General features: G+C 65.4%; 106 protein-coding genes (1 of these 106 only partly in view). 40 read left to right on the top strand and 66 right to left on the bottom strand.

The genetic code is table 11. From position 1 onward, the window contains the following. On the top strand, nucleotides 1–748 hold the 3' portion of the coding sequence (locus C7449_RS00525; protein ID WP_108000834.1) for an FAD-binding oxidoreductase. 689 nt of this gene lie to the left of the window's left edge; the window shows 748 of its 1437 coding nt (coding positions 690–1437); the start codon falls outside the window, past its left edge; its stop codon occupies nucleotides 746–748. A 131-nt stretch (nucleotides 749–879) separates the two neighbouring features. On the opposite strand, the gene C7449_RS00520 is transcribed toward C7449_RS00525, so the two are convergent. Then, nucleotides 880–3186 carry a DUF1217 domain-containing protein gene (locus tag C7449_RS00520; protein ID WP_108000833.1) on the bottom strand — a complete coding sequence of 769 codons (2307 nt, stop codon included), beginning with the start codon at nucleotides 3184–3186 and terminating at the stop codon, nucleotides 880–882. 292 nt (nucleotides 3187–3478) lie between these two features. On the opposite strand from C7449_RS00520, the gene C7449_RS00515 reads away from it, so the two are divergent. Then, nucleotides 3479–4045, top strand: coding sequence for a DUF6101 family protein (locus tag C7449_RS00515; protein WP_108000832.1), 567 nt, complete (start codon nucleotides 3479–3481; stop codon nucleotides 4043–4045). 81 nt (nucleotides 4046–4126) lie between these two features. On the opposite strand, the gene ubiA is transcribed toward C7449_RS00515, so the two are convergent. Beyond that, nucleotides 4127–5077 (bottom strand): 4-hydroxybenzoate octaprenyltransferase, encoded by a 951-nt coding sequence (gene ubiA / locus C7449_RS00510; protein WP_108000831.1) that lies wholly within the window; start codon nucleotides 5075–5077, stop codon nucleotides 4127–4129. Between the two features lie 139 nt (nucleotides 5078–5216). Between ubiA and C7449_RS00505 the strand changes: the two genes are divergently transcribed. The 3 genes from C7449_RS00505 to C7449_RS00495 all read left to right on the top strand — a co-directional run bounded on the left by C7449_RS00505 (nucleotide 5217) and on the right by C7449_RS00495 (nucleotide 7595). Next, nucleotides 5217–5474: a hypothetical protein gene (locus C7449_RS00505; protein ID WP_108000830.1), complete on the top strand. Its 258-nt coding sequence runs from the start codon at nucleotides 5217–5219 to the stop codon at nucleotides 5472–5474. 121 nt (nucleotides 5475–5595) lie between these two features. Further along, nucleotides 5596–6867 carry a phosphoribosylamine--glycine ligase gene (gene purD, locus C7449_RS00500; RefSeq protein WP_108001376.1) on the top strand — a complete coding sequence of 424 codons (1272 nt, stop codon included), beginning with the start codon at nucleotides 5596–5598 and terminating at the stop codon, nucleotides 6865–6867. Nucleotides 6868–7130: 263 nt separating this feature from the next. Further along, nucleotides 7131–7595, top strand: a complete 465-nt coding sequence (locus tag C7449_RS00495; RefSeq protein WP_108000829.1) for a plant virulence effector HPE1-like domain-containing protein — start codon at nucleotides 7131–7133, stop codon at nucleotides 7593–7595. Between the two features lie 123 nt (nucleotides 7596–7718). Here the strand turns inward: C7449_RS00495 and C7449_RS00490 are convergent, their stop codons facing one another. From C7449_RS00490 to C7449_RS00450, 9 genes are all read right to left on the bottom strand, one after another. Next, nucleotides 7719–8210 (bottom strand): DUF523 domain-containing protein, encoded by a 492-nt coding sequence (locus C7449_RS00490; protein ID WP_108000828.1) that lies wholly within the window; start codon nucleotides 8208–8210, stop codon nucleotides 7719–7721. Nucleotides 8211–8250: 40 nt separating this feature from the next. Beyond that, complete coding sequence (gene glyS, locus C7449_RS00485) at nucleotides 8251–10365, bottom strand: glycine--tRNA ligase subunit beta (RefSeq protein WP_108000827.1); 2115 nt, start codon at nucleotides 10363–10365, stop codon at nucleotides 8251–8253. Between the two features lie 111 nt (nucleotides 10366–10476). Further along, nucleotides 10477–12408, bottom strand: a complete 1932-nt coding sequence (locus C7449_RS00480) for a DUF2207 domain-containing protein (protein ID WP_108000826.1) — start codon at nucleotides 12406–12408, stop codon at nucleotides 10477–10479. Between the two features lie 99 nt (nucleotides 12409–12507). Then, nucleotides 12508–13056: a LemA family protein gene (locus C7449_RS00475; RefSeq protein WP_108000825.1), complete on the bottom strand. Its 549-nt coding sequence runs from the start codon at nucleotides 13054–13056 to the stop codon at nucleotides 12508–12510. A 304-nt stretch (nucleotides 13057–13360) separates the two neighbouring features. Then, on the bottom strand, nucleotides 13361–14323 hold the full coding sequence (locus C7449_RS00470) for a glycine--tRNA ligase subunit alpha (protein WP_108001375.1): 963 nt from the start codon (nucleotides 14321–14323) through the stop codon (nucleotides 13361–13363). Between the two features lie 205 nt (nucleotides 14324–14528). After that, nucleotides 14529–14720, bottom strand: a complete 192-nt coding sequence (locus tag C7449_RS00465; protein ID WP_108000824.1) for a hypothetical protein — start codon at nucleotides 14718–14720, stop codon at nucleotides 14529–14531. A gap of 17 nt (nucleotides 14721–14737) precedes the next feature. Beyond that, nucleotides 14738–15610 carry a S49 family peptidase gene (locus C7449_RS00460; protein WP_108000823.1) on the bottom strand — a complete coding sequence of 291 codons (873 nt, stop codon included), beginning with the start codon at nucleotides 15608–15610 and terminating at the stop codon, nucleotides 14738–14740. A gap of 130 nt (nucleotides 15611–15740) precedes the next feature. Further along, entirely contained in the window at nucleotides 15741–16535 is a 795-nt protein-coding gene (locus tag C7449_RS00455; RefSeq protein WP_108000822.1) for a tRNA1(Val) (adenine(37)-N6)-methyltransferase, read from the bottom strand. A gap of 49 nt (nucleotides 16536–16584) precedes the next feature. After that, entirely contained in the window at nucleotides 16585–16806 is a 222-nt protein-coding gene (locus C7449_RS00450; protein WP_108000821.1) for a putative signal transducing protein, read from the bottom strand. A gap of 109 nt (nucleotides 16807–16915) precedes the next feature. Between C7449_RS00450 and C7449_RS00445 the strand changes: the two genes are divergently transcribed. The 4 genes from C7449_RS00445 to moaB all read left to right on the top strand — a co-directional run bounded on the left by C7449_RS00445 (nucleotide 16916) and on the right by moaB (nucleotide 21364). After that, entirely contained in the window at nucleotides 16916–17932 is a 1017-nt protein-coding gene (locus C7449_RS00445) for a polyprenyl synthetase family protein (RefSeq protein ID WP_108000820.1), read from the top strand. Nucleotides 17933–18083: 151 nt separating this feature from the next. Next, nucleotides 18084–19919, top strand: coding sequence for a tetratricopeptide repeat protein (locus C7449_RS00440; protein ID WP_108000819.1), 1836 nt, complete (start codon nucleotides 18084–18086; stop codon nucleotides 19917–19919). 7 nt (nucleotides 19920–19926) lie between these two features. Beyond that, nucleotides 19927–20835, top strand: a complete 909-nt coding sequence (locus C7449_RS00435) for a 4-(cytidine 5'-diphospho)-2-C-methyl-D-erythritol kinase (protein ID WP_108000818.1) — start codon at nucleotides 19927–19929, stop codon at nucleotides 20833–20835. Then, nucleotides 20822–21364 (top strand): molybdenum cofactor biosynthesis protein B, encoded by a 543-nt coding sequence (gene moaB / locus C7449_RS00430; RefSeq protein WP_108000817.1) that lies wholly within the window; start codon nucleotides 20822–20824, stop codon nucleotides 21362–21364. The genes C7449_RS00435 and moaB overlap by 14 nt, the downstream gene beginning before the upstream one ends. Before the next feature lie 45 nt (nucleotides 21365–21409). On the opposite strand, the gene C7449_RS00425 is transcribed toward moaB, so the two are convergent. Next, nucleotides 21410–21931: a glycosyltransferase family protein gene (locus C7449_RS00425; RefSeq protein ID WP_108000816.1), complete on the bottom strand. Its 522-nt coding sequence runs from the start codon at nucleotides 21929–21931 to the stop codon at nucleotides 21410–21412. Nucleotides 21932–22115: 184 nt separating this feature from the next. Here C7449_RS00425 and C7449_RS00420 point away from each other — a divergent pair, with 184 nt between their 5' ends. After that, on the top strand, nucleotides 22116–23273 hold the full coding sequence (locus tag C7449_RS00420) for a PA0069 family radical SAM protein (protein WP_108000815.1): 1158 nt from the start codon (nucleotides 22116–22118) through the stop codon (nucleotides 23271–23273). A 338-nt stretch (nucleotides 23274–23611) separates the two neighbouring features. Next, nucleotides 23612–24271, top strand: a complete 660-nt coding sequence (locus tag C7449_RS00415) for a ribonuclease HII (RefSeq protein ID WP_108000814.1) — start codon at nucleotides 23612–23614, stop codon at nucleotides 24269–24271. A 353-nt stretch (nucleotides 24272–24624) separates the two neighbouring features. On the opposite strand, the gene C7449_RS00410 is transcribed toward C7449_RS00415, so the two are convergent. The 13 genes from C7449_RS00410 to C7449_RS00350 all read right to left on the bottom strand — a co-directional run bounded on the left by C7449_RS00410 (nucleotide 24625) and on the right by C7449_RS00350 (nucleotide 36084). After that, a complete protein-coding gene (locus C7449_RS00410; protein WP_108000813.1) occupies nucleotides 24625–25110 on the bottom strand; it encodes a F0F1 ATP synthase subunit B in 486 nt (161 codons plus the stop codon). An 11-nt stretch (nucleotides 25111–25121) separates the two neighbouring features. After that, the gene (locus tag C7449_RS00405; protein ID WP_108000812.1) at nucleotides 25122–25781 is read right to left on the bottom strand and encodes a F0F1 ATP synthase subunit B; all 660 of its coding nucleotides are present in this window, start codon (nucleotides 25779–25781) and stop codon (nucleotides 25122–25124) included. Between the two features lie 76 nt (nucleotides 25782–25857). Beyond that, nucleotides 25858–26085, bottom strand: coding sequence for a F0F1 ATP synthase subunit C (locus C7449_RS00400; protein ID WP_108001374.1), 228 nt, complete (start codon nucleotides 26083–26085; stop codon nucleotides 25858–25860). Between the two features lie 65 nt (nucleotides 26086–26150). Then, the gene (locus C7449_RS00395) at nucleotides 26151–26903 is read right to left on the bottom strand and encodes a F0F1 ATP synthase subunit A (RefSeq protein ID WP_108000811.1); all 753 of its coding nucleotides are present in this window, start codon (nucleotides 26901–26903) and stop codon (nucleotides 26151–26153) included. Nucleotides 26904–26961: 58 nt separating this feature from the next. Beyond that, nucleotides 26962–27336 carry an AtpZ/AtpI family protein gene (locus C7449_RS00390; protein WP_108000810.1) on the bottom strand — a complete coding sequence of 125 codons (375 nt, stop codon included), beginning with the start codon at nucleotides 27334–27336 and terminating at the stop codon, nucleotides 26962–26964. A 272-nt stretch (nucleotides 27337–27608) separates the two neighbouring features. Further along, a complete protein-coding gene (locus C7449_RS00385) occupies nucleotides 27609–28787 on the bottom strand; it encodes a cell wall hydrolase (RefSeq protein WP_108000809.1) in 1179 nt (392 codons plus the stop codon). A 263-nt stretch (nucleotides 28788–29050) separates the two neighbouring features. Continuing rightward, entirely contained in the window at nucleotides 29051–30952 is a 1902-nt protein-coding gene (locus C7449_RS00380; RefSeq protein ID WP_108000808.1) for a potassium transporter Kup, read from the bottom strand. Nucleotides 30953–30969: 17 nt separating this feature from the next. Next, nucleotides 30970–31953, bottom strand: a complete 984-nt coding sequence (locus C7449_RS00375; protein ID WP_108000807.1) for a magnesium transporter CorA family protein — start codon at nucleotides 31951–31953, stop codon at nucleotides 30970–30972. A gap of 215 nt (nucleotides 31954–32168) precedes the next feature. Further along, nucleotides 32169–33332, bottom strand: coding sequence for an iron-sulfur cluster carrier protein ApbC (apbC, locus tag C7449_RS00370; RefSeq protein ID WP_108000806.1), 1164 nt, complete (start codon nucleotides 33330–33332; stop codon nucleotides 32169–32171). 148 nt (nucleotides 33333–33480) lie between these two features. Further along, nucleotides 33481–33864 carry a helix-turn-helix transcriptional regulator gene (locus C7449_RS00365; RefSeq protein WP_108000805.1) on the bottom strand — a complete coding sequence of 128 codons (384 nt, stop codon included), beginning with the start codon at nucleotides 33862–33864 and terminating at the stop codon, nucleotides 33481–33483. Between the two features lie 24 nt (nucleotides 33865–33888). Then, the gene (locus C7449_RS00360) at nucleotides 33889–34224 is read right to left on the bottom strand and encodes an autoinducer binding domain-containing protein (protein WP_146165027.1); all 336 of its coding nucleotides are present in this window, start codon (nucleotides 34222–34224) and stop codon (nucleotides 33889–33891) included. 82 nt (nucleotides 34225–34306) lie between these two features. Then, nucleotides 34307–35044, bottom strand: coding sequence for a helix-turn-helix transcriptional regulator (locus C7449_RS00355; RefSeq protein ID WP_108000803.1), 738 nt, complete (start codon nucleotides 35042–35044; stop codon nucleotides 34307–34309). 242 nt (nucleotides 35045–35286) lie between these two features. Further along, nucleotides 35287–36084 carry an IclR family transcriptional regulator gene (locus C7449_RS00350; RefSeq protein ID WP_108000802.1) on the bottom strand — a complete coding sequence of 266 codons (798 nt, stop codon included), beginning with the start codon at nucleotides 36082–36084 and terminating at the stop codon, nucleotides 35287–35289. Nucleotides 36085–36200: 116 nt separating this feature from the next. Between C7449_RS00350 and C7449_RS00345 the strand changes: the two genes are divergently transcribed. From C7449_RS00345 to C7449_RS00325, 5 genes are all read left to right on the top strand, one after another. After that, the gene (locus C7449_RS00345; protein ID WP_108000801.1) at nucleotides 36201–36971 is read left to right on the top strand and encodes an SDR family NAD(P)-dependent oxidoreductase; all 771 of its coding nucleotides are present in this window, start codon (nucleotides 36201–36203) and stop codon (nucleotides 36969–36971) included. Then, a complete protein-coding gene (locus C7449_RS00340; protein WP_108000800.1) occupies nucleotides 36971–37888 on the top strand; it encodes a 2-dehydro-3-deoxygalactonokinase in 918 nt (305 codons plus the stop codon). Before C7449_RS00345 ends, C7449_RS00340 begins: the two co-directional genes overlap by 1 nt. Nucleotides 37889–37923: 35 nt before the next feature. Further along, complete coding sequence (locus tag C7449_RS00335) at nucleotides 37924–38562, top strand: 2-dehydro-3-deoxy-6-phosphogalactonate aldolase (RefSeq protein ID WP_108000799.1); 639 nt, start codon at nucleotides 37924–37926, stop codon at nucleotides 38560–38562. Then, on the top strand, nucleotides 38559–39443 hold the full coding sequence (locus C7449_RS00330) for an SMP-30/gluconolactonase/LRE family protein (RefSeq protein WP_108000798.1): 885 nt from the start codon (nucleotides 38559–38561) through the stop codon (nucleotides 39441–39443). Before C7449_RS00335 ends, C7449_RS00330 begins: the two co-directional genes overlap by 4 nt. A gap of 213 nt (nucleotides 39444–39656) precedes the next feature. Further along, nucleotides 39657–40295 carry a PRC-barrel domain-containing protein gene (locus C7449_RS00325; RefSeq protein ID WP_108000797.1) on the top strand — a complete coding sequence of 213 codons (639 nt, stop codon included), beginning with the start codon at nucleotides 39657–39659 and terminating at the stop codon, nucleotides 40293–40295. Between the two features lie 114 nt (nucleotides 40296–40409). Here the strand turns inward: C7449_RS00325 and C7449_RS00320 are convergent, their stop codons facing one another. Beyond that, a complete protein-coding gene (locus tag C7449_RS00320; RefSeq protein ID WP_108000796.1) occupies nucleotides 40410–41960 on the bottom strand; it encodes a trimethylamine methyltransferase family protein in 1551 nt (516 codons plus the stop codon). A gap of 88 nt (nucleotides 41961–42048) precedes the next feature. Between C7449_RS00320 and C7449_RS00315 the strand changes: the two genes are divergently transcribed. Then, nucleotides 42049–43005, top strand: a complete 957-nt coding sequence (locus C7449_RS00315; protein ID WP_108000795.1) for a LysR substrate-binding domain-containing protein — start codon at nucleotides 42049–42051, stop codon at nucleotides 43003–43005. Here the strand turns inward: C7449_RS00315 and C7449_RS00310 are convergent. The 3 genes from C7449_RS00310 to C7449_RS00300 all read right to left on the bottom strand — a co-directional run bounded on the left by C7449_RS00310 (nucleotide 42992) and on the right by C7449_RS00300 (nucleotide 46636). Beyond that, nucleotides 42992–43330, bottom strand: coding sequence for a PilZ domain-containing protein (locus C7449_RS00310; protein ID WP_245414249.1), 339 nt, complete (start codon nucleotides 43328–43330; stop codon nucleotides 42992–42994). The genes C7449_RS00315 and C7449_RS00310 overlap by 14 nt on opposite strands. A gap of 103 nt (nucleotides 43331–43433) precedes the next feature. Next, nucleotides 43434–44792 carry a putative bifunctional diguanylate cyclase/phosphodiesterase gene (locus C7449_RS00305; protein WP_108000794.1) on the bottom strand — a complete coding sequence of 453 codons (1359 nt, stop codon included), beginning with the start codon at nucleotides 44790–44792 and terminating at the stop codon, nucleotides 43434–43436. Between the two features lie 134 nt (nucleotides 44793–44926). Then, entirely contained in the window at nucleotides 44927–46636 is a 1710-nt protein-coding gene (locus tag C7449_RS00300; protein WP_108000793.1) for a response regulator, read from the bottom strand. A gap of 385 nt (nucleotides 46637–47021) precedes the next feature. Here C7449_RS00300 and mutL point away from each other — a divergent pair, with 385 nt between their 5' ends. Both mutL and C7449_RS00290 read left to right on the top strand, forming a co-directional pair. Then, nucleotides 47022–48824, top strand: coding sequence for a DNA mismatch repair endonuclease MutL (gene mutL / locus C7449_RS00295; protein ID WP_108000792.1), 1803 nt, complete (start codon nucleotides 47022–47024; stop codon nucleotides 48822–48824). Nucleotides 48825–48946: 122 nt separating this feature from the next. Continuing rightward, the gene (locus C7449_RS00290; protein WP_108000791.1) at nucleotides 48947–49171 is read left to right on the top strand and encodes a DUF2093 domain-containing protein; all 225 of its coding nucleotides are present in this window, start codon (nucleotides 48947–48949) and stop codon (nucleotides 49169–49171) included. 126 nt (nucleotides 49172–49297) lie between these two features. Here the strand turns inward: C7449_RS00290 and lpxK are convergent, their stop codons facing one another. The 6 genes from lpxK to C7449_RS00260 all read right to left on the bottom strand — a co-directional run bounded on the left by lpxK (nucleotide 49298) and on the right by C7449_RS00260 (nucleotide 55133). After that, nucleotides 49298–50338: a tetraacyldisaccharide 4'-kinase gene (gene lpxK, locus C7449_RS00285; protein WP_108000790.1), complete on the bottom strand. Its 1041-nt coding sequence runs from the start codon at nucleotides 50336–50338 to the stop codon at nucleotides 49298–49300. Nucleotides 50339–50469: 131 nt separating this feature from the next. Further along, nucleotides 50470–51207, bottom strand: a complete 738-nt coding sequence (locus tag C7449_RS00280; protein WP_108001372.1) for an HAD family hydrolase — start codon at nucleotides 51205–51207, stop codon at nucleotides 50470–50472. Nucleotides 51208–51221: 14 nt separating this feature from the next. Continuing rightward, the gene (gene waaA / locus C7449_RS00275) at nucleotides 51222–52532 is read right to left on the bottom strand and encodes a lipid IV(A) 3-deoxy-D-manno-octulosonic acid transferase (RefSeq protein ID WP_108000789.1); all 1311 of its coding nucleotides are present in this window, start codon (nucleotides 52530–52532) and stop codon (nucleotides 51222–51224) included. A 103-nt stretch (nucleotides 52533–52635) separates the two neighbouring features. After that, complete coding sequence (locus C7449_RS00270) at nucleotides 52636–52872, bottom strand: DUF4170 domain-containing protein (protein ID WP_108000788.1); 237 nt, start codon at nucleotides 52870–52872, stop codon at nucleotides 52636–52638. A gap of 61 nt (nucleotides 52873–52933) precedes the next feature. After that, entirely contained in the window at nucleotides 52934–53746 is an 813-nt protein-coding gene (locus C7449_RS00265) for a 3'(2'),5'-bisphosphate nucleotidase CysQ (protein ID WP_108000787.1), read from the bottom strand. Between the two features lie 40 nt (nucleotides 53747–53786). Next, complete coding sequence (locus C7449_RS00260; protein ID WP_108000786.1) at nucleotides 53787–55133, bottom strand: TldD/PmbA family protein; 1347 nt, start codon at nucleotides 55131–55133, stop codon at nucleotides 53787–53789. Between the two features lie 111 nt (nucleotides 55134–55244). Between C7449_RS00260 and C7449_RS00255 the strand changes: the two genes are divergently transcribed. Beyond that, the gene (locus tag C7449_RS00255; RefSeq protein WP_108000785.1) at nucleotides 55245–57059 is read left to right on the top strand and encodes a monovalent cation:proton antiporter-2 (CPA2) family protein; all 1815 of its coding nucleotides are present in this window, start codon (nucleotides 55245–55247) and stop codon (nucleotides 57057–57059) included. A 7-nt stretch (nucleotides 57060–57066) separates the two neighbouring features. Here the strand turns inward: C7449_RS00255 and C7449_RS00250 are convergent, their stop codons facing one another. The 3 genes from C7449_RS00250 to C7449_RS00240 all read right to left on the bottom strand — a co-directional run bounded on the left by C7449_RS00250 (nucleotide 57067) and on the right by C7449_RS00240 (nucleotide 60586). Continuing rightward, nucleotides 57067–57951 (bottom strand): patatin-like phospholipase family protein, encoded by an 885-nt coding sequence (locus C7449_RS00250; protein ID WP_108000784.1) that lies wholly within the window; start codon nucleotides 57949–57951, stop codon nucleotides 57067–57069. A gap of 88 nt (nucleotides 57952–58039) precedes the next feature. Further along, complete coding sequence (gene rsmD / locus C7449_RS00245) at nucleotides 58040–58600, bottom strand: 16S rRNA (guanine(966)-N(2))-methyltransferase RsmD (protein WP_108000783.1); 561 nt, start codon at nucleotides 58598–58600, stop codon at nucleotides 58040–58042. Nucleotides 58601–58606: 6 nt separating this feature from the next. After that, on the bottom strand, nucleotides 58607–60586 hold the full coding sequence (locus C7449_RS00240) for a pseudouridine synthase (protein WP_108000782.1): 1980 nt from the start codon (nucleotides 60584–60586) through the stop codon (nucleotides 58607–58609). A gap of 73 nt (nucleotides 60587–60659) precedes the next feature. Between C7449_RS00240 and C7449_RS00235 the strand changes: the two genes are divergently transcribed. After that, nucleotides 60660–61112, top strand: a complete 453-nt coding sequence (locus C7449_RS00235; protein WP_245414248.1) for a nucleoside deaminase — start codon at nucleotides 60660–60662, stop codon at nucleotides 61110–61112. Further along, nucleotides 61109–61402 (top strand): hypothetical protein, encoded by a 294-nt coding sequence (locus C7449_RS00230; RefSeq protein WP_245414247.1) that lies wholly within the window; start codon nucleotides 61109–61111, stop codon nucleotides 61400–61402. Before C7449_RS00235 ends, C7449_RS00230 begins: the two co-directional genes overlap by 4 nt. Before the next feature lie 7 nt (nucleotides 61403–61409). Here the strand turns inward: C7449_RS00230 and C7449_RS00225 are convergent, their stop codons facing one another. The 6 genes from C7449_RS00225 to C7449_RS00205 all read right to left on the bottom strand — a co-directional run bounded on the left by C7449_RS00225 (nucleotide 61410) and on the right by C7449_RS00205 (nucleotide 67699). Further along, the gene (locus C7449_RS00225) at nucleotides 61410–61892 is read right to left on the bottom strand and encodes a GNAT family N-acetyltransferase (protein WP_108000780.1); all 483 of its coding nucleotides are present in this window, start codon (nucleotides 61890–61892) and stop codon (nucleotides 61410–61412) included. A 4-nt stretch (nucleotides 61893–61896) separates the two neighbouring features. After that, the gene (locus tag C7449_RS00220; protein ID WP_108000779.1) at nucleotides 61897–62514 is read right to left on the bottom strand and encodes a hypothetical protein; all 618 of its coding nucleotides are present in this window, start codon (nucleotides 62512–62514) and stop codon (nucleotides 61897–61899) included. A gap of 170 nt (nucleotides 62515–62684) precedes the next feature. Beyond that, complete coding sequence (gene ileS / locus C7449_RS00215) at nucleotides 62685–65600, bottom strand: isoleucine--tRNA ligase (RefSeq protein WP_108000778.1); 2916 nt, start codon at nucleotides 65598–65600, stop codon at nucleotides 62685–62687. Nucleotides 65601–65716: 116 nt separating this feature from the next. Continuing rightward, the gene (locus tag C7449_RS21675) at nucleotides 65717–65860 is read right to left on the bottom strand and encodes a hypothetical protein (protein WP_170115747.1); all 144 of its coding nucleotides are present in this window, start codon (nucleotides 65858–65860) and stop codon (nucleotides 65717–65719) included. Next, nucleotides 65851–66831 (bottom strand): bifunctional riboflavin kinase/FAD synthetase, encoded by a 981-nt coding sequence (locus C7449_RS00210; RefSeq protein WP_108000777.1) that lies wholly within the window; start codon nucleotides 66829–66831, stop codon nucleotides 65851–65853. Before C7449_RS00210 ends, C7449_RS21675 begins: the two co-directional genes overlap by 10 nt. Nucleotides 66832–66850: 19 nt before the next feature. Then, complete coding sequence (locus tag C7449_RS00205) at nucleotides 66851–67699, bottom strand: TIGR01459 family HAD-type hydrolase (protein ID WP_108000776.1); 849 nt, start codon at nucleotides 67697–67699, stop codon at nucleotides 66851–66853. 449 nt (nucleotides 67700–68148) lie between these two features. Between C7449_RS00205 and groES the strand changes: the two genes are divergently transcribed. The 3 genes from groES (at nucleotide 68149) to C7449_RS00190 (ending at nucleotide 71156) form a co-directional block, all read left to right on the top strand. Beyond that, complete coding sequence (gene groES, locus C7449_RS00200) at nucleotides 68149–68445, top strand: co-chaperone GroES (protein WP_097135412.1); 297 nt, start codon at nucleotides 68149–68151, stop codon at nucleotides 68443–68445. Between the two features lie 75 nt (nucleotides 68446–68520). Next, complete coding sequence (gene groL, locus C7449_RS00195; protein WP_108000775.1) at nucleotides 68521–70161, top strand: chaperonin GroEL; 1641 nt, start codon at nucleotides 68521–68523, stop codon at nucleotides 70159–70161. Nucleotides 70162–70709: 548 nt separating this feature from the next. Beyond that, nucleotides 70710–71156 carry a hypothetical protein gene (locus tag C7449_RS00190; protein ID WP_108000774.1) on the top strand — a complete coding sequence of 149 codons (447 nt, stop codon included), beginning with the start codon at nucleotides 70710–70712 and terminating at the stop codon, nucleotides 71154–71156. 48 nt (nucleotides 71157–71204) lie between these two features. Here C7449_RS00190 and C7449_RS00185 read toward each other — a convergent pair whose 3' ends face one another. The 6 genes from C7449_RS00185 to hisS form a co-directional block, all read right to left on the bottom strand. Next, complete coding sequence (locus tag C7449_RS00185) at nucleotides 71205–73982, bottom strand: bifunctional diguanylate cyclase/phosphodiesterase (protein ID WP_108000773.1); 2778 nt, start codon at nucleotides 73980–73982, stop codon at nucleotides 71205–71207. A gap of 164 nt (nucleotides 73983–74146) precedes the next feature. Then, the gene (locus C7449_RS00180) at nucleotides 74147–75364 is read right to left on the bottom strand and encodes an NAD(P)/FAD-dependent oxidoreductase (RefSeq protein WP_108000772.1); all 1218 of its coding nucleotides are present in this window, start codon (nucleotides 75362–75364) and stop codon (nucleotides 74147–74149) included. A gap of 179 nt (nucleotides 75365–75543) precedes the next feature. Further along, a complete protein-coding gene (locus C7449_RS00175; RefSeq protein ID WP_108000771.1) occupies nucleotides 75544–76251 on the bottom strand; it encodes a glutathione S-transferase family protein in 708 nt (235 codons plus the stop codon). 63 nt (nucleotides 76252–76314) lie between these two features. Next, nucleotides 76315–77010, bottom strand: coding sequence for an ATP phosphoribosyltransferase (hisG, locus tag C7449_RS00170; protein ID WP_108000770.1), 696 nt, complete (start codon nucleotides 77008–77010; stop codon nucleotides 76315–76317). After that, nucleotides 77007–78146, bottom strand: a complete 1140-nt coding sequence (locus C7449_RS00165) for an ATP phosphoribosyltransferase regulatory subunit (protein ID WP_108000769.1) — start codon at nucleotides 78144–78146, stop codon at nucleotides 77007–77009. Before C7449_RS00165 ends, hisG begins: the two co-directional genes overlap by 4 nt. Nucleotides 78147–78160: 14 nt before the next feature. After that, the gene (hisS, locus tag C7449_RS00160; protein ID WP_108000768.1) at nucleotides 78161–79681 is read right to left on the bottom strand and encodes a histidine--tRNA ligase; all 1521 of its coding nucleotides are present in this window, start codon (nucleotides 79679–79681) and stop codon (nucleotides 78161–78163) included. Between the two features lie 623 nt (nucleotides 79682–80304). Between hisS and copM the strand changes: the two genes are divergently transcribed. Further along, nucleotides 80305–80697 carry a CopM family metallochaperone gene (gene copM / locus C7449_RS00150; protein ID WP_108000766.1) on the top strand — a complete coding sequence of 131 codons (393 nt, stop codon included), beginning with the start codon at nucleotides 80305–80307 and terminating at the stop codon, nucleotides 80695–80697. 81 nt (nucleotides 80698–80778) lie between these two features. Here copM and C7449_RS00145 read toward each other — a convergent pair whose 3' ends face one another. Both C7449_RS00145 and C7449_RS00140 read right to left on the bottom strand, forming a co-directional pair. Then, a complete protein-coding gene (locus tag C7449_RS00145; protein WP_108000765.1) occupies nucleotides 80779–80991 on the bottom strand; it encodes a hypothetical protein in 213 nt (70 codons plus the stop codon). Nucleotides 80992–81203: 212 nt separating this feature from the next. Next, nucleotides 81204–81854, bottom strand: a complete 651-nt coding sequence (locus tag C7449_RS00140) for a DNA-3-methyladenine glycosylase I (protein ID WP_108000764.1) — start codon at nucleotides 81852–81854, stop codon at nucleotides 81204–81206. 252 nt (nucleotides 81855–82106) lie between these two features. Between C7449_RS00140 and C7449_RS00135 the strand changes: the two genes are divergently transcribed. Beyond that, nucleotides 82107–82844 carry a L,D-transpeptidase gene (locus tag C7449_RS00135; protein WP_108000763.1) on the top strand — a complete coding sequence of 246 codons (738 nt, stop codon included), beginning with the start codon at nucleotides 82107–82109 and terminating at the stop codon, nucleotides 82842–82844. 205 nt (nucleotides 82845–83049) lie between these two features. Then, nucleotides 83050–83757 carry a L,D-transpeptidase gene (locus C7449_RS00130; RefSeq protein ID WP_108000762.1) on the top strand — a complete coding sequence of 236 codons (708 nt, stop codon included), beginning with the start codon at nucleotides 83050–83052 and terminating at the stop codon, nucleotides 83755–83757. A gap of 85 nt (nucleotides 83758–83842) precedes the next feature. On the opposite strand, the gene C7449_RS00125 is transcribed toward C7449_RS00130, so the two are convergent. From C7449_RS00125 to C7449_RS00110, 4 genes are read right to left on the bottom strand one after another with little or no spacing between them, the layout of a single operon-like run. Continuing rightward, entirely contained in the window at nucleotides 83843–84301 is a 459-nt protein-coding gene (locus C7449_RS00125) for a hypothetical protein (RefSeq protein WP_108000761.1), read from the bottom strand. A 9-nt stretch (nucleotides 84302–84310) separates the two neighbouring features. Next, nucleotides 84311–85609: a glycolate oxidase subunit GlcF gene (gene glcF / locus C7449_RS00120; RefSeq protein ID WP_108000760.1), complete on the bottom strand. Its 1299-nt coding sequence runs from the start codon at nucleotides 85607–85609 to the stop codon at nucleotides 84311–84313. A gap of 3 nt (nucleotides 85610–85612) precedes the next feature. Further along, on the bottom strand, nucleotides 85613–86815 hold the full coding sequence (locus tag C7449_RS00115) for an FAD-binding protein (protein ID WP_108000759.1): 1203 nt from the start codon (nucleotides 86813–86815) through the stop codon (nucleotides 85613–85615). Then, complete coding sequence (locus C7449_RS00110; RefSeq protein WP_108000758.1) at nucleotides 86812–88248, bottom strand: FAD-linked oxidase C-terminal domain-containing protein; 1437 nt, start codon at nucleotides 88246–88248, stop codon at nucleotides 86812–86814. The genes C7449_RS00115 and C7449_RS00110 overlap by 4 nt, the downstream gene beginning before the upstream one ends. A 109-nt stretch (nucleotides 88249–88357) precedes the next feature. Between C7449_RS00110 and C7449_RS00105 the strand changes: the two genes are divergently transcribed. Next, a complete protein-coding gene (locus C7449_RS00105) occupies nucleotides 88358–89269 on the top strand; it encodes a LysR family transcriptional regulator (protein ID WP_108000757.1) in 912 nt (303 codons plus the stop codon). Nucleotides 89270–89315: 46 nt separating this feature from the next. On the opposite strand, the gene C7449_RS00100 is transcribed toward C7449_RS00105, so the two are convergent. Continuing rightward, nucleotides 89316–90593 (bottom strand): DUF3422 family protein, encoded by a 1278-nt coding sequence (locus C7449_RS00100; protein WP_108000756.1) that lies wholly within the window; start codon nucleotides 90591–90593, stop codon nucleotides 89316–89318. Between the two features lie 160 nt (nucleotides 90594–90753). Here C7449_RS00100 and C7449_RS00095 point away from each other — a divergent pair, with 160 nt between their 5' ends. The 6 genes from C7449_RS00095 to C7449_RS00070 all read left to right on the top strand — a co-directional run bounded on the left by C7449_RS00095 (nucleotide 90754) and on the right by C7449_RS00070 (nucleotide 97043). Further along, nucleotides 90754–91560 (top strand): FCD domain-containing protein, encoded by an 807-nt coding sequence (locus C7449_RS00095; protein ID WP_108000755.1) that lies wholly within the window; start codon nucleotides 90754–90756, stop codon nucleotides 91558–91560. A 141-nt stretch (nucleotides 91561–91701) separates the two neighbouring features. Beyond that, the gene (locus C7449_RS00090; RefSeq protein WP_108001370.1) at nucleotides 91702–92211 is read left to right on the top strand and encodes an NUDIX hydrolase; all 510 of its coding nucleotides are present in this window, start codon (nucleotides 91702–91704) and stop codon (nucleotides 92209–92211) included. A 64-nt stretch (nucleotides 92212–92275) separates the two neighbouring features. Then, nucleotides 92276–93778 (top strand): inorganic phosphate transporter, encoded by a 1503-nt coding sequence (locus C7449_RS00085; protein ID WP_108000754.1) that lies wholly within the window; start codon nucleotides 92276–92278, stop codon nucleotides 93776–93778. 11 nt (nucleotides 93779–93789) lie between these two features. Next, nucleotides 93790–94527 carry a 16S rRNA (uracil(1498)-N(3))-methyltransferase gene (locus C7449_RS00080; RefSeq protein WP_108000753.1) on the top strand — a complete coding sequence of 246 codons (738 nt, stop codon included), beginning with the start codon at nucleotides 93790–93792 and terminating at the stop codon, nucleotides 94525–94527. A gap of 170 nt (nucleotides 94528–94697) precedes the next feature. Next, nucleotides 94698–96071, top strand: coding sequence for a glutamate--cysteine ligase (locus tag C7449_RS00075; protein WP_108000752.1), 1374 nt, complete (start codon nucleotides 94698–94700; stop codon nucleotides 96069–96071). A 135-nt stretch (nucleotides 96072–96206) separates the two neighbouring features. Then, entirely contained in the window at nucleotides 96207–97043 is an 837-nt protein-coding gene (locus C7449_RS00070) for a DUF937 domain-containing protein (protein WP_108000751.1), read from the top strand. 117 nt (nucleotides 97044–97160) lie between these two features. Here C7449_RS00070 and C7449_RS00065 read toward each other — a convergent pair whose 3' ends face one another. Further along, nucleotides 97161–97457, bottom strand: coding sequence for a DUF1127 domain-containing protein (locus C7449_RS00065; protein WP_108000750.1), 297 nt, complete (start codon nucleotides 97455–97457; stop codon nucleotides 97161–97163). 259 nt (nucleotides 97458–97716) lie between these two features. Here C7449_RS00065 and C7449_RS00060 point away from each other — a divergent pair, with 259 nt between their 5' ends. Then, complete coding sequence (locus tag C7449_RS00060; protein WP_108000749.1) at nucleotides 97717–98670, top strand: LysR substrate-binding domain-containing protein; 954 nt, start codon at nucleotides 97717–97719, stop codon at nucleotides 98668–98670. A 144-nt stretch (nucleotides 98671–98814) separates the two neighbouring features. Here C7449_RS00060 and katA read toward each other — a convergent pair whose 3' ends face one another. Further along, the gene (gene katA, locus C7449_RS00055; RefSeq protein WP_108000748.1) at nucleotides 98815–100299 is read right to left on the bottom strand and encodes a catalase KatA; all 1485 of its coding nucleotides are present in this window, start codon (nucleotides 100297–100299) and stop codon (nucleotides 98815–98817) included. Between the two features lie 192 nt (nucleotides 100300–100491). Here katA and C7449_RS00050 point away from each other — a divergent pair, with 192 nt between their 5' ends. Further along, on the top strand, nucleotides 100492–101394 hold the full coding sequence (locus tag C7449_RS00050; protein ID WP_108000747.1) for a hydrogen peroxide-inducible genes activator: 903 nt from the start codon (nucleotides 100492–100494) through the stop codon (nucleotides 101392–101394). A 36-nt stretch (nucleotides 101395–101430) separates the two neighbouring features. Here C7449_RS00050 and C7449_RS00045 read toward each other — a convergent pair whose 3' ends face one another. The 3 genes from C7449_RS00045 to guaB all read right to left on the bottom strand — a co-directional run bounded on the left by C7449_RS00045 (nucleotide 101431) and on the right by guaB (nucleotide 104557). Further along, the gene (locus C7449_RS00045) at nucleotides 101431–102309 is read right to left on the bottom strand and encodes a dienelactone hydrolase family protein (protein WP_108000746.1); all 879 of its coding nucleotides are present in this window, start codon (nucleotides 102307–102309) and stop codon (nucleotides 101431–101433) included. A gap of 250 nt (nucleotides 102310–102559) precedes the next feature. Then, nucleotides 102560–102922, bottom strand: a complete 363-nt coding sequence (locus tag C7449_RS00040; protein WP_108000745.1) for a hypothetical protein — start codon at nucleotides 102920–102922, stop codon at nucleotides 102560–102562. Between the two features lie 132 nt (nucleotides 102923–103054). Then, the gene (gene guaB / locus C7449_RS00035; protein WP_108000744.1) at nucleotides 103055–104557 is read right to left on the bottom strand and encodes an IMP dehydrogenase; all 1503 of its coding nucleotides are present in this window, start codon (nucleotides 104555–104557) and stop codon (nucleotides 103055–103057) included. 385 nt (nucleotides 104558–104942) lie between these two features. On the opposite strand from guaB, the gene C7449_RS00030 reads away from it, so the two are divergent. Next, the gene (locus C7449_RS00030; protein ID WP_108000743.1) at nucleotides 104943–106346 is read left to right on the top strand and encodes a DHA2 family efflux MFS transporter permease subunit; all 1404 of its coding nucleotides are present in this window, start codon (nucleotides 104943–104945) and stop codon (nucleotides 106344–106346) included. Nucleotides 106347–106378: 32 nt separating this feature from the next. On the opposite strand, the gene C7449_RS00025 is transcribed toward C7449_RS00030, so the two are convergent. Genes C7449_RS00025 through C7449_RS00015 form a run of 3 tightly spaced genes read right to left on the bottom strand, consistent with a single transcriptional unit; the run spans nucleotide 106379 to nucleotide 109070 of the window. Beyond that, nucleotides 106379–106762: a VOC family protein gene (locus C7449_RS00025; RefSeq protein WP_108000742.1), complete on the bottom strand. Its 384-nt coding sequence runs from the start codon at nucleotides 106760–106762 to the stop codon at nucleotides 106379–106381. Then, nucleotides 106762–107487 (bottom strand): RlmE family RNA methyltransferase, encoded by a 726-nt coding sequence (locus tag C7449_RS00020; RefSeq protein WP_108000741.1) that lies wholly within the window; start codon nucleotides 107485–107487, stop codon nucleotides 106762–106764. Before C7449_RS00020 ends, C7449_RS00025 begins: the two co-directional genes overlap by 1 nt. After that, nucleotides 107484–109070, bottom strand: a complete 1587-nt coding sequence (locus C7449_RS00015; RefSeq protein ID WP_245414246.1) for a Ppx/GppA phosphatase family protein — start codon at nucleotides 109068–109070, stop codon at nucleotides 107484–107486. Before C7449_RS00015 ends, C7449_RS00020 begins: the two co-directional genes overlap by 4 nt. 489 nt (nucleotides 109071–109559) lie before the next feature. Here C7449_RS00015 and C7449_RS21505 point away from each other — a divergent pair, with 489 nt between their 5' ends. Both C7449_RS21505 and C7449_RS00010 read left to right on the top strand, forming a co-directional pair. Continuing rightward, nucleotides 109560–110087, top strand: a complete 528-nt coding sequence (locus tag C7449_RS21505; protein ID WP_146165026.1) for a hypothetical protein — start codon at nucleotides 109560–109562, stop codon at nucleotides 110085–110087. A 521-nt stretch (nucleotides 110088–110608) separates the two neighbouring features. Then, on the top strand, nucleotides 110609–111613 hold the full coding sequence (locus tag C7449_RS00010) for an IS1595 family transposase (protein ID WP_108000739.1): 1005 nt from the start codon (nucleotides 110609–110611) through the stop codon (nucleotides 111611–111613). On the opposite strand, the gene C7449_RS00005 is transcribed toward C7449_RS00010, so the two are convergent. Next, the gene (locus tag C7449_RS00005) at nucleotides 111610–112071 is read right to left on the bottom strand and encodes a hypothetical protein (RefSeq protein WP_108000738.1); all 462 of its coding nucleotides are present in this window, start codon (nucleotides 112069–112071) and stop codon (nucleotides 111610–111612) included. The genes C7449_RS00010 and C7449_RS00005 overlap by 4 nt on opposite strands. Between the last annotated feature and the right edge of the window lie 390 nt (nucleotides 112072–112461).

Here is a 112461-nt window from a genome sequence, read left to right as displayed (position 1 = left end):
CGCGGGGCTGCGCTCGGTAGCCGACGCGCTGGCGCTCTACGACCTTGCTTTCCGGCGCTGCGGAACCGCGCTGACCGGCTTCGAGCTGATGCCGCGAATCGGCATCGAGTTCACGACGAGACACATACCCGGCGTCCGCGATCCGCTGCAGACACCCCATGCCTGGTATGCGCTGATCGACATCTCGACCTCTGACTCGGCCGAGACGGCCAGCCGCATGGCCGAGGCCTTGATGGCGGAAGCGATGGAACAGGACCTCGCCGAGGACGCCGTGATAGCGACCAGCGGGGCGCAGCGGAAGGCTTTGTGGCACATGCGCGAAAGCATGTCGCCGGCGCAGAAACCCGAGGGCGGATCGATCAAGCACGATGTCTCGGTGCCGGTCTCCAGCATTCCGGCTTTCATGGCGGAAGCGGACGCGGCCGTCACCGCGATTATCCCCGGCGCCCGCATCTGCGCCTTCGGCCACATGGGCGACGGCAACATCCATTACAACATCTCCCAGCCGGTCGGCGCCGACAAGCAGGCCTTCCTCGACCGCTGGCACGAGGTGAACGCCGTCGTGCACGGCATCGTGCTGAAGTACGGCGGCTCGATCTCCGCCGAGCACGGCATCGGCCAGCTGAAGCGCGACGAGCTCGCCGCAATCCGCGCCCCGATCGAGATCGACCTGATGCGCCGCATCAAGCACGCCTTCGACCCGGCCGGCATCATGAACCCCGGCAAGGTCCTGCGCAGCGACACTTGATGCGTGCGTGCCGGACTGTGCAGCTTTTCGAGACTGCATGAAATCACAGGCTAAAATGCAGATTGCTTAATCCATTTTCACGCAATCTGCTCTAACCACCTCGCCCGGTCCGGCGGCGCAGCGACGCGGGATCAGCGGCCGCCCGTGCGCAACTGCGCCATCGACAGCAGCGTGTCGGCGCTGATGCTTCCGCCACCGCCGCTGAGAACCGCAACGGCGCCGGACGTTTCATTGAAATTTTCGAGATCGAACAGGACCGAGAACTTGGTGATCATCTTCGCCACCTTCTCTGGATCCTGAAGGTCCTTCAGGTCCAGATAGCGCTTGATCAATTCCGCCTGCGCATCGATGTCGGCGCTGCCGATGTCGTCCGGAAGGCCGAAGGTGACCTTGAAGACCTCGTACAGCGCATCGTCGGCGAGGATGTCGTAGGCGCTGGAGACCGTGTGAGCATTGCGCTCGAAGTAGAGCGCCAGCCGGACACCGGCATTTTCCTCGCCGGCCTCGATCTCCATCGCCTGGCGGACATAATAGTCCAGCGTCTGGTAAATGCCGCGCCGGGTCTGGATGGCCGTGTCGTGCGGACGCTCCACCTGGCCGGTCGCACCGAAGTTGAACGAGGCGACGATCGTACGATAGCTCCGGTCGGACTGCTGGTTGACGAAGCTGTCCGGATCGTCAAGGTCAGAGGAAAAGATCTGTGCGAGGAACCCTTCCGGCACCGTCTTCGGATCGATGTTGTTGGCCTCCAGCACGAAGTTGACGAGCCTCGGAGCGGCGAGGAACTCCTTGAGCGAATCGATCTTCTGGATCTGCTCGGCGTAGTACTTCGCCTCGGCCTCCGCCTTCTTCTTGTCATCGGGGGTGCCGAAACGGGACTTCTCCATGACATAGGCCTTGGAGACGATCTGGATTTCCGCTTCGGTCTGGGCCATGACGGGCACGTCGATGCTGCCCTCGTCGTCGAAATTGAAGGCCTTGGCCAGTTCCAGATAGCGACTGTCCTTCAGGCGGTACACGTAGCTCTTCGGATCATTGAGGTCGCTGAGCAGGACCTGCTTGATCTTCCACTTGCTCTCGGTTGCCGGGTCGAGGCCGAACGCATCGAGGGCGAGCTTGTAGACGCTCGATGCCTTGAAGAAGTCGTCTACCGTGGTGACCTCTGCCACCTGCGACCTGTACTGGGCGATCAGCTTCTTGTCGGCCTCGTCGTCCTTGTCGTTGTAGCGGGTCATGTAGAGATTGCCCGCCTTGATTGTCTCTGCCAAATCCTGGGCCACGTCGCCCGCGGCAAGCGTCCCGTCCGTCCGGAAATTGAACGCCTTGGCCAGTTCCACGTAACGCGGGTCGCCCTTGCCGGTGGTGTTGACGTAGCTATTCGGATCGTCGGGGTCGCTCGTCAGGATGTTGCGGATGGTCGCCGGGACGATGGTGACGCCGTTCAGGTCGTAGGCCACCTTGATGTAGTTCAGCACGCGGCTGTCGGCGAGAAGTTGTTCGACTGTCGTCGCGGCCGCGACCGCCTCCTCGAAATGCGCCTTGTTCAGCAGCGCCGCCGCCGACGTGACGCGGGGCGTCGCCAGCACATAGGCCTCGCCGGTCGCCGCCTTCTGCGCAGCGTTCTGGGCGGGCGTTCCGGCCGGCAGGCTGCCGTCGGGATTGAAATTGTAGGCTGCCGCCAGCGCCAGATAGCGCTCCGCGCCCGCGATCTGTTTTCGCCAGGTGGCGATGTTGCCCCTCAGAGCGGCCTTTTCAGCGTCTGACACGGCGGGATCGGCTAGCCGGGCATTGGCATTGGCGATCTTCGCCTCGTAGCCTGTAATCGCCGCGCCGAAGGTCTTGTTCACGTAGCTGTCCGGGTCGTTGAGATCGCTCGTCAGCGCGCCTCGCACGGCCTGGTAGGAGAACGTGTTCGGATCGATTCCGAAAGCCGTGAAGACGTAGTCCCTGAGCCGCTCGTTCTGGAACAGCTTGTCGACGTTGGTGACGGTGTCGATGACGATATTGTAGTAGCGGGTCTCTTCCTGCTGGCTCTTGCCGGCATTGTTCACCGTCGCCGTGTAGAGGCCGATCACCTCGTCCAGTTGGGCATCGGACTGGGCAACGGCGGTTTCGCTCTTGAACGAGAACGCCTGCGCAAAGGTGCGGTATTTGGTGTCGGTCAACAGATTGACGAAGCTGTTCGGATCGGTGAGATCGCTTTCCAGAACCTTGCGCATGAAGGCCTTGGCATAGGCCATCTCCTCCAGGCCGTAGGCCTTCACGGCATAGTTATAGAGCCGGTAGTCGTCGAGAAACGCGTCAACCGAGCCGATCTTGCCGATGTTTTCCCGATAATAGGCGCCCTCGCGCGCGTTGATCGACTGCTGCGACACGCGGTTCAGCGACGTCAGCAGATCCTTGGTGAGCAGATTGTAGCTCATATAGGTCGAAAGCATAGTGAAAGCCGCTCCCCTGCATGCCGCGGCAGCCGAATGCTGCGCATGCGCATAAACGCTTCGCCGGAGCATGCCGGAGCAGCCTTGTCCGGGGCTGGCGGCGGGGCATGTTCACCGAACGGAAACCCTGGCGGGCCGGGATTTGCTAACCATCCACTCGGGCAAAGTTTTCTTAACCGCGATTTTTAAGCGGCTCGGAAGGGGCGGCGCCTAATCTTCCCCCCACAGAGGACGAAAAAGTCCCGACGAGAAGACCGGGAACCGGCTCTCAAGGAAGACAAGGGCGAAAGACATGCTGAATACCGTTTTCAAGCCGGCCTGGGCCGGCAACACGCTGCGTCTCGATCCGAAGCGTTTTCCCCAGCAGATCAGCTACGCCTTGCGAAGCGACGCGAGCGACGTCGTCATCACCCTCGACGAGCGCGGTGCGGTGCTGCGCAAGGTTCTGCCCTCCAGCGGCCTGCCGCTATCGATCGCCCTTCCGGCGCGGGCCTTCAAGGGCGTCGCAGCCCGTGCCATCGACCATGGCAACGGCGAGGTGACGGTGACGCTCGAACTGCACCACGACGATCCTGACCTGTGCATTCCACTGCTGGTGGCCCACGATCTCTGCGACATCGCCGCCGACTGGCGCAGCTGGTCGGAGGCTTACCGCATACCGATGCTGATGGTCGAAGCCGACGGGGTCGCCCGTCCGCTGGAGATGCACCTCGGCGCCATCCCCGCCCGCCCGACCCGCCAGCGCCGCCGGCACTCCTACTTCGCCGAACGCCGTCCGCGTTTCCTGGTGCGCCGCTCGACCGGCGACCTCGGCCTGGCGATGAAGATCAACGGAACCGAGATCATCGCGCGCCGCTAGCGCGCAATCGGCCCCGGCAAGAAGCAAAAGGCCGCCCACAGGGAGCGGCCTTTTTGCTGTCGTCGTTGCAGCCCGATGCCTTCAGGCGAAGGCAAGCGCTGCGACCAGCCCAAGGAAGATGATCATGCCGACGACGTTGTTGAACTTGAACAGGGCCAGGCACTGTTCCGCGTCGTCGATGTCGACCGCCACGATCTGCCATGCGAGCAGTGCGGCGGCGATCGCAAGCCCGACATAGGCAAGCAGGCCGACACCGGCGAGGACGAAGGACGCGGCGATCAGGAGCACGGCAAGGCCGTAGAGTACGACGAGCCACGGCCGGGTGCGCTCGCCGAACAGACGGGCGGTCGACCGCACGCCGATCAGCGCATCGTCCTCCTTGTCCTGGTGGGCGTAGATCGTGTCGTAGCCGATCGTCCAGACGACCGCGCCGGCATAGAGAGCGACGGCGGCCAGCGAGACATTCCCGAATTGCGCCGCCCAGCCCATCAACGCGCCCCAGGAAAATGCGAGCCCGAGGAAGAACTGCGGCCAGTCCGTGAAGCGCTTGGCGAAGGGATAGACCGCGACGATCACGAGCGAGGCGATGCCGAGCACGACCGCGAAGGTGTTGAACTGCAGCAGCACCAACAGCCCGACGAGCGATTGCAGTCCGATGAACAGCTTCGCCTGTCCGCGCGAAACGCGCCCGGACGGCAGCGGACGGGAGCGGGTGCGCGCCACCGCCTTGTCGATCTCGTGGTCGACCAGGTCGTTGTAGGTGCAGCCGGCGCCCCGCATGGCGATCGAACCGACGACGAACAGCACGAGGTGCCAGGCAAACTGCGAGAGCGAATAGGCGGAGGCGGCGCGGGCGACGTTGGCGGCGAGCGCCGCAGACCACAGGCACGGCCACATCAAGAGTTGCCAGCCGATCGGACGATCCCAACGGGCCAGTTGCGCATAGGGCCAAAGCGAACGCGGCAGGACGCGATAGACCCAGTTGTCGGAGGGCGCATCGGCAACGCGCCCGGAATCGGGATGAGTGCTCATGTGCCTAGTTCGCAGCCTGTCCGCCGCAGGTCAAGCGACCGTATGGCGAACTTGGCGCCAGTCAATAAGCCTCGTCCATGCCGCGGAACGTTTTCGCACCTGCAGCATTTAAGTTTCGGTTCGAAACAGGAGTTGGTTCATGGCCGTCAGCATGATGGAACTGAAGGTGAATGCCATCCGCCGTGACGCAGGCCTCAGCCGGAGCGAGAAGGTCGAACGGCTGGAGCGGCTGCGCAATGCGTCGCATGCGCTGAGGCGCGCGGCTCGAGACTGCGCCGCCGTCTACGAAAACGGGTGGTACGAGCACGTGCACATCATCGAACGTGAACTCGCAACTCTCGGCTGCGATGCCCCGCTGAGGTCGCGGCGCCTTCACGGCTCGGCGTATCCTGCCTGATTGCCGCCTTCATCGCCTGACCGCGGACAGGTGTTCGGGCTTTCTGCCTCAAAGCTGCCCTTGACCTTTGCCGCCCGCCCGCTTAACCCGCCGGCAAGCGTGGATGTCGAGGGATTTGGCGATGAAGGTTCTGTTGATCGGTTCGGGCGGACGCGAGCATGCGCTGGCCTGGAAGCTCGCCCAGTCGCCCCGCCTGACCGCCCTCTTTGCCGCGCCCGGCAATCCAGGCATAGCCGAATGCGCCACGCTGGTGACGCTCGACGTCGAGGATCACGCCGCCGTTTCCGCCTTCTGCCGCGACAACGGCATCACCTTCGTCATCGTCGGACCGGAGGCGGCGCTGGTGGCCGGCCTGGCCGACCAACTGCGGGCCGACGGCATCGACGTGTTCGGTCCCTCCGCCGCGGCCGCACAACTTGAAGGCTCGAAGGGTTTTACCAAGGACCTCTGCGCCCGGCATGGAATTCCAACCGGCGCCTACCGGCGTTTCTCGGATGCCGCCGCCGCCCGCGCCTATGTTCTGGAGCAAGGCGCGCCGATCGTCATCAAGGCCGACGGGCTTGCGGCCGGCAAGGGCGTGACGGTGGCGATGAGCGTCGACGAGGCGCTTTCGGCGATCGACGACTGCTTCGACGGCGCCTTCGGCGCGGCCGGCGCGGAAGTGGTGGTCGAAGCCTTCCTCGACGGCGAGGAGGCGAGCTTCTTCTGCCTGTGCGACGGCACACATGCCCTGCCACTCGCCTCGGCACAGGACCACAAGCGCGTCGGCGACGGCGACACCGGCCCGAACACCGGCGGCATGGGCGCCTATTCGCCCGCCCCGGTGATGACGCCGGAGATGGTCGAGCGGACCATGAAGGAGATCATCGAGCCGACGATCCGCGGCATGGCCGCCGACGGTGATCCTTTCACCGGCGTGCTCTTCGCCGGACTGATGATCACGCAGAAGGGCCCCGAACTGATCGAATACAATGTCCGCTTCGGCGACCCGGAGTGCCAGGTGCTGATGATGCGGCTTGAAAGCGACCTGCTGCCGCTGCTGCATGCCGCGGCGACCGGCGCGCTCGACAAGGTGTCGGCCGAATGGCGTGACGAGACGGCGCTGACCGTGGTGCTCGCTTCGAAGGGCTATCCGGGGGCTTACGAGAAGAACACGCCGATCGGCTTCGTGCCGCCCGACGGCGACGCCAGCAAGGTGTTCCATGCCGGCACGGGCCTTAAGGACGGCAAGCTGGTGGCGACCGGCGGCCGGGTTCTGAACGCCACGGCGATGGCCCCGACCGTCGCCGCCGCGCAGGCCGAAGCCTACGCGCTCGTGGACCGGGTACAATGGGAAAACGGCTTCTGCCGGCGGGACATCGGCTGGCGCGCGCTGGAACGCGATAAGGTCTGACGAACACGGCGAGCAATTTTGCCTGCCAGATGCACCACTCGAAGAACGAGTTGTGGGCCTCGAAGATCTCCCCGGCTGCGAGACGGTCAGCAAGCTCCTGAGGCTAGGCCACAGCCCTGCTCCGCCCCGTTCCACCGCATGGTGAGAAATCGAGGGTCAATGGCAATGGCCGTGTTTCTCGCAACTGATCGTTTACCAATTCTCCTGACCGGAGGGTAACGGAAAGCGCGTAAGACTCTGCCGATCTACCGGGAGAACCAACGATGCGCTTGCTCTTGCCGACCATTGCCTGCGGATTGCTCGCCACCCCCGTACTCGCCTCGTCGATCGAGCCGGTGACCTCCGCCGGCGCGAAGGGCCAGGGCAGCATCCAGGCCATCTCGTGCACCGGATGCCCCGCCTTGAAGGAAACGAAACAGAAGGCGACCTATGTCGTCCCCGACATCGCGCCCGGCACGCAGAAGGTTGAAATCCGGGAAATCGAGGGCGAACGGAAGATCTTCCGTAGCGAAGCCTGGCTCGGCGGCTCCCCCGTCGTCTTCGTCAGCCGGGCACCTGAAACGGTCGATACGGAAACCGCGGAGAAGCCCGGCGATCCAGCCACCGCCGTCGACCCCGATACGCTGACCGGGGCGCTCGATGTCAAGGCCGCCGCTCCCGCCGCGAGCACCGAGACGGGCGGCTCACGACAGCTTGATCCGTCGACATTTGAACTTCGTCTCGATTGACCCCATAATATCAGAGTTCCCTGCCCCATCGGCCCTCCAGGCTGATCGGGTCATTCGCCTTCAACAGGCGGATATCTTGCGCCCCTGAAGAGAAGCAGGGGCGCAAGTGCTTTGTGGGAACACCTATTCCTGGGCCAGGCTCGTGACGAGGCGGTCGACCTCGGCAGGCGAAAACACCGCAATACCGTTGCGGCGCAGATAGGCCGCCGTAACGCCTTCGCCCGCGTGGCGCCTGCCCGCAAAGCTGCCGTCGTAGACGAAGCCGGAGCCGCAGGACGGGCTGCCGTCGATCAGCAGCGCGTGGCGGCAGCCGTTCTGGCGCGCCACCTCAAGCGCGCGGCGCGCTCCCTCGATAAAGCCGGCCGACACGTCGCGACCATCCGCCTCGACCACTTGCGCAGTGCCGTCAAGCACGTCGCCGCCGTCCATGGCGCGTCCGATCTCCGCGGGCGGGCGAGGCACGGCGAAACCGCCGGCGAGTTCGGGGCAGAAAGTCACCAGACGCCCCTCCTCGCGCCAGCGCGCCACCGCCTCATGGAGCAGTGGTTTGGCCGAACCGTCGTAGCGGACCGGCAGGCCCATGAGGCAGGCGCTGATCAGGATCTTGCCGGTCATCGCCCCGCCCCGTGGTTGCCGTTCCTTGCAAGCCTTCACGTTATCCGGTGATCTTGGAGAAATCTGCGACCGTGCCGGTGGCGGCACGGATCGCGGCCAGCAGCGCCAGCCGGTTCGCCCGGATCGCCGCGTCCTCGTCGTTGACCAGCACATCGTCGAAGAACGTGTCGACCGGGGCGCGCAGCTTCGACAGCGCCGTCATGGCGGCCTGGAAGTCCTCCCTGGCGACGGCGTCGGCAGCCTCGCCCGTTGCAACGACGATGGCGCCGTGCAGGTCCTTTTCGGCAGAGAGCCGGAAGAGCTCGGGGGCGATGCCGTCGGCAACCACGGTACCCTTCTTCTCCTCGGCGGCGAGCAGCTGCGTGGCGCGCTTGGTGCCGGCGAGCAGGTTCTGGCCGTCCTCGGAGGTGATGAAGGCCGTCAGCGCCTCGACGCGGCGGGCGACCATCAGCAGATCGTCGGATTCCGGCGTCAGCACCGCATCGATCAGATCGTAGCGGGCACCGAGGTCGCGCAGATAGACCTTGAGGCGATCGTGGAAGAAGGAGAGGAGGTCACCATCCTTGACCACCGACAACAGCGGCAGGCGGATGTTCTTCTCCAGCAAAATCCGGATGACGCCGAGTGCTGCCCGCCGCAGCGCGTACGGATCCTTCGAGCCGGTCGGCTTTTCGTCGATCGCCCAGAAGCCGATCAGCGTGTCGAGCTTGTCGGCCAGCGAGACGGTGATCGCCACCGGATCGGAGGGCACGCGGTCGGAGGGGCCTTGCGGCTTGTAGTGATCCTCGATGGCGTCAGCGACCGCCTGGGGCTCGCCCTGCAGCAGCGCATACTTGTGGCCCATGATGCCCTGCAGCTCAGGGAACTCGCCGACAGCCTCGGTGCGCAGGTCCGCCTTGGCGAGCACCACGGCGCGATCGACGAGCTTCGGATCGGCCCCGGTGACTTTGGCGAGTTCGGCGGCGAGCGAGCGGATGCGCATGACGCGCTCGCCCTGCGTGCCGAGCTTGGCTTGGAAGGTGACGTTGAGCGCGTCAAGCTTGGCCATGCGCTGGTCGAGCGGCTTCTTCAGGTCGAGGCCGAATTTCTCCGCCGAGGCCACCAGCGTCTCGAGATCCGGGAGGTCGTGCTGGTCGCGGGTCCAGAAATGCCGGGCGTCGGACAGGCGGGCGCGCACCACCTTGCCGTTGCCGTGGACGATCTCCTTGCCGCCGTCCTTCGCCTCGATGTTGGCGACGAGGATGAAATGGTTCGAGAGGCCTTCCCCGCCGGCCGGACGGGTGACGAAGCACTTCTGGTTGGTCTTGATGGTCAGGCGAATGATTTCGGCGGGGATCGCCAAAAACTCCTCCTCGAAGGTGCCCATCAGCACCTGCGGCCATTCGACGAGCCCGGAAACTTCTTCCAGCAGCCCCTCGTCCTCGACGAGTTCCAGCCCGTTGGCGAAGGCGATGTTGGCCGCGTCGGTGGCGATGATCTGCTTGCGGCGCTCGGCGTCGAGGATGACCCTGGCGCGCTCGAGCCCGGCCGCGTAGTCGGCAAAACGGCGGACAGTGAAGGCTTCCGGCGCATGGAAGCGGTGGCCGTATGTGACGTTGGAGGCGACGATGCCGTCGGCCTCGAACGGGATGACCCGGGTCTCCTCGGTTTCGGCCCCGAACACGCAGACGATCGACTGCAGCGGCCGCACCCAGCGCATCGCGCCGGGCTTTGCCGACGCAACACCCGAGCGCATCGACTTCGGCCAGGGGAAATTGCGGATGATGCCCGGCATCACCTCGGCGATGATCTCCTCGGCCGGCCGGCCCGGCTTGACGATGTGGGCGACGTAGAAATCACCCTTCTTCGGATCGCTGTGGACATGGGCCTCGTCGATCGAAGACAGCCCGGCGCCGCGCAAAAAGCCCTCAATCGCCTTTTCGTTGGCGTCGGTGCGCGGCCCCTTGCGCTCCTCGCGGATGTCGGCGGAGCGCGCATTGAGACCGCGGATGTCGAGCGCCAGCCGCCGCGGCGTCCAGTATTCACGCGCCCCTTCGTAGGTCAGCCCTGCTTCGACCAGCGCGTCGGTGACGAGCTTCCTAAGATCGCCTGCCGCCTTGCGCTGCATGCGGGCGGGAATTTCCTCGGAGCGGAGTTCTAGCAGAAGATCGGGCATGGATTGGACTTCGCGGGGATTGTTGCACTGCGGCCGACTTAGCAAGCCGCACGGCAAAAGTCATCCGCCCGGCAGCGGAAAAGTCCAGAATACGATGCCCCGTGAGGCGTTTTACCACCCCCCACCGCCTCCACCGCCACCGCCGCCGCCGGAGGAGCCACTGCCGGAAAAGCCGGACGACGAGCTTTTGGGCGGGGGCGGCAGCGAGGCGGTGATCGTATCGGCCATGGATCCGGCGAAGCCGCCCATCCGGTCGGCGAAGTCGCCGGGGCCGATGCCATCGCCGCTATACCAGCTCGGCTGGTAGGCGGCAGCGGCCGCACCGGCCGCGGCGGTCGCCAGCCAGCGCTGGAAGGTGTCGGACCAGGGCTTCTCGACGCCGAGGGCGACGGCATAGGGCAGAAGCGCCTCGTAGTGGCGCGGCGACATCTCCGGCGCGCCGGCCATGTTCATCCGCTCTTTTTCAGCCAATGTCAGGTACTGGCGCAGTCCGGCGATGCCGTCCATCATCTTGCGCCCGATCGGCGTCGGCGCGCCCATCAGGAAATAGAACAGCAGGTTGAGCAGGATGATGCCGCCGACCGCCAAGAGGATCGGCAGCAGGCCGCTGGCGGCGCCGCTTGCCGCGAGGCCGGCCAGTACAGCGCCGAAGATCGACAGGAAGACGAAGCCGAAGAAGGCGGCGGTGAGAACCGACATGATGCGCCTGCCGAGCGTCCGGGCACGGGTCAGCGACTTGCCGAAGGAGACGGCGAAGACGGCGAGGAAGAAGGCGGCGACGGCCGGAACGACGACCAGCGCAATCCCGTCCTCCGACAGGTTGCCGAACACCAGCATCAACAGCAAGAAAAGGGCGGAGAGCGCCACACCGCCGGCAATGTAGCCCCAGTTGGCCACGTAGTACTTGTTGCGATGCTCCTTCTCCATCGCCTGACGGAAGCTGGTGCCGAGCGTCTGGACGCGTTTGCCGTTGGCCTTGTCGATGGCGAGGCTGTCGCCCCGGGCGGCAAGCGATTTCAGAAGGATATCCTCGCCGGATGGCAGGCTCCCCTCCACGGGCTTGTCGGTGCGGGTAATGACAATGGAATTCTTCAGGTCACTCAGCGTGACATAGCCCTTCACCGCCAGGTTCAACAGGGCCGCTGAAAGCGCCGTCCAGCCCTCGCCGCCGAAGCCCTTGTTGTCGATGTAGTTGACCAGCGCCGGCGAGGCGCCCTGCGGCGGATGCCACTGCGGCACGACGACGCCTGCGGCCGGGTCGCGCCCGGCGACGATCCAGGCGCGCAGGTAGTAGAGCGCCACCAGCACGAGGCCGCCTATCCCGATCAATGCGCCGGCATTGTCGCGCAGGAACCACGCCCATTCCTGATCCGCACTCGGCCGATCGATGCTGCCGGCCGCCATTTTAACGCCGATCGTCAGCCCTTCGTGGGCACCGAGCGGGCCGGTGGTCGAAAACGCCGCCTCGTTGCCGGAGATCCTGGCGCGCGCCGCCTTTCCGGTGGCGCCGTAGGGGCCGGTGAAAAAGGTGAGTTCTTCCGGCTCGACGCCGTCGGGCAGCGCCACCGTCGCCGAGGCGCTGCGGATCGGAAACGCCCACTCCGTGCCGGTGACGTTCCAGAACAGTTCGTCGTGGCTGTCGAAATAACGGATCTGCCGGTCGGTGCGGTAGGCCAGTTCGTAGGTGTGCGGCCCCGGATCGAGCAGCACGTCGGCGGAGCCGAAATAGATGCGGATCGCGCCGCTCTCCTCCTCGGTGTGGTAGGGCTCGCGCTTGCCGTCGCGCCGAACCTCGACGATCTCGAAACCGACCCGCCGGCTGCGGCCCTCGGCGTCGACGAAGGTCAGCGGGAAGTCACGATAGATGCCGCGGCGGATGAGGTTGCCTTCGGCATTAACCTCGATCGTCTCGGTGACAGTCAGTTCGCCGTCGCGCGCAACCTCGATATCGGCGTGGAAGGAGGAGATGATTTCCGCCGCCTGCCCTGCGCCGGCCGCAAGCAGCGACAGCAGGAACAGGAGGCAGGCTGCGATCCGAGACATTGCGTGCTCCGGCGAAAAGCAATTTCCATCAAGGCTGCGGAAGGGCCCGATTTGAAACTGGCGGTGAACAAGGATGAGAGCGGTCCGCGATGCGGAGTGCTAGAACTTCACCGCCGGCACGGCGCGGTCTGCCGCATTCTCGATCTCGAAATAGGGCGCCTTGGCGAAGGAGAAGGCGCTGGCGAGCAGGTTTGAGGGAAAGCTCTCGACCTTGACGTTGAGATCGCGGGCGGCGCCGTTGTAGTAGCGGCGCGACATCTGGATCTCATCCTCCACCATCTGCAGCGATGCCTGCAACTCGCTGAAATTCTGGCTGGCCTTAAGGTCGGGATAGGCCTCGGCGATCGCCATCAGCCTGCCGAGTGCCTGGCCGAGCATGCCTTCGACGGCGGCGCGGCCCTCCACGTCGCCGGCCGGCACGGCCTGGGCCTTGTTGCGCAGCTCGACCACCTGCTCGAGCGTCTCGCGCTCATGTTTTGCGTAGCCCTTCACGGTTTCGATCAGGTTCGGGATCAGGTCGGCGCGGCGCTTCAGCTGCACGTCGATGCCCGACCAGGCCTCCTCCTTCACCTGCCGCGCCTTCACCAGGCCGTTGTAGAGAAGGATCGCGTAGAGCGCGACCACCGCTGCGATTGCCAGACCGATCATACTGTCCTCCGTTGACGCGCGAAGCGCCGCGACATTAGCATTCGCGCCGGCACTGAAAAGGCCCTCGCGCCCTGGTTGCGGCGTTAGCCGAACCGCCGGTCACAATCAACAGTTTCCGCCACGCGGTGTGACGCGGACATCGGAAAATAGCTGAGCCTGCTCCCAGGGATCGACTACCAGGCGGAGTCGACTGGCGCCGATCCGACGCTGAGCCCGGGGTGGGATGTGGGCGCCGCGCGAGACGGCGTGACGACGCGCGCGACAAAGAAGCCGCTCCGGTGATGGATGGTAGGACGACCGTCCGCTACGCCGCCTTGTTCACCCAGTTCACGCCGCCGGCGTCGGTCAGCAGGAAGGCCTCGCCGCAGGCTTTGGCGAGCGTGCGCACCCGCAGGATATAGCTCTGCCGCTCGGTGACCGAGATGACGCCGCGGGCGTCGAGGAGGTTGAAGACGTGGCTGGCCTTGATGCACTGGTCATAGGCCGGCAGCACGCATTTGTGCAGGCGCTGGTTTTCCGCATCGCCCGGGGCGCCGGCGGCGAGAAGCGCCAGGCACTCCTTCTCCGCATCGATGAAATGGCGGTGCAGCATCGCCGTGTCGGCAAATTCGAAGTTGTGGCGGGAGTATTCCTGCTCGGCCTGCAGGAAGACGTCGCCATAGGTGATCTTCTCGTCGCCCTCGCGGCCGTTGAAATTCAGGTCATAGACGTTGTCGACGCCCTGCACATACATGGCCAGCCGCTCCAGGCCATAGGTCAGTTCACCGGAAACCGGCGAGCATTCGATGCCGCAGACCTGCTGGAAATAGGTGAACTGCGAGACCTCCATGCCGTCGCACCAGCACTCCCAGCCGAGCCCCCAGGCGCCGAGCGTCGGGCTTTCCCAGTCGTCCTCGACGAAGCGCACGTCGTGCAGCAGCGGATCGAGACCGATCGCGGCGAGCGAGCCGAGGTAGAGCTCCTGCAGGTTCGAGGGGTTCGGCTTCAGGATCACCTGATATTGGTAATAGTGCTGCAGGCGGTTCGGGTTCTCGCCGTAGCGGCCGTCCGAGGGGCGGCGCGACGGCTGGACATAGGCCGCCTTCCAGGGCTTCGGCCCAAGCGCGCGCAGCGTCGTTGCCGGATGGAACGTGCCGGCGCCCACTTCCATGTCATAGGGCTGCAGCACCGCGCAGCCCTTGTCGGCCCAGTAGTTGTGAAGCGTCAGGATCAGCCCCTGGAAGGAGCGCGTCGGATGCATGTGGTCAGGCTGGGCGGCAGGGGTCATCGGTCCGGTCCGGATGGTCTTTCTGATGGCCGGACAGGTGCCACGGCCGGCCCACAGGGTCAAGGGTAAGGCGGCCGGTTTTGCCAGCCGGCGGAGTGCGCGCCACCGAGGAACGCAAACGACGCCGCGCTCCCCGGGCGAGTGAACCAGCGCGCCGATGTTTCAAAGCAACACGGCGGCCTGCCTCGACAAGGTGGCCGCGGGCCTATTCGTCGTCTCGGCGCAGGCGGTACTCGCCGGTCTCCGGATCCTTCACCAGCGTGCCGGTCGCGCCGGTCTGGCGCTCCATTTCGGCCTCGCGGCGCTTACGGGCAAGACGCTGGGCATCGGCGACGAACTTGCGGTAGCCGAGCCAGACGATCGCCGCAACGATCAGCAGGAAAATCATTTGCGCCATTTACCCTCCCCCACGCGCTAGCGGCCGTAGCGCGCCCAGAGCGCCTTTTCTTCGGCGGTCTCGACAAGCGCACCGACGCCGGCGCCGGCAGCACGCTCGGCCGCGCCAGCAAGCAGGTCCGCGCCGACGCCCGGAATCTTGCGGCCGAACAGGCCGCGCGTCGGCGAAATCAGCTGAAGCTTCGCGGTCGCTCCGTACCGGCGGCGGATTTCGCCGCGCATGTCCGCAAGGCCGTCGATCAGACCGAGCGCCACGCCGCGCTGCCCGGTCCAGAACAGGCCGGAGAAGATGTCGGGGTCGCTGGTGAGCCGTGTCCCGCGCCGCTCCTTGACCATGCCGATGAAAACGTCGTGGATCTCGACCTGCAGCGATTTCAGGTACTCAATGTCGGATTCGCGCTCCGGCTTGAACGGATCGAGGATAACCTTGTTCTCGCCAGCGGTGTAGACCCGCCGCTCCACGCCGATCTTGCGGAGCAGCTCCGGAAATCCGAAGCCGCCTGAGACGACGCCGATCGAGCCGACGATCGAGGTCGGGTCGGCGAAAATCTCGTCGCCGGCAAGGGCGATCATGTAGCCGCCGGAAGCGGCGACATCCTCGACGAAGACGAGCACGCGCTTGTTCTTCTCGGCGGCGAGGTCGCGGATGCGCTGGAAGATCAGCCGCGACTGGACCGGCGAGCCGCCCGGCGAATTGATGGAAATGGCGACGGCCGGAGCGTCCTTGATGGCGAATGCCTTGTCGAGAACGGGTGCCACCGTTGCGATGTTGAGCGTCGGCCGGAACTGACCGCCTCCCGCCATGATCGGCCCCTGCAGCCGCACGACCGGAATGGAGACGCCCTCCTTACGGAACCGTTTCGGCATCAATCTCCTGAAAAATCCGGCCATGTCGCCTCTAACTCTTCGATGCGGGTTTCAGCGTCAGATGTATGCATGCGGCGGGAAAACGCAATGGTTTCGGGGCAGAATCCGGCGGTGCCGGCGGGCGCCTTGCCCCGAAGAAGGAAATTGCGCCGCGTCAGGGCGTCCTGCGGCGGCCGGCCGTCAGCCTCGGATAGGCGGCGCGGCCGTTGTTGAGATCGTCGACGAAGGGCGAAAAGCGGTGGCCGTCGTCCTCGTGCATGACGAGCGGCGCTCGCAGGCCCAGCCGCGCCCGGGATCCCTTGATCGCCGTCACCAGGATTCGCACCGCGCTTTCGCCCGGCCGCGGATGCAGCGGCGTGATCTCGATGCCACCGAAGCGTCGGCCGCAGGCATCGATGATCGCGGCGATCGATTCCGGCCGGGCGATCAGGGAAAGCTGCCCGCCCGGCTTCATGATCGCGCCTGCGGTGCGGATCCACTGCTCGAACAGATCGTCCTGCATCGCATGGGCCTCGGCCTTGAGCGCATCGGGCGTGCGGCGATCGCTGGCGTCGTTGAAGGGCGGGTTCATGATGACGTGATCCTGAACCTCGTCCTCGAGCCCGGCGGCAAGCCGCGCCCGTCCGGTCAGCGTCACGTCCGCCTCGATCACCTCGACCCGCTCGGCAAGCCCGGCATTGCCCGGTAGCGCAAGGCTTTTGCGCGCATAGCTTGCCATGACGGCGGAACGCTCGACGAGCAGCACGTGGGCTTCCTCCAGCCGCGAGGCAACCGCCAGGCCCGCCGCTCCGGCCCCGGCGCCGAGATCGGCGACCCGCATCGGCCCCTCGCCCGCAACCAGAGCCGCCAGCAGCATCGCGTCCATGCCGGCACGGTGCCCACCGCCCTTTGGCTGGACGAGGTGGAACAGTCCGCGGTGGAAGGCGTCGATGGTGTCAATCACAGGCATGGCAGGGCTCCCCCGGCAGACGAAACGCCATCCACAGCCGCGACCGCGGTCACAACCGCAACTCCGCGCCTAGTCCGGCATCCCGCAGGATCTGCCGGGCCTCGTCCTGCCGGTCCGCATCCACCATGAGCCGGCGCGGCAGCATGCCCAGCGAACCTTCGAGAATGCTCATGCCCTGATCGGCGATGAGGTAATGGATGCCGGCATCCTTCATCAGGCTTTCGGCGAAAGAGAGCAGCACGGCATCGTTGGTGCGGATCAGTTCAATCATATGCTTTTCGTTTTCCAGTTTATTTCGGACGCCGGGGCAATTCGCCTCTTGCTCCGGCAGGTCCCCCTTTCTATTGTCCCGCGACTGAATTGAACAGGAGTCCGGGCACTTGGGCGTCGTGATACCGCTTGACGAGGGCAAAAACAAAATGGCGTCTGTACAGCCTCTCGTGGACCTGACGAAAGGCGACATGGAGCGCGTCAACCAGCTGATCCTGTCGAAGGCCGGCTCGGACGTCCAGATGATTCCCGAAGTCGCCAATCACCTGATCTCCTCCGGCGGAAAGCGCCTGCGGCCGATGCTGACGCTCGCCGCCGCCTCGATGTTCGGCTATGCGGGCGACCACCACGTCAAGCTCGCGACCAGTGTCGAGTTCATGCATACCGCGACACTGCTGCATGACGACGTGGTCGACGAAAGCGACCTGCGCCGCGGCAAGTCGACCGCGCGGACGATCTGGGGCAACCAGGCAAGCGTGCTCGTCGGCGACTTCCTGCTCGGCCAGGCCTTCAAGATGATGGTCGAGGTCGGCTCGCTCGAGGCGCTGGACGTGCTCTCCTCCGCCGCCACGGTGATCGCCGAGGGCGAGGTGCTGCAGCTCTCCGTCGCCAAGAACATGGAGACAACGGAAGACGACTACCTTGAGGTGATCCGCGCCAAGACGGCGGCGCTGTTCGCAGCTGCCGCCGAGGTCGGTCCGATCGTTGCCAATGTCGGCCGGTCGGAACGCAATGCCCTGAGGTCCTACGGCATGAACTTGGGGCTGGCCTTCCAGCTCGTCGACGATGCGCTCGACTACGGCGGCAAGGCCGCCGATCTCGGCAAGAACGTCGGCGACGATTTCCGCGAGGGCAAGATCACCCTGCCGGTCATCCTCGCCTGGCGGCGCGGCACCGCCGAAGACCGCACCTTCTGGCGCAAGGCGATCGAGGGCGGCGAGAGCGACGAGGCCAACCTGCAGCATGCCCTGGGTCTGATCACCCGCTATGGCGGCCTGTCGGACACGATCGCGCGCGCCCAGCATTACGGCACGATCGCCCGCGACGCCCTGGCACCGCTGCCCGAGAGCCCCTGGAAATCTGCGCTTCTGGAAGTGATCGATTTCTGCGTCTCGCGCGTCAGCTGACCGCCTGGGCTTTCTTTCGGCGGCACAGGAAAATCTTGCCGCACCGCGCCAAAAAAGCCATTCTCTCAGCCCATGAGTCCACGCTGATTTGGACAGGATCGTGACGGGCCGGCGGCCGCACCTGCCGGCTCCCCCAGTGAAAGGCATCTGCATGCGGCATTCCCTGATCTTCCGGCTTCTCTCGGGCGTCGCCGTCGTCGCCGGGCTCGCCCTTTCGGGTGCGCCGGCCGCACGCGCGCAGGATAGCTCGACTGCCGCCGCAGACGTTGAATCGTTCGACCCGCAGAGCGTCAACAGCTTCTCCGGCGCCTTCCTGGCGGCCCGGACGGCCGATTCCGACAAGGATTTCGACAACGCGATCGCGCTTTACCGGATCGCGCTGCAATTCGACCCGGCAAACACCGAGGTCAAGGAGCGGCTGATGATCACGCTGCTCATGAACGGGCAGTTCGACGAGGGCGTCAAGCTCGCGGAGGCGCTCAAGGGCGACGCGGCCGTCGAGCGCATCACGACCGTGGTGCGCGGCATGGATGCGATCCGCAAGCGCGAATACCGTGCCGCCGAGAAGATCCTCGTCTATCGCGGCCCGAACGATCTAGACCGGATGATGACCGGGCTGCTGCTCGCCTGGGCGAAGTTCGGCGATGGCAAGCCGAAGGAGGCGCTCGCCACCATTTCGGGCATGGACGGTCCGGACTGGTTTTCCATCTTCAAGAACTATCACGCCGGCGCGATCGCCGCCGCGGCCGGCGACAAGGCGACGGCGCGCAAGCGCCTGAACGATGCGATCCTCGACCGCGAAGGCGGCAGTGCCGCCCCGGACACCTTCATGCGTGCCGTCGTGGCACTCGCCAGGCTCGAGGCGCGCGAGGGCAACAGGCAGAAGGCCCTGGACGCAATCTCCGTCGGCGACAACCTCGTCTCGAACTATGCGCCCCTGAAGGCGCTTCGTGCCAGCATCGAAAACGGCGAGAAGCAGGATCAGCAGGTGCGGACCGCGGCGCAAGGCGCTGCCGCCGTGCTCTTTTCCATCGGGGGAGCGCTGAACCGTGAAGGAGCGGAGGACATCGTCTCGCTCTATCTGCAGATCTCCCGTGCGCTCGATCCGGACAGCGCCGACACCCTGGTGCTGCTCGGCGGGTTGGCGGAAAGCCGGAAGAAGCCGGAAGAGGCGATCGAACTCTATCGACAGGTGCCGAAGGATTCGCCGATGCATCGGCTTTCCGAGCTGCAGCTCGGCCTGCAACTCGCCGACCTCGGCCAGGTCGACGAGGCGAAGAAGCACCTCAAGGCGCTGATCGCGGCCGACCCGAAGGACATGCGCAGCTATCTCGCCTACGGCAGCGTTCTGTCCGACGCCAAGGAATACAAGGAGATGGGCGAGGTCTATGACCAGGCGGTCGAGCAGATCGGCAATGTGCCCAACCGCTCGCACTGGACGGTCTACTTCCAGCGCGGCATCGCCTACGAGCGGCAGAAGAAGTGGGAAACGGCAGAGCCGAATTTCCGCAAGGCGCTGGAACTCAATCCGGACCAGCCCCAGGTGCTCAATTACCTCGGCTATTCCTGGGTCGACATGAACATCAACCTCGAGGAAGGCCTCGAGATGATCCGCAAGGCGGTGAGCGTGAAGCCCGACGACGGCTATATCGTCGATTCGCTCGGCTGGGCCTATTTCCGCCTCGGCCAGTATGACGATGCCGTAGCCGAACTGGAGCGTGCCGCCGAACTCAGGGCCGGCGATCCGACGATCAACGACCATCTCGGCGACGCCTACTGGCGCGTCGGCCGCAAGCTGGAGGCGACCTTCCAGTGGAACCGCGCACTCGGGCTGAAGCCCGAGGAGGCCGAGATCCCGAAGATCAAGGCGAAGATCGAGAAAGGCCTTCCCGACCAGTCCAAGCCGCCGGCGGCCGCCCAGGCGACCGACAAGGAACCGGTGAAGACGCCGGCGCTGGATGTCCCGGACCCCGACAAGAAGTCCTGATCCGGCCATGGCAGCAGACGGCATGGGCTTCGCGATCACGGAGCCTGCCCCCGCAAAGATCAACCTGGCCCTGCATGTCGTCGGCCAGCGTGCAGACGGTTACCATCTGCTCGACATGCTGGTGACCTTCACGCGTTTTGGCGACCGGGTTTCGATCGCTCCCGCCGAGACGGACCGCTTCACGATCTCCGGCCGCTTTGCAGCCCAGCTTGATAACGCCGACAACCTCGTGCTCCGGGCACGCGACCGGCTGCGCGGAGCGCTTTCGGCCAGGCAGGTCGCCGCCCCGCCCGTCCACCTGCATCTGGAGAAGAACCTGCCGGTCGCATCCGGCATCGGCGGCGGCTCGGCCGACGCCGCGGCAGCGCTGCGCGGGCTCGTCCGGCATTGGACCGCCGCAATCCCTGAACGCGAGCTTGCGGATCTGGCGCTGGAACTCGGCGCCGACGTGCCGATGTGCCTGGCGGCGCGGCCGCTGGTCGCCCGGGGCATCGGCGAGAGGATCACCCTGCTGCAGACGCTGCCCTCGTTTGCGCTGGTGCTGGTCAACCCGCTCGTCGGCGTTGCGACACCGGAGATCTTCCGGCGGCTTTCCGAACGGCACAATCCACCGCTGGCTCTTCCCGAGAGGGGCTCTAGTGGCGCCGACTGGCTCGCCGCCATGAGCGGGATGCGCAACGACCTGGAGGCTCCCGCCCGCCTGTTGTGCCGGGAAATCGAGGCGGTACGCGCCAGGCTCGAAACGACCGCTCCGCGGCTGGTGCGGATGTCCGGGTCGGGGGCCACCTGTTTCGGGCTTTACGATACGATCGAGATGGCACGCGACGCTGCCGCCGCTCTGGAAGACGCCCATCCGGATTGGTTCGTCGTCGCAACGCAAACGCTTGACGGGAGGCAGGATCATGGCGCGGCTTGACGAAACGAGACCCTTCATCCCCCTCGCAATCGCCGTGATGACGGTTTCGGACACCCGAACGGCAGCCGACGACCGCTCGGGCGACACGCTCGTGGAGCGGCTCGAGACGGCCGGCCACCGACTCGCCGCCCGCGCCATCGTGCCGGACGACAAGGGGGCGATCCGGGCCCAGGTTGAGGCGTGGACAAAGGACGCGGGCATCGATGTCGTGATCACCACCGGCGGAACCGGCTTCACCGGCCGGGACGTGACGCCCGAGGCGCTGGAGCCGCTGTTCGAGAAGAAGATGGACGGGTTCTCCGAAGTCTTCCACCGCCTCTCCTACGACAAGATCGGCACCTCGACGATCCAGTCACGCGCCACCGGCGGGGTGGCGAACGCGACCTACATCTTCGTGCTGCCCGGCTCCCCGGGCGCCTGCCGCGACGCCTGGGACGGCATCCTCGCCTCGCAGCTCGACTATCGCCACATGCCCTGCAACTTCGTGGAGATCATGCCGCGGCTGGACGAGCACCTGAAGCGGAAGTAACCCGGTCACGATTTTCGCTGTTGCGAAAGGCGCCTTAGGAAACGGCTATTGCCGCTTGTCACGGACGGCCCAGGCGGGGACGATCTCGGCGACAAGCCTGCGGGGCCGCGCCGCCGTGGCCAGTTGCTCCAGTCCCATGCCGGAACGCATGGTCGCGCCCGCCTGCCCCTTCGGCATCAGCAAGCCCTCCTCCAGAACCGTGCCCTTGCCGATGAGCCGCTGCAGGAACGTGCGGCGGTGATCGCGCGCTACGGAAAACCGCACCGCTGCCTTGCTGGTCGAAACATGTTCGGCGACAGCTTCCACCCAGCCGTTCAAGGGACGCGCCCCGGGCTCCAGCAGCAGCAACCACTCGCCCCGCGCCGCCGCAATGACCTCCGGCAGGTCCCAATCGGTCAGGAACCGGCAACCGGCCGCATCCGCGACATCCGCAGAGCCGTCGCGGGAACCATGGTCGAGCACCACGACGTCCCGCACCAGCCCGTCCACGGCAGCCGGAACCAGCGCAGCCAGGGTCTGCGCCAGTTCGGCCTCATCGTCGTTGCATTCCAGCATGACAGTCAGCATGACTGACCCTTAACCCATTGCGATCGGCAACGCTACCGAACCAAAAGCAAGCGGCGGGCCATCTCCGGCGACACACTGACTAGATCGGCATCAGCGGCCGCAACTTTGTTCTTGTATTGTTCTCTTTCGGCTGCTAGGAATAAAAGCATTGAAGGGGGCCGATTCCCCCCGACGGAGAACCCCGATGACCGAGCTGTCCAGCCTCAGGCAGGGTGCGCTTGCACCTGCCAACACGGCCGATATTGCCGACGCGCTGATGACGCAAAGCGGCCTGCGCATCGATATCGATCGGCGTCGCGGACGCGGGGCAGGCCTCAATTTCTCCGGCCGCTTCGAGCAGCAGAGTCGCGAGCGCTTCGATGATGGGTGGGAATCGCTGGAGGACCTGCCGCCGTTCAAGACCGAAGTGCAGGTGGAAAAGCCTCGCAGCATCATTTCCCGCAACGAGTCGCCCGACATTCCGTTCGACCGCTCGGTCAATCCCTATCGCGGCTGCGAGCACGGCTGCATCTACTGCTTCGCCCGCCCGACGCACGCCTTCATGGGGCTGTCCGCGGGACTGGATTTCGAGTCCCGGCTGTTTGCCAAGCCTAACGCGCCGCGGCTGCTCGAGCGCGAGCTTTCGAAGCCCGGCTACCGGCCGCGGGTCATCGCAATCGGCACCAACACCGATCCCTACCAGCCGATCGAAAAGGAATGGGGGATCATGCGCCAGATCCTCGAGGTGCTGGAAGCCGCAAATCATCCGGTCTCGATCGTCACCAAGTCGGCGCTCGTGATGCGCGATGTCGACATCCTATCGCGCATGGCGGCGCGCGGCCTCGCCTGGGTCGGTCTGTCCGTGACGACGCTTGACCGCAAGCTGGCGCGCAGCATGGAGCCCCGGGCCGCAACGCCCGCCCGGCGACTGGAGGCGATGCGCACGCTTTCTGACGCGGGCGTGCCGGTCAGCGTGATGGCGGCGCCGATCATCCCCGGCCTGACCGACCACGAGCTTGAACGCATCCTAGAGTCCGGCAAGACGGCCGGCGCGCAGGAGGCGAGCTACGTCCTGTTGCGCCTGCCGCTCGAGGTCAGCCCGCTGTTCCGCGACTGGCTGCTGCGGGAGTACCCGGACCGCTACCGGCATGTGATGTCGCTGATACGCTCGATGCGCGGCGGCAAGGACTATGACGCGGAGTTCGGCAAGCGGATGAAGGGCGCCGGTCCCTACGCCTGGCAGATCGCCCGGCGGTTCGAGCTCGCGGCGAAGCGCCTGAAGCTCAACCGGGTCCGCCGCAGCCTCTCGACCGAGCTTTTCGTTCCTCCGTCGGGCAGCGGCGTGCAGCTTTCGCTGCTGTAGCACGCGCAGTGCAGCACAGGCGCAGGGGGGCGCGGTCGGCAGGTAGACCATGTCGCCACACCTCCCGGCGACGGCGGGGGCGTTGCGGCTCGCGACCGCCCGGCGGTCGTGTCAGCAGGCAGCCTGACGTAGCGGCTGAGCGGCAAGCGATGCTGGCCTGCCGGCTCCGGGACGGGGTAGCACCGTGCCGCGGCATCCTGCGGCAGCAAGCATGAATTGCGGCGTCGTTTGCCGCCGCACATTTCGACATTGCTCATCCCCGCGCAATGTCGACGTTCCCCGGTGTCGCCTCGCCGGGGGACTTGCAGGGAATCGGTCGGTCGTGCGAGGGTCGCCGCATGTCTCGTCGCGCGGCCACCGATTCCCCCCTCCTCTTCGAACTGCCCGAAGGGCCGGACTTCCACATGGAGCTGTCGGCGCGGAAGGCCGGGCAATGGCCAGTCGCAGGCGCCGACGAAGCCGGCCGCGGCCCCCTGGCGGGTCCGGTGGTGGCGGCGGCCGTCGTCCTCGATCCGGAGAGAATCCCCGACGGCCTGCATGATTCCAAGCAACTGACCGCCATAAAGCGAGAAGAGCTGTTCACGGCGATCCTTTCGACCGCCCTGGTCTCCGTCGCCTCCAGCAGTGCCCGCCGCATCGACCGGACCGACATCCGCAAGGCGAGCCTGGACGCGATGCGGCGTGCCGTCTGCGGCCTGCCGGTCCGCCCCGGCCTCGTCCTGACCGATGGGCTCGACGTTCCGCCGGGACTTCCCTGCGGCGGCCGCGCAGTGGTGAAAGGGGACGCCCGCGTGCTGTCGATCGCCGCCGCCTCCATCGTCGCCAAGGTGGTTCGCGACCGGATGATGACCTGCGCCGAAAACAGCTATCCCGGCTACGGCTTCGACAGCCATGCCGGCTATGCCACCGAACGCCATCGCGACGCGATCGGCCAACTCGGCCCCTGCGCCCTCCACCGCCTGTCGTTCCGCCCGTTCCGTCCGGACCCGCTCGACTGAGGTCCAACGCCCGCGCGCAACGAAGTCCGCTGTCCGGAACGGCCGCGCAGTCTACTCGCCTCTGCGTCCCACAGCATGGAAGATCGCCCTACAACCCTGTCGCATGCCCCTATGGCAGAAGCCATCTTGCGCTGAACCGACGCATAGGGAAAACTGCCAGGGCTGCGAATTGCGGATTACGCTGCGATCCAAACGCGCTTCGAACCGCGGCCCGCGCTCGTCTGGATCACGGCGGCAGGCCGAGGCAGCCGACGCCGGCGCAGCTCGGCGCTAGGGGCAGGATCTTGTAAGCCGAGAAACAAAAAAGGCCGGATCGCTCCGGCCTTTGATCTTTCCCGCAGAGGCGAATGCCGTCAGTTCAGGCGCGTCTTCACTTCCGAGACGGCGCTGTCGAACAGCGTCTTGCTGGCGGCCGTGTCGGCCTTGCCGGCGATGACCTTTTCGGCGGCGCTGATTGCGAGGTCGACGGCTGCGGAGCGAACGGCGTTGATCGCATCGGCCTCGGCCTGCTTGATCTTCTGCTCGGACAGCAGCGTGCGACGAGCGACGTACTCCTCGCTCTTCTGCTTGGCTTCGGCCGTCAGGGCCTCAGCCTCGCGCTGTGCGGTAGCGACGATGGCGGCCGCATCGGCTTCCGCCTCCTTGCGCTTGCGCTGGTACTCGGCGAGCAGGCTCTGGGCCTCCTCGCGCAGCCGCTTGGCTTCCGCCAGTTCATTGGCGATCTTCTCGGCACGCTGGTCGAGGGCCTTGCCCATCGTACCCGGTACCTTGAGGTAGACGATCAGGGCCAGGAAGAGAACGAGGCCGACAAAGGCGTAGAACGTTGCGTCGAATGCCATGGTCCCGCTCCTTACTTCGCTGCCAGCTTGACCGCCGCCGCGATCTCGGCCTTGGTCGCCTTGCCGCCGATCAACTGCTCGACGACCGCCGCCGCAGTGTCCTCGGCGATCGCGCCGACATCGGCCAACGCCTTTTCCTTGATGCCGGCAATCCGGTCCTCGGCAGCGGCGATCTTGGCGTTCAGGCTCTCTTCGATCTTCAGGCGCTCGGCCTCGGCCTTGGCCTTGGCGGCGTCGCGCGCTTCGGAAGCGATCGCGTGGCCCTTGGCGCGGGCGTCGGCGAGTTCCTGCTCATAGGTTGCAATCGCGCTGTCGGCCTCTGACTTCAGGCGGGACGCCTCGTCGAGGTCCTGGGCGATGCGGTCATGCCGCGTCTCCAGGATCGAGCCGATGCGCGGCACGATGACCTTGGACATGATCAGGTAGAACAGCCCGAAGGTGATCGCCAGCCACAGGACCTGGGAGGCGAAGGTCGACTGGTCGAACGGCGGAAACACGCCCTTGCCGGGTTGCTCGCCGTGGGCGACACCCGTTTCGGTGTGCAGTTCGCCGGCCGGGGCGGCGGCGCCCTGCGCATCGCCAGCCGGAGCGGCGCTGTGCGTTTGCGTCGTGGTCTCGGCCTGAGCGATCGTGATTGGGGTGGACTCGGCCTTGGCCGGGGTCGCAGACATGCTCACCTCCAGGTGCACTCAAATATCAAGCGGACCACGACTCGCGGGGAGCCGTGGTCCGGTCTTCGAGCCGGTATCAGACGGCGAAGAGCAGCAGCAGAGCAATGAGCAGCGAGAAGATGCCCAGAGCTTCCGTAACGGCAAAGCCGAATACGAGGCGGCCGAACTGGCCGTCAGCAGCAGACGGATTGCGCAGTGCGCCGGACAGGTAGTTGCCGAAGATGTTGCCGAGGCCGAGGGCCGTGCCGGCCATGCCAAAGCATGCGAGACCTGCGCCGATGTACTTTGCTGCTTCCGCTTCCATGATGAACTCCTTCGAATGGGTTGTTGCGGCTTGGACTGGTGCGGAACGCACCAACGACTTTCTCCTTAGTGGCCGCCCGGATGCACAGCGTCATTGAGGTACATGCACGTCAGTACCGCAAAGACGTAGGCCTGCAGGAATGCCACGAGGAACTCGAGACCGGTCAGGGCGACCGTCATCATGAGGGGAAGCACCGCACCGCCGACACCGAGCGCGCCAAGGGCTCCGAGCGAGGCTACGAAGCCTGCGAACACCTTGAGCGTGATGTGCCCCGCCAGCATGTTGGCGAAGAGACGGACGGAAAGGCTGATCGGACGCGACAGGAACGAGATGATCTCGATCGCGACGACCAGCGGAAGCAAGGCGCCGGGGACGCCCTGTGGAACGAACAGCTTCAGGAAGCCGAAGCCGTGCTTGTAGAAACCGTACAGAATGACCGTGCCAATGACGAGCAGGGCCAGCGCGAAGGTGACGATGATCTGGCTGGTGACCGTGAAGAAGTAGGGCATCATGCCGAGAAGGTTCGCCGTCAGGATGAACATGAACAGCGAGAAGACCATCGGGAAGAACTTCATGCCGCTGCTGCCGGCGCCTTCGCGCAGCATCGAGGCGATGAACTCGTAGGACATTTCCGACACCGACTGCATGCGGCTCGGGATGATGCCGCGCTGCGAGGTCGTCATGTACAGAAAGCCCGCCGCGACAGCGGCCGAAGCCACCATGAACAGCGACGCATTGGTGAAGGAGAAGTCGATTCCGCCAATTTCGATCGGAACAATCTTGTTGACCAGAAACTGATGGGTCGGATCGTTGGACACCGCTAATCTCTCTCGTTTGCCGCCGTCAGGCGGGTATTCCTTCATCCATCAGGGCAGCTCAGCCGCTGTCCTTGTTCGCCTTGTCGCCGGCATCCCTGCCGGCCATCCTGTCGACCGGATGGGGCGACGCCACCATACCCGCCGACCGCATCACGTTCAGCACCCCGGCACAGAAGCCGAGCAGCAGGAGCACGATCATGCCCCACGGCGCCGTTCCGGCGAACCGGTCCAGCAGATAGCCCAGAAGCGCCCCGACAATTACCGCGGCGACGAACTCGCTGGAGAGCTTTACGGCCACCGCGTAGCCCTTGCGGCTTTCGGCTGCCTTCTCATCCGCGGCGTCGCCATCGGCTTCGTCCCTGCGTCTTTCCGCCAGTTCGGCTTCGAGACGCTGCAATCTCTCTTCCAGACTCTCTTTTCCGCTGCCCTGCATGGCGCTATCCTTCCCTGTCCACGGCGCTAGGCGCCCTATTGCGGACAAATTCACGGGTAGGTTTTAAGCCAGCTTCAGGCCCGTTTGAAGTCGGGCGCAACATAGTTTTAGGGGCTTGCATAGTCAAGGCGGGGCGAAGCTTTGACCAGTGCGAAATTAATCAAACAATTTCAGTAACTTATCACCGATCAGGCGAATCTCGCTGTCCGGATCGGAAGGAATCGCCCCCAGGCCGCGCCGACTTGCCGCGCCCCGGCGCGAGCAGCCGGGACTCAGATCCAGCCGCCGCCGTAGGTACGATAGAAGATGTGCTTGCCGATCGTCGCGACCCGCGCCATCGTCGGGCCCCAGTTCGGCTTGACGTAGTTGGCGTGATAATGCGTCGCCGACCCCACCTCCGGCAGCCAGATCTTGCCGGCGGTGACCGCCATCGCGATCTCCCGCGCGGTCTTCCAATGCCAGGGAGCAAGCACGACGTCGGGTATGCCGTCGCAGGTGAAGGAGAACTGGCAGCCGGTGCGCAGCTTCTCGCCCTGGTAGACGACCCCGCAGACCGTGTTGGGATAGGCAGGATTGCGGACGCGATTCAGGATGACCTGGGCGACGGCCGCCTGTCCCTTCAACGGCTCGCCGCGCGCCTCGAAATAGATGCCGGCGGTCAGGCATTTCTGCTCGGCTGCCGAGAAGACGGTCGGCGGCAGCGCGGTGGCCGCCCAGGCGTGGTCATTCTCCGAGATCTGGGGGATGAAACGGCCGCCGGCGGCGTCGTCCTTCTTCGACAGGATCGAATCGAACGGCGAAACGCGCGCGTAGTCGGGCTGCGGCGGCGCGTAGGCGGTTGCGAGAATGTCGGCGCGATCATTGGTGACGAGGTCGGCCAGCATGGCGGGAACACCTGGATCCTCCTCGGCCTTCTTCGTCCGGTAGAAAGCCGTGGCGATCTCGAGTTCCTTGCCCTTGATCTTCGGGGCGACGAAGCGCATCCGGTCAGAACCGTCGAAGCTTGGCAGCAACAGAGACGCCTGGCGGTCAAGCACCGATCCGGCCGAAAATGCCTTGGGCGGCGCCACCGGCGTCACGGCGACGATGCGCCGCTTTTTCTGGCCGCGCGTGACGCGGTCCTCGTCGGGGCTCCCCCCCTCCCCCTTGCGGGCGTTCAGCAAGGACGCCTCGCTGCCGCCCGGGAGTTCGAGGCCGGCGCCGCCGGAAAGCGCGCCGGTGGTGATCGGATCATTGAACGCCACGTCGACGGCGTGGATCGAACCGGCTGGCGCGCGGGTCATCACGACCTGCTGGCTGCCGCCCTTCCGGTTGATGCCGGCAAGGAACGTGGCGAGGTCCGCATGGCCGGTGGCCGCAGGAAGCGCAGCATAGAGAGAAAGTCCCAGCATCAGGGGAGCAAGCCGGTCACGGCGCCACAGCGCCTGCTTCATCTTACCAACGCTACGCATACGCAAGCACTCTCCGACTAACACGCGGCCGAGCGCGATCGGCGCGCGGCGAGCCGGCACGCTTGACCTGCTGGCGAAACTTTTGCTGAAGCCGACCCGCAAGAAGCGCGGCGGGTTCGGCTCATCTCATTTGCGGAGAATGAAGAATTAACCTTGATGGACGGTTAACGCAGATCGCCTGGGCAAGGCGATCACACCGACGCCGACGAACCGGAGCATGAACCGATCCGGAAGGGGCGCCAGGTTTGACTGGCGCAAACCCGTCAGATGATGACCTGCGAACCGAGCTCGACGACCCGGTTGGTCGGCAGGCGGAAATAGTCCGAGGGGTCGATCGCCGCGTTCGCCATGGTGATGTAGAGCCGATCCTGCCAATAGGGCATGCCGGAGTGACGATCCGGTACCAGCTTGCGCCGCCCGAGATAGAAGGAGGTCGACATGATGTCGAACTTCACCCCCGACTTGCGGAAATGACCAAGCGCCTGGGAGACATTCTGGGTCTCCATGAAGCCGAAGCGAATCTGGATGCGCGCGAAGCGGTCGGAGATCCGCTGCATGCTGCAGCGTTCGGACGGCGGGACCTTCGGACTGTTGGTCGAGGTGATCGTCAGGATGTAGTTCTGCTCGTGCAGCACGTGGTTGTGCTTGATGTTGTGCAGGAGGGCCGCCGGCGCCGATTCCGGGTCGCTAGTGAGGAAGATCGCCGTGCCCGGGACGGAGACTGGTGCATGCGCGCTCTTCTTCTCGATGGACTTGACGAAGAGCTCCAACGGCACCTCGATGTGGCGGGTCTTTTCACGCAGCAGCTTGGTTCCGCGCACCCAGGTCCACATCAGGAGGATGCACAGGGAGGCGATGAGAATCGGCACGTAACCGCCATCGTGGATTTTCAGCAAGTTGGCGCCGAGGAACGTCAGTTCAAGCAGGAACAGCGGCAGCAGCACCAGTCCTGCAGTGGCCGGCTTCCAGCGCCAGCGCATGCGCACGAACTCGAACGCCAGCACGGTCGTCACGATCATCGCGCCGGTGACCGAAATTCCGTAGGCCGTCGCCAATCCCTCCGATGAGCGGAAGAGGAAGACAAGCAGCATGACGCCGAACAGCAGGATGGCGTTCACGGCCGGCAGGTAGATCTGGCCCGTCTGGGTGGCTGAGGTGTGGAAGATCTCCATGCGCGGCAGGAAGCCGAGGTGAATGGCCTGCCGGGTGATCGAAAAGGCGCCGGTGATGACAGCCTGGCTGGCGATGATCGTCGCCGCCGTCGCCAGGATGACCGCCGGCAAAAGCGCCCACTTCGGAAACAGCAGGTAGAACGGGTCGCCCATCGCCTCCGGCTGCTTCAGCACCAGCGCCCCCTGGCCGAGATAGTTCAGCGTCAGCGCCGGAAACACCAGGCAGAACCAGGCCCACTGGATCGGCCGCCGGCCGAAATGGCCAAGATCGGCGTAGAGCGCCTCGGCACCGGTCACGGTCAGGAACACGGCGCCGAGAACCACGAAGCCCAGATAGCCGTCGGTGTAGAGGAAGGTTGCCGCATAATAGGGATTGAAGGCGGCGAGGATGCTGAGATCGTCGCGCAGATGCAAGGCCCCGGCCACCGCCATGACGATGAACCACAGCGCCGTGACCGGCCCGAAGAACCTCGAGACGGCATCCGTCCCCCAGGACTGCACCGCGAACAGGACGACGAGGATCAGCACGGAGATCGGAACGACGTAATCGGACAGGTCCGGCGCCACAAGCTTCAGGCCCTCCACCGCGGAGAGCACCGACAGCGCCGGCGTGATCATGGCGTCGCCGATGAACAGGGCGGCGCCGGCGAGCCCCATGAAGAAGAGAACGACCTTCTGACGGTCGGCCGTCTTCATCAGCAGCGCCAGCAGCGAGAGCGTTCCGCCTTCGCCATGATTGTCGGCGCGAAGCAGAAACAGCACGTATTTCAGGGTGACGATGATCGTCAGCGCCCAGATCATCAGCGAAATCAGCCCGACGATCTCGTTCCAGGTGACGCCGTCATGGGCGATCGGCCGCAGCGCCTCGCGGAAGGCATAGAGGGGGCTCGTGCCGATGTCGCCGTAGACGACGCCAACGGATCCGAGCGCCAGGGCGAACAGGGTGCGCGCCCGGCCGTGTCCGTCGGCAGTGTGGGCTTCGGTATGCTGCATGGCTGCGATCAGGCTCTCTAGAGCCAGCCTTTCCAGCGAAAGTAGATAAATGGCACGACGGCGGACAAAATCATGGCGCCGAGCACCACCGGGTAGGCGTAAGGAACGTGCAGTTCCGGCATGAACTCGAAGTTCATGCCATAGACCGAGGCGATCAAGGTCGGCGGCAGCAACACGACCGAGGCGATCGAGAATATCTTGATGATCTGGTTCTGCTCAAGGTTGATCAGGCCAAGCGAGGCGTCGAGCAGGAACGAAATGTTGCTGGCGATGAAGTTCGCGTGCTCTGACAGAGACTGGATGTCGCGCGAAACCGTTCGGCAGAGTTCGCGGCTTTCGGGATCGTGCTGGAGCAGCGGCGCGGCGTAGAGGAAGGTCATCAGGCGCGACAGCGACATCAGGCTGTCGCGGGTCTTGGCGACGAGGCGATGCAGCGCCGAGACGGCGATCAGCCGATCCTCGAGGTATCGCGGCGGCCGCCGCTTGATGTGCTGCTTGTCGCCAAAAACCTGGAGAGAAAGCGTGTCGGCCCGCGTGACGGACATTTCCAGGATTTCCGCGGTGCGGTCGACGATCGTCTCCATCAGGCGCGCGATCATCACCGTGCCCGAGCCGCACCCGCCTGCCAGACGCGGCATCGCCCCCTTGAAGAGCTCGAAGGCCCGCGGCTCGGCGTAACGGATCGTCAGCAGGAAGCGCTCGGTCAGGACGAAGGCCACGTCGGTCAGCTCCGGCTGGTCGCTTTCGGCCTTCCAGACCAGCGACGCCGTCATGTAGACTGTGCCGTTTTCGTAATAAAGCCGGCTCGACGGCTCGATGTCCTTCAGTTCGTCACGGGTCGGTACGTCGATCCCGAGAATTCTTTCGACGAAGGCGTCCTCCTCCGGGGTGGGCGAAACCAGATCCACCCACACGATACCCGCCGGTACCGATTGGAGATCCGCCGACAGCTCCGGCGACAGAAGCCGTGCTTCCCCGTTGGAACGATAAACCGTGATCACCTGCGGGTGGCTCCGACGAATACCAGACCAACACCTTTGCCGCGTCTGGCGCCAGGCTCAGGACGCGAGCCGGATGCGCATATTGCGCGGCGCCGCACCGAAATCAAGCCCCGGCCGATTCACGCAATGGCTCGTTTGCGGCAGGCCCCTTCAAGACCATGCCGCAACCCGAAGCGCTGCAACGACTCCTTGGTGGGCGCGGCGCTGTCGCCTGTTCATTCAAACACGATGCTCGGCGCAGACCGTCCGCCGGCCGCCTGCCGGGCCTGCAGCCCCTGCCAGACGCGCGCTGCGATGTCGCGATAGGTCCTTGCCGCCGCGCCTTCCGGATTGGAGACCACCACCGGCGTTCCGGCGTCGGAGGTTTCGCGGATATCCATCGTCAGCGGCACCTCGCCCAGGAACGGCACGCCGATCTTCTCGGCCTCTCGGCGCGCTCCGCCGTGGCCGAAAATGTCATATCGGTTGCCGGTGTCGGGGGCGATGAAGTAGCTCATGTTCTCCACGATGCCGAGCACGGGCACCTCAACCTTGTTGAACATGTTCAAGCCCTTGCGGGCGTCGATCAAGGCAAGGTCCTGCGGCGTGGAAACGATGACGGCGCCGGCCAGCGGCACCTGCTGGGCCATGGTCAGCTGGGCATCGCCGGTTCCCGGGGGCATGTCGACGACAAGCACGTCGAGGTCACCCCAGGCCACCTCCCGCAGCATCTGCATCAGCGCCGACTGGATCATCGGGCCGCGCCAGATCATCGCCACCTCCTCGTCGACAAGGAAGCCCATCGACATCACCTTGACGCCGTAGTTTTCCATCGGAACGATGATGCGGTTCTCGATCTGCTGCGGGCGGCCGGAAATTCCGAGCAGCCGCGGCATCGACGGGCCGTAGATGTCGGCGTCGAGAATCCCGACGCGGAGGCCGTTCGCCTTCAGACCCAACGCCAGGTTGACCGAGGTGGTCGACTTGCCGACGCCGCCCTTGCCCGAGGCCACGGCGATGATGGCGTTGACGCCCGGAACTCCGGTCTTGGTACGTTGAGGCGGCTGGCCCGGGGCGGGATGGGCGGGACCCGGCTGCGGCCGCGCCGCCGGCGACGGACGCGACACGGGAGCCGCTGCTGCGCCGGCCTTCTTGTCGGCCGTCAGCGCCACCATGGCGCCCGCGATACCTGGAATGCTGCGCACCACGCGCTCGGCCGCGGCCCGCATCGGCTCGAGTTCCTTGGCCCGCTCCGCCGGCACGGTGATGGAGAAATATACCTTGTCATTGGAAATGAAAACGTCCGAGACGAGCCCGAGGTCGACGATGTTGCCTTCCATTCCCGGGCCACGAACCGTCTTCAGCTTTTCCAGTACCTGGTCCTTCGAAACGTCCATCATGCAAGCCTCGCCAGTAGTCTTTGGCCGTTGATAGCGCATTCCTGCTCGAAGCGGAACGATTTTCGGCCCAACTCCCGTGCACCCGCTGCCCTTGCGACAAGATGCCCGACCGAAGCACGCGCGTCCGGAGCAGGTGATAGTCGTCTGGTCAGGCGATCAGGCCGCGCCGGATCGCCTTCACCACGGCCTGGGTCCGGTTGACGGCCGTGAGCTTGCGGGTCACCTGATTGAGATAGTGGTTTACGGTGTGCTCCGACAGACCGAGGATTTCGGCGATCTCGACGCTGGTCTTGCCCGCCGCCGTCCAGCGCAGGCATTCCGTCTCCCGCTCGGTCAGCACCACCTGCCCGGTCTTCCAGGCTGCACCGATCTCGGCCAGCCGGTTGAATATCTGGATCGAAACCATCTGCAGCTCGAGGCGATCGCCGTAGCTCAGCGTGTTCGCCTGACCGCTCCAGACGACGGCGCCGCGATTTCCGAACGCGTCGTGCACGGGGAAGAAGTGCCCGGCAAGCATGCCGTGCAGGCGCATGAGTTCGGCCAGTTCGGACAGCTCCTAGCCTTTTGCGGCATCGTCGATCCAATCCGTCATGTCGTAAGAGAACGGGACCGTCGTCGTCCGCAGCTTGCCGATGCCGGCGCTGCGGCGGACCATCTGCAGCGCGTCATACCGGGCGATCACCTCGGCAGGCCAGTTGCTGACGATGGAGTGCGCCGAGATCTTCTCGCCGTCGAAGCCCGGCAGCGAGAAGACCATGAAATGCGTCAACGAAAACGCCTCGCCGGTCCGTCGCAGGAACCGCACGATATCGAACTGGGTCTCAAGGCCGGCAATCTCCGCACCGGCATGCTGCCCCCTCAGTTGATCCTGACTTGCTTCTTCTACCGTCATTTCGTCCTGCATCCATGCACCCCGCTCCGCCGCGCGTTCGCGGAACGAGAATTCCGACATCGGCCCTGTTTGATGTTTCCGGTCAATTCAGCAACCCGGCCCGGATGGCCTTTACCACCGCCTGCACGCGATTGACCGCATCCAGCTTGCGGGTCGCCCGGTTCAGGTAATGATTGACCGTATACTCGGAGAGACCGAGAATTCCCGAAATTTCGACGCTCGTCTTGCCGGCCGAGGCCCACGAGAGACATTCGACCTCGCGTCTGGACAACGACGCCGCCACACGGTCGTCGGGGCGGAAGTCGGTCACCTTCGTGAAGGCCAGATTGGCGATGCCGTTCAATTCAGCCATTTCCATGTGGGTGAGAGCCGCACGGTCGCCGCCGAAAGACAGCGCTCCGCGCCGGCCGAGCGGATTGTGGGCGGGAAAGTAGGCGCCGCGCGGCATGCCATAACGGCCAAAGAGGCGGATCGCCAGTTGCGCCTTGCCATCCGGCCGGCTGCTGTTGGTGCTGTCGGCTTCGTATGCAAAGGGATTGGTGCTGCGGCGCAGGCGATGAATGACCGGGCTGCCGAGGATCAGCCCGTCGCGATCATAGTCCTTCAGCATCTCGGCCGGCCAGGTCGTCATCAGCACATGGGCCGAAATTTCGGTCGATGTGCTGGAGGGCACGTTGATCAACAGGTAGCCGGCAAGTCCGTAATCCTTGGCGACCTCGGACAAAAGGCTCGCAACTTCATGTTCAGACCCGACGTCGGCAAAACGGCGCGCCCAGCGGGCGGGCGTCGTTGGTGCGAGTTTTGCCAGATGTTCGGTCATCCCGTTACTTTCGCGCGCCGGACCACGTTTTCGACCCGACCGTCCTCCGACTTGAGCTAGGAACAGCTCCGGCTCGTGGCCTGCAACGACAGGAAGCAAAGCACCCAGAAATGTTCAATCAGGGGCGGAGGCTAAACATACCCCTCGTTGTCCGTCCAGCAGGTTTTTCCGGTTTACAGAAAATCGGTTTCGAAAATGTCCAGATCTGTATCAGAATGCCGCAGGTCACCTGTCGGCAGCCGTCACGGGCGCGGTCCAAGGCGGACGGCAATTTCCTCGGAAATCGCCGCCGCGGCATTGCGCACGAGCGGTGCCCAGGCCTGCAGCACGTCCTCACCGACCCGATAGGCCGGCCCGGTTACGGAGATCCCGCCGACGAACGTCTTCTGCTGGTCCGAGATCGCCGCAGCGACGCATCGGATGCCGGCCTCGTGCTCCTCGCGATCGAAGGCATGTCCCACCTCGCGAATCAGCGCCAGTTCCGCCTCGAGCGCGTCGCGCGCCGTAATGGTTGTCGGCGTGAAGCCCAGCAGCTCCACACCCCCGAACAGGCGATGCAATCGTTCGGCCGAGAGAAGCGACAGCGCCGCCTTGCCGACGCCGGTACAATGGGCGGGGGAGGTCTTGCCGACCTGCGAGGCCATGCGAACCGCCTGCCGGCTCTCGACCTTGTCGAGATAGATGATCTCGGCATCCCTCAGCACGCCGAGATGAACCGTCTCGCCCGTCAGTTCATGCAGCGCCTGCAGATGCGGCGCGGCAAGCCGGCGCAGATCGCTGCGGGCCCAGCTGGCGGAGGCGAGTTTGAGCATGCGCAGGCCGGGCTCGTAGCAAAGGTCCGCGTTGAGCTCGAGCAGCCCCTCCTCGACGAGATGGCCGAGTTGCCTATGCAGCGTGGCGCGCGGCTGTCCGGCCCGAGCGAGGATTTCGGTAAAGCGCAGCGGCCGGTCCGCCAGCGCGACGAGTTCGAGAACGGCCATGGCCTTGCCAAGCGTCCCGGTGTTCGCTGCACGGACTTCAGTTTCGTCACCTTCGGCCATATCCTGTCTCCGCCCCTTGCTTGACAACTGCCGCTCCGGCTTCATAATTCCATATAATTAAACCAAGTTCCACATAATGGAACAAGCTAGCGCGTCCCTCCGGGAAGGAACCCGAAATGTCCGTCAGCGCCGCTTCCTATCCGGACCTTCGTGAGCGCGGCGTGTTGGTCTCGGGCGGGGGTTCGGGAATTGGCGCGGCCCTCGTCGAGGCGTTTGCCCGGCAGGGAGCGCGCGTCGCCTTCTTCGACATTGCCGAGGCCGCAAGCCGCGACCTCGCTCGGCGGCTTGCGACGGAGGTCTTGCATTCGCCGCGATACTTCGAGGTCGACGTCCGGGACATCGACGCCTACAAGGCGGCGATCGCGGAAGCGCTTGCCGTGACCGGCCCCGTCAAGGTGCTTGTCAACAATGCCGCACGCGACGACCGGCACGAACTCGCCGAGCTGACGCCGGGCGATTGGGACGAGAGCCAGGCCGTGAACCTCCGCCACGTGTTCTTCGCGACACAGGCGGTCGTGCCGGCGATGCAGGCGGCCGGCGGAGGCTCGATCATCAACTTCGCGTCGATCGCCTACCTGCTCAACATGGGCGAATTGCCGGCCTACGCAACCGCCAAGGCCGGTATCGTCGGCCTGACCAAGTCGCTTGCCGGAAGACTTGGTCCCGACAATATCCGCGTCAACGCGATCCTGCCGGGCATGGTGCTGACCGAGCGGCAGTTGCGGCTGTGGGTGGACGAGGCAGCGATCGCTTCGATGGTGAAGCAACAGTGCCTCAAGCGATCCCTGTCGCCGCAGGACATCGTCGGTCCGTGCCTGTTCCTCGCCTCCGAAGCGTCAGCTTCGATCACCGCCCAATCCATCATCGTCGACGGGGGAGTGCTCTGATGGCGAAACCTGCCTATGTCGCGGTCGATTGGGGTACGTCCAGCTTCCGGCTCTGGCTGACAGGGCACGATGGTGCCGTGCTGGCCGAACGCCGCAGCGACGAAGGCATGACAGTCGCCGCGACAGCCGGCTTCGCCAGCATACTGGCCCGCCATTGCCAGGCGGTGTCGGCGCCGGCGGGGCTGCCGGTGATCGTCTGCGGCATGGCGGGCGCTCGCCAGGGCTGGGTGGAGGCCGGTTATCTCGACGTTCCAGCAGCGCTCGGCGCCATCCCGTCCGCCGCCGTCCGCGTCCCCGATCCCCTCGCCGACATCCGCATCCTGCCGGGCCTCGCCCAGCGCCACCCGGCGCGTCCGGACGTAATGCGAGGAGAGGAAACGCAGCTTCTCGGGGCGCTCGCCGAACGTCCCGAAGGGCACCGGCTCGTGTGCATGCCCGGGACGCACAGCAAGTGGGTGCACGTCGCCGGCGACAGCGTCACCCGGTTTTCCACCTTCATGACCGGCGAACTCTTCGAAGCAGTGGCGAACCATACGATCCTCCGTCACTCGATCGCGGAGGCAGGCGCCGTCGACGGCGACAGCACCGCCTTCCGGCAGGCCGTCGCCGATATCATCCGCGACCCGGCGCTGGCCAGCAATCTCCTCTTCGGCGCCCGTTCCGGGGCGCTGCTGCACGGCCTTTCGCCGGCGGATGCGAAGGCCCATATCTCCGGAACGCTGATCGGCCTTGAAGTCGCCGGCGCCCTCGAGGCGGCCGAGCCCGGCACACCGGTGACGCTCGTCGCTGCCGGCTCGCTCGGCTCGCTCTACGAGAGCGCATTCGAGATCGCCGGTATCGAGCCGGTCGTCATCGATGCCGACGCGGCGGTCCGCGCAGGGCTGGCCGTCGCCGCGCGCGCCCTGTGGGCGATCTGAATCCGAATGCAAGACAGCCATAGAAAGGCAATCCAATGAGCCGGATCCCGTTCCCTGCGATGAAGCGGCCGCTGATCGCCATCCTGCGCGGCCTGAAGCCGACCGAGACGGAGGGTGTCGTCGCGGCACTGATCGAGGCCGGTTTCACCGCGATCGAGATACCCCTGAACTCGCCCGAGCCGTTCCGCTCGATCGAGATCGCGGTGAAGATGGCGCCGGAAGAGTGCCTGATCGGCGCCGGCACCGTGCTGACGACCGAGGACGTTGAACGGCTCGACGCGGTCGGGGGCCGGCTGATGGTGAGCCCGAACGTCGAGCCCGCGGTGATTTCGCTCGCCGCGGCCAAGGGCATGGTGACCATGCCCGGCGTCCTTACGCCCACCGAAGCGCTGTCCGCCGCCCGCGCCGGGGCATCCGGGCTGAAGTTCTTTCCCGCCAGCGTACTCGGGCCCGCCGGTATCCAGGCGATCCGCGCGGTGTTGCCGCCCGACCTGGAAATTGCCGCCGTCGGCGGCGTTTCGGAGAAGAATTTCGCTGATTATGCGCGCGTCGGCATCAGGAGTTTCGGGCTCGGGTCCAGCCTCTACCAGCCGGGTCTTCCGGCAGCCGACGTCGCCCACCGCGCCCGCGACACCATCGAAGCCTATGATCGCGTTTACGGAGACGGACAATGACCGAGATCGTGCCCTTCGCCGGGAGCATCCTTTGCGACGTCCAGAGCGAACTCGGCGAGGGACCGACCTATGATCCGGCGACGGATACCGCCTGGTGGTTCGATATCACCGGGCGCAAGCTGCACGAGTTGCAGCTTTCTTCTTCGACGAAGCGCGTGCACGACCTGCCGTTCATGGGCAGCGTGCTCGCAGTCATCGATCCGGCGCGCCAGTTGATCGCTTCAGACCTCGGCCTGTTCGTGCGCGAGACGGCTTCCGGAAAGCTCACGAGCCTGTGCCCGATCGAACAAAATCCCGCCAACCGATCGAATGACGGGCGGGTCCACCCTTGCGGCGCGCTGTGGATAGGCACCATGGGGCGAGCGGCCGAACGGGAGGCTGGCGCCATCTATCACGTCTCCGGCACGACCGTGACGCGCCTGTTTGCCAATGTGACAATCCCCAACAGCATCTGCTTCGCGCCGGACGGCGCCACGGCCTACTTCACCGATACGCCCGTCAACCGGCTGATGCGCGTCGCCATCGACCCGGAGACCGGGCTTCCGCGCGGCGCGCCCGAAGTCCTCAACGACCAACACGGCCTGCCCGGAGGCATCGACGGATCGGTATGCGACGCCGACGGGCTGATCTGGAACGCCCGCTGGGGCGCTGGCACCATCGACGTCTATCGACCCGACGGGGTCCAGATCCGGCGCCATGCCGTGCCTGCCACCCAACCGAGTTGCCCCGCCTTCATCGGTGTAAAGGCAGACCGGCTGCTCGTCACCTCGGCATGGCAGGGAATGGACGACCGGGCCCGCGCCGCCGACCCTGCGGCCGGCAAGACGTTCGACCTCGGAATCGACGTCAACGGCCGCGCGGAGCCGGTGTTCAGGCTGTGAAGCCGGCCTGGCCGCCGGCGGCCGCAAGGCACCGAGTATCGCCTGAAATCGCTGTCGAACGCTGTTTTTACTGACAAACCCGCTTCGACGCGCTGTCGATTGCGAGGAACCAAACCGCGCCGCATGAGTTCTGCTGGCATCAGCCGGGGCGGATTGACCGCACAAGAGCGAGCCGCCCCTCCTTGATGCAAAGCAGAAGAAAGGCAGGTTACCATGACCAGAACGCTTCTCACGTCCGTTGCCGCTGGTGCGATTTTTCTCGGTGCCGCCGTGGCACCCGTTGCCTACGCACAGGATACCACCCAGCCGCAGACCAGCCCGAGCATGGAGACACAGCCTGCAACGCCTGACACGAGCGCCAACCCGGCCGAGCCGATGAACAACGCTCAGACCACGGCGCCATCCACCGACACCAACATGGCTTCAAAGGACAAGACCTATCTGACCGAACAGTCGCCGGATCAGATCAGCGCCAACACCTATATCGGCCAGTCGGTCTATAACGGCGCCGATGAAAGCATCGGCAAAATCAACGACCTGATCATGGAAAAGAGCGGTGGCATCACCGCTGCTGTGATCGGGGTCGGCGGCTTCCTCGGCATCGGTGAAAAATGGGTCGCCGTACCGTTTGAAAACATCAGCGTGAACCAGGCCGCGGACGGTCGCGATATCAAGCTGACCACTACCGAAACGGCCGAGACCCTTCAGGCCGCGCCTGAATTCAAGACTCTCAAGCAGGTCGCCAATCGCGATAATACCAACGCGGTCGACACGACTTCGACCTCGTCGACGACAAACAACACGACCACCAACACCACGACGCCTCCGCCGGCGACCGAACCCGCCAAGTAAAGGCCGTCCCGATTGGCGGTGCCGACGCGCACCGCCGGTCCCCTTTCCGGGTTACCAGTGCAGGCCTAAGGCAGTTTAGAATTGCGCCGCCGCGGATCGGCGGCGCAATCGTTTTCAGTACCACGCGTCGGCCATTCCGGCCTTGCGACGGTCGACGAACTCGCAGAGTGCCTCGTCGATCGCCTCGTCCAGCGCCGGCGCTTCGTATTCGGCCAGAGTCTTCTTCCACTGACGGTTGGCACGGGTGGCGATGTCGGTCGAACCGCCCTCCTCGCTCCATTTCTCGAACGGCTCGTTGTCCGACAGCGTCGAGTCCCAGAACGCGGTTTGATAGTTGCGCATCGTATGGTCGCAGCCGAGGAAATGGCTGCCCGGGCCAACCTCTAGGAAGGCATCCATGGCGAGCGTGTTGTCGTCCACCGTGACGCCGGCCAGATAGGAATGCAGCGCCCCGCACAGGTCGGCGTCCATCACGAACTTCTCGTAGGACATCGCAAGCAGCCCGTCGAGGAAGCCGGCCGAATGCAGGATGAAGTTCGCCCCGCAATGGACCGCCGACAGCATCGACATCAGGCCCTCCTGCATGGCCTGGCCGTCCGGCAGCTTGGAATTGGAGAAGTTGCCGGCACAGCGCAGCGGCAGGTTCAGCCGCCGGGCCAACTGCCCGATCACCATCGAGCCGATCGCCGGTTCCGGCGTCCCAAAGGTCGGCGAACCGGAGCGCAACGACATCGACGACAGGAAATTGCCGAAGATCACCGGCGCGCCCTTGCGCTCGAGCTGCGTCAGCGCGCAGCCGGCAAGCGTCTCCGCAAAGGACTGGGCGATGGCGCCGGCATTCGTCACCGGCCCCATCGCGCCGCCGAGGATGAAGGGCACGATCACCGCCGCCTGGTTGGCGCGGGCATAGGCGCGCAGCGAATTCGTCATCGTGCCGTCCCAGACGAGCGGCGAGTTGACGTTGACGTTGCCGAGGATGACGCAGTTCTTGTCGACGAAATCGGCGCCGAACAGGATCCGGGCCATCTCGATCGAGTCCTCGGCCCGCTCCTCCGCGGTGATCGAGCCCATGAAGGCGCGGTCGGAGTATTTGATGTGGCTGTAGACCATGTCGAGATGGCGCTTGTTGACCGGAACATCGACAGGCTCGCAGATAGTGCCGCCGGAGTGGTGCAGCCACGGGCTCGACTGGGCGAGCTTGATGAAGTTGCGGAAATCCTCGATCGTTCCGTAGCGGCGTCCCTTGTCGAGGTCCATGACGAACGGGGAACCGTAAGCCGGCGAAAAGACGACATTGTTGCCGCCGATCTCGACGTTGTTCTGCGGATTGCGCGCGTGCTGGGTGAACTGCGCCGGCGCCGTCGAGACGATCTCCCTCAGCATGCCGGGTTCGAAGCGGACGAGCAGACCATCGACCTTTGCTCCCGCCCGTTTCCAGTGGTCGAGCGCCACCGGATCGTCGCGGAACTCGATGCCCACCTCGGCGAGGATCCGATCGGCCGTTCGCTCGATCTTCTGCAGGTTCTCCTCCGACAGGATGTCGTAGGTCGGAATGTTGCGCTGGATGTAGGGAACGCCCGTCGCCGTCACCGCGCCCTCGCGGCGCTGGGGTCGGGCACTTCGTCCGCGTCGTGTCGTATTTTCAGTTGCAGCCGTGGCCACCATGTCATCCTCCATAATCGAGAATGAGGCTAGACGGGAAAAACGCCCCTGTGATGCTGTAAAAAACTTGAGGCTGCTATAAACTGGATTTATGGAAACGCTTCGCCGCCTATTGCCCTCCGCCGCCAGCCTGATCGTCTTCGAGGCGGCCGGGCGCCATCTGAACTTCACCCGCGCCGCCAAGGAGCTCGGCATGAGCCAGGCGGCCGTGTCCTATGCGATCCGCGGCCTCGAGGGACAGCTGGGGGTGCCGCTGTTTCACCGGGTGCATCGCGCCGTTGCCCTCACCGATGCAGGCGAGCGGTTCCACACCGAGGTTTCGGTCGGGCTGTCCCGCATCCAGAAATCGGCAGAGGACATTCGCGCCAAGGGGCGCGAGGTGAATGTGACGCTGGCCGCCTCGACGGCGTTCGCCTCGATGTGGATGCTGCCGCGGCTGACGCGGCTGCGCGAGGACCTGCCGGAAATCGACCTGCGCATCCAGACGAGCGTGCGCGACCTCGATCTTGAGGAAGAGCCGATCCCGCTCGGCATCCGCGGCGGCGATCCGGCCGCCTGGCCGCGCTATCATGCCGCCCTGCTCGCGCCGGAGGTGATCAATGCGGTCGCCAGTCCCGCCTTCATCGAGGCACATGGCCTGCCGAGGACGCCGCAGGACCTGCTGCGCCAGCGGCTGATCCATCTGGAAGAGCCGGTGCGCAAGACCTGCGACTGGGCGGAATGGTTCGCAAGCGCCGGCCTGCGCCATCCGGCCCAATCCCGGCGGCTGGCGATCAACGACTACGTGCTGGTGGTGCAGGCCGTGCTCGCCGGCGAGGGAATAGCACTCGGCTGGCAGCACCTGATTGCAGACCAGGTGCGATCTGGTGCGCTGGTCCCGGTCGGCGGCCATGTGCTGGAGACCGGACTGGCCTTCTACATCGTCTGGCCGCGGTCTCGGGAACTCAACAGCCAGGCGCGACGGGTGCGCGACTGGCTGCTTGCGGAAGGCAGGCGGGAACTGGCGCCGGCCGAAGGGTGCGCTGCCGGCGCAGTCAGCGGCGGATGACGGGCTTCACTTCCTCGTGGAAGAAGCGGAAATAGGAGGAGATCTGTGCCAGCGCATTGGTGCTGAGCCTGTACTCGAGGCCGAGACGACCGTTCTTGTACCAGCGCACCGTGCCGGTCAGTTGTCCCAGTTCCTCGCTCTCGATGGTGACGATCTGGCCGGCCATGATCCTGATCGGTTTTTCCAGGTCGAGCGCCATCCCGGTCGGCGAGAGATCGACGACGCGCGCCCGGCTCCGCTCATGCATCACCTTCACATTCGCAAAAATGCGGACCTTCGAGCGATCGTTGCCCCGGACCGGCATGTCCTTGATGTTCTGCAGCATGCTGTTGCCCCGTTCTGATTGATTCAGATACAAAGCTAACGTTACGGGAGGGCAGGTTTACGCGTGGCTAAGGCGGATGGTAAATGCACGGTTACCGCCGCCCTCAGGCGAAGGCCGCTTCCGGCTCCACGCGCAGGTAGCGCTCGGTCAGGAAACGCATCGTCGCGACTGCATCGGCCGGCTTGCCATAGAAATACCCCTGCCCCATGCCGCAGCCGAGCGCCTTCAGCTTCAATGCCTCGGAGAAGTCCTCGATCCCCTCCGCCACGACTTCCAGGTGCAGGCCGTCGCACATCGCCACGATGGCCTTGATGATGTGCTCGGAAACGCGGTCGTCGGAGATGCGCGAGACGAAGGCGCGGTCGATCTTCACCTTGTCGAAGGTGAAGTCGCGCAAGCGACCGAGGCTGGACTGGCCGGTGCCGAAATCGTCGAGGGAGACGCGCACGCCGGCGGCGCGCAGTTCGCCGACGATCTTCTGGGCGGTCATGGCATCGGTCATCACGGCCGTCTCGGTGATTTCCAGCTCGAGGCGGCGCGGATCGAGCCCGGCACGGTTGAGGATCGCCAGCGTCGTCAGGCTGGTTTTCGGGTCCACCAGCTGGGCGGACGAAAGGTTGAACGAGAGAAACAGTTCCTTCGGCCAGGAAAGCGCCGCTTCGGCAGCCTTGCGCAGCAGCACTTCGGAAAGCGCGTCGATGAAGCCGCGCTCTTCCGCGAGCGGCACGAAGGCAGCCGGGGATACGTAACCGAGATCCGCATCGCACCAGCGCGCCAGCGCTTCGAAGCCGACCACCAGATCGTTCTTCAGGTTGACGATCGGTTGGAAATGCACGTCGATCTGGTCGGCGGTGATCGCGTCGCGAAGCGCCTGCTCCAGGTGAGTGGCGCGCTTCATCTCCTGGGCGATCTCCTGGGAGTAAACGGTAACCTGCCCGCGTCCGCGGCGCTTGGAGCGGTAGAGCGCGGTATCGGCACTCTTGATGAGCTCGGCAAAGTCCTCGCCGGCAAATGGATGGATCGCCAGCCCGAAGGAGGCGGACAGCCGAACGTTGCGGTCGCCGAGGTCGAAGGGCGCCGAGAGCACCTCCCGCAGCATCTGGGCAACCTTCTCGGCCCCCTTGCGCTCGAACACCAGCGGAAAGAGGAAAGCGAACTCGTCGCCGCCGTGACGCGTGACCGTGGCGCCGTCCGGGATGCAGGCCTTCAGGCGGTGAGCCACCTGGCAGAGAATTTCGTCGCCGGCCTGCGAACCGAACAGATCGTTGATGGGCTTGAATCCATCGAGGTTGACGATGCCGACCGCAAAGGGGGCGGGATCGTCGGCGCGCTCGAGGGTGAGCTGGCGCACCTTGTCGCGAAGGCGATGGGAGTTGCCGAGGCCTGTGAGCGAGTCCGTATAGGCCATGGCGTGCAGATCGCTCTGGGAAACGTCCGTACCCGAAAACTCACCCGAATTCATCTACCGATTTCCCGACACGGATACGCCATTATGAGCCAGAGCAGAATGGGACACGAGGATTAACAAAGACATAGCAACCGGCTCCACAAATCGGCTTTCTCCCGAATCAGGGCGATCGACCGGCAAAGCGGATCTCATGCGACGCTTCTGTCCCGGCTTCTGGAAACGAATCTGGCGTAGATGCTTTCGATCATGTCGGGACTGACGGGCTTGGTAATGTAGTCGTCCATGCCGACGTCGAGACAGTTCTGCCTGTCGACGTTCAATGCCTGGGCGGTCACCGCAACGATCGGCGTGCGCGTGCCGAGCTCGGCCTCCGCCGCGCGGATCTCGACGGTGGCCTCGAGGCCGTTCTTGATCGGCATGGCAATGTCCATCAGCACAAGGCGCGGCTGGTGCTTGCGCCACAGTGCGACCGCCTCCTCCCCGTTTTCGGCAATCCGGTGCGAAACGCCCATGCCTTCCAGGATCTGGGAGAAGACGAACTGGTTGATCTGGTTGTCCTCGGCAACGAGAACCTCGAAATCGCCGTGGTCGGCGGCGGCCACCGCGTCGATGTCGGTGGTAATGTGCCAGTCGTCAAAGGGCGGCGGCGGAACGGCGGCATCCGGCTGCGGCTCCGCCACCAGCTCCACCGGATCGACCAGTGCCCGGAAAACCTCCGCGCCGACGCGGTCGGAGGTGAACATCCGGACCGGAAGACCGGCTGCGGCGATCGCCTCATAGCCCTCCATCGTGTCGTCCAGGACGACGAAGTCGAGCGCAACCCCACAGCTCTTCGCCATCGCGACGAAGGCCTCGAATTCCACCCGCGAGCGCACCGCGCAGCAGTCGGCCCCGCGTCCCCGCAACGCATCGACGAGGAGCTCGCCCGTCCGCTCTGAAGGGGTGGCCACGAGCAGCCGCCTGCCGGCGAAATCCTCATCCGCTTGCCACTGCTGCAACAGGCGCCTTTCGGCGTCGCGTACCGGATCGAAGCAGTTCTCGGCCTTGACGAATTGTATGGAGGGCCGCAGCGAAAAGCCTCCGGCGGCGATATTCTCTGCGGCCTCGACGATCTCGGTGACGTCGTCGATCATGGTGACGACCATGTAATTGTCCGGCGCGCCGATCCGATACTTGCGCGTCACCGCGTAGAGGTGGCTGCCGTCGACACGGACCAGACGCTCCTCGATCCGGGAAGGCACGCCGGTTTCAAGCACCCGCCGGTCGATCTCCTCGAGGCGCGCCGCGTTGGCGGCATCCGCGATGTCCCAGACGGTGCGGCCGAGAATCGCCTTGCTTTCCATGCCGTAGACATCGCAGAACGCCTTGTTGACGGCGGCATAGACGAGGTTGCGGTCCTTGATGATGAGCGGATGCGGCAGTGTGTCGAGCACCACTTCGGTCAACGCGACCCGCTTCAGATCGGCCCGCCACTTCGCCTCCTGCCGCGTCTGGTCGGAAACGTCCATCAGCGTGGAGATGCTGTAGCCGTTCGGCAGGCGACGCTTGCGAAAATGCACCCAGCGGTCCTTGCCGAGGCACTCGACGGAGTCATGCTGTTCGCGCCAGTGGATCAGAATGCGTTCGGCTATCCATTCTTCGCGGTTGATGCTGCGGCGCTGATGAGCAGGAACTCCGTAGCGGATGCCGGCATCGAAGATCGCACCGAGCACATCGCGCAGGCGGGTGCCCGGCGTCAGCACTTCGGGACTGATCGGCAGGAACTGCGCGACCTGGCGGCTGGCAACGACGAGACAGTCATTCTTGTCGTAGATATAAGCGCCGACGCCGAGGAGATCGCAGGCCGCGTCGAACATTCCGATCTGGATATCTGCGTCGTTCGACGCACCACCACTCATTACCTGCTGCCCCGCCACCCCAAACGCATCATCGGCAACCGCAATGGATCGTCGATGACCCCGCGCCGGCCAATATGCTGCTGCATCCGGTGCTCATCCCTTCGGGCGCACCGGCGCAAAGCTACCCAAACGCCATGCTGATCCGGCAAGAACTTGCCGTTGGACTTGAAAGCTCTCCCAGCGGCCAGCGACGCTGGAATGGTCCGCCGGAACCAGTCCGGCCGCTTGCCGTCATACAAGCGAGAGCAACACGCTCGCAGTTTTTTATTAAAGGGTAATTAAGCCACCAAGATCACCCGGCCGGTGCGTCGGCCGCCGTCCGGCAACAATGTCGGCTGAAATTTTGGCCCTTTCCAGCCGGCCGCGAATCCCGGAAAATGAAGCCATGATGATCCGACAGCTTTCCGAAACCCTGATCAACCAGATTGCCGCCGGCGAGGTCATCGAGCGCCCGGCGAGTGCTGCCAAGGAACTGATCGAAAACGCCATCGACGCCGGCGCCACCCGCATCGAGATCGCCACGGCCGGCGGCGGCAAGACGCTGCTACGGGTGACCGATAACGGCTGCGGCATGTCTCCCGAGGACCTGGCGCTGGCGGTAAGGCGGCACTGCACGTCGAAGATCAGCGACAGTCTCGACGACGTGCGCACGCTCGGCTTTCGTGGCGAGGCGCTGCCCTCGATCGGCTCGGTGGCCAAGCTGACGATCCAGAGCCGGACGGCGTCCGCGCCACAGGGCTCGGAGATCGCCATCGTCGGCGGAAGGCTGGAGCCCGTGCGGCCGGCGCCGGCCAACCGCGGCACTATCGTCGAGGTGCGCGACCTGTTCTTCGCCACGCCGGCACGGCTGAAATTCATGAAGAGCGAGAAGGCGGAGGCGGCGGCGATCACCGAAGTCGTCCGCCGCATGGCGATCGCCTTCCCGGCGATCCGTTTCGTGCTGTCAGGCCCCGACCGCTCGACGCTGGAGCTGGCCGCCACCGGCGAGGACCGGCTGGCCCGCATCGCGCAGGTGCTCGGAAAGGATTTTCGCGACAACGCGATCGAACTCGACGCGGAGCGGGAAGGCGTGCGTCTGACCGGCTTTGCCGGGGTGCCGACCTACAACCGCGGCAACAGCCTGCAGCAATTCGCCTTCGTCAACGGCCGCCCGGTACAGGACAAGCTGCTCTGGTCGGCATTGCGGGGGGCCTATGCGGAAACGGTGCCGAGCGGCCGCTATCCCGTTGCCGTGCTGGAGATCGCCATCGATCCGGCACTCGTCGACGTCAACGTCCATCCCGCCAAGTCCGACGTCCGCTTCCGCGATCCCGGTCTCGTGCGCGGCCTGATCATCGGCGCGATCCGCCAGGCGCTGGCCCGCGAGGGGGACCGGGCGGCGACAACAGGGGCGGCCGGCCTGTTGCGCTCCTTCCGGCCGGAGACGCCGCGCCCACAGCAGGCCTGGAACCCGGCCGCATCGCCCTTCCGGCCATTCGGCTCACCGGCCGCCGCACCCGGATTTGCCGAGATGCGCCAGGCCGGCTTCGACATGGAGATCCAGCCCTCGGCCCGCGCCGAGCCGATCCCCGCTGCCGCACCGGCTACCGACCATTCCGAGCCGGCGCACCATCCGCTTGGCGCCGCCCGGGCCCAGTTGCATGAGAACTACATCGTCGCACAGACCCTGGATGGGTTGGTCATCGTCGACCAGCATGCCGCGCACGAGCGGCTGGTCTTCGAGGCAATGCGCAACGCGCTCCATTCGCGCCCGGTTCCCGCCCAGGCGCTGCTGATCCCGGAGATCGTCGACCTGCCGGAGGACGACTGCGACCGGCTGATCGCCCATGCCGAGAGTTTCGCCAGGCTGGGGCTCGGCATCGAGCGCTTCGGCCCGGGCGCCATCGCCGTTCGCGAGACACCGGCGATGCTGGGCGAAATGGATGCAACGGCACTCGTGCGGCAGCTCGCCGACGAGCTTGCCGAATGGGATACGGCGAGCGGCCTTGCCGCCCGTCTCGATTATCTCGCCGCCACGATGGCCTGCCACGGTTCGGTGCGGTCGGGACGGCGGATGCGGCCGGAAGAAATGAATGCACTTTTGCGCCAGATGGAGGCGACACCCGGCTCCGGCCAGTGCAATCACGGCCGCCCGACCTATATCGAACTGAAGCTCGCCGACATCGAACGGCTGTTCGGCAGAAGCTGAAAGTACTGGTGTTGGCAGGCGCGGCGCGATATGGCACCGGGAACGGTTACCGCAATGCGGGCCGCGGGCACGGACCGCGGGACGCGCGCGAGGCACGGAGAAGACAACAGGAGAGGCGGTCGATGAACCGATTTGAAGGAAACGGGGGCCGCGAGGCCAAGATCCGCTATCTCGACGGCGACTTCCAGATCCTGATGCCGGGGGCCTATGTCGTCTGCGCCGTCACCGGCGAGCAGATCCCGATCGACGAACTGCGTTACTGGAGCGTCGCCCGCCAGGAGGCCTATATCGATGCGGCCGCTTCGCTGGAGGCAGAAAAGACCGCGGGCATTCTGTCCAGACGCTGACACCTGACCGACCGGCCCAGCGTAGCACGTCCATACCGGCGCGGCTAAAGTCACGTTCCAAACCCGCAAGGACCAAGCCGCGCGAGCAACCGGCTCAAAAATCGCGGGCAAGCCTGATTTGACGTGTCATTTCCCCGCCCTGCCGCCGAGCCGGCGTTTGCGCGCCGACGCCAGCGCCGCCTCGATGATCTTGTCTGGCGCCCTTGGATCGTCGAAGCGGATTTCGACCTCGATCACCCGGCTCCTTTCCCGCAGTTCCTGCGCCCGGCCATGTTCGCCAGCGAGCCGGACGCTGTCCTTCGCCGTGGTGACGATCGTGTAGCCGTGCGCTTCGGCGTGGTCGAGAATGTCGGCCACCTCGTCTTCGGACAGATGATGATGATCGGGAAAGCTGCGGGTGTCGTAGAGGGTGGCGCCTGTTCCCTCCACGGTGCGGAAGAACTTGTCGTTATCAGCCAGTCCGGACCAGGCCAGGACAGCCTGACCGCGGAGGTCGTCGGCGGCGACCGTCACCAGGGTTGCCGAATGCACCGGCTTGCCGGCTCGCGCCGCCTGCCGGATCAGTGCATCGGCGGCGTTGCCGTCGCCGATCACCAGCAGCGCAGAGGCCTGGCGCATCTGTTCGGCGAGCGGGGCTCGCACCGGGCCGCTCGGGACGAGGTAGCCGTTGCCGAGGCCGCGGCGGGAATCGACGACAAGCAGCGCCTGGTCGAACACGAGCCGGGCGCTCTGGAAGCCGTCATCCATGATGATGAGATCGACGCCCTCTTCCACGAGCCGGCGCGCCCCGCCGATCCTGCGGCGCGAAATCACCGTCAGCGCCTCGCGCGCCAGAAGAAGCGGCTCGTCGCCGACGTCGCGCGCCCGGTGGCGACCGGGGTCGACGACGGTGGTCACATCCAGCGACCCGCCATAGCCGCGGCTGAGGAAGCCCGGCCGAAGCCCGCGTGCCTTGGCGGCGCGGGCGAGCGCGATCGAGGTCGGTGTCTTCCCTGCCCCACCGACGGTAAAATTGCCGACGCAGACGACCGGTACCGGCACTGCGGCTCGCCGCGCCCGACGCATGCGGGTCCCGGCGACAAAGCCATAGAGCCGCGACACGGGCCAAAGCGCGTAGGCGTGCCAATCCGGCTTCGTCCACCAGAAAGGTGGTGCCTCAGATACCATCCTGTTTCCCCATCCCGACCGCCGTCCGGCAGCGAGCCCTCACACCGTTCGCAGACGATTGCCGCACAACCTCTCGCGGCTGTGCGGCCGCGCGCGTTAGCAAAGCCTGATTGACGGGCGATTGCAACGGGTCAGACCGCGAGACGCCGGGCTGCGCCGGCGTGCGGCAGCAGCGCCGGCAGTTCGGTGATGTCGTTGAGGCAATAGTCCGAAGCGGCCGAAAGCGATTCTCGCGAGCCGGTGCCGGTCAGCACCGCCACCGTCAGCCCGGCGCCGGCGCTGCGGCCCATGTGCAGGTCGTGATTGTTGTCGCCGACGACGGCGACCTCGTGCGGATCGAGACCGGTCGCCGCACAGAAGCCGAGCACCATGCCCGGCTCCGGCTTGACACCATAGCCGCTGTCATAGCCGGCGACGTAGTGCAGGTACTGCTCGAAGCCGAAGCGGCGGGCCGTCTGGCGGATCGACTGCTCGTTGTCGCTGGAGGCGACGCCAAGCCGAAAGCCCTTCGCATGCAGGGCCGCGAAGAAGCCGGCAAGATCGGTGACCGCAACCGCCATCGACGCCGATTGGGCAAACAAGCCGTCGAACAGCACGGCAAGTTCGGTCACGGCCATCGGCGCGCCGGCCGCCACCATGCCTTCGGCGATCTCGACGGTGTTGCCCGCGGCAAGCAGGGTATCGGGTGCCACATGGCCGGTATCCGGGCCCATGCCGCCGGCGAGGAGCAGGCGGCGCGCCAGCTCCTCGTCGCCCCCGGCGGCCAGCCGAGCGAGTTCGTAGTTCACCGGCACCCAGCTCCTGGCATAATCGAGCAGCGTGCCGTCCTTGTCGAACAGGATTCCGGAGATCGTCCGTGTCTTTTCCATGGTGGGACCGGTCATCATGCCTCGCGCGGGTGCAGCCGTGCCTTGACGGTGAGAGGGTTGAGATAGGGTTCGAGGCTGCGGACCGTCTCGACCAGCGCGCCGCGCATCTCCTGGATGCTGTCCTGGCCCGCCTCGATCATCTTGCGCCGAATATCGTCGTGGGTGAGCAGATAGGCCACGCCCTTGGCGAGCATCTCGACGTCGCGCACCATCCTGGCGCTGCCGCTCTTGGCCAGACGCTGATAGCTTTCGCGGAAGTTCTGCACGTTGGGGCCCGAAAGCACTGCGCAGCCGAGCATGGCCGGTTCCAGCGGGTTCTGCCCGCCCTCGCCGAACAGCGAGCGGCCGACGAACGCAATCTCCGTCAACCGCAGGTACAAGCCCATCTCGCCGATCGTGTCCCCCAGGAGAATGTCGGTCTCGGCGGTGATCGTATCATTGCGGGTCCGGCGTGCAACCTTCAGTCCCTGGCCCACAAGGGTTTCCTCGATCGCGTCGGCGCGCTCGGGGTGGCGCGGCACCACGACCGTCAGCAGCCCGGTCCGCTCGCTCAGCAGGCGATGCACCGCGCCGGCCGCCGCCTCCTCGCCCTCGAACGTGGAGATCGCCGCCCATGTCATCCGGTCGCCGATCTGGCTGCGGTAGGCGGCAAGCGCCGCCGGGTCGTGCGGCGGTGCGTCGGTATCGACCTTCAGGTTGCCGGACACCAGCACCGGCAAGGCTCCGAGTGTGCGGAACCGCTCCGCGTCGGCTTCCGACTGGGCGACGACGAGCGCGAACTTCTCGAACAGCGCGTCCGCGATCGCCGGCCGCTTCTTCCATCGCGCGAACGAGCGATCGGACATGCGGCCGTTGACCAGCACCTGCGCGATGTGGCGGGCGCCGAGTTCGAGAATGGTCATCGGCCAGATCTCCGACTCGGCCATGACCGCCAGATCCGGGTGCCAGTGATCGAGGAAACGGCTGATGGCCGGCTTCAGGTCGAGCGGCACGTACTGGTGAATGACGGTGTCGCCGAGACGATCGCGTGCGACCCGGGCGGAGGTGGTCGTTCCTGTCGTCAGGACCACGTTGATGCCCCGCCGGCGTACCTCGCGGATCAGCGGCGTGACCGCGTTGGTCTCGCCGACGCTGGCGGCATGGAACCAGACGAGCGGACCGGCGGGTCGCTCCACACTGGCGTGGCCGAAGCGCTCGCGGCGTCGGCCGCGCTCCTCCTTGCCCTTTGCCGCTCGAAACGCGAGGTAGGGGCCCATGACCGGATAGAGGCCGAAGCCGGCCCAGCGGTAAGCGGACAGCGCAAGGCGCGCGAGAGCATTGCTCATCGACGCCCCCGGGCTGCGCTGATCCGTCCGAATGAGGACATCAAGGTTCCGGTCGTGGTCATGCCCGCGGCATCAAGTCCAGCCGCAAGGCAGTTTGAAGGCATCAGCCGTTCTCGGGGTCGAGAAGCTTGTGCATGTGCACGATGAAGTAACGCATGTGGGCGTTGTCGACGGTCTGCTGAGCCTTCGCCTTCCACGCTGCCAGCGCCGTCGCGTAGTCTGGAAAGATCCCGACGATGTCGAGGTTTGCCAAGTCACGGAACTGCACATCCTTCAGCGTCGTCAACTCGCCGCCGAAGACGAGATGCAGGCGCTGCCTGCTGTCGCCAGTCTCTGTCATTTTCTTCTCTTCATTTGTGATATTTTTTCGCATCCGGATTTGGGACATCTTCGCCAAAAGGTCAATGGCCGGCCAGGTCGCCCGAGGCGCTTATCAACCTGCCGAGCCATGATGTTCCGGCCGCGCACAGGACGTCGTGCCGGACATCGGGGCGGTTGTAGCGCAAGGCGGTGCCGTCGAGCGTCGCAAGCTCGCCGCCGGCATTGGCCAGGATAAGGTCGGCGGCGGCGAGGTCCCAGTCGTGGGAATTGCGCTTGACCAGCGTCGCGTCGATCGTGCCGTCCGCCACCATCGCCAGTCGCAGTGCCAGCGAGGGAACATGCGGGATTCTGGTGACCGCGCCGAGAGCCGTGCGGTCCAGCCGCGCAATCATGTCCTCGGCGGCGCCCACCCGTAGGGGCTCGCGGCTGCCGGGTTCGGAAACTCGCACAGGAGCGCCGTTCTTGAGCGACGGCCTGCCGGCCATCGACACGAAGACGTCGCCGAGAGCCGGAGCGACGAGCACGCCAGCGACCGGGCGCCCGGCATGCACGACGGCGGCGCTGACGCACCACTGGTCCTTGCCGTTGATGAAGGCCCGGGTGCCATCGATCGGGTCGACGACGAACAGCGTCTCGCAGGAAAGGCGGGCGGGGTCGTCGTCGGTCTCCTCCGACAGCCAGCCATAGTTCGGGCGGGCGCCCAGCAGCTCCGCCTGGAGGACGTCGTTGGCGGCGATATCGGCGGCACTGACCGGCGAGCGCCCCTGGTTCTTCCACCAGACATCCGGCCCGTTGCGGAAGAACTGCATGGCCCGCGCGCCCGCGGCCCGCGCTGCGCGCTCCAGGAGCACGAGATCATCCTCCCATCGGGATTGGCTGCTGCCGACCAGCATGTACGATGTTCCGTTTCCGTGGGGCCGGATGGCCGTAAGCCTACTTGCCTGCCAACGTCATGCCCTCGATCGCAAGCGTCGGGGCGGCGACGCCGAACTTGCGGTCGATGTCACTGGCCGGCGTGATGCGCATGAACATATCGGCCAAGTTGGAGGCGATCGTCACTTCCGAGACGGGATAGGCCAGTTCGCCGTTTTCGATCCAGAACCCCGAGGCGCCGCGGCTATACTCGCCGGTCACCATGTTGACCCCCTGCCCGATCAGCTCGGTGACGTAGAAGCCGGTTCCGACCGAGCGGATCAGGTCTTCCGGCGCCATGTCACCGGGCTCAAGCGCCAGGTTGGTGCAGGCCGGGCTGACCGCGGTGCCGCCGCGAACGCCGCGGCCGTTGGTATGCAGGCCCAGTTCGTTTGCCGTCGAGGTCGACAGGAACCAGTGGTTCAGCACGCCGTCCTCGATCATGTCGAGGCGCTTGCCGGTGACGCCCTCGCCGTCGAACGGACGCGAAGACGAACCGCGGACGACCAGCGGATCGTCGGTGACGCGAAGCCCGGTCTTCAGCACCTGCTTGCCCATCTTGTCGCGCAGGAAGCTGGTCTTGCGCGCCACCGAGGCACCATTGATGGCACCGGCGATATGCCCGGCAATTCCGCGCGCCATGCGCGGATCGAAGACCACGGTGACGTCCTTCATCGTCGGGACCTGGCGAGGGCCGATGCGCTTGACCGCGCGCTCGCCCGCCGTGCGGCCGATATCGCCGGCGTCGCGCAGGTCGGCGAAGTAGAGGCGGCTGTCGTAATCGTAGTCGCGCTCCATGCCGGTCCCCTCGCCGGCGATGACGCTGACGGAGCGGCCGAAGCGGGTTGCGCTGTAGGCGCCGGAAAAGCCGTGCGAGGTTGCGAGCACCAGCCCGCCCATGCCGGCCGAGGCGCCGGCGCCGCTGGAGTTCGTCACCCCGGCCACCGCCAATGCCGCCGCCTCCATTGCCAGGGCGGCTTCGGTCAGTTCATCGGAGGAGACGTCCGTCGCGTCGAAAAGCTCGAGATCGGGCCAGGTGCTCGCCAGGTCGGCCGGATCGGCGAGCGACGCGAACGGATCCTCGGGAGAGGCCTTGGCCATCGCGACTGCGCGTTCGGCCAGCAGTTGCAGGTCGAAGCCGGGGTTGGCCGAAACGCTGGCGACGCGCTTGCCGACGAAAACCCGCAGCGAAAAGTCGTCGCTTTCGGAAGCCTCGGTCCCTTCAACCTTGCCGAGCCGCACCGAGACCGAGCGGGAGCGGCCGCGGACAACCACCGCGTCGGCCGCGTCGGCGCCGGCTTTGACGGCCCGATCGATAAGTTCCTCGGCACGAGCGAGAAGGCTTGCGGAACCGATGGTCTCGGACATGATTTGGCCTTTCATTCCTGTCCCATTTATTGTGCAGTGGCAGGGGCATCAAGGGCCGACCCGGCGATTCTTGCCGCTCCCGATCATACATTCCGAAGGAATGCCGCTCACATGGCAAATACTCACGCCTTGTTTTCCGAGGCGCTGCTCCTTCTCGGCGGCGCCGTGCTCGCCGCCCCCATCTTCAAGAAGCTCGGGCTCGGCACCATTCTAGGCTATCTTGCCGCGGGCGTGCTGATCGGGCCGATCCTGCACTACATCCACGACGGCGAGGAAATTCTGGGGGTCGCCGAACTCGGCATCGTCTTCCTGCTCTTCATCATCGGGCTCGAACTGCAACCCTCGCGGCTTTGGCAGATGCGCAGGGAAATCTTCGGCCTCGGAACAGCGCAGGTCATCGCCACCGGTCTTGCGCTGACGGCGCTTGCGTTTTCTTTCGGCGTCGACGGCTGGCAGGCGGCGTTGATCATCGGCTTCGGGCTTGCGCTTTCCTCGACGGCATTCGCGCTGCAGATCCTTGAAGCGAAGGGTGACGTCAACACCCGCTACGGCCAGCGCTCGTTTTCGCTGCTGCTGTTCCAGGACCTCGCCATCGTGCCGCTTTTGGCGCTGATACCGCTGCTCGCCAAGCAGGCGCCGGAGGACACGACCTCCGCCTTCCAGGATTTCGTCGTCGCAATTGCCGCCATCGCCGCCATGCTGGTGATCGGACGCTACGTGCTCAATCCGCTGTTCCAGGTGATCGCCCGCACCGGGGCGCGCGAAGCGATGATCGCCGTCGCCCTGTTCGTCGTGCTCGGCTCGGCGACACTGCTGCAGTACGCCGGACTTTCGATGGCGATGGGCGCTTTCCTCGCCGGCGTCCTCCTGTCCGAATCCTCCTACCGGCATGAACTCGAGGCTGACATCGAACCGTTCCGCGGGATCCTGCTCGCGCTGTTCTTCATGGCCGTCGGCCTGTCGCTCGACATCGACGTCGTATTCCAGAACTACCGGGTCATCCTCGTCGCCGTGCCGGCATTGATGCTGGTGAAGGGGATCGTGATCTACCTGATCTGCCGGCTCGGCCGTTCGCCGCACAATGATGCCGTGCGCGTGGCGCTGCTTCTGCTACAGGGCGGCGAGTTCGGATTCGTGCTGTTCACCGTCGCCGCAGCTGCCGGCATCTTCTCACCGGCGACCGCTTCGCTGCTGATCGTCATCGTCACCGTGTCGATGGCGCTGACGCCGATCGCCTCGCTGCTGTCGGGGGTGTTGATCCAGGAGGACGGCCGCGAGGAACTCGAAGAGGATTTCGAAGGCGCCGGCTCGGACGTGCTGATGATCGGCTTCTCCCGTTTCGGCCAGATCGCCTCGCAGATCCTGCTGGCCGGCGGGCGCGATGTCACCGTCATCGACTTTTCCGCCGACCGCGTCCGGCAGGCGGCCAGCTTCGGCTTTCGCATCTACTTCGGCGACGGGACGCGCAAGGAAGTGCTGCGTGCCGCCGGGATCGAGCGGGCCAAGATCGTCGCCGTCTGCACCCAGAAGGCCGAGATAACCGACCGGATCGTCGACCTGGTGCAGTCGGACTATCCAAACGCGCGGGTCTATGCCCGCTCATACGACCGTATCCACACGTTGTCGCTCCGGGCGCGGAATGTCGATTACGAAACGCGCGAGACGTTCGAATCCGGCCTTCTCTTCGGGCGCAAAACACTGGAAGGATTGGGCGTCTCGGACGCGGAGGCGCTGGCGATCAGCGACGACATCCGCCGTCGTGACGAGGAGCGGCTGATCCTGCAGGCGGCCGAAGGGCTGACCGCCGGACGGCACATGCTGCATTCCCGCCCCGTACGTCCGGAGCCGCTGATCAAGCCGAAGCACACCGAGAACATCTCGGACGACGACGTCATTGCCGTCACCGCACAGCGGGCGACGGAATAAGAACTGGCTATGCCTGCCCCTTCGCCAGGCTCTCGAAGCGCGCCTCGAGGGCGCGCTTGAACTGGTCGCGAACACCTGCGGAGTGGTCGAGGATCTCCTTCGCCCTCAGAAAATCCAGTGCGCGGTAGCGCCCGACCTCCGGCTGCAGGAAGATGTCGGGTGCGCCTTGCTGCAACTTCAGGCTGATGATCGAACGCATCGCCATCTGGGTGGCGCCATAGAGGCTGTCGACGCTGCTCGGGATCGTCCCCTCCTCGCCGACCGGCCGGCCGATGACGTCGATGCCGACGGTCACGTCCGCCGTCCCGCGCAGGTGGTCGAAAGGGACGGGGTTCAGGAGCCCGCCATCGATCAGGACCCGTCCTTCGATCCTCACCGGCAGGAACAGGGCAGGCAGGGCTGCGGAGGCCGACAGCGCCGGAAAGAGCGGCCCGGTTTCCTTCACCGTCTCGCATTGCTCGTAGAAGTCCGAGGTCACGACCTTCAGCGGAATCTGCAGGTCTTCGAACCGGTCCGGCATCACCGGCGGCAGAAACGCCCGCAGCACCCGCTCGAGGTTGAACTGGCCGACACGGAATCCCGAGGCCCAGACCTCGGCCAGGGTCGCGGGCCGCAGGCCCCAGATGCGGCCGAACGCGTCGGTGGGGCGCCCGACCGCGGCGAGTGTGTGCTCGCGGATATCCCTGCCGCTCAGGCCTGCGGCCATCGCCGCCCCGATGATCGCACCAATCGAGGAGCCGGCGATGAGGCGCGGCCGGACGCCCAGTTCGTCGAGCACCTCGACGACATGGATGTGCGCAAGGCCGCGGGCGCCGCCGCCGCCAAACGCGATCGACACGGTCGGCATGGAGGAACCGGTATTCCGTCCGTGCGGGTCAGAAGCAGCGGTCATAACACCTCCTTCGCCCATCAACTCCGGAAATCCGCGGCGATACCGGAACTGGGCCACGCGATGATGCGGCGCGCCGATCGTCTTGCGGTCAGGCGGGCGCGTACCGGTAGAAATGCATGCGCGTATCGCCGAAACTGCGGACGTCCAGCAGCTCGTAACTATCGACGGGAGCGGGCGTCACGTCCGCACGCTCCTCCAGAATGGCGAGCGCGCCCGGCACCAGCCAGCCGCCCTTCGCCGCGGCGTCGAGCGCCTTCTCGCCAAGAGCGCGGCCATAGGGCGGGTCGGCGAAAAGGAGGTCGAACGGCTCCATGGTCCCGACCGCGCCGAGCGAGGTTGCGTCGCGGCGAAAGATTTTCGCCCGCCCCTGCAGCCCGAACGCCTCGATGTTGGTGTGGATCAGGCCGCGGCCCTCGACACCCTGCTCCACGAACAGGGCGGCGCGGGCGCCGCGCGAGATCGCTTCGAGCCCGACGGCGCCGGTTCCGGCGAAAAGGTCGAGCACGCGCGCGCCATCCAGGTGCTCCGGATAAGCGTGCGCCAGGATATTGAACAGGCTCTCGCGCGTCCGATCCGTGGTCGGGCGGACGTCATCGCTCTTCGGCGTGGCCAGCGCGCGGCCTCGAAAGGTTCCGCCTACGATCCGCACCGTCCGTCAGTTCCCTCTGCCGCGCGGCTTGCCGCCGCCCGGGCGTCCGCCACCCGGTTTGCCGCCGGGCCTACCGCCTCCGGGCTTGCCACCCGGACGGCCGCCGGGGGCCTTGCCGCCAAACGGCTTGCCGCCAAAGGACTTGCCGGACGACGGCTTGCGGCCGAAGGACTTGCCGGCCGGCTTGTCGCCGCCCCGGCCGCCGAAAGGCTTGTCGCCGAAGGGGCGCTCGCCGCGCTGGCCGTCACGCCCGCCGTAGGGCTTGTCTTCGCGGTTGCGGAACGGGCGGTCGCCGCCCCGGTCACCAAAGGACTTTTCCCCGAAGGACGTGCCGCGCGGCTTGCGGTCGTCGCGCGCCGGTCGGTCGCCGAAGTCGCGCGGAGGCCTGTCGTCGCCGGCACGCTTGCGGCCGAAACCGCCGTCGCGATCATCGCGCGAACGGCTTTCCGGCTCGCTGGCGCGGATCCAGTCGCCGCCGTCCTCGGCGCCGCCCAGGACGCGGGCGCTGCGCTCGCGCCGTTCCGGCGCGGGACGCCCGCCGCCGTCGCGGCCTGCCGGCTTCCTACGGTCGGGATCGAACTTGTGGGTGGTCCTGGTCGCTTCGCCGTCGCGGGTTCGGCCGTAACGCTTGGTCTTCGGCGCGCCTTCCGGACGGGCCCGCGGTTCGCGCTTCACTGCTTCCTCGGCTTCGGCGTAACCGGCCTTCTTCTCTGCTACGGGACGTGCGCCGGGCGCCATCCAGACGTTCGACTTGCGGGCGCGGTTGCCCGGCTCACGCTTCGGACGATCGGCGAAACGCCCCTCGTCGCGGTCGCGCTTGTCGCCGCCCCAGCCGCCGTGCTTGTCGCCACCCCGGCCGTTACCTCGGTCACCGGAGCGCTGAGCGCCGGCATCCGCCAGCCCGCGCGGCTTCTCGCGGCGATCGCCTTCCCTCTTCCGGAAAGGCTCTCCCTTCGCCTCGTCACGCTCTCCCGACGTCCGCGCGGGAGCGTCGTCGTTGTCGTCGTGGTCGTGCTGGAACAGCGGCGCATCAAAGTTCGCCTTGGCGTCCTCGATCAGACGCGGGCCGAGCTGGTCGCGCAGAGTGCGGCCGCGGATCTCCTGCGCTTGGCCTTCCGGCAGGTCGCCGAGCTGGAACGGGCCATAGGAGATGCGGATCAGGCGGTTCACCTCCAGGCCGAGCGCGCCGAGCACGTTCTTGACCTCGCGGTTCTTGCCCTCGCGCAGGCCCATGGTGATCCAGACGTTCGAGCCCTGCACCTTGTCGAGCGTCGCGTCGATGCCGCCATACAGCACGCCGTCGACGGCGATGCCGTCCTTGAGGGCATCGAGCGCTTGCTGGTCGATCTTGCCGTGCGCACGCACGCGATAGCGGCGCAGCCACCCCGTCGCCGGGAGCTCGAGCACGCGGGCGAGACCGCCGTCGTTGGTCAGCAGCAGCAGGCCTTCGGTGTTGATGTCGAGACGGCCGACGGACATCACCCGCGGCAGGTCTTCCGGAAGGTGCTCGAACACGGTCGGGCGGCCCTCGGGATCGGCGTTGGTGGTCACCAGGCCGGCGGGCTTGTGATAGAGCCAAAGGCGGGTGCGCTCGATGCCGCGGACCGGCTGGCCGTCGACCTCGATGCGATCGGCGAAGGTGGCGTTGACGACCGGCGTGTCGAGCACGACGCCGTTCACCGACACCCGGCCTTCCATGATCATCCGCTCGACGTCGCGGCGCGAGGCGATGCCGGCGCGCGCAAGCAGCTTGGAGATGCGCTCGGGCTCCTGCGCGGCAGCGTGGCTCGGTGCGGCGGCTGCAGCACGCGGGTCCCGCTTGCCGGCCGCCGATTTGGCGGACGCGCCGCCGGCCTTGAACTCGGCCGATTTAGAGCCGGCGCCGAACGGCTTCTTGCCGCCCGGCTTCCGGGCGCCGTCGGCGGGCTTGCGATCGCGCCCGAAGGGCTTGGTGCCCGGGCGTTTTGGCTTGTCTGTGGGTGTCATAAGTCGTTTGCCTAGCGTTTTGGCGTGTCGTATCAGGTCAGGCGGCTGCGGTTAAGAGGAATTGTGAGCGGACATGACGAATAGGTTCATGGACCAGGCGCTGGAGGAGGCCCGCCGGGCCGCGGCGCGCGACGAAGTGCCGATCGGCGCCGTCGTCGTCGTCGACGGCGAGGTCGTCGGCCGCGGCGGCAATCGCACCCGCGAGAAGCGCGACGTGACGGCGCATGCGGAAATCGAGGCGATCCGCGAGGCCGCGGCAAGTCTCGGACAGGAGCGTCTCACCGGCGCCGACCTCTACGTGACGCTGGAGCCCTGCACGATGTGTGCCGCCGCCATTTCCTTCGCCCGCATCCGGCGGCTCTATTACGGTGCGGAGGATCCGAAGGGCGGCGGCGTCGATCACGGCGCCCGCTTCTTCGCCCAGCCGACCTGCCACCACGCCCCGGAGGTGTATTCCGGCATCGGCGGCATGCAGGCGGCGGAGATTCTGAAGGACTTCTTCAAGGAAAGGCGCGATCCCGTATGATGCTCCCCCTCTCCATCGCCACCGTTGCCGTTCTGGTCCTGATGTCGGCGGTCGCAGCGCGCCGGATCGCGCCCGGGGCGGAGCGGCTGACCATGCAATGGAAATGGAACGGCACGCCGAATTGGTCCCTGCCGCGCAACGCGGCACTTGCCGTAACGCCCGCGCTCGCCGCCGTAGTATTCACCGTTGTTGCGCTCCGCGGCGAGACCGCCGCCGTGCTGCCGGCCTGCATCGCCTTCATCGGCGCGCATGCGCTGCATCTCTTCCTGCTGGCCAAGCGCGGCGGGTGACGACTGCTCAGGTTTCGGCGAACTGCTTGAGCCGGTCGCCGGCCAGCCGGTAGCGCATCCATTCCCTCTGCGGCTCGGCGCCGATCGCCTCGTAGACGCGGATGGCGGGTTCGTTCCAGTCGAGCACGTTCCACTCGAAGCGGCCGCAGCCCTCGGCCACCGCAACCTGCGCCAGGTGGCGCAGCAGCTTGCGGCCGGCGCCGGCGCCGCGATGCTCGGGCGTCACGTACAGGTCCTCGAGATAGAGTCCCTTGCGAGCCTGCCAGGTGGAATAATTGTAGAACCAGACGGCGAAGCCAACCGGATCGCCGGGCTCGGTTTCGCAGATTACGGTCCGCGTCACGGCCTTGGGGCCGAACAGCGAATCCGCCAGCGTCTCGACGGTCGCCTCCACCTCGTGGCCCGCCTTTTCGTAGACGGCCAGTTCGGTGATGAAACGCAGGATGGTCGCCGCATCGGCGGCAGTCGCGTTGCGGATACGATAGCTCATCGGATCAGAACGGCCACCACGTCCTGGAGCCGGTCTTGGCCATCTCGGCCTCCTTCCGGCGGCGGCGCTCCTTCTTCTTCTCTGGCTCGCCAAGGTCGTTGGCCGCTTCCTCGGGCAGCTTGCGGTAGTCGAGCGGCGGATCACTCAGATAGCGACGCTTGTCGGAGTAAAGGCCCTGCTGAAGCCTGCGCGCCTCGCGATACTGCTCGGTCTGCTCCTTGGTGGAGAGCCGACGCATGGTGTTGTGCTGGCTTTGCAAGGGCGAATTGTAGTTGATCTTGCCCTCGTTCTCGGTCGCCTCCGCCTTGAGGCGGTCGCGCATCTCCTCGGGGTTTTCGACCCACTGCGGATTGTCGGCCGTCGAGGCGAGCGACTTCTGCGGCTCGATGAGCCGTGTCTGATCGCCCGGCAGCACGAGCCCGCCGCGGGGCTGGTAGGCAATCTTCTTGTCGCCGCCCGGCGGCCTGAGCATGACCGAGTTGCCGAGGTCGTCCATCAGCTGCTCGCCGCTGGTCTTGTCGGTGCCATAGGTCGGGCCGCCGATGCAGCCGGAAAGAACCGCGCATGCGCCAAGCAGTGCCGCTACGCTGGCGCCCAGTCGAATTCCTCGCGTCATTCTCATGCAAACCTTTCCCAGCATTGCCGGCGGATCGCGCCAATACGGCCCTCGAATGCCGTGCGTTGGCCGAAAAATCCGACGATTTTCAGGCAGCATTAGCGGATGAGCCGCAAAAGCGCAATTCATCCGGTAACTTGCCTGGCTTGTGCACAACCTTTCGCGAGGCCGTCGCTTCAGGCGGCGGCGCGGAAGCCGATCTCGCGCAATGCCGCCGCATCGCGTGCCGAGACGTCCGGATAGTCCGGATCCGAGCCGACGTCGGTGGTGATCCGCCAGGAACGGGCACACTTTCTTCCCTCGGCCAGCCTCGGTTCGACCGCAACGCCGGCGACCTCCGGAAGACGGAAGGCATCCGCCGGCCCCTCGCCCGCAACGACCGTGATGGCCGAAGTGATGCAGATCTCGGCAAAGTCCTCGCCTTCCAGCGCCGCCATCAAGGCCGGATCCGTGATGTAGACGGTCGGGGCCGCCTCCAGCGACGAGCCGATGCGCTTTTCGCGGCGTTCGATCTCGAGCGCGCCGGTGACGACGGTGCGGACGGTGCGGATCTTCTCCCACTTCACTTCCAGCGCGTCGTTCTTCCACTCGGCGGGGATTTCCGGGAACTGCTCCAGGTGGACCGAGACGGCATCAGGCTTGCGCGACAGCCAGGCTTCTTCCGTCGTGAACGGCAGCATCGGCGCCAGCCACAGCACCAGGCAGTCGAACAGCTTGCGTATCACCGCCAGTGCCGAACGGCGGCGCAGGCTCGAGGGCGCGTCGCAGTAGAGCGCATCCTTGCGGACGTCGAAGTAGAATGCCGACAGCTCGACATTGGAGAAGTCGATCAGCGCCCGGGCGATCTTCTTGAAGTCGAAGGCGTCGTAGCCCTCGCGCACCAGCTTGTCCAACTCTGCCAACCGGTGCAGCATCAGCTTTTCCAGCTCCGGCATATCGGCATAGGCGATCTCCTCGCCCTTGTCGTGGGCGAGCGTGCCGAGCATCCAGCGGATGGTGTTGCGCAGCTTGCGGTAGGCGTCGATGTTGGTCTGGATGATCGTCTTGCCGAGACGCTGGTCTTCCCAGTAGTCGGTGGTCATCACCCAAAGGCGCAGGATATCGGCGCCGGCATCCTTCATCACATCCTGCGGCGCGACGACGTTGCCCTTCGACTTCGACATCTTCTCGCCCTTCTCATCCATGGTGAAGCCATGGGTGACGACGGCGTCATAGGGCGCGCGGCCGCGCGTCGCGCAGCTTTCGAGCAGCGACGAATGGAACCAGCCGCGATGCTGGTCGGAGCCTTCCAGGTAGACGTCGGCCGGCCACTTCAGGTCGGGACGGTCCTCCAGGGTGAAGGTGTGGGTCGACCCGGAGTCGAACCAGACGTCGAGGATGTCCATGACCTGCTGCCAGCGGGCATGGTCGTGATCAGACCCCAGGAAGCGCTCCTTGGCCCCTTCGGCAAACCAGGCGTCGGCGCCTTCCTTCTCGAAGGCCTCGAGGATGCGGGCGTTGACCGCGTCGTCGACGAGGATTTCGCCATTCTCGTCGGCAAAGATCGCGATCGGCACGCCCCAGGCGCGCTGGCGCGATAGCACCCAGTCCGGCCGCGCCTCGATCATGGCGCGCAGGCGGTTCTGGCCGGCGGCGGGAACGAAGCGGGTGTCGTCGATCGCCGACAGCGAGCGCGAGCGCAACGTCGTGCCGTCGCCGAAGTCCTTGTCCATGTAGACGAACCACTGCGGCGTGTTGCGGAAGATCACCGGCTTCTTGGAGCGCCAGGAATGCGGATAGGAGTGCTTCAGGCGGCCGCGGGCGAACAGCGCGTGGCGGGCGATCAACGCCTTGATGACGCGCTCGTTGGCATCGCCCTTCTTGCCCTTGTCGTCGATGACGCGGCCGGCGCCGCCTTCCGCATCCGGGCCGAAACCTGGCGCGTCGGAGGTGAAGTAACCGGCGTCGTCGACTGTGAACGGGATTGCCGACGAGATGCCGCGGGCTTCCAGCGCGCGGGCGGAATCCATCCAGGCGTCGAAGTCCTCGCGGCCGTGGCCGGGGGCGGTGTGGACGAAACCGGTGCCGGCGTCGTCGGTGACATGGTCGCCGTCAAGCAGCGGCACCTTGAAGTCGTAGCCGCCGCCGAGCCCGTGCAGCGGGTGGGCGCAGGTGATCGCGGCGAGCTCATCGGCCTCGACGTCGCGGAGGAAGTTGAAGGTCAGCTTGGCCTTGGCGGCCGACTCATCGGCAAGCCGCTTGGCGAAGATCAGCTTCTCGCCCGGCTGCGGGCCGAAATCGTTCTCGGCGGTCGCAACCTCGTAGAGGCCGTAGGCGTAGCGCGAAGAGTAGGCGATCGCGCGGTTGCCGGGGATCGTCCAGGGGGTCGTCGTCCAGATGACGACGAAGGTTCCGGCGAGCGAGTCGGGGCCTTCCTTGACCGGGAACTTCACCCAGATCATGTCGCTCTCGACATCGGCATATTCGACTTCGGCTTCGGCGAGCGCGGTGCGCTCGACCACCGACCACATGATCGGCTTGGAGCCCCGGTAGAGTTGGCCGCTCTTGGCGATCTTCATCAGTTCGCCGGCGATGCGAGCCTCCGCGTGGAAGTTCATCGTCGTGTAGGGGTTCTCGAAGTCGCCCTCGATGCCGAGGCGCTTGAACTCCTCGGTCTGCACCTTGATCCAGCCGGCGGCGAAGTCACGGCATTCCTGGCGGAACTCGTTGACCGGAACCTCGTCCTTGTTCTTGCCCTTCTCGCGGTACTTCTCCTCGATCTTCCATTCGATCGGCAGGCCGTGGCAGTCCCAGCCGGGAACGTAGTTGGCGTCATAGCCGCGCATCTGGAACGAGCGGTTGATGACGTCCTTGAGGATCTTGTTCAGCGCGTGGCCGATGTGGATGTTGCCGTTGGCATAGGGCGGGCCGTCGTGCAGCACGAATTTTTCCCGGCCGGCGGCGGACGCGCGCAGCTTCTTGTAGAGGTCCATCTTCTGCCAGCGGGCCACCGTTTCCGGCTCCTTCTGCGGCAGGCCGGCGCGCATCGGAAAATCCGTCTGCGGCAGGTAGAGGGTGGAGGAGTAGTCGATCTTCTCGGGCGTGTCGGTCATGGCTGTGGCTGTCGCTTCATGGCGCGAACTGTCGCGCAAACAAGAGGGAATCTGTCGGTCGGTGACGGCGGGGGCGTGGCTTGCAACGCCCGAAATCCCGGACCTTCCGGCCTCGCTCAGAGCGCGCGGAAGGCCGGGCCAGTAATTCGCAGATCGATGGTCAGCCGGTAGAACATCATGGACGGCGGTATTACGGCGTTTTCGGCCAGTTGAAAAGGTGCGGCACGCAAGCCCCAGGCGTTTTCTTCCTTCAGAAGCAAATCATCCGGTCCGTGTCGCCAAGCGGGCTGACGCCGGAGAGCAGTGCGCGCGCCTCCTCCTCGTCCCGCTTCATCTGAACGACCAGCGCCTCCAGCCCGTCGAACTTCAGCTCGTCGCGCAGGTGCTCGAAGAAGCTGACGGTGCAGGTCTCGCCGTAGAGGTCGCCGGAGAAGTCGAAGACGAAGGTTTCCAGGAGCGGCGCGCCGTTGCTGTCGACGGTCGGGCGGCGGCCGAAGCTGGCGACGCCATTAAACAGCGTGCCGTCGGGACGGCGGAAGCGCACGGCGTAGATGCCGTTGCGCAGCTCCACTTCCGGCGGCAGCTGCATGTTGGCGGTCGGAAAGCCAAGCGTGCGGCCGAGCTTCTTGCCGCCGATGACTTCGGCCTCGACCGTATAACGGTAACCGAGCAGGCCGGCGGCCTCCGTCACCGCACCGGCGGCGAGCAGCTCTCGGATGCGGCTCGAGGAGATCACCTCGGCGTTCTCGTCGCGGAAGGCATCGACCAGGGTGACGCCGAAGCCGTCATTTGCGCCGGCCGCCATCAGGAACGCCGGGCCGCCTTCCCTCCCCTTGCCGAAATGGAAATCGAAACCGGTGACGATGTGGCCGGCATGCAGCCACTGGAGCAGCACCTGGCGGACGAAATCGCCCGCCGACATCTGCGAGAACTGGCGGTCGAACGGATACTCCACGACCGCCGCAAACCCCATCCCTTCCAGGATCCGCGCCTTCAAGGGCGCCGGCGTCAGCCGGAACACCGGCTGCTCGGGGCGGAACACGGTGCGCGGGTGCGGCTCGAAGGTCAGCACCAGCGCCGGCAGGCTGCGGGCGCGGGCGATCTCAAGCGCCCTTTCCAGCACCGAACGGTGGCCGCGATGGACGCCGTCAAAATTGCCGATCGCAATCACACCGCCGCGAAGATGCGCCGGCAGCGGTTCCCTCGTCTCATTGCGGTGGAATACGGTCATGGGGTCCTTTGTCGTCTTGTTACTGCAGCCGCGGCATCCACCATTTCGGCGCCGCCTTCTCGCGTGCCAGGAAGGCCTGCAGCCTGACTTCGTCGGTGCTGCCGGCCGTCACATATTCCTTGGCGTGGATGCCGCCGGAAATATACAGCACGTCAAGGCCGAAAGCTTCGGCGCCGCGCACATCGGTCGGCATGCCGTCGCCGATGGCGATGACGCGCGACAGGTCGAACGCGCCGCGCACCTCGCGCGCTTCCTCCAGCGTCTTGTCATAAATCGGCCGATGCGGCTTGCCGGCGATCAGCGTGCTGCCGCCCATCTCGCCGTAGAGCTTGGCGAGCGCCCCGGCGCAGGGAATTAGCCGGTGGCCGCGCTCCACGACAAGGTCGGGATTGGCGCAGATGAAGGGCAGATGGCGGGCGGCGAGCTTTTCCAGCTCGGCGCGGTAGTCCTCGGGCTTTTCCTTCTCGTCATTGCGCAGTCCCGCACAGACGACGATGCCGGCCTCCTCGGCCGATACGGCCTCGACGCCAAGACCGTCGAGCAGCGGCGCATCCTTTCGCGCGCCGATGAAATAGACCTTCTCGGGCCCCGATGCGATCAGGGCACGAGTGACGTCGCCCGAGGTGACGATGCGGTCATAAGCCTCGTCGAGAACGCCGAGATCGCGGATCTGCACCTTCACCCCTGGAGAGGGTCGCGGCGAATTGGTGATGAGCACGACGGTCAGGCCGGCGGCGCGCGCCGCGGCCAGCGCCCTCGAGGCATCGGCAAAGGCCTCGACCCCGTTGTGCAACACGCCCCAGACATCGCAGAGCACGACATCGTACTCGCCCGTAATTTCGCTGAAGGAGTGAATGCGCTTGGCCATACTGTTTCCCGTTCCAGTCAAGGAGCCCGGCTGACATCGCAAAGCTCGTTCGAGAAAACAAGGCCCGGCAAGCAAAATCGCGGTTCGTACCGGCTAAATCGGCAGGGATAGATCCCCACCACCGCTCAGGTGGGAAGCGCCTGGCCTGCCCCGGACTTCAGCCGCTCCAGCATGCCAGCTAACGCGAACGCCAATGGCGATCGAGGCGCCGATCCAGGCCAGAGAGGATGAGCGCAGAGGAGGCACGTTTCGAGGCGCTGCTGTTAAGCATGATTCCCGACATCCCAGGCGAGCGGGTCAGCGGTTGCAACTTTTTTGCCGGCAATTCTTGACTCGGTCCGGACCCAGGCCTATCTCGATTGCGCTAGCACTCACCAACGTAGAGTGCTAACACCCATCCACCGGGTCGCTCCGATCCGAGACATGTCATTTGATCGAGGGAATAGACAATGGCAAGCACCAACTTCCGTCCGCTCCACGACCGCGTTGTCGTTCGTCGCGTCGAATCCGAGGAAAAGACCAAGGGCGGCATCATCATTCCGGACACCGCGAAGGAAAAGCCGCAGGAAGGCGAAATCGTCGCCGTTGGTTCGGGCGCCCGTGACGAAAGCGGCAAGATCGTCGCTCTCGATGTCAAGGTCGGCGACCGCGTCTTGTTCGGCAAGTGGTCGGGCACCGAAGTCAAGCTCAACGGCGAAGACCTTCTGATCATGAAGGAAGCCGACATCATGGGCATCATCGGCTGATCGCCGGTCTTACTCGCGAACATTCCCTAAACTTCAGCCGGGTCGCCCGGCATTTCGAAACCAGGAGTTTTGAAAATGGCAGCTAAAGAAATCAAGTTCGGCCGCACCGCCCGCGAAAAGATGCTCCGTGGCGTCGACATTCTCGCAGACGCCGTGAAGGTCACGCTCGGTCCGAAGGGCCGCAACGTCATCATCGACAAGTCCTTCGGCGCGCCGCGCATCACCAAGGACGGCGTCTCCGTCGCCAAGGAAATCGAACTGGAAGACAAGTTCGAGAACATGGGCGCCCAGATGGTCCGCGAAGTCGCTTCGAAGACCAACGACATCGCCGGTGACGGCACCACCACCGCAACGGTTCTGGCCCAGGCGATCGTCCGCGAAGGCGCCAAGGCCGTAGCTGCCGGCATGAACCCGATGGACCTGAAGCGCGGCATCGACCTCGCCGTCAACGAAGTCGTCAAGGATCTGCAGGCCAAGGCCAAGAAGATCAACACTTCGGAAGAAGTCGCCCAGGTCGGCACGATCTCCGCCAACGGCGAGCGCCAGATCGGCCTCGACATTGCAGAAGCCATGCAGAAGGTCGGCAACGAAGGCGTCATCACCGTTGAAGAGGCCAAGACCGCCGAAACCGAACTCGAAGTCGTCGAAGGCATGCAGTTCGACCGCGGTTACCTGTCGCCCTACTTCGTGACCAACCCGGAAAAGATGGTCGCCGACCTCGAGGACGCCTACATCCTCCTGCACGAGAAGAAGCTTTCCAACCTGCAGGCGATGCTCCCGGTTCTCGAAGCCGTCGTCCAGACCGGCAAGCCGCTCGTCATCATCGCTGAAGACGTCGAAGGCGAAGCCCTCGCAACGCTCGTCGTCAACAAGCTGCGTGGCGGCCTCAAGATCGCTGCCGTCAAGGCTCCGGGCTTCGGCGACCGCCGCAAGGCCATGCTCGAAGACATCGCCATCCTCACGGGCGGCACCGTGATCTCCGAGGACCTCGGCATCAAGCTCGAAAACGTCACGCTCGACATGCTCGGCCGTGCGAAGAAGGTTTCGATCTCCAAGGAAAACACCACTATCGTCGACGGTGCCGGCCAGAAGTCCGAGATCGAAGGCCGCGTCGCCCAGATCAAGGCCCAGATCGAAGAGACCACCTCCGACTACGACCGCGAGAAGCTGCAGGAGCGCCTTGCCAAGCTCGCCGGCGGCGTTGCCGTCATCCGCGTCGGCGGTTCGACGGAAGTCGAAGTGAAGGAAAAGAAGGACCGCATCGACGACGCTCTGAACGCGACCCGCGCGGCCGTTCAGGAAGGCATCGTACCGGGCGGCGGCGTCGCCCTTCTGCGGTCGTCTGTCAAGATCACCGTCAAGGGTGCCAACGAAGACCAGGAAGCCGGCATCAACATCGTTCGTCGCGCTCTGCAGGCTCCGGCCCGCCAGATCGCCGAGAACGCTGGTGACGAAGCCTCCATCGTCGTCGGCAAGATCCTCGACAACAATACCGACAACTACGGCTACAACGCCCAGACCGGCGAATATGGCGACATGATCGCCATGGGTATCGTCGACCCGGTCAAGGTCGTCCGCACCGCGCTGCAGGACGCAGCCTCGGTCGCCGGCCTGCTGGTCACCACCGAAGCCATGATCGCCGAGCTGCCGAAGAAGGAAGCTGCGGCAGGCATGCCGGGCGGCATGGGCGGCATGGGCGGCATGGACATGATGTGATAGGCGGAAGCCTTATCACAGCGTGATCCATAAAGCTTCGCCCAGGCACGAAAGTGGTTCAGCGCGCCAAGCGCGCTGAACTTGCGGCATGGACAGGATGTGAGACTAAAGTCTCGCATCCTGTCCATCCGGTTCAGTTCATGGAAGGGCGGTCTTCGGGCCGCCCTTTTTCTTGTCGGGCGATCAACCGGCGCCTCGATATTTTTAGCAATTGGCCATTGCCGGCTGCGGAAAACAAAGTATAGAGGCGCGGTAAGCGGGCGCCAGACTCGCATGACAACTCAGAGGTGGAACAAGCTTACGCGTCAGACCCGCGTTGACCGTGCTTCGGAACCGGGCCTTTATAATCAAACAATTTATTTCGGCGTCATGGCCGTAAGATCTGTCGGCAGACGATCGCTGCCGGTCCAGATTGGCCGGAACCAGATGCCGACATCAGTATCGCGATCCCGCGGAGCCCGCACCTCCGCAAGGTTGCGGACGGTTTGCTGATAGCGCCCCCATGCAGGGCGGCAACATGGCAGGTCGCGCCTGCCGGCTGGGGTTGAATGTTCAAGATTGCCAAGACCGCTCTCGCGTCGCCGCTCGTGCCGGGCTCCATGTCGTTCGACCCGTCGGACAATGAGCTTCTGGCACAATACTGCATCACCGAACGCTGGTCCGGCGACCTGTCGAACGGCCTCTTCCAGCTCGGCGAAAAGGCGGCCCGGATGCACGGACTGGAACAGCGCAATTGCGGGCTGCTAAACCTCGTCCGCTGCTATGACGCGCTCGATCGCGGCCGCGTGCTGGAACTGTTCGAGCAGGCCGCGACGGTGTCATCCACTTTCTGCTTCTCGACCAAGATCGAGATCAACAGCACCGTACGCCAGCCGGTTTTCTGCGTCGGCGAGTCGACCGGGCTGGAGCAGCGCTACGCCGGATCGATCATCGGCCTGTTCATCTTCCCGCGCTTTCCGCTCGACCAGACAGGCCTGGCGGTGACAGCCCAATAGCCGGAGCCGCCGAACGGCTTCAATGCGCCGGCCCTGAACGCCGGCCGCTCATGCCGCCTGGCTCGGGCTCTTGCCCTCCATCGGCCCCGGCCGCCCCAGGAAGTAGCCCTGCGCCTCGGCGCAGCCTTCGGAAAGCAGGATATCGAGCTGGTTCCTGGTTTCAACGCCCTCGGCGAGAACGGGGACCTCCAGCGTCTGTCCGAGCGCCACGATTGCGCGCAGGATCGCCTTGGCCTGGGGGCTCTCCTCCACCTCGCTCATAAAGCTGCGATCGAGCTTGATCTTGTCGAAGGGGAAGGAGCGCAACGTCTCGAGCGAGGAATATCCGGTGCCGAAATCGTCGATGGCGATGGTGACGCCGAGCGCCTTGATCTGGCGCAACGTCCGCAGCGCCCGCTCCTTGTCGCCGATGATGGTGGATTCGGTGATCTCCAGTTCCAACCGCTCGGGAGCAAGGCCGGTCTCCCGAAGGACACGGTGAACCAGCCCGGCGACGTCGGCGTTGCCGAGCTGGACCGGAGAGAGGTTGACGGCGATCTTGTGCGGCTGATCCCAGTTGGCCGCTTCCTTGCAGGCCTCGCGCAGCACCCATTCGCCGATCGGCAGGATGGCACCGCATTCCTCGGCGATCGGAATGAACTGCGCCGGCGAAATCATGCCCCTTTCGGAATGGTTCCAGCGGAGCAGAACTTCATAGCCTATGACGGAACCGGACTGGACCGCCTTCTGGACCTGGTAGTAGAGCTGCAGTTCCTTGCGCTCGATCGCATACCACAGGTCCGTTGCGATCAGGCGGCGGTCGCGGGCCGCCTCGTCCATCGAAACCTCGTAGAAGCAGACGTTGTGCGTGAGGGCCTCCTTGGCCCGGTACATGGCAAGATCGGCATTGTTGAGCAGCGCTTCGAGTTCCTTGGCATCCTGCGGGTAGATCGCGACACCGAAGCTCGCTCCCGGCTTGACCTCGTAACCGTCGATTACGATGTCATCCTGGAAGCAGCGCTCCAGCCGCTTGATGAAGTCGTGCAGTTCGGCGATGTCCTCGAATTGCTTGGCGGCAGCGAACTCGTCACCGCCGAAGCGGGCGACCACTTCGTCAGGCCCGAGGCAATCCTGCATGCGCTGAGAAAGCGAGACCAGCACCTGGTCGCCGACGGCATGGCCGCGCGTGTCGTTGACTTCCTTGAACTTGTCGAGGTCGATACCGATCGCTGCAACCTTGCCGCCGGACCGGCCGGCATGCTCGATTGCCTTTGCCAGGGTGTCGTTGAAGTTCGCCCGGTTCGGCAGCCCGGTCAGGCCGTCATGCCGCGCCATGTGGGCGATTTGCTCCTCATTTCGGATGCGCTCGGAAATGTCCTCGTAGGTGGCGACCCAGCCGCCGCCGGCAATTTGCTTGTAACGAATCTGGATGGATGTGCCGTCGGCGGTCTTCTCGATGACGGCGGCGTCCTGATCGATCAGCACGCGATGGCGGGCGTAAAGCTCCGAAGCCTTCGGCAGCCAGATGTCCGGCGCCCCGTAGGTCGCGGCCAGCGCCCTGTCGATGAGTTCGCGGAAGGTCAATCCGACCCGGATCCGCTCACCGGGGAAACGGAAGATCTCGGCAAATCGCTTGTTGCACAGCACGAGCCGCTCGTCGGCGTCGAAGAGGCACAGGCCTTGCGTCATGTTCTCGAGCGCAAGGTCAAGGTTCTTGCTGACCTCGGCGATGCGGTCGGCGTCGGCCTTTTCCTTTGTCACGTCCTTGGTGATCTTGGCATAGCCGATCAGGGCACCCTCGGCGTCGTAAATCGCGTCGACCGTCACGTGAGCCCAGAAACGCGACCCGTCCTTGCGGTACCGCAGTCCTTCCGTCTCGTGCTTCCCCTGGCTGCGGGCGATTTCCAGCGTGCGCTCAGGGAGACCGAGCCTGCGCTCTTCCTCGCCGTAGAAGAGTGAGAAGTGCTGGCCGATGATTTCCTGGGCGCTGTAGCCCTTGGCGCGTTCGGCGCCCGGGTTCCAGTTGGTGATGACGCCGCGCGGGTCGAGCATGTACATGGCGTAGTCGGAAACGCCCTGAACGAGCAGGGCGAACTGCCGCATGCTTTCGTTGACGGCCACGTCCGCCCGACGCGCGAACATTGCCGCGATCAGTCCGGTGAAGAGCAGCGAAACGGCGACCACCGCAATCAGCGGCGCCATCAGCGCCGGCGACAGCATGAACTCCTGATCCACCTCCATCGGCCCGGGCACGACCGTCACAGCCGCCATGCTGACGAAGTGCAGCGACACGACGCCGAACGCCATCGAGAGCGTGGCAAGGATGCGCGACGCCAGACCGGCGCGGCGCTGGCAGAGCACGAGCGACGCCGCGCAGAAGACCGCCCCACCGGCCAGTGACGCGACAACCAGCGCCGCATCCCAGGCGATATGGCCGGGCAGTTCGAGCGCCGCCATGCCGAGATAGTGCATGGTGGCGACGCCGGCGGCGACGATCAGCCCGCCACCGATTGCGGCGGCAAGCCCCGCAACACAGGTCGCAAGCGCTGCACCGGCCGCCGTGACCACGATTGCAACGACCAGCGAGATGAGGGTCAGGGTCATCCCGTACCCGACGACCACGCCCGGATCATATGCCAGCATCGCAATGAAGTGCGTCGCCCAGATGCCGAACCCGCTGGAGGCACCGGCAGCGCCGAGCCACAGCATCCGCGCCCTGCCCGACACCGATCCGGCACGCTGGATCAGGGACACCGCCACGTAGCAGGCGAGGAAGCAGATAAGTGCGGCGAGAACGACCAACCGCGGATCATGCTCCACGGTCAGGCAGGTAATGATGCGAAGCATGGCAATTCCGGCAGAGTGGATTTTGGCGGGACACTCGGCGGGAATGCTGAAGAATGAATGAAATTTTAGCGGCCCTGAGCCAGGCGCGCCGGAGTTGAGACAGGATGCTTAACGAAGTGCAAAAGCGGCACGCCCGCCGAACCATCGCGGGTTGGCTGCGCCACTTAGAGCGTCAGCGCCTTCAGGTCGAAAGCCGGGTCCTCGAGGCTGGCCCGGTCAGGGGTTCGGCCGAGTTCGAGCAATTTCTTGCCGACCACATAGGCTTTGGCGTCGTTGACGGCGTCGACGGCGAGGAAACGGCCGTCGCGGAAATACCAGACCGACACGCTGCCCTCGCGCTGGCCGGGACGGACCAGGGTCTCGTCGTAGCCCTGGCAGAAGCCGGCGATCTGCAGCTTCACATCGTACTGGTCCGACCAGAACCACGGCTTCGGCAGATAGCGCTCGGTGCCGCCGGCAATCACTCTGGCGGCGGCTTCGGCCTGGTCCACGGCGTTCTGCACCGATTCCAGCCGCACCCGCCGGCCTTCGAAGGGGAGGACAGCGCAGTCGCCCATCGCGAAGATCGACGGATCGGAGGTGCGGGCATGGGCGTCGACAATGATGCCATTCGAGACTTCCAGGCCGGCATCGCGCGCCAGCTTGTCGTTCGGCTCGACGCCGATGCCGACGATCACAACGTCCACGGGCAACGGCAAGCGGTCGGAGAGCTCGGCTGCGGTGACGCGGCCGTCCTCGCCGATCAGCCGGACGAGCCCGGTCTTCTCGCGAATGTCGACGCCGCGGGCGATATGGATCGCCTTGAGGATCGTCGCGGTGGCCGGCGACGCCACCCGCTGCAGGATCCGGTCGGCCATTTCGATGACCGTGACCTCGAGGCCCCTGCCGCGTGCGACCGCCGCAGCCTCCAGGCCGATATAGCCGCCGCCGACGACCAGCGCCTTGCGGCCCTCGGTCATCTCCAGTCCGAGCCGGTCGGCGTCGAGATAATCGCGGACGGTATAGATGCCCTTCAGGTCGCCGCCGATCTCCGCCGGCAGACGGCGCGGCGACGCGCCGGTCGCAAGGGCCAGGAATTGATAGGAAAGCACGGTGCCGTCGCTGAGCGTCACCGTCTTCGCCGCCCGGTCGATCGACGTCACCTCGGTCGAAAGTTGCAGATCGACATCGTTTTCGGGATACCAGGAGTCCGGGCGAAATTGCAGGCGGCCAAGGTCCGCCTCCCCGAGCAGGTACTTCTTCGACAGCGGCGGACGCTGGTAGGGCGGGCTGGCCTCGGCACTGACGATCGTGATCGGGCGCATGTCCTTGAGCGTGCGCAGCTTCGCCACCAGCGCGAATGCGGCCTGACCGCCGCCCACCACTACCAACCTATCAGCCACGATGCTCTCCTGCCCTTATGCTTTCCGCCGCGCCGCCAGCACGACGTCAGCCGCGCTTGGGACCCGCGCCCCCCGAGCATGTGATTGCCCTGATCATTTACCGCTTTCGGGAACCATGCTTAGCGCTCGGCGGCCGGCGGCGTCAACGCGCCGCCGCGCCAACTAAATGTGCCTCTGCGTCACTCCTTGGCGGGGATGTTGATGCCCTTCTGCGAAGCCGGACGGTCAAGGCAGCGCTGCAGCCAGTCCATCACGGCCGGGAAATCGTCAAAGCCGATCACGTTGCGGCCGGCGTAGAACACGTCGGCACCGCGAACCCAGGGAAAGAGCGCGATGTCGGCTACCGTATAGGTGTCGCCCATGATCCACTGCCGACCCTTCAGGCGCTCTTCCATGACGCCGAGCAGGCGCTTGGCTTCGTCGCGATAGCGCTCCACGGGATAGGAATTGTTGGCGACCTTCTCGGCGGCGAACTTGTAGAAATGACCGAACTGGCCGAACATCGGCCCGACGCCGCCCATCTGGAACATTACCCAGCACAGCGTCTCGTAGCGGCCGGCCGCATCGGCAGGGATCAGCTTTCCGGTCTTCTCGGCAAGATACCAGAGGATCGCACCCGATTCGAAAAGCCCGATCGGCTTTCCGTCCGGCCCATGCGGATCGATCAGCGCCGGAATGCGGCCGTTGGGGTTGAGCGAGACGAATTCGGGCGACTTCTGCTCGTTGGCGCCGAAATCGATCCGGTGCGGTTCATAGGCAAGGCCGAGTTCCTCGAGGGCGATCGACACCTTGACGCCGTTCGGTGTGGGCAACGAGTAGAGCTGGATGATGTCGGGGTTCTTGGCAGGCCACTTGCGGGTAATGGGGAAGGTTGAAAGATCGTTCACTTAAAACTCCTATGACGTGCAACTGCATACATAGGAAACCAAACCCGCCGCTGCCAGTCTCGATCACAACACCGCGCGCACGGCGCGAACGATCTCCTCCACCACCGGATCGTCGGCATGGCCCGGCTTGCGCGCCCGCACCAGGCAGGCCTCGGATTTCAGGATCACGCCGTCGGACAGGATCTTCAGGTGGTTGGCGCGCAGCGTGGACCCGGTCGAGGTGATGTCGACGATGATGTCGGCGGAGCCGGAGGCCGGCGCGCCCTCGGTTGCGCCGAGGCTCTCGACGATGCGGTAGAGCTGGATGCCGTGGTTGCCGGAGAAGAACTGCTGCGTCAGCCGCCAGTACTTGGTGGCAATGGTCAGGCGCCGGCCGTGCCGGGCGCGGAAATCGGCGGCGACGTCGCCGAGGTCTGCCATGGTGTCGACGTCGAGCCAGATCTCGGGCACCGCGACCACCACATCCGCATGGCCGAAGCCGAGACGGGCGCAGAACTCGACGCGTTCGTCCACCTGGGTCAGCCCCTCGCGGATCAGGTCTTCGCCGGTGACCCCGAAATCGAACGTGCCGTTGCCGATTTCACGGGAAATCTCCGACGCCGAGAGGAAGGCGATCTCGATGTCGTCGCGGCCTTCGACGCGGCCGCGATAGGAGCGGTCGTTGCCGACGGCGGTAATCCGCAGCCCGGCCCGGGCGAAGATTTCGGAGGCGTCCTCCTTCATGCGGCCCTTGGAGGGAAGCGCGATGGTGATGGTCATGCGGAAGCCCCTTGCGCGATCGCCTGCTCGATGCGGTCGAGCCAGAGGGAGAAGCCGACGGCCGGAATGTGCGTCGTCGCTCCCAAAAGCGTCATCAGCCGGTCGAACCGGCCGCCGCCGGCTAGCACCGCCGGATCGCCGTCCGCCAGGACCTCGAACACGAGGCCGGTGTAATAATCGAGCGGGCGTCCGAAGGCGCTGCGATAGGTGATCACCGCGGGATCGACGCCGGCATCGACAAGCGCCTTGGCCCGGGCGTCGAACCGCGCCAGCGCCTCGTCGATCGCCAGGCCGGCGTGCCGCGCAAAGTCGAACAGCGCGGCGGGCGCCTCGTTGAGCGGCACCTCGATGGCGAGGAAGGCGCGCAGGGTGGCGGCCGTCTTCACATCGAGGCGAACGCTGGCCAGGTCCATCTTCTCGCGCAGCCGCCGCGCAATGTCGGCCGGCGTGCGGCTGGCGTTGGTGGAGTAGCCGGTCGCCTGCATCGTCTCGTCGATGTGGCGGGAAAGCGCCGCCTCGTCGTTCAGCAGGCCAAGCGTCGCCAGCCGTTCCACCTCCGGACCGAACACGCCCGTGGAGATCGGTTGGGACAGCGCCTCAAGCAGGTCGCGCAAGCGATCCTGGTTGCCGAAGGCATGGATCAGCCGCTTCTGCCAGCCGCGCGGCAGGCCGCAGGCGGCGACCACCGCCTCGAACATCGCCTGGTCGCCGAGCACGACCTTGAGGGTGCGGCCGGGCAGCCGGTGGCCGAGCACAAACAGCGCATCATGGACGGCGCGCGCATCGGCGCGGGCGACGTCGCGCTCTCCGAGATCCTCGATGCCGGCCTGGTAGAACTCGTTCCCTCCCTCGCGCCGCTGGCGGAACACCTCGCCGAGATAGGCATAGCGCCTGGGGGTCCCGGTTGCGGTCTCGATATGGCGCAGGCAGACGGGAATGGTGAATTCGGGGCGCAGGCACAGGCTCTGCCCGGTCTCGCTCTCGGTCATGAAGATGCGCCGGCGGAGATCCTCGCCGGCCATGTCAAGGAACGGCTCGGCGGGTTGGATCACCGGCGTATCGACCCGCTCGGTCTGGAGACTGGCGAAGTCGGCGAGCAGGTCGGGCGCGAAGGTGGGCAGGTTGATCAACGGCATTGGAAGGCCTTCCCTCAGCCCTTGGCGACTCGTGCCCGGTCGTCGGCCTGGTGGGCGAGGATTTCACGGACGCGCTGGACCATATCCTCCTCGGACACGGTGACCTGCGCCACCCGCGCCTCGCGCCAGGTGACGTTGTCCTCGATCTCGCCGGAAAGCCGCTTGCCTTCGATCAGGTCCTTGATCTGCACGACGCCCAGCGCCCGCTCGTCGCCGCCCTGGATGATCGCGATCGGGCAACCGCGCCGGTCGGCATATTTGAGCTGGTTGCCGAACTTCTTCCAGTTGCCCTGATACATCTCGGCGCGGATGCCGGCGGCGCGCAGCGCCTGGGTGAAGCGCTGGTAGCGGCCCATGCTGTCGATATCGCCGTCCATGACGGTGACGAGAACCGGGGCGACCACCTCGTCCTGGCCGAGCTTGCCAAGGTTCTTCAGCGCCGTCATCAGGCGCGAGACGCCGATCGAAAAACCCGTCGCCGGCACCGGCTGTCCCATGAAGCGCGAGACCAGCCCGTCATAACGCCCGCCGCCGCCGACCGAGCCGAATACGACCTTCTCGCCCTTCTCGTTGGTGACGGCGAACTGCAGCTCCGCCTCGAAGACGGGGCCGGTGTAATATTCGAGGCCGCGGACGACCGAAGGGTCGATCTTGATGCGGTTGGCCTCGTAGCCTGCCGACCCGACGAGATGGCCGATCTGGTTCAGTTCCTCGACGCCCTCCGGCCCCTTGGCCGTCCCCGCCACCAATTCGGCAAGCCCGTCGGCGCTTTCGGCATAGTCCTTGATGCCGATGAAGAAGAGGACTTTCTCGATCTGCTCGGCGTTCAACCCCGCTCCCTTGGTGAAGTCGCCGGAATCATCCTTTCGACCCTCACCGAGCAAGAGCTTCACGCCCTCGGGCCCGAACTTGTCGAGCTTGTCGATGGCCCGCAGCACCGTCAGCCGTGCATTCACCTTGTCGTCGCCGCCAAGCCCGATCGCCTCCATCACGCCGTCGAGGACCTTGCGGTTGTTGACGCGGATGACATAGTCGCCGCGCTTGATGCCGAGCGCCTCCATCGTGTCGGCCATCATCATGCACATCTCGGCATCGGCCTGAACGCCGGCGGTGCCGACCGTGTCGGCGTCGAACTGCATGAACTGGCGGAAGCGGCCCGGGCCGGGCTTTTCGTTGCGGAACACCCAGCCGGCGCGATAGGTGCGGTAGGGAAGCTGGATTTCCTGGAAGTTCTCGGCGACGTGCCGGGCGAGCGGCGCCGTCAGATCGTAGCGCAGGCTCATCCACTGGTCGTCGTCGTCCTGCAGCGAGAACACGCCTTCGTTCGGGCGGTCGCTGTCGGGCAGGAACTTGCCAAGTGCGTCGGTATATTCGAACAGCGGCGTCTCGACCGGATCGAAACCGTAGCGCTCGTAGACCTCGCGTATCTTCGCGGTCATCTCCTCGACGGCGCGGATGTCGGCGGCGGAACGATCAACGAAGCCGCGCGGCAGGCGGGCCTTCAGCTTCTGCGGTTTTTTCTGTTTTTCGCTCATCGGGACGCCCGGTTTTCTGACTTTTGCTGTTGCGGGTTTCCCTAGCGGATTGGACCCGGTGCGGCAAGGGCGGCAACAGGCGGCCGCCGATTTGGGCACGCTGCGGGCTTCCAAGACGGGCTTCCAAGGCAGGCTTCGGTTCAGCGATCCGACCGGAGGCCAGAAAAAGACGTGGGCTCGGACTTTTCACGTCCCGATTGCCATCCTACATCCGTTGCCATGAAACGGTTGTTCCTTCTCCTGGCCCTTGTCGCTGCGCTCTTCGCCGGCTGGGTACCTGTCATGGCAGGGTCGCTGCATGCCGCAGCGACTGCGAGCCATCATGGCGGGCATGCCGCGCATGCCGCTCAGGCCGCGAGCGACCATCATGCGGACCATGGCGGCAAACGGAATGCAACCGCCCATCCGCTGCTCTGCTCGGCCTGCTTCGCCCTGGCGGCGGAAGCCGGGCACGGCGCCCCGCCGCCGAGCCGTTTCATTGGGGCAACGCCTTACGTCGTCACCCTTGTCGGCGGAGAGATACTGCCGCCGGTCCCGCCGCCACGACCCCGGTCCTTCTGAGAAACTGTCGCGCACGCGGAGCCCCGGCTCCGCCCGCAATTCCCATTCAGAAAGGACATTACATGAGCATGAAAACCTTTGCGCCGGGCCTGGCCCTCGCGCTTGCCGTCGCCCTGCCCGCCTTCGCAGAGGACCATTCGGCGCATCAGGCGATGGATCACTCAATGATGCAGGCCGCCGCGCCGAAGGGCGATCAGGGCGCCTCGAGCCAAGCCTTCGCGGCAGCCAATGCGAAGATGCATGCGGGAATGGACATCGAGTTCAGCGGCAACGCCGACGTCGATTTCGCCCGCGGCATGATCGCCCATCACCAGGGCGCGATCGACATGGCGAAGATCGAACTGGAATTCGGCAGGGACCCCGAGATGCGCAAACTTGCCGAAGAGGTAATCAAGGCGCAGGAGGCCGAGATCGAGATGATGAAGGCCTGGGTGGCAAAGCACGGCAACCAGTAAAGGCGACGGGCCCGGCGACGTCTCGCCGGGCCCGTTCACCTGGTCCGCCATTTGTTCTTTCGCTGGCTGCTCGCCCGCTGGCTACTCGTTCACTGCCGCGGGTCGCGTGTCGCTGGCGATCGAGGCTTCGACCAGCGAAGCTGCTATCGCCCTTGCCAACGTCATGCTGTACTGCCGAATTTCAATGCTGCTGCCGGTTCTTGCCGAGCGGATGAGGTCAAACCCCTCGCGCAGAACGATCTCCTGAGCCTTGTTACAGGCCCAAGCTTCGATGTCTTCCCCGTTATGCGTCATTACTTCCCCGGTGGGCTAATTCCTTTAGCTCTGCACGGTGCACCAGACGGAAAACGCAGAAACTCCCCCACTGATCAGTCTTCCGATAGCCCCGCAACCACAAGATACATGATTCGCGGGAAAATACACGTTGTCACCCTAGCTCCGGTTGTATTCCACAGGAATTTGCGCCGCCGATGCCGGGCCGTCATCATGCAGACTGGTCCTGCCGATCAGGACGCCGGGACGGCCGCGAACGGGCGCTTCATGTCCAGCCTGAGCTGCTCCACCTCCGGCTGGCAGAAGCACCCGGCGAGGTGATCGTTGACGAGGCCCATCGCCTGCATGAAGGCGTAGACCGTGGTCGGCCCGACGAAGGTCCAGCCGCGTTTCTTCAGGTCCTTGGAGATGCGCGTCGAGGTCGGCGTGGTCGGGTTGGCGATCAGCGTCTGATAATCCATCACCTCCGGCCGCTCGCCTGGCGGCGGCTCGTGGCTCCAGAAATAGTGCGCAAGCGAGCCAAACTCGCGGCGCATCTCCTGCGCCCGCCGCGCGTTGTTGATGGTCGAGACGATCTTGCCGCGATGGCGCACGATGCCCGGATCGGCAAGGCAGCGGGCGATGTCGTCGTCGCCGAAGGCTGCGACCTTGTCGTAGTCGAAGCCGGCGAAGGCTGCGCGAAAGCTGTCGCGCTTGCGCAGGATGGTCAGCCAGGACAGGCCGGACTGGAACCCCTCGAGGCAGATCTTTTCGAACAGGCGGAAGTCGTCGGTGACCGGGCGCCCCCACTCCGCATCGTGATAGCGGCGATAGTCCTCGAGGTTGCCGTGCCAGGCGCAACGCGACCGTCCGTCCTCGCCTATGATGATGCCCGTCATCGCCATGCCGCTCCCTTCGTTTCCCCTTTGTTCCGATTCACCACTCATCAACCAGATTCGGAAAGGCTGCAATAACCCTACCCGCAGGTTTCCACCTTCCATAGGCATTTAATGAAGGCAGATTTACCTTTCGCTGTCCCGGCGGTGCGAGCATCGGCGTCCACGCACCCCGGGCCGGGCGCATCACCCGCATCCGGCACCCTGGCCTCAGGGACGACGGGATCATCCTGTGCGGCGAAAAAGCTCGAGAGTACGCCGATGTTGAAAAAAACCATTCTTGTTGCCGCAAGCCTGCTTTGCGTAGCCCAGGCCGCCAGTGCGAGCGACCGCTACGGGTCGCGCCCCCCGGTTGTCGTCAGCCCGGACCTCACTGCTCCCTGGGTGTTGCAACTGACCGGCCAGGGCGTGCGGCCGGCGGTGTCCTCGCCGCGGATCGCCTCACGCCAGCGCGTGCAGCAGAAACGGACCGCGGCCCGGCGCAATCCCGATGCGGTGCAACTTGCAGCGGTGAACGGCACACGTCCGGTCCAGACGAAGCTCGATCCGATGTTCCTGCCGCAGATCGTCGACTACGAGACGCAGCACAAGGCCGGCACGATCATCATCGACACCAACAACCGCTTCCTCTACCTGGTGCTCGGTCAGGGCAAGGCGCGGCGCTATGGTGTCGGCGTTGGCAAGCCCGGCTTCGAATGGGCCGGCACGCACAAGGTCACCTCCAAGCGGGAGTGGCCGAGCTGGACGCCGCCGCAGGAGATGGTCGCGCGCGAAGCCGCCAAGGGCCATTACCTGCCCGCCTTCATGGAAGGGGGACCGGCGAACCCGCTCGGCGCGCGCGCCCTATACCTCGGCTCGACGCTCTACCGCATCCACGGCACCAATGCGCCCTGGACGATCGGCTACGGGGTTTCTTCCGGCTGCATCCGCATGCGCAACGAGGACGTGGTCGACCTTTACGAGCGCGTCAATGTCGGTACCAAGGTCATCGTGATCTGAGCGCAAGGGGCGCCAGCATCGGGTTTGAAAACGCGACGGCGGCAGCAATCCAGCGGGCCGCCGTTTCTCTGTGTGCCGTGCGCAACAGTGATGGCGTTGCTGACATTCCACTGGCTCGATGCGGTCTTTACCACGTGCCGGAGCGCTTGAAATGCTGTGAAACTTCGCTAGCTTCCGCTGCACTTCGGGACCAGAGGGAATTCACATGACGAAATTCATGCATATGCTGCTGGCGGCGGGCGTATCGCTCGCATTTGTGCTGCCGGCGGCATCGGCAAGCGCCTTCACCACGGGTCCGGCCCGCGCACCGGACGCCGCTTCGGGCGATGTCGCCTACATCGCGCAGCAGAAGCCGGTGCCTACGAAGTATCACCGCCGCATGGTGCGCCTTGCGACCGACGAGCGCCCCGGGACGATCATCGTCGATACCAACAACAAGTTCCTCTATCTCGTCGAGGGCAAGAACCGCGCGATCCGCTACGGCATCGGCGTCGGGCGCGAGGGGTTCGGCTGGTCGGGGGTCGTCAAGGTCGGCCGCAAGGCCGAATGGCCGGGCTGGACGCCGCCGCCGGAAATGATCGCCCGCGAACGCAAGAAGGGCCGGATCCTGCCGCCCTACATGGAGGGCGGCATCAACAACCCGCTCGGGGCGCGCGCCCTCTATCTCTACAGCAAGGCCGGCAACGACACGGCGTTCCGCATCCACGGCACCAACGAGCCCTGGTCGATCGGCCTCAACATGTCATCGGGCTGCATCCGCATGATGAACAAGGACGTCGAGCACCTCTACGAGCGCGCCGACGTCGGCGCCAAGGTGATCGTCGTCGGCCCCGGCGACCGCCAGGGCAAGGTCAGCTACGACGACCGCGGCGTCGACGTGCTGCGGACGATCTTCGGCGACTTCGGCGGCTGATCTAAGTCGCGGGAGCTGCGACTGCTAACGGCGCGCGGGCCCGCTGGCTGCGCGCCGTCTTCGTTTGAAGCAGGCGGTCCGGCGGCTAACCGACCGAGCAGCGCACCTTGCCCCGCTTCTCGGTCACCTCCCCGTCCCCGGCGGCGGTGAACAGCCGCAACAGGTAGTCGCCATCATATGTGATCTGGTCTTCGCGCGCCTTTGTCATCATCACGATCTCTGCCGATGCAAACGGCAGATCGCCCGTGGTCTCGACATAGACCAGCAGGCGCAGTTCGTCGCCATGCAGCCAGTTTTGCGGAAGGTTGGAGCGGTCCAGCGTTGTCTTTTCCAGCCCCTTCGGGGCGATCAAGGCAGGGAGAGCCAACTCGCCGCGGAAATTCAGCAGCGGCGCTCCATTGCCATGGCCGACTGCGCTTTCGACCTCGAGCCGAAGATTACCGTCATCGATCGAGCAGCCAAGGCTGCCGGTCGCGCGCGCGGCAGTCGTCGACGAAAGAAAGGCCAGGCCGATCAGGGCGACAAGGCTTGGAAAGCGCATCATTCAGGTTCCTTACGATACCAGCATCGCCGGCTTCTCGCCGCCGTAGGCCCAGTCCAGCAGTTCGACCGTGTGCAGGATCGGCACGGTGGTCCCGGTGGCGATCTGGGTGATGCAGCCGATGTTGCCGGTGGCGATCACGTCCGGCGTCGTGGCCTCGAGGTTCTTCACCTTGCGCGCCTTCAGCGTCGCGGAAATCTCCGGCTGCAGGATGTTGTAGGTGCCGGCGGAACCGCAGCACAGATGCCCCTCGGCCGGGTCGCGCACGGTGAAGCCGGCGTTCTTGAGAAGCGTCTTCGGCAGCGTCGTGATCTTCTGGCCGTGCTGCATCGAGCAGGCGGAATGATAGGCGACGGTGAGGCGCTTCGGCTCCTGCTCGGGCAGGTCGAGGGTGGCGAGGTATTCCGTCACATCCTTGGCGAGCGCGGAGACGCGGGCGGCCTTTTCCGCGTAGATCGGATCGAGCCGCAGCATGAAGCCGTAATCCTTGATCGTCGTGCCGCAGCCGGAGGCGGTGACGATGATGGCGTCGAGTCCGCCGTTGTCGATCTCGCGCAGCCAGACGTCGACGTTGCGGCGGGCCGATTCGAGCGCCTGTTCCTCGCGGCCCATGTGGTGGACGAGCGCGCCGCAGCAGACCTCGGCGGCCGGCGCCACCACCTCGATGCCGAGACGGGTCAAAAGCCGGATGGTCGCCTCGTTGATCTGCGGCTTCAGCACCGGCTGGGCGCAGCCGGAGAGGATCGCGACCCGGCCGCGCCGGGTTCCAACCGACGGATGCGTACCCGGCCGGCTGCCGGAGGATTTCGGCACCTGCCGGGGCGCGAGATCGAGCATGGCGGCGAAGGGCGCGAGCCCCTTCACCCGCCTGAACAGGCCGGCGAACGGCCGGCCGAGCGCTGCCGCCCGCAGCGCCAGCCGGAAGCGGCGCGGATAGGGCAGCACGGCGGCGAGCAGGTTGCGCGTCACCCGGTCCTTGAACGGGCGGCGGTAGGTGTTCTCGATGTGCATGCGCGCGTGATCGACGAGGTGCATATAGTCGACGCCGGAGGGGCAGGTCGTCACGCAGGCCAGGCAGGAGAGGCAACGGTCGATATGGGTGACGACCTCCTCGTCGGCCGGCCGGCCGTTCTCCAGCATGTCCTTGATCAGGTAGATGCGGCCGCGCGGACTGTCGAGCTCGTTGCCGAGCGTCACATAGGTCGGGCAGGTTGCGGTGCAGAATCCGCAATGAACGCACTTGCGGAGAATCTTTTCGGAGGTCGCGACATGCGGGTCTGCGAGCTGCTCGGGCGTGAAATTGGTCTGCATCAGTTACGCCCCTGCAAATGCACCGACAAAAACTCCGGCCGGATCGAACTTGTCCTTGATCCGCGCGCTCAACGCCGCGACCGCTTCGGCCTGCGGCTGCAGGACAGGCGTCGCGGCCATTGCTTCCGCGGAGGCACGCATCAGCGTCGCATGCCCTCCCCCGAGCGCCTTGACGTAGCGGCGAAGCAGATCCGCCTCGGGATCGGCCTCCATTCTGAGCCAGACCAGGCCGCCCTGCCAGTCATAATAAGCGTCGATGCCGGCTTCGAGGCGCAGGGCCGCGACGAGCTGGTGGCCGGCGGTGGGGGCGACCGAGACGCGCCAGAGCGGCCGGGCGGTGCCGTCGGCATAGGGATGGACGTCCCGGATCTCGCGCCAGAGCTGGACCGTCGCCTCGACATCGAGCGACGAGACCGCGCCAAACCGCGCCATCGCCGCCTGCAGCTTTTCAGACCGCACGGAGACGGATCCGGCAAGGCCCTCGAGGCGCAGAACCGTCGCGGCACCGGCCGGCAGGCGGCCGCCGGCAAAGCGGCCACAGACGCTTTCGGGCAAATGTGCAGCACCGGAGACCTCCACCGACATCGACATGGCGGTGGCCATCGCGGCAGCGGCTTCCGCGTCGTTCAGGCCGGAGACGACGATGGTGGCCGAGGTTTCCGGAACCGGCAGCAGCCGGAACGTCACCTCGGTGAGGAAGGCAAGCGCGCCCCGGGAGCCGGCGAGCAGCTTCGTCAGGTCCAGGCCCGTGACGTTCTTCATCACCCGGCCGCCGGCCTTGACGATCTCACCCGAGCCGTTGACGAAGCGGACGCCGAGCAGGCTGTCGCGGGCGGCACCGGCGACGTAGCGGCGGGGGCCGGAGGCATTGGTGGCAAAGACCCCGCCGATGGTCGGGATGCCGCTCGTGCCGAGCGCCGGGCGCAGGTCGAGCGGCTCGAAGGCGAGCATCTGCCGCCTTTCGGCGAGCGCTGCCGATATGTCTCCGAGCGGCGTCCCGGCCTTGGCGGTCATCGTCATCTCGGCCGGATTGTAGGCGACGATGCCGGAGAGGGCCGCAGAGGAGAGAATGTCGCGATTGGTGCTGCCGCTCCAGAGCGTGCGGGTGCCGCCGCCGCGGATTTCGAGCGGAGTGGCGGCGGCCACGGCAGCACGAACGATCCGGGAGGCAGCCTCCTCGGACAAGGGATCGTGGATGATCGTCATACGGCCGGGCGCCCTTCCAGCGGGAAGACCTTGGAGGGGTTGAGGATCCACTGCGGGTCGAAGGCGGCGCGCACCGCCATCTGCTGGGCGAGATCGGCGTCGGTATATTGGTGCCGCATCAGCTCGCGCTTCTCGATGCCGACGCCGTGCTCGCCGGTCAGGCAGCCGCCGGCGTCGACGCAGAGTTTCAGGATGTCGTTGCCCGCAGCTTCGGCGCGCGCGGCGTCCTCGGGATCGTTGGCATTGAACAGGATCAGCGGGTGCATGTTGCCGTCGCCGGCGTGGAACACGTTGGCGACGCGCAGGCCGTGACGGGCAACGATCTCGGCGGTGCCGCGCAAGACGTTCGAAAGCTGGCTGAGCGGCACGGTGCCGTCCATGCAGATATAGTCGGCAATCCGCCCCGTCGCGCCGAAGGCGGACTTGCGGCCCCTCCAGATCAGCGCGGCTTGCGTGGCGGACTGGCTCTCCTTGACGACCTTGACGCCATGCCTGCCGGCGATCTCGACAATGCTCTGCAGCATGCCGTCCATCTCGGCCTCGGAGCCCTCAACCTCGACGATCAGCAGCGCCTCGACATCCATCGGATATCCGGCCTGGGCGAAGGCCTCGCAGATCTCGATCGCCGGCTTGTCCATGAACTCTATCGCCACCGGAATGATGCCGGCGCCGATGATGTCGGCGACACAGGCACCCGCCTCTTCCGAGCTGTCGAAGCCGAAGAGCACCGGCCGGGCGCCCTCCGGCTTGGCGATCAGCCGCACCGTCGCCTCGGTGACGACACCGAGCTGGCCCTCGGAGCCGCAGACGAGGCCGAGCAGGTCGAGGCCCGGTGCGTCCAGCGCCTTGCCGCCGAGCTCGATCACCGTGCCGTCCACCAGTACCATCTTCACGCCGAGCAGGTTGTTGGTCGTCACCCCGTATTTCAGGCAGTGCGCGCCGCCGGAGTTCATGGCGATGTTGCCGCCGATCGTGCAGGCGAGCTGCGAGCTCGGGTCGGGGGCGTAGAAGTAACCGTCGGCGGAGACTGCGTCCGAGATCGACAGGTTGGTGACGCCGGCCTGGACGGTTGCCGTCCGATTGGCATAGTCGACCTCGAGGATGCGCGTCATCTTGGAGAGGCCGAGGACGACCGCATCCTCCTGCGGGATCGCGCCGCCGGAGAGCGAGGTGCCGGCGCCGCGCGGCACCACCGGAATGCCGTAGCGGTGGCAATACTTCAGGACGGCCGCCACCTGGGCGGTCGTCTCCGGCAGCGCCACGGCAAGCGGCGCGCGGCGGTAGGAAACAAAGGCATCGGTCTCGAAGGGCACAAGCGACCGCGGCTCATGCACCAGGCAGCCTTCCGGAAGCAGGTCCTTGAGGTCCCCGACGATCTCGCGCCGCCGCGACAGCACTGCGGGTTTCGGCGGCAGGAAGCCTATCTGCTCCATCCCAAGGGGCCTCCAGAGTCGATCAATTGGTATTTTTTGTTTACCACTATGCGGAGAGTCGGGCAAATGGTAAGCATTCTTTCCGGTAAGGCGAAAATGGATCGCATTTATGACGGACCTGGCCGATCTCGAAATCTTCTCGCGCGTGGTGACTACGGGCAGCATGTCGGCTGCCGGTCGCGCGCTGGGCCTCGCGCCCGCCGCCGTCTCCAAGCGGATCAAGCGCCTCGAAACACGGCTCGGTACGCGGCTCCTCCAGCGCACGACGCGGCAGGTTTCGCTGACGGAGGCCGGACAGGGTTTCCATGAGCGCGTGCTGGGCATCCTGGCCGGGATCGAAGAGGCGGAGGCCTTCGTGTCCGGGCGCGCGGGTGCCATGCGCGGGACGCTTCGCATCTCCGCCCCCACCTCTTTCGGCCGGATGCACATCGCGCCGCACCTCAAGCCCTTCATGGAGGCAAACCCGGAACTGACGGTGAATCTGGTGCTCACCGATAAGTTCTCCGATATCGTCGCCGACGGGTTCGACCTCGCGGTGCGCATCGGCGAACTTGAGGATTCCTCGCTGGTGGCGCGGCGTCTCGCGTCGGTGCGGCGCGTCCTCGTGGCCGCCCCCGCCTATGTCGAGCGACACGGCGCACCCGTTTCGATCGCCGACCTGTCGCACCACCTCTGCATCCCGCCGCACAACCAGGACGTCTGGCGGCTGGAGGGACCCGAGGGCGCGGTCGTGTACCGGCCGGCCGGCACACTGGTCACCAATTCGAGCGAGGTGGTGCGCGAGGCGGTGATCGCCGGAATGGGGATCGCGCTGCGCTCGACCTGGGACATCGGCCTCGAGCTGGGCGACAGTCGGCTGGTGCAGGTGCTGCCGCAATACGAGGGCTCGCGCAACGTCGTACTGTCGGCAGTCTATGCCAGCCGGCAGTTCCTGCCGGCGAAGGTGCGCGCCTTCATCGACTACCTGGCCGACCTCTACGGCCCCACGCCCTACTGGGAGCATGGCCCGCGGCCTGGTTGATTTCGCTGCCGCGGATTGCGGCTGGGACCGGACGGACGCACTGCCCCTAGTGAGCGTCCTCTTCCGCGTGCCTTCGCCGGATCGCCCGCACCAGCAGCCACATGCCGACCACCACGACGGGGACGGACAGGCCCGTGAGGGTCTCGGGTTTCGCGGGCAGGCCGAGCCCGTGCGCAGCCTTTGCGACATAGCCGAACAGACCCACCACATAGTAGGAGATCGCAGCGACCGACAGGCCCTCCACCGTCTGCTGCAGCCGCAGCTGCAATTTGGCGCGCCGGTCCATGGAATTGAGGAGGCCGGTGTTCAGCTGCTCCAGTTCCACGTCCACCCAGCTGCGCAGCAGTGCCGTGGCGCGCGCCAGCTTGCGCGACAGGTTCGCCTGCCGCTCCTCGATGGACTGGCAGGTGCGCATCGCCGGCGCCAGCCGCCTTTCGAGAAAGAAACCGAGCGTCTCGTAACCGGGTATCGCGGTCTCGGCCAGGGTACGGATGCGCTCCTGCACGATGCCGTAATAGGCGCGGCTGGCGCCGAAGCGATACAGGCTGAGCGCCGCGTTCGCCTCCAGTTCGGCGGCCATCCGCGTGATCTCGGCGAGCATCGTGTCGGCCTCGACGCGCGCATGCTGCTTCATGCGCTGGGTGACCGCGGTCAGCCCGTCCTCGATGCGGCGGATCTCCGGCGACAGCGACTGGGCGAGCGGCAGCCCCATCATCGCGAGCGTCCGGTAGGTCTCGATGTCGAGCAGGCGCTGCACCAGCGCGCCGCGCCCGGCTTCCGTCATCCCCTGGTCGATGACGAGGATCTGCGTCAGCCCGTCGCCGTTCTGGCGGAAGTCGGTGAGGATCATCGCCTGCCCGTCCTTGACCTCGCTGTAGCACAGGCTGGTCGGGTCGAAGCTGCGGATCGCCTCCCGCGTCTGCGGCGTGTCCGGGCGTATTTCGAGGCGAATACCGGAGATCAGCGTGCCGGGCGGCGAGAAGCTGTCGCCGAAGGGATGGACGGGCACGGGCTCGCCGAACCGCTCCGGCACCGGGCTGTCCCAGAAATAGGTCGAAAACTCGGTGTGGCGCTCCCAACGCAGCGTCCCCTGCCCCCAGCTCATCGCGTGGTGGCTGGCGTCGCGGGCCGGTGGCGAGACCCCGCGCGAGCGGGAAAGATCGGAAAGAACCGCGTGGTCGACGCCGGTTCCGCCTTCGGTCAGGAAGGCGAGTTGAAAGATGACGCGTGGTGACGGCACCAGCGCGTAAGGGCGAGCGTGGATCTCGCCCAGCGCCTGCGCGCGCACGGCGGCGGTCGGAAAAGCGAAGCTTCCGTTGCTCATGCCTGGTTCGTCCCCCTCCTGAGATGCATCAATGCGGATGCATCGAGGCGATTGTTTAGCAAAAGACAATTGCTGCGAAACATGGCGCATTGACGCAGGATATCGCCCTAACTCTGGACAAGTTAATTGACCAGTTTAGGCGCCCTGCTATCCTCCGCGCATGGAAAGCCAAAGCGCCGAGACCGCCTCCGACCTGTTTGCCCGCGTCAGCCACGGCCGCACGGCGGACGAGGTGGTGCGGCAGATCGAGCTGCTGCTGCTCGAAGGCGTGCTGCGCGACGGCGACCGGCTGCCGGGCGAACGCGAACTGTCGAAGCGGTTCGACGTGTCGCGGCCGATCCTGCGCGAGGCGCTGAAGGAACTGGAGGCGCGCGGACTGCTGGTCAGCCGGCAGGGCGGCGGCACCTATGTGGCGGACATCATCGGCCAGGTCTTCTCCACCCCGGTACTCGACCTGATCGCCCGCCACCAGCGCGCCACGATCGACTACCTGGAGTACCGGCGGGCGCTGGAAGGCATCACGGCGGAACTCGCTGCTCAGCGGGCGACGGATTACGACCGCCAGGTGCTGCGAGGCATTCTCGACGACATGCGCACGGCCCATGCCAGCGGGCGCCTCGAGGACGAACTGGCCGCCGATGTCGATCTGCACGGCGCGATCGGCGAGGCGGCCCACAACATCATCCTGCTGCACACGCTCAGATCGTGCTACCGGCTGCTCGAGCAGGGGATCTTCTTCCACCGGCACCTCGTCTTCGCCTCGGACGAGGCCCGCGGGCGTCTGCTTGCCCAGCATGAGGCGATCGGCGCGGCCATCCTCGCCGGGCAGCCGGCCATTGCAAAGGCGGCTGCCGAGGCCCATATCGACTATATCGCCGGAGCCATTCGGGACGCGGAGCGCAGCGGTGAATGGCAGCGCATCTCGCACCTGCGGATGCGACATCGCCACGCCGCCAACAACGAGTAGCCGCCCTTTTCTGATCCCTTTTGAGCGCTACCCGGCTCCGGTGCGGGGGCTGCCGTTTACAGCGGCGAAAAGGCGCTCATACTCGATCAACGCGCGTTGAAGGCGAATCAGCCGTGGGCGGCTGTGGAAATGAAGACCAAAGTGAAGATTCTCAATCGAATTGCCAGCGACGTGCGGCTGATGTTCCGACGGCCGGCGCGGATACAGTACGCGGCGCTCTGCTACCGGATCAGCAAGAAAAACAACCTGCCGGAGGTTCTGCTCATCACCAGCCGTGATACCGGCCGCTGGGTCATCCCGAAGGGCTGGCCGATGCAGGGCCGCCTGCCCCACGCCGTCGCCGAGCGCGAAGCCTATGAGGAGGCCGGCGTCCGGGGCACCGTGCATGCCGAATCGATCGGCTATTACATGTATCAGAAGGGTCTTTCGCAGGGGCTGACGGTGCCGTGCAAGGTGCAGGTCTACCCGCTCGAAGTGAGCGATCTCTGCAAGAACTTTCCGGAGAAGGGCGAGCGGCGACTGGAATGGGTGAGCTGCGCCGAAGCTGCAGCACGCGTCGCCGAACCCGGACTGAAGAAACTGCTCCGGGAATTCCAGCCCGGACGTTCGGCCGCCCACCGGCCCGAGCCGGCGAAAAATGCGCAAGCCTGAACGGTCCGCCATATTGCTCTCGTTTCACTGAGGCAGTAGTGCCACGGTGACTGGAGCAACCCGGATGGACAATACCCCCACGCGGCTGGGCAAAGCGACTCTCGACAAGGACCTCGACAAGCTGACGCGTGTCGAGGAGGCGACGCATTTTGTCTCCAGGAAACTGATCGCACCCGGCATTGGGCTCATTTTCCTGGCGCTCGCAATGATTCTGGCCGGCTCCGCCGTGATCGACCGGCCAGGCGCTGCCGTCATCATCGCCGCAGCGGCGCTCGCGGCCTACATGGCCCTGAACATCGGCGCCAACGATGTCGCCAACAATGTCAGCCCCGCCGTCGGTTCGCGGGCGCTGACGATGGCGGCCGCCCTGGCGATCGCCGCCGTCTTCGAGACGATGGGCGCCATGCTGGCCGGCGGCAACGTGGTTGCGACCATTGCCGAGCGTCTCGTGGTAACACCATCGATGGCGCCGGAAACGCTGGTCCTGGCGATGGTCACGGCCCTGCTCTCAGCGGCGGTGTGGATCAACGTCGCGACGTGGCTCGGTGCGCCGGTCTCGACGACCCACGCGATCGTCGGCGCCGTGACGGGTGCGGCCGTCGCCGCGGCCGGAGCAAACGCGGTCGACTGGAAGCTGATGTCGGGGATTGCGACCTCCTGGGTGCTCTCACCGCTGCTCGGCGGCGCGATCGCCGCGCTGTGCCTGTTCCTGATCAACGAAACAATCATTTATCGCGACGACAAAATCGCGGCGGCGCGCCGGTGGGTGCCGGCGCTGCTCGGCCTGATGAGCGGCAGCTTCACCGCCTATCTGATGATCGGTCCGCTCGGCCATGTCGTCGGGCTCGGTACGGGCGCGGGCACGGGCATCGGCATTGGCATCGGCGCCCTCACCTGGATGGCCGGAATTCCCATCGTCACGCGCCAGTCGGCTGGGCTCGAGAATCGCAACCAGTCGCTGCGCAAGCTGTTCCGCATTCCGCTGATCTTCTCCGCAGCGCTTCTGTCCTTCGCGCATGGCGCAAACGACGTGGCGAATGCGGTAGGTCCGCTGGCGGCGATCGTCCAGGCGACCCAGGCGGCCGAGACCGGTTTCGGCGTTGCTGCGCCGCAATGGGTCCTGCTGATCGGCGCGCTCGGCATCTCGCTTGGGCTGCTGCTGTTCGGGCCGAAACTGATCGAGCTGGTCGGCAAGGACATCACCAAGCTCAACCCGATGCGGGCCTACTGCGTGGCGTTGTCGGCCGCCGTCACCGTGCTGGTCGCCTCCGCCCTTGGCATGCCGGTCAGTTCGACGCACGTGGCGGTCGGTTCGGTCTTCGGGGTCGGCTTCTTTCGCGAATGGTACACGCGCAATTCCCGGCGCCGGCGACAATATATCCGCGAACGCGGCGGCAACGTCGACCGGGAGGAGGTCGCCGACCGCAACCCTGACGAGATCAGCCGCCGCCGCCTGGTGCGCCGCTCCCACTTCATGACCATCATCGCGGCCTGGATCGTCACCGTGCCGCTGACGGCGATGGCGGCGGCGATCCTCTTCAACATTCTCCATGGCCTGTTCGGCTGAGGGGTAGGAAAATGCGCGCCAACTACCGCATGCAGCGCCTGTTCGTCGAGCCGACGCTTGCCGCGAATGTCGACTTTGAAGCATCCCGGGATCAGTTCCATTACCTCGCCAACGTTCTGCGGGCCGAAGAAGGAGCGGAGGTCCTTGTCTTCAACGGCCGGGATGGCGAGTGGCGCGCGCGACTGAGCTACCCCACCCGCAAGCGCCTGCTGCTGACGCCGCTCGAACAGACGCGGCCGCAACCGGCTGCGAGCGACCTCCACTACCTGTTCGCGCCGTTGAAAGCGGGCAGACTTGACTATCTGGTGCAGAAGGCCGTCGAAATGGGCGCCGGCGTGCTGCAGCCGGTCATGACGCAGCACGTTCAGGGCAAGATCACCAGCGTCGACCGGATCGAGGCGAATGTGATCGAGGCCGCCGAACAATGCGGCATCCTCGGCATTCCAGAGGTGAGGTCGCCGCGGCGGCTGGAGGAACTGCTGCAGGACTGGCCGGCCGACCGGCGCATTGTCTTCTGCGACGAGGGCCACGACAGCCAGAATCCGCTGCCCGCGCTCGGCGAGATCGAGGAGCGCAAGCTGGCGCTGCTGGTCGGCCCGGAAGGCGGATTCTCAGATGCGGAGCGGGCGCTGCTACGCGGACTGCCGTTCGTAACCGCCATTCCGCTCGGGCCGCGCATCCTGCGGGCGGATACCGCCGCGGTTGCGGCCATGGCCGTCATTCAGGCGACGATCGGCGATTGGAAGTAGTTCGGCCCGCCGTGTCGAAGCGGGCATGCCAACTTATTGGCCAAGCGCGATGATTCCGTTTTTTTGAAGGCACCTTGAAAGAATTTCACTTGCACCGCACTTAATTAAAGTCCAAGCACCCGTCACTCGCCTGGCCCCCAGCCGGGTCCCACCTGCATAAGAAGACGACCATGGCTCGTGACACTACCGACCAGACGCCGGTTCGCTCGATAGCGGACATGACCGACTATCTTGCCGCCGGTTGCAAGCCGAAGGATGCGTTCCGGATCGGGACGGAACATGAGAAGTTCGCCTTCTTCACCGACGGCAACGCTCCTGTCCCCTACTTCGGCGAGCGCAGCATCGCCGCCCTCCTGGACGGCATGCAGGCGAAGACTGGCTGGGAGCCGATCATGGACGGCGACAACATCATCGGGCTGGCGGGCCCCGAGGGCGCCGGCGCCATTTCGCTGGAGCCGGGCGGGCAGTTCGAACTGTCCGGCGCGCCGCTGGAAAACCTCCATCAGACCTGCAAGGAATCGAACCAGCACCTGGCGGGCCTGCGCGAGGTGGCCGAACCGCTCGGCATCCGTTTCCTCGGCATGGGCGGCAGCCCGAAATGGTCGCTCGCCGAGACGCCGCGCATGCCGAAGTCGCGCTACGAGATCATGACCCGCTACATGCCGAAGGTCGGCACCAAGGGGCTGGACATGATGTATCGCACCTGCACCATCCAGGTGAACCTCGACTTCTCCTCCGAAGAAGACATGCGCCGCAAGATGCAGGTGTCGCTGAAGCTGCAGTCGCTGGCGACCGCCTTCTTCGCCTCGTCGCCCTTCACCGAGGGCAAGCCGAACGGGCTTCTCTCCTGGCGCGGCGACATCTGGCGCGACACCGACAACAATCGCGCCGGCCTGATTCCCTTTGCCTTTGCCCCGGATTTCGGCTTCGAGCGCTATGTCGAATGGGCGCTGGACGTGCCGATGTACTTCGTGGTCCGCGACGGCAAGTATCACGACTGTACCCACATCACCTTCCGCCAGTTCATGGCAGGCGCCCTGAAGGGCGAGATCGCCGACTGGCAGCCAAACATGGGCGACTGGACCAACCATCTGTCGACGCTGTTTCCCGACGTGCGGCTGAAGCGCTTCCTGGAAATGCGCGGCGCCGACGGCGGCCCATGGCGGCGCATCTGCGCGCTGCCGGCGTTCTGGGTCGGCCTGCTCTATGACGACACCGCGCTTTCGGCCGCCGAAGACCTGACGCGCGACTGGACGGTCGAGGAGGTGACGGCGCTGCGCGACGCGGTTCCCGCCCAAGGCCTGAACGCCACACTTCGCGGCACGGCGCTCTGGGATATCGGCCGCGAGGTGCTGTCGGTCGCCCGCGCCGGGCTTGCCGCGCGCGCCCGCATCAACGGCGACGGCGTCGACGAGACTGTGTTCCTGTCGCCGCTCGACGAGGTGCTCGCGAAGAAGTCGACCCTCGCCGAGGACATGCTGACGCTTTACAATGGACGCTGGGGCCGTTCGGTCGAGCCCGTCTTCACCGACTACCAGTATTGAGCACGCCGGCGCCCCGCCCAACAAACCGGTTTTCGCCGCCGCCATTCCCGCTATAGTGCAAGCACATGCCTCAGGCATCGGCCACGGCTGCCTGGCATCCACGAGGATGCCGGCACGGGAACGAAAGGACCGGCGATGATCCCGCTCTACGATTTGATGCTGCAGGCCCAGAACGGCGGCGCACTGGACGTGATGGCCAGGCAGTTCGGGCTGGCGCAGAAGCAGGTGAACGAGGCTATCTCGGCCCTGATGCCGGCGTTTTCGGAAGGCTTGAAGCGAAGTGCTGCCAACCCGTACGATTTCGGCGGCCTGCTCAAGGCCCTCTATTCCGGCGACTACGTCAAGTATTTCGAGGACATCACCCGCGCCTTCACGCCATCCGGCCTCGAGCAGGGCAACGACCTGCTCGGCCAGTTCTTCGGCTCCAAGGAGGTATCCCGCGCGATCGCCGCGCAAGCCGCGCAGATGACCGGAATCGGCCAGGAGATCTACAAGCAGATGCTGCCGGTAGTTGCCACCACGCTGATGGGCGGACTGTTCAAGCAGGCCATGGCGCCCTTCACCGGGCTCCCCCAGCAAGGCGTCGAGAACCCGTTCCTTGCCGCCATGCAGCAGTGGATGGAGGCAACCGGCATGGCGAAGAAGGCAGAGCCGACGGCCAATCCGTTCGACAACCCGTTCACGCAGGCCTTTTACGGAACCGGAGGGACCAAGCAGAAAGCCGCCAATCCCTTTGCCGACAATCCGTTTGCCAAGGCCATGGCCGACATGATGGCTGCCACGGGAGCCTCGACACCCAAGGCCACGACGGCAAGCGGGGCGCAGGCGCCGGCGGAGACGCTGAACAGCCTTGTCAACGCGCTGTTCGACGCCGGTGTCGAAATGCAGAAGGATTACCAGAAGAACATCGAAGCCATCTTCGACACGATGCGCAAGCCGGCAACTGCCGCACCCTCCGATCACGACAAGTGAACGCGGCTTCGGCCTGACGGGCAAAGAAAAAGCCCGGCTGGACCAGGGAAGGTCGCACGCCGGGCAAGCAGCAGGGCTATTGGCTCTCACCCTGCGGGGAAGCTGGGAGTGGCCGGCTCAATCAAGGCGGCCGCTCCGCAAATGCCTGGTCGCGCGCTCGCGCGCCGCGCTCGTCAGGTGCAGAGACGCGTCCGCGAAATAGGAAGACGTCAGCGCGCTCCTGACATCCTCCCTGCGCAAGCCGATATCCAGCAACTGGTAATCGCTCATTTCGTGAAGCCGGATGACGGCGGACCGATGTCGCCATCTGCGCACCATCCGCACCGTGGCCATGCGAATACGGGAAAGGACGCCCGGACCGAAGGACGGCGAGGCGGCGAACTCGAAATCGATACAGCGATCGATCATGCGCATGGCTTTTCTCCTTTCCGGTGCGACGGGCCGCTTCGGGCAAATGCGCGCACCTGTGTACAATCGCCCGCCATCCTGGGCGGGCCGTCGAAAGTCTTTCTTACTTAAAACGTGCGAGCCCCGCGGGAAGGTCTAGGCGGGACGGATATTCACCAAGGTGAAGCGGCTGATCACCTTGCCTGTTCTTTTTCGCAAATCGCCATTGATCAGTCCAACGAATGTTTTTAATAGTATCAATCAAGGCTTCTTATGGAATATCGCCATGTCCGCTCCGCTAGACATCGATCAGTTGCAAACCTTCGTCGCGATCGCCGACACCGGCTCGTTCACCAGAGCCGCCGAGCGGGTCTTCAAGACCCAGTCAGCCGTGTCGATGCAGATGCGGCGGCTGGAGGAGCGCATCGGCAAGCAGCTGTTCATGAAGGACGGGCGCGGCAACCGGCTGACGGCGGAAGGTGACCGGCTGCTGGACTATGCCCGGCGCATGCTTCGCTTGAACAACGAGGCGATCGCCGCTTTCGATGACAACCGCCTCGAGGGCACGCTGCGCATCGGCACGCCGGACGACTATGCGGACCGGTACATGCCCGAGATCATCTGCCGCTTTGCCAAGACGCATCCCAATGTCGAGCTTTACATCGTCTGCGAGCCGTCGGTGGACCTCGCCGAAAAGATGGGCAAGGGAGAGCTCGACATCGCGCTCGTCACCCACAATCCTCGGCAGCGCCAGTCCGACGTGGTGCGCACCGAGCCGCTCTACTGGGTGATGTCGGCCAACCATCCGCTGCCGGAGAACGCACCGGTACCGCTCGCCGTCGGCCGCCGCGACTGCCAGTGGCGCCAGGTCGCCTGTGCCGCACTCGATTCGGTCGGCCGTGACTACCAGGTCCTGTTCACCAGCTGGTCGTCGACGGTCGTCGCAGCCGCCGTCATGGCGGGCATGGCCGTATCCGTCCTGCCGGAGTCGGCGCTGCGGCCGGGCATGCGGGTGCTAACGCAGGCGGACGGCTTTCCGCCGCTGGCGCCGGTGCAGATCGGCATCATGAAGCGCCCCGGCCTCTCGACCTCGCTGATGAACGCCATCACCAGCCACATCACCGCCTGCCTCGACAACATCTCGCCACTGGCCGTCAACGACGACCTGCCGGAGAGCGAGGTCAAGCACTTCCCCCGCCTGGCCCGCGTGCGGCCGGGACAGACGCTTCCCGGATGGTGAGCGGTCAGGCAGGCCGGCCCGCCTGAAGCGAGGCAGCGGCATCCCGGTTGGCAGGCAAGCGCCGCAGCTTAACTCAAACGAAAAAGCCGGGCCACGATGGCCCGGCTTTTCCATTCCTGCGTCTCCGATCCTGTGACGCGTCGCTCACTGCGCGGCAGCGCTGATCGTATCGGCCTGATACCCATGCGCGGCCTTCAGCGCGGCCCGCACGCCGGCTTCGTAGTCGGGGTGCACCAGCTTGTAGTGGGCCAGCTGGCGCTCGACGATCTCGCCCGGCACCCCGGCCATCGCGGCGGCGATGTTGGAGAACAGACGAGCCTTCTGCCCTGCGTCGAAAAGGTTGAAGAGCGCACGGGGCTGCGAATAGTCGTCATTGCCGATACGGTGGTCGTAGCGGTCCATGTCGCCGGAGATCTTCAGCGGCGGCTCCTTGGCAGACGGCAGTTCGGCGGCAGAGCCGGCGACCGAGTTCGGCTCGTAATAGGCGTCGACATTGCCGGTGCGCTGGCCGAAGAAGTTCATCTGCCCGTCCTTGTGGTAGTGGTGGACCGGACAGCGCGGCGCGTTGACTGGAAGCGCCTCATAGTGCGTTCCGAGCCGGTAACGGTGCGCATCCGCGTAAGAGAAAACGCGGGCCTGCAGCATCTTGTCCGGCGAGTGGCCGATGCCGGGGACGATGTTCGATGGCGAGAAGGCAGCCTGCTCGATCTCGGCGAAATAGTTTTCCGCGTTCCGGTTCAGTTCCATCACGCCGATCTCGATCGGCGGGTAATCCGCATGCGGCCAGACCTTTGTGAGGTCGAACGGATCATACGGCGTCCTGTCGGCGTCGGCCTCAGGCATGATCTGCACCTGCAGCGTCCACTGCGGGAACGCGCCCCGCTCGATCTCGCCGAACAATGCCTCCTGATAGCCTTCGCGAGTCCTGCCGACGATCGTCTCGGCCTCGGCATTGGTGTAGTGCCTGTGGCCCTGCCGGGTCTTGAAGTGGAACTTCACCCAGAATCGTTCGCCGGCATCGTTCCAGAACGAATAGGTGTGCGAGCCATAGCCGTTCATGTGCATCGGATCGATCGGCAGGCCGCGATCGGAGAAGAGGATCGTCGTCTGGTGCAGGCTTTCCGGCGACAGTGACCAGAAGTCCCACATGGCGGTCGCCGAGCGCAGGTTGGTCTTCGGATGGCGCTTCTGCGTGTGGATGAAATCCGGGAACTTGTAAGGATCGCGGACGAAGAAGACCGGCGTGTTGTTGCCGACGAGATCCCAGTTGCCCTCCTCGGTGTAGAACTTCAGGGCGAACCCGCGCACGTCACGCTCGTGGTCGGCGGCACCCAGTTCACCGGCGACGGTCGAGAAACGCGCGAGCATCGGCGTCTGCGCACCCGGCTGCAGTGCCTTTGCGCGCGTGTATCGCGAGATGTTGCCGGTGATCGTCAGCGTGCCGTATGCGCCCCATCCCTTGGCGTGCACGACACGCTCGGGGATGCGCTCACGGTTCTGATGCGCCAGCTTCTCGATCAGCTGATAGTCCTGCAGCATCACGCCGCCGCGCGGGCCGGCGGTCAACGCGTTCTGGTTGTCACTGATCGGCGCGCCGGCCGTGGTCGTCATTGTCGGGCGTTCAGACATGAAACCTCCTGTTTGCATCCTATCGTTTGCGGAAGGCAGTCGCCGTTACGGCGCCCACCAGCTTCCAGCGGCAGACCTTCGGGCCAGCGTCCGGACCGGGGCTGCCGGGAAAGGCTTCCGAAACGTTTGTCCCACCTCTGATCGATAATTACTAATTGTATTTCCGGTGCGCTTTGATAAGATTTTCCTATCATGATCACCATTCGCCAGATGCGCTACTTCGAAGCGCTCGCCGCGACCCGTCATTTCGGCCGGGCCGCCGAGCGGGTGCATGTGAGCCAGCCGGCCCTTTCCGCCCAGATCATGCAGATGGAGCAGCAGTTGGGCGCAAAGCTGGTGGAGCGGAGCCGCGCCGACACCAGCCTGACGCGGAAGGGCGAGGCGATTCTGGACCACGTGCGCACCATCCTCGCCGAGCTCGACAGGCTGGAGCAGACTGCGCGGCGAGGCGACGGCCTTCTCGGCGGTCTGATGCGGATCGGCATCATCCCCACCGTCGCCCCCTACCTGGTGCCGCAACTGGTGCCGCATCTGCGCACCAATCATCCGACGATGGAGATCGAGTTGAAGGAGGCGATCACCGGCCGCCTGATCGAAGACCTGCGCGAAGGTCGGCTCGACCTGGTGATCGCCGCGCTTCCGATCGACACCGAGGCGATCGACACCCGAGCGGTGTTCCGGGACCGCTTCTACATGGCGATGGCCAGCAACGACAGCGAGGTGCTGATGTCGCCGCTGAGCGAGTCGGATGTCGATCCCGACCGACTGTTGCTCCTTGAGGAGGGCCACTGCCTGCGCGAGCAGGCGCTTGCCGTCTGCGGCACGGCCGGCCGACGCAGCCTCGTCAATTTCGGCGCCACCTCGATGGCGACGCTGCTGCAGATGGTCTCGCACGATATGGGCATGACGCTCATCCCCGAAATCGCCGTGCCGACGGAGACGGCACGCAACGCCATCCGCGTTGCTCCCTTCGCCGAACCTCAGCCTGCCCGCGAGATCGGCCTGGCCTGGCGCAGAGGGCATTTGAGCGAGGAGGAAACGGCGGCGATCGCCGAGGCGGTCGGCGCCTGCGTGACATCTCGTCCGGCAAGGTAAGGGCGAAGTCCCGCAGAAACGCCCACGGCAGCCGCGTCAACCCAGATGCTTTTTCAGAAAGGCCACGGTCCGGCTCCAGGCGAGCTCGGCGGCCGCCTTGTCGTAGCGGGCGGCGGACGTGTCGTTGTTGAAGGCGTGGTTGACACCGTCGTAGATAAAGATCTCGAAGTCCTTGCCATTGGCCTCGAGCGCCTTTTTGTAGGCGTCGATACCCGCATTGATCCGCTGGTCCAGCCCGGCATAATGCAGCATGATCGCCGCCTTGATATTCGGCACCGCCCCGGCCGGCGGTTGCGCACCATAGTAGGCCACGGCTGCCTTGAGGTTCGGGTCGGCGACCGCAAGCTGGTTGACCAGCCCGCCGCCCCAGCAGAAACCGACGGCGCCGACCTTGCCGTTGACGCGTTCCAGCCCGGAGAGATAGGCGACCGCAGCCACGGCATTGGCGATGGTGCTTGCACTATCGAGCTGACCGATCATTTCCCGCGCCTTGTCCTCGTCGGCGGGCGTGCCCCCGGCGGGGGTCAGGAAATCCGGCGCAAGCGCGACGAAGCCCTCCAGTGCCATGCGGCGCGCGACGTCGCGGATGTGCGGGTTGAGGCCGCGGTTCTCGTGAATAACGACCACGCCGCCGCTTTTCCCCTGCGCGGCCTTCGGCCAGGCGAGATAGCCCTCCATCTGCCCCTGCGGGGCTGCGAAGGATACCTCCTCGGTCGTGAGCCGTCCGTCGTCCTCCGGAACGATCTGGGCGCTGGCGCTGTTGGCCGCGAGCAGTGGCGCTATGGCGGCCGCCCCGGCCGCGGACCCGACAAGCGCTGTCAGCCGCTCCATGAAGCGGCGGCGGTCGAGCGTCAGATGGGTGTATTCGTCATAGGCGTCGATCATCGCCTGGGTGATCTTCGGCATCTCGAGCATGATCGGTTTTCCCGCACGGTCACCGCGCCTCCGGGGACGCGTTTTGGGCAGGATATTCCGATGCGGGATCGATGCCAGCGCAAAACCCTCACGCTTGCGTGATCTGCATGACGACGGTTGGAAGGGGCGCGGCAGCCGCCGAGTTGATCCCCCGCGGCGCTTGATTATCCGCAACCGGCAACCGACGGATGGGCGGTCGGATGAAAGGGGCTGTTCCGAAGCCCCTCTCCCAGGCACGGGATCGCGCCCGTCACTCTTCCAGGGTCAGGACTTCCGTTCCGGACCCGTCCTTGCCGGTGATGGTCCAGACGCCCTCCAGAACACCGCCGCCCTTGACCTCGTAGATGACCAGCCCGATGGCGTCTTCGAGCATGTATCCGGCGGCGAACGCATTGTCATTGAGCATGCAGACGCCCTGTGAGGTCGTATCGCCGGTCTGCCACTCGATCGAGCAGGTCGTGTCGCTTTCCAGCGTGATTCTCGCGGTGCCGCTGTAGCTCGACCCATCGAGGTTGGTGCCCTCGACGCTATAGGTGCCGGCGCTCACCGTCTGCGCGACAGTGGGCGAGCAAAGACCGACCCCGAGCAGCGCCAGCGCCAAAGTACGTATCATGAAGAAATCCCCAGTTGTTCCCCGTCAGGCGGACGTGCCGCCGAGCCCCCTATAGCCAAGGTCTCAACCAAAAGGAAAGCGGCGGTCACCTTGTCGGTGCCGCCGCCTTTGCTTTTCCGCTGACCGTTCCGATCAGCCGACCGCGCCCGGATAGTTCGGGCTCTCGCGGGTGATGGCCACATCGTGGGCGTGGCTTTCGCGCAGGCCCGCGCCGGAGATGCGCACGAAGGTCGCCTTCTCCTGGAACTCCTTGATGTCGCGGCCGCCGACATAGCCCATCGAGGCCCGCAGGCCGCCGGCGAGCTGGTGCAGGACGCCGGCCACCGGGCCCTTGTAGGCCACCTGCCCCTCGACACCTTCCGGCACCAGCTTCAGCGTGTCACGCACTTCGGCCTGGAAGTAACGGTCTGCGGAGCCACGCGCCATCGCGCCGACCGAGCCCATGCCGCGATAGGCCTTGAAGGAGCGGCCCTGGTAGAGGAACACCTCGCCCGGGGTCTCGTCGGTGCCCGCCAAAAGCGAACCGACCATGACGGCCGAGGCGCCGGCGGCGATCGCCTTGGCGAGGTCGCCGGAGAACTTGATGCCACCGTCGGCGATCACCGGGACATCGGCGTCGCGGGCGGCCTGGACCGCGGCCATGATCGCGGCGAGCTGCGGGACGCCGACGCCGGCCACGATGCGGGTCGTGCAAATCGAGCCCGGGCCGATGCCGACCTTGACGGAGTCCGCGCCGGCGTCGATCAGCGCCTTGGTGCCATCGGCGGTGGCGACGTTGCCGGCCATGATACGGACGGAGTTGGACAGCGTCTTGACCCGGGCCACAGCATCGAGCACGCGCTGCGAATGGCCGTGCGCGGTGTCGACGACGAGCAGGTCGACGCCGGCGTCGATCAGCCGCTCGGCGCGCTCGAAGCCGTCGTCGCCGACCGAGATGGCGGCCGCCGCCCGCAGGCGGCCTTGCGCGTCCTTGGAGGCGTTCGGATTGAGCTGCGACTTCTCGATGTCCTTGACGGTGATCAGCCCGACGCAGCGGCCGTCCGGATCGACAACAAGAAGCTTCTCGATGCGGTGCGCGTGCAGCAGGCGCTTGGCTTCCTGCTGGTCGACGTTCTCCTTGACCGTGACGAGGTTCTCCCGCGTCATCAGCTCGTGGATCTTCTGCTTCGGATCGGAAGCAAAGCGCACGTCGCGGTTGGTCAGGATGCCGACCAGGCGGCCGGCGACACCGGCCTTGCCGCCATTCTCGACCACGGGAATGCCGGAGATGCCATGGGCTTTCATCAGCGCCAGTGCGTCCGCAAGCGTGGCGTCGGGGCCGATCGTCACCGGATTGACGACCATGCCGCTTTCGAATTTCTTCACCTGGCGCACTTCCTCGGCCTGCTCGGCCGGGGTGAGATTGCGGTGGATGACGCCGAGGCCGCCGGCCTGGGCCATGGCGATGGCGAGCCGCGCCTCGGTGACCGTGTCCATCGCCGAGGACAGGATCGGGAGGTTGAGGTCGAAGTCGCGGGCGATGCGGGTGGCGATGCTCGTCTGCCCCGGCATGACCTCGGAGTGGCCGGGCTGCAGGAGCACGTCGTCGAACGTCAGTGCTTCCAGTCCGGTTGCGGTTTCAATGATGCGCGCCATGGCCAATTCCCTTCGGTGTAACAGGCTACGGGCCAGGGGAACTCTGGGAGCGGTCCGCCTGGTCGCTTGCAAGATAAGTCTTGGAAGTTGGCGAGGGCTCGTAACACGTCCGGGCCGGAATGGAAATAGCAAAATGCCCGGGAACGCCGCCCCGGGCATCACAGCGACCGATGCGTCGCTCAGAGGTCGAATTGGTAGCTTGCCGGCACGAACCGGTATCCCTCGCCGGCCTTCTCGGCGATCACGAATGGGGCCTTCGCAATCACAGGCTGGTTACCCACAAGAAAGGTTGGTTTGACAGAACAGGGATGCGGGTGCACAAGGCGGGCCCGGCCTCGGGCGGCCCGGCAGTGTCGAAGTCATCGCCCAGATCCGCACCTGCATCATGAACCGCATCGTTCCCCTGATCCTCGCCGTCGCGCTCTTCATGGAGCAGATGGATTCGACCGTGATCGCCACGTCCCTTCCGGCGATCGCCAACGATCTCGGCGTCGGACCGATCACGCTGAAGCTGGCGCTGACATCCTACATGGTCTCGCTCGCCATCTTCATTCCGCTCTCCGGCTGGATGGCGGACCGGTTCGGTGCCAAGCGGGTGTTCCGGCTGGCGATCCTCGTCTTCATCTTCGGATCCATCCTCTGCGCGGTGTCGGACAGCCTGGTCGCCTTCGTCGTCTCACGCTTCCTTCAGGGCATGGGCGGGGCGATGATGACCCCGGTGGCGCGCCTCGTGCTGGTGCGCAGCACCTCGCGGCGTGAACTGGTCTCCGCCATGGCGACGCTGACGATCCCCGCACTGGTCGGCCCGCTTGCCGGCCCGCCGCTCGGCGGCTTCATCACCACCTACTTCTCCTGGCACTGGATCTTCCTCATCAACGTTCCGGTCGGCATCGTCGGCTACGTGCTGTCGGGCATCCACCTGCCTGAAATTCATTCCGCCCGGCCGGCGGCGCTGGACATCAAGGGATTCCTTCTCGGCGCCGTTGCCGCGGGCTGCACCATGTTCGGGCTGTCGGTCATCAGCCTGCCGGCGCTGCCGCCTGTGTACGGGCTCGCCTCGACCGCGCTCGGACTTGCCTGCGGCTGGTTGTACGTGCGCCATGCCAGACGCCACCCGGCGCCGCTTCTCGACCTCAAACTCTTCCGCGATGATGCCTTCCGGGCCGCTGCGGTCGGCGGGACGCTGTTTCGCATCTCGGTCGGCGCGGTGCCGTTCCTGATGCCGCTGATGCTGCAGGTCGGCTTCGGCCTTTCGCCATTCGAATCCGGCCTCGTCACCTTCACCGGCGCGATCGGCGCGATCACCACAAAGTTCATCGCCAGGCGCGTCCTCACCTTCACCGGCTTCCGGACGACGCTGATCGTGGCCAGTATCGCAGGCGCCGTCCTCACCTTCGCCAACGGCTTCTTCACGCCCGAGACACCGGTCGTCATCATGTCGGGTGTCCTGCTGCTTGCCGGCTTCGCCCGATCGTTCTTCTTCACAAGCGTGAATGCCCTGTCCTTTGCGGACATCGCCGATCGTGACGCCAGCAAGGCGACCTCGATGAGCGCGGTGCTGCAGCAGATGAGCCTGGCGCTCGGCGTCGCCGTCGCCGGCACGATCCTGGAGATCGAGACACGGCTGACCGGCACCCACCTTCAACTGGCCGACTTCCACAACGCCTTCATGATCATCGCGGTGCTGACGCTTGCCGCCGTGGTCCCCTTCCTGGCCATGGCCAAGAATGCCGGCGCATCGGTGTCCGGCCACCGCCTGGCCACGAAGGAAGAGGCCCCCGCCGAGTAGAGCCGGCTCACCCCGCGGAAAGGCTGGAGCAACTACTCCGGCCGTTCGGAGACGATCGAGAGCTTGTTGCCGTCAAGATCGCGCACGAAGGCGGCGTAGAAATTCGGATGGAAGGAGCGGATTCCGGGCGCCCCCTCGTCCGACCCGCCATTTGCAAGCGCCGCCGCATGGAAGGCGTTCACGGCGGCCCGGCTCGGGGCATCGAAAGCCACGCTGGTGCCGTTTCCAAACGTTGCCGGCTCGCGGTTGAACGGTTCGACCACCCAGAAGCGGCAGCGCGCGTCGCCATCGGCGCCATAGCCGATTTCTCCCGGCGCCTGCTTCTGGCGCCGGTAGCCGAGCAGCGGCAGCACCGCGTCATAGAAGACGCCGGCCTTTTCCAGATCGTTGGTCCCGACCGTCACGTAGAGCAGCATCAGGCCTCCGCCTCCGCCCCAGCCTCGATCGCCGCGCGACCCTTGAAGCCCTTGGCGAGCAGGAACATCTCGACCGATTCGGCCCGCGAGGCGGCCGGCTTGATGTGGATGACCTGGCGGAAATTCTGCTTGAGCATGTTCAACAGGTCGCGCTCGGTGCCGCCCTGGAAGGTCTTGGCGAGAAAATGCCCGCCCTCCCCCAGCACCTCGACGGCGAAATGCGCCGCCACTTCGCACAGGTGCATGGTGCGCAGGTGGTCGGTCTGCCGGTGGCCGGTGGTGGGCGCCGCCATATCGGAGATGACGAGGTCCGGCGTGCCGCCGATCGCCTCCTTCAGCTTCTCCGGCGCCTCAGGATCGAGGAAATCCATCTGCAGGATCTTCACCCCCGGCAGCGGATCCATCTCGAGGAAATCGATTGCCGCGACGCGCGGATCGGCGTCGGTCGAATCGGTCACCTTCGCGGCGATCTGCGACCAGCTGCCCGGGGCGGCGCCCAGGTCGATGATGCGCCTGGCGCCGTCGAGGATCTTGTGCTTCTCGTCGATCTCGAGGAGCTTGAAGGCGGCACGCGCCCGATAGCCCTCGAGCCTGGCCCGCTGCACATAGGGGTCGTTGATGTGGCGCTCGATCCAGCGCCGCGACGACGCCTTCAGCTTGCCCTTCTTCACCTTCTGGCCGAGCTTGCGGCCGGTGCGGTTGACGCCGACGGGTGGTTTGCTCATCTCTGCTGTCCTTCCGGCCGGTCGGGGTTGCGGGTGCCGCCCCGGCCCTGCCGGCGGAAGCGGCCGCGCCGCCAGACCCCGTCGGCGGCCATCATGTCGGTCAGGAGGCCCTCGCGCAGGCCGCGATCGGCGACGCGCATGCGCGTTGCCGGCCAGCGGTTGCGGATCGCCTCGAGGATCGCGCAGCCGGCCAGCACCAGATCGGCACGGTCCGGACCGATGCAGGGATTGGCGGCGCGGGTGGAAAAATCCCAGGACAGCAGGCGCGCCTGCATGGCGCTCACTTCGGCATCGGACAGCCAGACGCCGTCGACCATGCGGCGGTCGTAGCGCGGCAGGTCCAGATGGACGCCGGCGAGCGTCGTGACGGTTCCGGAGGTGCCGATCAGGTGAAAGTCTTCCGGCGCGGCGTGGCCATGCGGCGGACAGTCGAAGCCGGCGAGCATCGCCTCGACCTCGCGCACCATCGCCGCGAAGCTCTCGGGGGTAACGTCGCGGCCGCCATGGCGCTCCGACAGCGTCACCACGCCGACCGGCAGCGAGGTCCAGTGGGTGATGTGATTGGCAAGCCGGCTGGAGCGGTTTTCGCCGATCCGGATCACCGCGATCTCCGACGAGCCGCCGCCGATGTCGAACAGCACGACCGACTTCGCCTCACGGCCGACTAGCGATGAGCAGCCGGAAACGGCGAGCCGCGCCTCGGTCTCGCGGTTGATGATCTCCAGTTCGAGACCGGTCTCGGCCTTGACGCGCGCCAGGAACAACTCGCCGTTTTCGGCCCGCCGGCACGCCTCGGTGGCGATCAGGCGGCTACGGCGGATGTCGCGGCTCTTCAGCTTGGCCGCGCAGACCCTGAGCGCCTCGACCGACCGATCCATTGCCTCGTCCGACAGCCGCCCGCTGGCGGCAAGCCCCTCGCCGAGCCGCACGATGCGCGAAAAGGCGTCGACGACGCGGAACTGGCCCGGCCGCGTCGGCTGGGCGACCAGCAGGCGGCAGTTGTTCGTGCCAAGGTCCAGCGCCGCGTAGAGCGGTGCATCGTTGACGTGGATTTCGCTGTGCCTGGCGTCCGACACGGCCGCTCGGGCGCGATCGCGGGCGCCGTTGCGGTCGCGGCTGCCTGCCGGGGCGACCGGATGCGATGCAGCGGAGGAAGACGTTTCCTTGGCCGACGGCGGCACGAATGCCGGCGATCGTTCGGGCCCCCGTAGCGGCCGTCCCTGCAGGCTACGCTGATGGTGCGGCTTTCCACGGCTCGCCCGCTCAGGGTTGGCTTGTAGCGGCGAAGATTGTACCGGCTGCCCGGCCGACGGCGGGCTTTGCGGCCGCGCTTCGCCGCCACCCTTACCGCGGCGGCGGCGCTTGCGCTTGCGGACGGCATCGCCGTCCGGCGCATCGGTCTGGGGGCGCGGCTCCGGACCATTGCGGCCGGATTCATTGCCCGGTGAAGGGGAGGCCGAAGCCGGAGCCTGGGCCCGCTTCGCCTTTCCCTTGCGGCGGCGCGGCCGCTTCGGCCTTGCCTGTCCGCCCGTGGCCTGCCCCCCGGAAACGGACGGCCGAAGGCCGTGGTCGGGGTCGTTCACGTGTCTGCCTATCGCGCCGCGCAAGGCTAAGGAAGCCGCAGCAGGCGCTCTCTCGATTTTCGTTGGCGCGACCTTACCAGCGCGGGTCTGTTTCGACAAATGCTTTTCTGGATTCACGCAGCCCACCGCTCGGGCGATCGGACGCCGCGGCAGAGGAGCGAGCCCGACGGTGCACCCAGCCGCCGTGATTCGGACCCCATTCATGTCGGCCCGGCATTAGGTAGCAAAAACCACCAGTGCGCGCCTACGTGTTTGAATTTAATCATAAATATCGCCCACTGTACGGCTGCGCCTAACACTTCCACCTAAGATCGCGGCTTCAACAAGCGACGCAAGCAGACCTCTCGCTACGTAGCCAGTCATGCGGAATGTAAATTGCGCCTTCAGTTCGCGTATGGCGGGCTTTCCCTTCCAGGTTACATTGGAGGTAGGTGCGTTCGGTAAAACGGAGCGGTTTGTTTGAAAGTTGGCGCTGTACTGGGATTGTTGTTGATCCTTCCCATCCTCTCAGGCTGCAACATTCTGGGTTTCAAGCGTTGGGCTTGGCATCAGAAGTTGACCGTTGTGGTCCAAACACCCAATGGTGATGTATCCGGCAGCTCGGTGGGTTCCGTTACAGTATTCCGTTACCCAACATGGTGGGGTCTCGGAGGCGAGATGGGTAGGGAGAAACCGAACTTCAAAGGTGAAGCTGTCGCGGTGCAGGTCGCGCCTGGGAAATACTTGTTCGCAGTTCTAGACGGTTACGGCTTTAAGACAGCTTGGAATGCCTACCTGCCCGCCACTAATAAGCCAAGAAGCCGCGCCGAGGTTGGCGAATACTATTCTGCGTTGCAGGGTGCAGGGGAGACGAGAGTCCTGCAACCTGATCAGTATCCACTGCTGGTCACCTTTCAAGACGCAGGCGATCCAGCAAGTTTGAAGCGCGTCGTGCCAGGAGCCATAAATGCCGTTTTTGGACCAGGCTATTACCTAAAGTCCATTGAGTTCTCGATCACTGATGAGGCGGATGATTGAAAAAGTCTTGCCTTGGTTGGCTGAAGTCGGCCGAGAGAGAGCCTCAATTATTCCTAAGAATCTTCGCTTCACAGCAGACCCAGCCATCAAAAATCTGACCCCCCTCGAATTTTCAACGGAGCTGTACAGATGACGCAAGCGGAAAAATCGGAACCATTATCTCGTCGCCGTCGGTCGAAAGCAGATATATGCGAACGACTTAGAACCCGCAAAATGTATTCGTCGGTTTTCGAAAATTAACCATTTGAAACTTCCTCCGATCGACTCCAGCGGGAAGTGCAGGTAAAAACCTCGATCATGTTCAGTATGATACGGATACAGCTCTGATCTGCCCGCGGCCAAGTTCGGCCGCCGATCCGCTGTGTCTGCCGTCGTCTTCTGGAGCCTGAACATGATCCTCAACGCCATCGCTACCGCCGCCATTCCCTATCACCCGCACGTTCTGGTGCTGGCTATCAGGGCCTTGAGCGGGGGCTTGGAAATACGCCCGACCTTCCTACGGATCGCGGTGGGGTTGAGCCATGGCGAACCCCGAAGACACGCCCAAGGGTCAGCACTTCCTCCTCTCGCCAGAGTGTCGAACGCTGACGGTCCTCGATCTCGCCAAGATGCGGGACGCGACCGCCTACGACTGGTTTAAGCGCCTGCGCTGGCCCGAGACCGAGGGGAAGCCTTACTGCCCCAAATGCGGAACGGTTCGGTGCCACACGATGAGCCGTAGTCGTTTCAAGTGCACCGAGAAGACCTGCAAGGCCGTGTTCAGCGTCACCTCGGGCACGGTCTTCCACGCGCGCAAGCTGAGCTTCAAGAAGATGCTCATCGCCATCTGGTTCTCGGTGAACTCGGTGAAAGGTAAGGCCGCGCTCCAGCTCTCGCGCGAGATCGGCGTCCAATACAAAACGGCGTGGGTGCTCCTCATGAAGCTCCGCGAGGCGATCGCCTGGCGCAGGGAGGAGATGGTGCTCGATGGTCAGGTAGAAATCGACGGCAAGTACGCTGGCGGCCACATCCGTCCTGAGAACAAGGCCGAGGAATCGCATCGACCGTCGCCTCAAGAAATACCAGAACATGAAGCGTCTGTGCGCCCTCGCGATCCGCCAGCGCGGGCTGGGAGGCCAGACGAAGATGGCGACGCTGCCTGGGCGGCCGTCCGAGACCACGTCTCGCGGGAAGCAACGGTCTTCGCGGACGAGCATGGCAGCTACAACGATCTAGCTGGCCTGAACAAGCTGCAACGCGTCAACCACTCGAAGGCCTATCAGACCGACGATGGCACGAACACCAACCAGGTCGAGAGCTTCTTCTCGCGGGTCCAACGGGCCTATGTCGGCATCCACCATCGGTTTTCGTTGAAGTACTTCGACTGGTACGTGGCCGAGTTCGCGTGGCGTGAGGACTGCCGCCAGGTGAGTAACCGCGGCCATACGTTCCAGGTGCTGGGCAAGGCACTGTCTCGCCCCACATCACGCTATCTGTGCGGGTACTGGCAGGGCAACAAGCCGCCAGACCTGATCTGGGAGGGCTAAGCGGCGACCTCCCACAGCACCTTCCGGCCGTCGAACTGTCCCGATTGCCGAACCCGCCCTGCAGTCGTCAGTTGGGTCAGCACCGCCGACAGGCGGTGCGCGATTTCCGAGAGGTTGGCTGGCTCGCTCGGGATGCCGAGCTTGAAGGCGAACTTCGCCGCGCAATCGGCCACGGAAATCGGTTCACCTGCTTCGCGGAGTACCTCCAAGACGGTCTGGCGCTTGTTAACGCCGTTCATCGCCGCTCTGACCTCGGAGGACGACGGCTTGACCTTTCGAGAACGCTCGCGGTTAGCGCCCCCAGGTGTGGGCGACGGCTGGTAGTCAGGCTCGTAGCTCAGGATGACACGGTCGAGCGCACCCATCAGTTCTTGAATGTCGACCCGCTCTCTTTCAAGCTGCTGCAACCTTTGAGCCAGCGCGACCCGCTTCTGCTTCAACTCATACGCGACGCTCATTCGAGGCTCCGTTTCAACGGAACCATGGTAGTCGGGATGCAATTTCAGGTCTGGTGGTTTTTGCTACCTAATGCCGTGTCGGCCAGCGGATATTCCGCAGAATCCGGCAACGGCGCGTTGCCTCTGCGCGCAGCCACGTCGTCCCTCCGGAGCGGTCCTAGGGGTTCGGGCGAACTAGCCGCAGCGCCGAGAACTAGCAGCAACGCCGAGAGTTAGCCACAACGCCGAGAGTTAGCCGCAACGCCGAGAGTTAGCCGCAACGCCGAGAATTAGCCGCAACGCCGAGAGTTAGCCGCAACGCCGAGAGTTAGCCGCAACGCCGAGAGTTAGCCGCAACGCCGAGAGTTAGCCGCAACGCCGAGAGTTAGCCGCAACGCCGAGAGTTAGCCG

The sequence above is a fragment of the Mycoplana dimorpha genome, assembly GCF_003046475.1.
GTDB lineage: Bacteria > Pseudomonadota > Alphaproteobacteria > Rhizobiales > Rhizobiaceae > Mycoplana > Mycoplana dimorpha.
This window is presented reverse-complemented; position numbering and strand designations above follow the sequence as displayed.

Coding starts and splice junctions, on each gene's coding strand:
- C7449_RS00450 (WP_108000821.1), bottom strand. CDS start 16,806: ATGATTGAACTGATCCGCACCAACGATGCCGTGCTGCTCTCTTTCGCC.
- C7449_RS00335 (WP_108000799.1), top strand. CDS start 37,924: ATGAGCCGGATCCCGTTCCCTGCGATGAAGCGGCCGCTGATCGCCATC.
- C7449_RS00230 (WP_245414247.1), top strand. CDS start 61,109: ATGATGCTCCCCCTCTCCATCGCCACCGTTGCCGTTCTGGTCCTGATG.
- C7449_RS00305 (WP_108000794.1), bottom strand. CDS start 44,792: ATGAATTCGGGTGAGTTTTCGGGTACGGACGTTTCCCAGAGCGATCTG.
- C7449_RS00310 (WP_245414249.1), bottom strand. CDS start 43,330: ATGCTGCAGAACATCAAGGACATGCCGGTCCGGGGCAACGATCGCTCG.
- C7449_RS00265 (WP_108000787.1), bottom strand. CDS start 53,746: ATGCTGGTCGGCAGCAGCCAATCCCGATGGGAGGATGATCTCGTGCTC.
- ubiA (WP_108000831.1), bottom strand. CDS start 5,077: ATGAGCACTCATCCCGATTCCGGGCGCGTTGCCGATGCGCCCTCCGAC.
- C7449_RS00240 (WP_108000782.1), bottom strand. CDS start 60,586: ATGACACCCACAGACAAGCCAAAACGCCCGGGCACCAAGCCCTTCGGG.
- C7449_RS00040 (WP_108000745.1), bottom strand. CDS start 102,922: ATGATACGTACTTTGGCGCTGGCGCTGCTCGGGGTCGGTCTTTGCTCG.
- C7449_RS00250 (WP_108000784.1), bottom strand. CDS start 57,951: ATGACCGCTGCTTCTGACCCGCACGGACGGAATACCGGTTCCTCCATG.
- C7449_RS00460 (WP_108000823.1), bottom strand. CDS start 15,610: ATGGCCGGATTTTTCAGGAGATTGATGCCGAAACGGTTCCGTAAGGAG.
- C7449_RS00235 (WP_245414248.1), top strand. CDS start 60,660: ATGACGAATAGGTTCATGGACCAGGCGCTGGAGGAGGCCCGCCGGGCC.
- C7449_RS00425 (WP_108000816.1), bottom strand. CDS start 21,931: ATGCTGACTGTCATGCTGGAATGCAACGACGATGAGGCCGAACTGGCG.
- glcF (WP_108000760.1), bottom strand. CDS start 85,609: ATGCAGACCAATTTCACGCCCGAGCAGCTCGCAGACCCGCATGTCGCG.
- purD (WP_108001376.1), top strand. CDS start 5,596: ATGAAGGTTCTGTTGATCGGTTCGGGCGGACGCGAGCATGCGCTGGCC.
- C7449_RS00520 (WP_108000833.1), bottom strand. CDS start 3,186: ATGCTTTCGACCTATATGAGCTACAATCTGCTCACCAAGGATCTGCTG.
- C7449_RS00165 (WP_108000769.1), bottom strand. CDS start 78,146: ATGCCGTTGATCAACCTGCCCACCTTCGCGCCCGACCTGCTCGCCGAC.
- C7449_RS00470 (WP_108001375.1), bottom strand. CDS start 14,323: ATGACCCCTGCCGCCCAGCCTGACCACATGCATCCGACGCGCTCCTTC.
- C7449_RS00345 (WP_108000801.1), top strand. CDS start 36,201: ATGTCCGTCAGCGCCGCTTCCTATCCGGACCTTCGTGAGCGCGGCGTG.
- C7449_RS00210 (WP_108000777.1), bottom strand. CDS start 66,831: ATGACCGTATTCCACCGCAATGAGACGAGGGAACCGCTGCCGGCGCAT.
- C7449_RS00070 (WP_108000751.1), top strand. CDS start 96,207: ATGATCCCGCTCTACGATTTGATGCTGCAGGCCCAGAACGGCGGCGCA.
- apbC (WP_108000806.1), bottom strand. CDS start 33,332: ATGATGGACGTTTCGAAGGACCAGGTACTGGAAAAGCTGAAGACGGTT.
- C7449_RS00355 (WP_108000803.1), bottom strand. CDS start 35,044: ATGACCGAACATCTGGCAAAACTCGCACCAACGACGCCCGCCCGCTGG.
- C7449_RS00480 (WP_108000826.1), bottom strand. CDS start 12,408: ATGTCTCGGATCGCAGCCTGCCTCCTGTTCCTGCTGTCGCTGCTTGCG.
- C7449_RS00005 (WP_108000738.1), bottom strand. CDS start 112,071: ATGAGCGTCGCGTATGAGTTGAAGCAGAAGCGGGTCGCGCTGGCTCAA.
- C7449_RS00050 (WP_108000747.1), top strand. CDS start 100,492: ATGATCACCATTCGCCAGATGCGCTACTTCGAAGCGCTCGCCGCGACC.
- C7449_RS00490 (WP_108000828.1), bottom strand. CDS start 8,210: ATGACCGGCAAGATCCTGATCAGCGCCTGCCTCATGGGCCTGCCGGTC.
- C7449_RS00190 (WP_108000774.1), top strand. CDS start 70,710: ATGTTCAAGATTGCCAAGACCGCTCTCGCGTCGCCGCTCGTGCCGGGC.
- C7449_RS00270 (WP_108000788.1), bottom strand. CDS start 52,872: ATGACAGAGACTGGCGACAGCAGGCAGCGCCTGCATCTCGTCTTCGGC.
- C7449_RS00025 (WP_108000742.1), bottom strand. CDS start 106,762: ATGCTGCTCTACGTGACGGTCGGGACCAACGATCTGGAAAAGGCCGGC.
- C7449_RS00045 (WP_108000746.1), bottom strand. CDS start 102,309: ATGCTCGAGATGCCGAAGATCACCCAGGCGATGATCGACGCCTATGAC.
- hisS (WP_108000768.1), bottom strand. CDS start 79,681: ATGAGCGAAAAACAGAAAAAACCGCAGAAGCTGAAGGCCCGCCTGCCG.
- C7449_RS00455 (WP_108000822.1), bottom strand. CDS start 16,535: ATGCCTGTGATTGACACCATCGACGCCTTCCACCGCGGACTGTTCCAC.
- C7449_RS00380 (WP_108000808.1), bottom strand. CDS start 30,952: ATGCAGCATACCGAAGCCCACACTGCCGACGGACACGGCCGGGCGCGC.
- C7449_RS00060 (WP_108000749.1), top strand. CDS start 97,717: ATGTCCGCTCCGCTAGACATCGATCAGTTGCAAACCTTCGTCGCGATC.
- C7449_RS00365 (WP_108000805.1), bottom strand. CDS start 33,864: ATGCGCCTGCACGGCATGCTTGCCGGGCACTTCTTCCCCGTGCACGAC.
- hisG (WP_108000770.1), bottom strand. CDS start 77,010: ATGACCATCACCATCGCGCTTCCCTCCAAGGGCCGCATGAAGGAGGAC.
- C7449_RS00260 (WP_108000786.1), bottom strand. CDS start 55,133: ATGTCCGAGACCATCGGTTCCGCAAGCCTTCTCGCTCGTGCCGAGGAA.
- C7449_RS00350 (WP_108000802.1), bottom strand. CDS start 36,084: ATGGCCGAAGGTGACGAAACTGAAGTCCGTGCAGCGAACACCGGGACG.
- C7449_RS00415 (WP_108000814.1), top strand. CDS start 23,612: ATGTCTCGTCGCGCGGCCACCGATTCCCCCCTCCTCTTCGAACTGCCC.
- C7449_RS00135 (WP_108000763.1), top strand. CDS start 82,107: ATGTTGAAAAAAACCATTCTTGTTGCCGCAAGCCTGCTTTGCGTAGCC.
- ileS (WP_108000778.1), bottom strand. CDS start 65,600: ATGACCGACACGCCCGAGAAGATCGACTACTCCTCCACCCTCTACCTG.
- C7449_RS00390 (WP_108000810.1), bottom strand. CDS start 27,336: ATGCAGGGCAGCGGAAAAGAGAGTCTGGAAGAGAGATTGCAGCGTCTC.
- C7449_RS00280 (WP_108001372.1), bottom strand. CDS start 51,207: ATGGAAAAGACACGGACGATCTCCGGAATCCTGTTCGACAAGGACGGC.
- C7449_RS00080 (WP_108000753.1), top strand. CDS start 93,790: ATGCGCGCCAACTACCGCATGCAGCGCCTGTTCGTCGAGCCGACGCTT.
- C7449_RS00105 (WP_108000757.1), top strand. CDS start 88,358: ATGACGGACCTGGCCGATCTCGAAATCTTCTCGCGCGTGGTGACTACG.
- copM (WP_108000766.1), top strand. CDS start 80,305: ATGAGCATGAAAACCTTTGCGCCGGGCCTGGCCCTCGCGCTTGCCGTC.
- C7449_RS00410 (WP_108000813.1), bottom strand. CDS start 25,110: ATGGCATTCGACGCAACGTTCTACGCCTTTGTCGGCCTCGTTCTCTTC.
- C7449_RS00400 (WP_108001374.1), bottom strand. CDS start 26,085: ATGGAAGCGGAAGCAGCAAAGTACATCGGCGCAGGTCTCGCATGCTTT.
- waaA (WP_108000789.1), bottom strand. CDS start 52,532: ATGAGCAATGCTCTCGCGCGCCTTGCGCTGTCCGCTTACCGCTGGGCC.
- C7449_RS00515 (WP_108000832.1), top strand. CDS start 3,479: ATGCTGAATACCGTTTTCAAGCCGGCCTGGGCCGGCAACACGCTGCGT.
- C7449_RS00465 (WP_108000824.1), bottom strand. CDS start 14,720: ATGGCGCAAATGATTTTCCTGCTGATCGTTGCGGCGATCGTCTGGCTC.
- C7449_RS00095 (WP_108000755.1), top strand. CDS start 90,754: ATGGAAAGCCAAAGCGCCGAGACCGCCTCCGACCTGTTTGCCCGCGTC.
- C7449_RS00065 (WP_108000750.1), bottom strand. CDS start 97,457: ATGCGCATGATCGATCGCTGTATCGATTTCGAGTTCGCCGCCTCGCCG.
- C7449_RS00225 (WP_108000780.1), bottom strand. CDS start 61,892: ATGAGCTATCGTATCCGCAACGCGACTGCCGCCGATGCGGCGACCATC.
- C7449_RS00145 (WP_108000765.1), bottom strand. CDS start 80,991: ATGACGCATAACGGGGAAGACATCGAAGCTTGGGCCTGTAACAAGGCT.
- katA (WP_108000748.1), bottom strand. CDS start 100,299: ATGTCTGAACGCCCGACAATGACGACCACGGCCGGCGCGCCGATCAGT.
- groL (WP_108000775.1), top strand. CDS start 68,521: ATGGCAGCTAAAGAAATCAAGTTCGGCCGCACCGCCCGCGAAAAGATG.
- C7449_RS00440 (WP_108000819.1), top strand. CDS start 18,084: ATGCGGCATTCCCTGATCTTCCGGCTTCTCTCGGGCGTCGCCGTCGTC.
- C7449_RS00420 (WP_108000815.1), top strand. CDS start 22,116: ATGACCGAGCTGTCCAGCCTCAGGCAGGGTGCGCTTGCACCTGCCAAC.
- C7449_RS00315 (WP_108000795.1), top strand. CDS start 42,049: ATGGAAACGCTTCGCCGCCTATTGCCCTCCGCCGCCAGCCTGATCGTC.
- C7449_RS00340 (WP_108000800.1), top strand. CDS start 36,971: ATGGCGAAACCTGCCTATGTCGCGGTCGATTGGGGTACGTCCAGCTTC.
- C7449_RS00140 (WP_108000764.1), bottom strand. CDS start 81,854: ATGGCGATGACGGGCATCATCATAGGCGAGGACGGACGGTCGCGTTGC.
- C7449_RS00030 (WP_108000743.1), top strand. CDS start 104,943: ATGAACCGCATCGTTCCCCTGATCCTCGCCGTCGCGCTCTTCATGGAG.
- C7449_RS00100 (WP_108000756.1), bottom strand. CDS start 90,593: ATGAGCAACGGAAGCTTCGCTTTTCCGACCGCCGCCGTGCGCGCGCAG.
- lpxK (WP_108000790.1), bottom strand. CDS start 50,338: ATGGTATCTGAGGCACCACCTTTCTGGTGGACGAAGCCGGATTGGCAC.
- C7449_RS00290 (WP_108000791.1), top strand. CDS start 48,947: ATGAACCGATTTGAAGGAAACGGGGGCCGCGAGGCCAAGATCCGCTAT.
- C7449_RS00085 (WP_108000754.1), top strand. CDS start 92,276: ATGGACAATACCCCCACGCGGCTGGGCAAAGCGACTCTCGACAAGGAC.
- C7449_RS00220 (WP_108000779.1), bottom strand. CDS start 62,514: ATGAGAATGACGCGAGGAATTCGACTGGGCGCCAGCGTAGCGGCACTG.
- C7449_RS00125 (WP_108000761.1), bottom strand. CDS start 84,301: ATGATGCGCTTTCCAAGCCTTGTCGCCCTGATCGGCCTGGCCTTTCTT.
- C7449_RS00020 (WP_108000741.1), bottom strand. CDS start 107,487: ATGAGCAAACCACCCGTCGGCGTCAACCGCACCGGCCGCAAGCTCGGC.
- C7449_RS00495 (WP_108000829.1), top strand. CDS start 7,131: ATGCGCTTGCTCTTGCCGACCATTGCCTGCGGATTGCTCGCCACCCCC.
- glyS (WP_108000827.1), bottom strand. CDS start 10,365: ATGCCCGATCTTCTGCTAGAACTCCGCTCCGAGGAAATTCCCGCCCGC.
- C7449_RS00330 (WP_108000798.1), top strand. CDS start 38,559: ATGACCGAGATCGTGCCCTTCGCCGGGAGCATCCTTTGCGACGTCCAG.
- C7449_RS00405 (WP_108000812.1), bottom strand. CDS start 25,781: ATGTCTGCGACCCCGGCCAAGGCCGAGTCCACCCCAATCACGATCGCT.
- C7449_RS00360 (WP_146165027.1), bottom strand. CDS start 34,224: ATGACGGTAGAAGAAGCAAGTCAGGATCAACTGAGGGGGCAGCATGCC.
- C7449_RS00385 (WP_108000809.1), bottom strand. CDS start 28,787: ATGCGTAGCGTTGGTAAGATGAAGCAGGCGCTGTGGCGCCGTGACCGG.
- C7449_RS00130 (WP_108000762.1), top strand. CDS start 83,050: ATGACGAAATTCATGCATATGCTGCTGGCGGCGGGCGTATCGCTCGCA.
- C7449_RS00475 (WP_108000825.1), bottom strand. CDS start 13,056: ATGATCGGTCTGGCAATCGCAGCGGTGGTCGCGCTCTACGCGATCCTT.
- moaB (WP_108000817.1), top strand. CDS start 20,822: ATGGCGCGGCTTGACGAAACGAGACCCTTCATCCCCCTCGCAATCGCC.
- C7449_RS00010 (WP_108000739.1), top strand. CDS start 110,609: ATGGCGAACCCCGAAGACACGCCCAAGGGTCAGCACTTCCTCCTCTCG.
- C7449_RS00115 (WP_108000759.1), bottom strand. CDS start 86,815: ATGACGATCATCCACGATCCCTTGTCCGAGGAGGCTGCCTCCCGGATC.
- groES (WP_097135412.1), top strand. CDS start 68,149: ATGGCAAGCACCAACTTCCGTCCGCTCCACGACCGCGTTGTCGTTCGT.
- C7449_RS00205 (WP_108000776.1), bottom strand. CDS start 67,699: ATGGCCAAGCGCATTCACTCCTTCAGCGAAATTACGGGCGAGTACGAT.
- C7449_RS00110 (WP_108000758.1), bottom strand. CDS start 88,248: ATGGAGCAGATAGGCTTCCTGCCGCCGAAACCCGCAGTGCTGTCGCGG.
- C7449_RS00325 (WP_108000797.1), top strand. CDS start 39,657: ATGACCAGAACGCTTCTCACGTCCGTTGCCGCTGGTGCGATTTTTCTC.
- C7449_RS00075 (WP_108000752.1), top strand. CDS start 94,698: ATGGCTCGTGACACTACCGACCAGACGCCGGTTCGCTCGATAGCGGAC.
- C7449_RS00300 (WP_108000793.1), bottom strand. CDS start 46,636: ATGAGTGGTGGTGCGTCGAACGACGCAGATATCCAGATCGGAATGTTC.
- C7449_RS00435 (WP_108000818.1), top strand. CDS start 19,927: ATGGCAGCAGACGGCATGGGCTTCGCGATCACGGAGCCTGCCCCCGCA.
- C7449_RS00505 (WP_108000830.1), top strand. CDS start 5,217: ATGGCCGTCAGCATGATGGAACTGAAGGTGAATGCCATCCGCCGTGAC.
- C7449_RS00255 (WP_108000785.1), top strand. CDS start 55,245: ATGGCAAATACTCACGCCTTGTTTTCCGAGGCGCTGCTCCTTCTCGGC.
- C7449_RS00185 (WP_108000773.1), bottom strand. CDS start 73,982: ATGCTTCGCATCATTACCTGCCTGACCGTGGAGCATGATCCGCGGTTG.
- guaB (WP_108000744.1), bottom strand. CDS start 104,557: ATGGCGCGCATCATTGAAACCGCAACCGGACTGGAAGCACTGACGTTC.
- C7449_RS00320 (WP_108000796.1), bottom strand. CDS start 41,960: ATGGTGGCCACGGCTGCAACTGAAAATACGACACGACGCGGACGAAGT.
- mutL (WP_108000792.1), top strand. CDS start 47,022: ATGATGATCCGACAGCTTTCCGAAACCCTGATCAACCAGATTGCCGCC.